The 115,343-nt window shown below is 41.6% G+C and carries 125 protein-coding genes, 1 other RNA gene, 1 pseudogene and 2 riboswitches (2 of these 129 only partly in view); of the genes and pseudogenes, 114 read left to right on the top strand and 13 right to left on the bottom strand.

The window, feature by feature from the left end; genetic code table 11:
• The 30 genes from rpsA to JOC78_RS04495 form a co-directional block, all read left to right on the top strand.
• Positions 1-230, top strand: the end of a protein-coding gene (gene rpsA, locus JOC78_RS04640; protein WP_204553314.1) for a 30S ribosomal protein S1. 910 nt of this gene lie to the left of the window's left edge; 230 of the gene's 1,140 nt are visible here — the last part of the coding sequence; its start codon lies off the left edge, out of view; the stop codon is at positions 228-230.
• 26 nt (positions 231-256) lie between these two features.
• On the top strand, positions 257-1,321 hold the full coding sequence (gene fni / locus JOC78_RS04635) for a type 2 isopentenyl-diphosphate Delta-isomerase (RefSeq protein ID WP_204553313.1): 1,065 nt from the start codon (positions 257-259) through the stop codon (positions 1,319-1,321).
• Positions 1,322-1,492: 171 nt separating this feature from the next.
• Positions 1,493-2,803 (top strand): ribosome biogenesis GTPase Der, encoded by a 1,311-nt coding sequence (gene der / locus JOC78_RS04630; RefSeq protein WP_204553312.1) that lies wholly within the window; start codon positions 1,493-1,495, stop codon positions 2,801-2,803.
• A gap of 18 nt (positions 2,804-2,821) precedes the next feature.
• The gene (locus JOC78_RS04625; RefSeq protein WP_204553311.1) at positions 2,822-3,874 is read left to right on the top strand and encodes an NAD(P)H-dependent glycerol-3-phosphate dehydrogenase; all 1,053 of its coding nucleotides are present in this window, start codon (positions 2,822-2,824) and stop codon (positions 3,872-3,874) included.
• Between the two features lie 252 nt (positions 3,875-4,126).
• Positions 4,127-4,330: a DUF2768 domain-containing protein gene (locus JOC78_RS04620; RefSeq protein ID WP_204553310.1), complete on the top strand. Its 204-nt coding sequence runs from the start codon at positions 4,127-4,129 to the stop codon at positions 4,328-4,330.
• Positions 4,331-4,353: 23 nt separating this feature from the next.
• Positions 4,354-5,061: a hypothetical protein gene (locus JOC78_RS04615; protein ID WP_204553309.1), complete on the top strand. Its 708-nt coding sequence runs from the start codon at positions 4,354-4,356 to the stop codon at positions 5,059-5,061.
• A 334-nt stretch (positions 5,062-5,395) separates the two neighbouring features.
• On the top strand, positions 5,396-6,874 hold the full coding sequence (gene spoIVA, locus JOC78_RS04610) for a stage IV sporulation protein A (protein WP_204553308.1): 1,479 nt from the start codon (positions 5,396-5,398) through the stop codon (positions 6,872-6,874).
• A 289-nt stretch (positions 6,875-7,163) separates the two neighbouring features.
• Complete coding sequence (locus JOC78_RS04605) at positions 7,164-7,436, top strand: HU family DNA-binding protein (protein ID WP_204553307.1); 273 nt, start codon at positions 7,164-7,166, stop codon at positions 7,434-7,436.
• A gap of 298 nt (positions 7,437-7,734) precedes the next feature.
• Complete coding sequence (gene folE / locus JOC78_RS04600; RefSeq protein ID WP_204553306.1) at positions 7,735-8,301, top strand: GTP cyclohydrolase I FolE; 567 nt, start codon at positions 7,735-7,737, stop codon at positions 8,299-8,301.
• A 13-nt stretch (positions 8,302-8,314) separates the two neighbouring features.
• Positions 8,315-8,542 (top strand): trp RNA-binding attenuation protein MtrB, encoded by a 228-nt coding sequence (gene mtrB / locus JOC78_RS04595; protein WP_204553305.1) that lies wholly within the window; start codon positions 8,315-8,317, stop codon positions 8,540-8,542.
• 215 nt (positions 8,543-8,757) lie between these two features.
• Positions 8,758-9,561, top strand: a complete 804-nt coding sequence (locus JOC78_RS04590) for a heptaprenyl diphosphate synthase component 1 (RefSeq protein WP_204553304.1) — start codon at positions 8,758-8,760, stop codon at positions 9,559-9,561.
• A 3-nt stretch (positions 9,562-9,564) separates the two neighbouring features.
• The gene (locus JOC78_RS04585) at positions 9,565-10,272 is read left to right on the top strand and encodes a demethylmenaquinone methyltransferase (protein ID WP_204553303.1); all 708 of its coding nucleotides are present in this window, start codon (positions 9,565-9,567) and stop codon (positions 10,270-10,272) included.
• An 18-nt stretch (positions 10,273-10,290) separates the two neighbouring features.
• The gene (gene hepT, locus JOC78_RS04580; protein WP_204553302.1) at positions 10,291-11,253 is read left to right on the top strand and encodes a heptaprenyl diphosphate synthase component II; all 963 of its coding nucleotides are present in this window, start codon (positions 10,291-10,293) and stop codon (positions 11,251-11,253) included.
• Between the two features lie 91 nt (positions 11,254-11,344).
• Complete coding sequence (ndk, locus tag JOC78_RS04575) at positions 11,345-11,791, top strand: nucleoside-diphosphate kinase (RefSeq protein ID WP_204553301.1); 447 nt, start codon at positions 11,345-11,347, stop codon at positions 11,789-11,791.
• 160 nt (positions 11,792-11,951) lie between these two features.
• Positions 11,952-12,722 (top strand): CheR family methyltransferase, encoded by a 771-nt coding sequence (locus JOC78_RS04570; protein WP_338023171.1) that lies wholly within the window; start codon positions 11,952-11,954, stop codon positions 12,720-12,722.
• 293 nt (positions 12,723-13,015) lie between these two features.
• On the top strand, positions 13,016-14,188 hold the full coding sequence (gene aroC / locus JOC78_RS04565; RefSeq protein ID WP_204553299.1) for a chorismate synthase: 1,173 nt from the start codon (positions 13,016-13,018) through the stop codon (positions 14,186-14,188).
• Positions 14,189-14,191: 3 nt separating this feature from the next.
• Positions 14,192-15,277: a 3-dehydroquinate synthase gene (gene aroB / locus JOC78_RS04560; RefSeq protein WP_204553298.1), complete on the top strand. Its 1,086-nt coding sequence runs from the start codon at positions 14,192-14,194 to the stop codon at positions 15,275-15,277.
• A gap of 2 nt (positions 15,278-15,279) precedes the next feature.
• Entirely contained in the window at positions 15,280-15,651 is a 372-nt protein-coding gene (aroH, locus tag JOC78_RS04555; protein WP_204553297.1) for a chorismate mutase, read from the top strand.
• Between the two features lie 44 nt (positions 15,652-15,695).
• Positions 15,696-16,793 carry a histidinol-phosphate transaminase gene (hisC, locus tag JOC78_RS04550; RefSeq protein ID WP_204553296.1) on the top strand — a complete coding sequence of 366 codons (1,098 nt, stop codon included), beginning with the start codon at positions 15,696-15,698 and terminating at the stop codon, positions 16,791-16,793.
• A 15-nt stretch (positions 16,794-16,808) separates the two neighbouring features.
• Complete coding sequence (locus JOC78_RS04545; RefSeq protein WP_204553295.1) at positions 16,809-17,912, top strand: prephenate dehydrogenase; 1,104 nt, start codon at positions 16,809-16,811, stop codon at positions 17,910-17,912.
• 15 nt (positions 17,913-17,927) lie between these two features.
• Entirely contained in the window at positions 17,928-19,214 is a 1,287-nt protein-coding gene (gene aroA, locus JOC78_RS04540; protein WP_204553294.1) for a 3-phosphoshikimate 1-carboxyvinyltransferase, read from the top strand.
• Positions 19,215-19,416: 202 nt separating this feature from the next.
• Positions 19,417-20,676 (top strand): tetratricopeptide repeat protein, encoded by a 1,260-nt coding sequence (locus JOC78_RS04535; protein ID WP_204553293.1) that lies wholly within the window; start codon positions 19,417-19,419, stop codon positions 20,674-20,676.
• A gap of 38 nt (positions 20,677-20,714) precedes the next feature.
• Positions 20,715-21,254, top strand: coding sequence for a ReoY family proteolytic degradation factor (locus tag JOC78_RS04530; protein WP_204553292.1), 540 nt, complete (start codon positions 20,715-20,717; stop codon positions 21,252-21,254).
• Between the two features lie 98 nt (positions 21,255-21,352).
• The gene (locus JOC78_RS04525; RefSeq protein WP_204553291.1) at positions 21,353-21,820 is read left to right on the top strand and encodes a YpiF family protein; all 468 of its coding nucleotides are present in this window, start codon (positions 21,353-21,355) and stop codon (positions 21,818-21,820) included.
• A gap of 153 nt (positions 21,821-21,973) precedes the next feature.
• Positions 21,974-22,477, top strand: coding sequence for a Rieske (2Fe-2S) protein (locus tag JOC78_RS04520; RefSeq protein ID WP_204553290.1), 504 nt, complete (start codon positions 21,974-21,976; stop codon positions 22,475-22,477).
• 14 nt (positions 22,478-22,491) lie between these two features.
• Positions 22,492-23,166, top strand: a complete 675-nt coding sequence (gene qcrB / locus JOC78_RS04515; protein WP_204553289.1) for a menaquinol-cytochrome c reductase cytochrome b subunit — start codon at positions 22,492-22,494, stop codon at positions 23,164-23,166.
• Positions 23,167-23,221: 55 nt separating this feature from the next.
• A complete protein-coding gene (locus JOC78_RS04510) occupies positions 23,222-23,989 on the top strand; it encodes a menaquinol-cytochrome c reductase cytochrome b/c subunit (RefSeq protein ID WP_204553288.1) in 768 nt (255 codons plus the stop codon).
• 82 nt (positions 23,990-24,071) lie between these two features.
• Positions 24,072-24,671 (top strand): lipoprotein heptaprenylglyceryl N-acetyltransferase LhaT, encoded by a 600-nt coding sequence (gene lhaT / locus JOC78_RS04505; RefSeq protein ID WP_239586990.1) that lies wholly within the window; start codon positions 24,072-24,074, stop codon positions 24,669-24,671.
• A gap of 147 nt (positions 24,672-24,818) precedes the next feature.
• Complete coding sequence (locus tag JOC78_RS04500) at positions 24,819-25,607, top strand: sporulation protein YpjB (RefSeq protein WP_204553287.1); 789 nt, start codon at positions 24,819-24,821, stop codon at positions 25,605-25,607.
• A gap of 69 nt (positions 25,608-25,676) precedes the next feature.
• Positions 25,677-26,354, top strand: coding sequence for a zinc metallopeptidase (locus JOC78_RS04495; RefSeq protein ID WP_204553286.1), 678 nt, complete (start codon positions 25,677-25,679; stop codon positions 26,352-26,354).
• A 58-nt stretch (positions 26,355-26,412) separates the two neighbouring features.
• On the opposite strand, the gene JOC78_RS04490 is transcribed toward JOC78_RS04495, so the two are convergent.
• Entirely contained in the window at positions 26,413-27,273 is an 861-nt protein-coding gene (locus JOC78_RS04490; RefSeq protein ID WP_204553285.1) for a YitT family protein, read from the bottom strand.
• A gap of 201 nt (positions 27,274-27,474) precedes the next feature.
• On the opposite strand from JOC78_RS04490, the gene JOC78_RS04485 reads away from it, so the two are divergent.
• The 19 genes from JOC78_RS04485 to JOC78_RS04395 all read left to right on the top strand — a co-directional run bounded on the left by JOC78_RS04485 (position 27,475) and on the right by JOC78_RS04395 (position 44,632).
• Positions 27,475-27,804: a nucleotide pyrophosphohydrolase gene (locus tag JOC78_RS04485; RefSeq protein WP_204553284.1), complete on the top strand. Its 330-nt coding sequence runs from the start codon at positions 27,475-27,477 to the stop codon at positions 27,802-27,804.
• Between the two features lie 2 nt (positions 27,805-27,806).
• The gene (gene dapB, locus JOC78_RS04480; protein ID WP_204553283.1) at positions 27,807-28,607 is read left to right on the top strand and encodes a 4-hydroxy-tetrahydrodipicolinate reductase; all 801 of its coding nucleotides are present in this window, start codon (positions 27,807-27,809) and stop codon (positions 28,605-28,607) included.
• A gap of 13 nt (positions 28,608-28,620) precedes the next feature.
• Positions 28,621-29,016: a methylglyoxal synthase gene (locus JOC78_RS04475; RefSeq protein ID WP_204553282.1), complete on the top strand. Its 396-nt coding sequence runs from the start codon at positions 28,621-28,623 to the stop codon at positions 29,014-29,016.
• Positions 29,017-29,724, top strand: coding sequence for a bacillithiol biosynthesis deacetylase BshB1 (gene bshB1 / locus JOC78_RS04470; RefSeq protein WP_204553281.1), 708 nt, complete (start codon positions 29,017-29,019; stop codon positions 29,722-29,724). It begins immediately after the preceding gene.
• Positions 29,720-30,871 (top strand): N-acetyl-alpha-D-glucosaminyl L-malate synthase BshA, encoded by a 1,152-nt coding sequence (gene bshA / locus JOC78_RS04465; protein WP_204553449.1) that lies wholly within the window; start codon positions 29,720-29,722, stop codon positions 30,869-30,871. Before bshB1 ends, bshA begins: the two co-directional genes overlap by 5 nt.
• On the top strand, positions 30,868-32,067 hold the full coding sequence (locus JOC78_RS04460; protein ID WP_204553280.1) for a CCA tRNA nucleotidyltransferase: 1,200 nt from the start codon (positions 30,868-30,870) through the stop codon (positions 32,065-32,067). Before bshA ends, JOC78_RS04460 begins: the two co-directional genes overlap by 4 nt.
• Positions 32,052-33,029, top strand: coding sequence for a biotin--[acetyl-CoA-carboxylase] ligase (locus JOC78_RS04455; RefSeq protein WP_204553279.1), 978 nt, complete (start codon positions 32,052-32,054; stop codon positions 33,027-33,029). The genes JOC78_RS04460 and JOC78_RS04455 overlap by 16 nt, the downstream gene beginning before the upstream one ends.
• A gap of 252 nt (positions 33,030-33,281) precedes the next feature.
• Positions 33,282-34,121, top strand: coding sequence for a 3-methyl-2-oxobutanoate hydroxymethyltransferase (panB, locus tag JOC78_RS04450; RefSeq protein WP_204553278.1), 840 nt, complete (start codon positions 33,282-33,284; stop codon positions 34,119-34,121).
• Positions 34,118-34,963 carry a pantoate--beta-alanine ligase gene (gene panC / locus JOC78_RS04445; RefSeq protein WP_204553277.1) on the top strand — a complete coding sequence of 282 codons (846 nt, stop codon included), beginning with the start codon at positions 34,118-34,120 and terminating at the stop codon, positions 34,961-34,963. The genes panB and panC overlap by 4 nt, the downstream gene beginning before the upstream one ends.
• Before the next feature lie 33 nt (positions 34,964-34,996).
• A complete protein-coding gene (gene panD, locus JOC78_RS04440; RefSeq protein ID WP_204553276.1) occupies positions 34,997-35,380 on the top strand; it encodes an aspartate 1-decarboxylase in 384 nt (127 codons plus the stop codon).
• 149 nt (positions 35,381-35,529) lie between these two features.
• Positions 35,530-38,331 (top strand): ATP-dependent DNA helicase DinG, encoded by a 2,802-nt coding sequence (gene dinG / locus JOC78_RS04435; RefSeq protein ID WP_204553275.1) that lies wholly within the window; start codon positions 35,530-35,532, stop codon positions 38,329-38,331.
• Positions 38,332-38,401: 70 nt separating this feature from the next.
• Positions 38,402-39,184 carry a ComEC/Rec2 family competence protein gene (locus JOC78_RS04430; RefSeq protein ID WP_204553274.1) on the top strand — a complete coding sequence of 261 codons (783 nt, stop codon included), beginning with the start codon at positions 38,402-38,404 and terminating at the stop codon, positions 39,182-39,184.
• A 114-nt stretch (positions 39,185-39,298) separates the two neighbouring features.
• Positions 39,299-39,469, top strand: a complete 171-nt coding sequence (locus tag JOC78_RS04425; RefSeq protein WP_204553273.1) for a YpmA family protein — start codon at positions 39,299-39,301, stop codon at positions 39,467-39,469.
• 12 nt (positions 39,470-39,481) lie between these two features.
• On the top strand, positions 39,482-39,958 hold the full coding sequence (locus JOC78_RS04420; RefSeq protein WP_204553272.1) for a cell wall elongation regulator TseB-like domain-containing protein: 477 nt from the start codon (positions 39,482-39,484) through the stop codon (positions 39,956-39,958).
• 18 nt (positions 39,959-39,976) lie between these two features.
• Positions 39,977-41,176 carry a pyridoxal phosphate-dependent aminotransferase gene (locus JOC78_RS04415; protein WP_239586989.1) on the top strand — a complete coding sequence of 400 codons (1,200 nt, stop codon included), beginning with the start codon at positions 39,977-39,979 and terminating at the stop codon, positions 41,174-41,176.
• 157 nt (positions 41,177-41,333) lie between these two features.
• Complete coding sequence (gene asnS / locus JOC78_RS04410; protein ID WP_204553271.1) at positions 41,334-42,626, top strand: asparagine--tRNA ligase; 1,293 nt, start codon at positions 41,334-41,336, stop codon at positions 42,624-42,626.
• A 144-nt stretch (positions 42,627-42,770) separates the two neighbouring features.
• The gene (locus JOC78_RS04405) at positions 42,771-43,460 is read left to right on the top strand and encodes a DnaD domain-containing protein (RefSeq protein ID WP_204553270.1); all 690 of its coding nucleotides are present in this window, start codon (positions 42,771-42,773) and stop codon (positions 43,458-43,460) included.
• Between the two features lie 15 nt (positions 43,461-43,475).
• Complete coding sequence (gene nth / locus JOC78_RS04400) at positions 43,476-44,129, top strand: endonuclease III (protein ID WP_204553269.1); 654 nt, start codon at positions 43,476-43,478, stop codon at positions 44,127-44,129.
• Complete coding sequence (locus JOC78_RS04395; RefSeq protein WP_204553268.1) at positions 44,129-44,632, top strand: YpoC family protein; 504 nt, start codon at positions 44,129-44,131, stop codon at positions 44,630-44,632. Before nth ends, JOC78_RS04395 begins: the two co-directional genes overlap by 1 nt.
• Positions 44,633-44,661: 29 nt before the next feature.
• Here the strand turns inward: JOC78_RS04395 and JOC78_RS04390 are convergent, their stop codons facing one another.
• Positions 44,662-47,370, bottom strand: coding sequence for a PBP1A family penicillin-binding protein (locus tag JOC78_RS04390; RefSeq protein WP_204553267.1), 2,709 nt, complete (start codon positions 47,368-47,370; stop codon positions 44,662-44,664).
• Positions 47,371-47,516: 146 nt separating this feature from the next.
• On the bottom strand, positions 47,517-48,122 hold the full coding sequence (recU, locus tag JOC78_RS04385; RefSeq protein WP_204553266.1) for a Holliday junction resolvase RecU: 606 nt from the start codon (positions 48,120-48,122) through the stop codon (positions 47,517-47,519).
• A gap of 429 nt (positions 48,123-48,551) precedes the next feature.
• Here recU and JOC78_RS04380 point away from each other — a divergent pair, with 429 nt between their 5' ends.
• The 12 genes from JOC78_RS04380 to JOC78_RS04325 all read left to right on the top strand — a co-directional run bounded on the left by JOC78_RS04380 (position 48,552) and on the right by JOC78_RS04325 (position 60,599).
• On the top strand, positions 48,552-48,794 hold the full coding sequence (locus JOC78_RS04380; RefSeq protein WP_204553265.1) for a hypothetical protein: 243 nt from the start codon (positions 48,552-48,554) through the stop codon (positions 48,792-48,794).
• A gap of 90 nt (positions 48,795-48,884) precedes the next feature.
• On the top strand, positions 48,885-49,241 hold the full coding sequence (locus JOC78_RS04375; RefSeq protein WP_204553264.1) for a YppE family protein: 357 nt from the start codon (positions 48,885-48,887) through the stop codon (positions 49,239-49,241).
• Between the two features lie 60 nt (positions 49,242-49,301).
• Positions 49,302-49,703 carry a YppG family protein gene (locus JOC78_RS04370; RefSeq protein ID WP_204553263.1) on the top strand — a complete coding sequence of 134 codons (402 nt, stop codon included), beginning with the start codon at positions 49,302-49,304 and terminating at the stop codon, positions 49,701-49,703.
• A 222-nt stretch (positions 49,704-49,925) separates the two neighbouring features.
• On the top strand, positions 49,926-52,196 hold the full coding sequence (locus JOC78_RS04365; protein WP_204553262.1) for a DEAD/DEAH box helicase: 2,271 nt from the start codon (positions 49,926-49,928) through the stop codon (positions 52,194-52,196).
• A gap of 12 nt (positions 52,197-52,208) precedes the next feature.
• Positions 52,209-53,495 carry a ribonuclease H-like domain-containing protein gene (locus tag JOC78_RS04360; protein WP_204553261.1) on the top strand — a complete coding sequence of 429 codons (1,287 nt, stop codon included), beginning with the start codon at positions 52,209-52,211 and terminating at the stop codon, positions 53,493-53,495.
• 331 nt (positions 53,496-53,826) lie between these two features.
• Complete coding sequence (locus JOC78_RS04355; protein WP_204553260.1) at positions 53,827-54,063, top strand: CotD family spore coat protein; 237 nt, start codon at positions 53,827-53,829, stop codon at positions 54,061-54,063.
• Positions 54,064-54,192: 129 nt separating this feature from the next.
• A complete protein-coding gene (locus JOC78_RS04350) occupies positions 54,193-54,753 on the top strand; it encodes an SLOG family protein (RefSeq protein WP_204553259.1) in 561 nt (186 codons plus the stop codon).
• An 84-nt stretch (positions 54,754-54,837) separates the two neighbouring features.
• A complete protein-coding gene (gene gpsB, locus JOC78_RS04345) occupies positions 54,838-55,155 on the top strand; it encodes a cell division regulator GpsB (protein ID WP_204553258.1) in 318 nt (105 codons plus the stop codon).
• Between the two features lie 70 nt (positions 55,156-55,225).
• Positions 55,226-55,616: RNase P RNA component class B (rnpB, locus tag JOC78_RS04340), an RNA gene on the top strand.
• Between the two features lie 141 nt (positions 55,617-55,757).
• Entirely contained in the window at positions 55,758-57,815 is a 2,058-nt protein-coding gene (locus JOC78_RS04335) for a sensor domain-containing protein (RefSeq protein ID WP_239586988.1), read from the top strand.
• Positions 57,816-57,848: 33 nt separating this feature from the next.
• The gene (locus JOC78_RS04330; RefSeq protein ID WP_204553257.1) at positions 57,849-58,994 is read left to right on the top strand and encodes a THUMP domain-containing class I SAM-dependent RNA methyltransferase; all 1,146 of its coding nucleotides are present in this window, start codon (positions 57,849-57,851) and stop codon (positions 58,992-58,994) included.
• Between the two features lie 87 nt (positions 58,995-59,081).
• Complete coding sequence (locus JOC78_RS04325; RefSeq protein ID WP_275581992.1) at positions 59,082-60,599, top strand: carboxypeptidase M32; 1,518 nt, start codon at positions 59,082-59,084, stop codon at positions 60,597-60,599.
• A 54-nt stretch (positions 60,600-60,653) separates the two neighbouring features.
• Here the strand turns inward: JOC78_RS04325 and JOC78_RS04320 are convergent, their stop codons facing one another.
• The 3 genes from JOC78_RS04320 to JOC78_RS04310 are packed head-to-tail and all read right to left on the bottom strand — an operon-like array spanning position 60,654 to position 62,963.
• Positions 60,654-62,303: a b(o/a)3-type cytochrome-c oxidase subunit 1 gene (locus tag JOC78_RS04320; RefSeq protein ID WP_204553256.1), complete on the bottom strand. Its 1,650-nt coding sequence runs from the start codon at positions 62,301-62,303 to the stop codon at positions 60,654-60,656.
• Positions 62,300-62,782 carry a cytochrome c oxidase subunit II gene (locus tag JOC78_RS04315; protein WP_204553255.1) on the bottom strand — a complete coding sequence of 161 codons (483 nt, stop codon included), beginning with the start codon at positions 62,780-62,782 and terminating at the stop codon, positions 62,300-62,302. Before JOC78_RS04315 ends, JOC78_RS04320 begins: the two co-directional genes overlap by 4 nt.
• 19 nt (positions 62,783-62,801) lie before the next feature.
• The gene (locus JOC78_RS04310; protein WP_204553254.1) at positions 62,802-62,963 is read right to left on the bottom strand and encodes a cytochrome c oxidase subunit 2A; all 162 of its coding nucleotides are present in this window, start codon (positions 62,961-62,963) and stop codon (positions 62,802-62,804) included.
• A 255-nt stretch (positions 62,964-63,218) separates the two neighbouring features.
• Positions 63,219-63,320, top strand: a riboswitch (purine riboswitch).
• A 123-nt stretch (positions 63,321-63,443) separates the two neighbouring features.
• On the opposite strand from JOC78_RS04310, the gene JOC78_RS04305 reads away from it, so the two are divergent.
• Together JOC78_RS04305 and JOC78_RS04300 are read left to right on the top strand one after the other, a co-directional pair.
• The gene (locus JOC78_RS04305) at positions 63,444-64,028 is read left to right on the top strand and encodes a xanthine phosphoribosyltransferase (RefSeq protein WP_204553253.1); all 585 of its coding nucleotides are present in this window, start codon (positions 63,444-63,446) and stop codon (positions 64,026-64,028) included.
• Positions 64,025-65,332, top strand: a complete 1,308-nt coding sequence (locus JOC78_RS04300; RefSeq protein ID WP_204553252.1) for a nucleobase:cation symporter-2 family protein — start codon at positions 64,025-64,027, stop codon at positions 65,330-65,332. Before JOC78_RS04305 ends, JOC78_RS04300 begins: the two co-directional genes overlap by 4 nt.
• A gap of 82 nt (positions 65,333-65,414) precedes the next feature.
• Here JOC78_RS04300 and JOC78_RS04295 read toward each other — a convergent pair whose 3' ends face one another.
• Positions 65,415-65,873, bottom strand: coding sequence for a chemotaxis protein CheX (locus tag JOC78_RS04295; RefSeq protein WP_204553251.1), 459 nt, complete (start codon positions 65,871-65,873; stop codon positions 65,415-65,417).
• A gap of 145 nt (positions 65,874-66,018) precedes the next feature.
• On the opposite strand from JOC78_RS04295, the gene JOC78_RS04290 reads away from it, so the two are divergent.
• The 7 genes from JOC78_RS04290 to JOC78_RS04260 all read left to right on the top strand — a co-directional run bounded on the left by JOC78_RS04290 (position 66,019) and on the right by JOC78_RS04260 (position 74,087).
• Positions 66,019-67,089, top strand: a complete 1,071-nt coding sequence (locus JOC78_RS04290) for a type III polyketide synthase (protein ID WP_204553250.1) — start codon at positions 66,019-66,021, stop codon at positions 67,087-67,089.
• Positions 67,089-67,613, top strand: a complete 525-nt coding sequence (locus JOC78_RS04285) for an isoprenylcysteine carboxyl methyltransferase family protein (RefSeq protein WP_204553249.1) — start codon at positions 67,089-67,091, stop codon at positions 67,611-67,613. Before JOC78_RS04290 ends, JOC78_RS04285 begins: the two co-directional genes overlap by 1 nt.
• 471 nt (positions 67,614-68,084) lie before the next feature.
• Positions 68,085-71,717 (top strand): dynamin family protein, encoded by a 3,633-nt coding sequence (locus JOC78_RS04280; protein WP_204553248.1) that lies wholly within the window; start codon positions 68,085-68,087, stop codon positions 71,715-71,717.
• The gene (locus tag JOC78_RS04275; protein ID WP_204553247.1) at positions 71,701-71,934 is read left to right on the top strand and encodes a hypothetical protein; all 234 of its coding nucleotides are present in this window, start codon (positions 71,701-71,703) and stop codon (positions 71,932-71,934) included. Before JOC78_RS04280 ends, JOC78_RS04275 begins: the two co-directional genes overlap by 17 nt.
• A 3-nt stretch (positions 71,935-71,937) precedes the next feature.
• On the top strand, positions 71,938-72,768 hold the full coding sequence (locus JOC78_RS04270; RefSeq protein WP_204553246.1) for a sulfurtransferase: 831 nt from the start codon (positions 71,938-71,940) through the stop codon (positions 72,766-72,768).
• Positions 72,769-72,875: 107 nt separating this feature from the next.
• Positions 72,876-73,793 carry a 5'-3' exonuclease gene (locus JOC78_RS04265; protein WP_204553245.1) on the top strand — a complete coding sequence of 306 codons (918 nt, stop codon included), beginning with the start codon at positions 72,876-72,878 and terminating at the stop codon, positions 73,791-73,793.
• Between the two features lie 21 nt (positions 73,794-73,814).
• Entirely contained in the window at positions 73,815-74,087 is a 273-nt protein-coding gene (locus JOC78_RS04260; RefSeq protein WP_338023165.1) for a DUF6123 family protein, read from the top strand.
• A gap of 64 nt (positions 74,088-74,151) precedes the next feature.
• Here JOC78_RS04260 and JOC78_RS04255 read toward each other — a convergent pair whose 3' ends face one another.
• The 3 genes from JOC78_RS04255 to JOC78_RS04245 all read right to left on the bottom strand — a co-directional run bounded on the left by JOC78_RS04255 (position 74,152) and on the right by JOC78_RS04245 (position 76,212).
• Entirely contained in the window at positions 74,152-75,054 is a 903-nt protein-coding gene (locus tag JOC78_RS04255) for a DMT family transporter (RefSeq protein ID WP_204553244.1), read from the bottom strand.
• A gap of 2 nt (positions 75,055-75,056) precedes the next feature.
• A complete protein-coding gene (locus tag JOC78_RS04250; protein WP_204553243.1) occupies positions 75,057-75,449 on the bottom strand; it encodes a ribonuclease HI family protein in 393 nt (130 codons plus the stop codon).
• 91 nt (positions 75,450-75,540) lie between these two features.
• Positions 75,541-76,212: a queuosine precursor transporter gene (locus JOC78_RS04245; protein ID WP_204553242.1), complete on the bottom strand. Its 672-nt coding sequence runs from the start codon at positions 76,210-76,212 to the stop codon at positions 75,541-75,543.
• A 104-nt stretch (positions 76,213-76,316) separates the two neighbouring features.
• On the opposite strand from JOC78_RS04245, the gene JOC78_RS04240 reads away from it, so the two are divergent.
• Entirely contained in the window at positions 76,317-76,970 is a 654-nt protein-coding gene (locus JOC78_RS04240; protein WP_204553241.1) for a reverse transcriptase-like protein, read from the top strand.
• 36 nt (positions 76,971-77,006) lie between these two features.
• Positions 77,007-77,186, top strand: a complete 180-nt coding sequence (locus JOC78_RS04235; RefSeq protein WP_204553240.1) for a zinc-finger domain-containing protein — start codon at positions 77,007-77,009, stop codon at positions 77,184-77,186.
• A gap of 43 nt (positions 77,187-77,229) precedes the next feature.
• Here JOC78_RS04235 and cspD read toward each other — a convergent pair whose 3' ends face one another.
• The gene (cspD, locus tag JOC78_RS04230) at positions 77,230-77,430 is read right to left on the bottom strand and encodes a cold-shock protein CspD (RefSeq protein WP_204553239.1); all 201 of its coding nucleotides are present in this window, start codon (positions 77,428-77,430) and stop codon (positions 77,230-77,232) included.
• 301 nt (positions 77,431-77,731) lie between these two features.
• On the opposite strand from cspD, the gene mntR reads away from it, so the two are divergent.
• From mntR to JOC78_RS04075, 32 genes and pseudogenes are all read left to right on the top strand, one after another.
• Positions 77,732-78,151, top strand: coding sequence for a transcriptional regulator MntR (mntR, locus tag JOC78_RS04225; RefSeq protein WP_204553238.1), 420 nt, complete (start codon positions 77,732-77,734; stop codon positions 78,149-78,151).
• 155 nt (positions 78,152-78,306) lie between these two features.
• Entirely contained in the window at positions 78,307-78,984 is a 678-nt protein-coding gene (locus JOC78_RS04220; RefSeq protein ID WP_204553237.1) for a class I SAM-dependent methyltransferase, read from the top strand.
• Between the two features lie 100 nt (positions 78,985-79,084).
• A complete protein-coding gene (locus tag JOC78_RS04215) occupies positions 79,085-79,579 on the top strand; it encodes a hypothetical protein (protein WP_204553236.1) in 495 nt (164 codons plus the stop codon).
• A complete protein-coding gene (locus JOC78_RS04210; protein WP_204553235.1) occupies positions 79,572-80,210 on the top strand; it encodes an HD domain-containing protein in 639 nt (212 codons plus the stop codon). Before JOC78_RS04215 ends, JOC78_RS04210 begins: the two co-directional genes overlap by 8 nt.
• A complete protein-coding gene (locus JOC78_RS04205; RefSeq protein ID WP_204553234.1) occupies positions 80,211-82,094 on the top strand; it encodes an ABC-F family ATP-binding cassette domain-containing protein in 1,884 nt (627 codons plus the stop codon). It abuts the gene before it with no gap.
• Positions 82,095-82,154: 60 nt separating this feature from the next.
• Positions 82,155-83,294 (top strand): conserved virulence factor C family protein, encoded by a 1,140-nt coding sequence (locus tag JOC78_RS04200; RefSeq protein WP_204553233.1) that lies wholly within the window; start codon positions 82,155-82,157, stop codon positions 83,292-83,294.
• 3 nt (positions 83,295-83,297) lie between these two features.
• The gene (locus JOC78_RS04195; RefSeq protein WP_204553232.1) at positions 83,298-83,732 is read left to right on the top strand and encodes a BrxA/BrxB family bacilliredoxin; all 435 of its coding nucleotides are present in this window, start codon (positions 83,298-83,300) and stop codon (positions 83,730-83,732) included.
• Between the two features lie 44 nt (positions 83,733-83,776).
• On the top strand, positions 83,777-84,550 hold the full coding sequence (locus JOC78_RS04190; protein WP_204553231.1) for a class I SAM-dependent methyltransferase: 774 nt from the start codon (positions 83,777-83,779) through the stop codon (positions 84,548-84,550).
• A 72-nt stretch (positions 84,551-84,622) separates the two neighbouring features.
• Positions 84,623-85,579, top strand: a complete 957-nt coding sequence (locus JOC78_RS04185) for a thymidylate synthase (protein WP_204553230.1) — start codon at positions 84,623-84,625, stop codon at positions 85,577-85,579.
• A gap of 17 nt (positions 85,580-85,596) precedes the next feature.
• Positions 85,597-86,079, top strand: a complete 483-nt coding sequence (locus JOC78_RS04180) for a dihydrofolate reductase (RefSeq protein ID WP_204553229.1) — start codon at positions 85,597-85,599, stop codon at positions 86,077-86,079.
• Positions 86,080-86,162: 83 nt separating this feature from the next.
• Positions 86,163-86,888, top strand: coding sequence for a lysophospholipid acyltransferase family protein (locus tag JOC78_RS04175; protein WP_204553228.1), 726 nt, complete (start codon positions 86,163-86,165; stop codon positions 86,886-86,888).
• A 206-nt stretch (positions 86,889-87,094) separates the two neighbouring features.
• On the top strand, positions 87,095-88,090 hold the full coding sequence (locus JOC78_RS04170) for an ABC transporter substrate-binding protein (RefSeq protein ID WP_204553227.1): 996 nt from the start codon (positions 87,095-87,097) through the stop codon (positions 88,088-88,090).
• A 58-nt stretch (positions 88,091-88,148) separates the two neighbouring features.
• Positions 88,149-89,162 (top strand): ABC transporter permease, encoded by a 1,014-nt coding sequence (locus JOC78_RS04165; RefSeq protein WP_204553226.1) that lies wholly within the window; start codon positions 88,149-88,151, stop codon positions 89,160-89,162.
• Complete coding sequence (locus JOC78_RS04160; protein WP_204553225.1) at positions 89,137-89,931, top strand: ABC transporter ATP-binding protein; 795 nt, start codon at positions 89,137-89,139, stop codon at positions 89,929-89,931. Before JOC78_RS04165 ends, JOC78_RS04160 begins: the two co-directional genes overlap by 26 nt.
• Before the next feature lie 170 nt (positions 89,932-90,101).
• On the top strand, positions 90,102-90,944 hold the full coding sequence (locus JOC78_RS04155) for a DegV family protein (protein ID WP_204553224.1): 843 nt from the start codon (positions 90,102-90,104) through the stop codon (positions 90,942-90,944).
• Positions 90,945-91,181: 237 nt separating this feature from the next.
• Positions 91,182-92,690, top strand: coding sequence for a SpoIIE family protein phosphatase (locus JOC78_RS04150; RefSeq protein WP_204553223.1), 1,509 nt, complete (start codon positions 91,182-91,184; stop codon positions 92,688-92,690).
• A gap of 14 nt (positions 92,691-92,704) precedes the next feature.
• Positions 92,705-93,304: pseudogene (locus JOC78_RS17925) on the top strand (protoglobin domain-containing protein); the annotation flags it as partial.
• Positions 93,284-94,090 (top strand): methyl-accepting chemotaxis protein, encoded by an 807-nt coding sequence (locus tag JOC78_RS17920; protein ID WP_476693180.1) that lies wholly within the window; start codon positions 93,284-93,286, stop codon positions 94,088-94,090. The pseudogene JOC78_RS17925 and the gene JOC78_RS17920, both read left to right, overlap by 21 nt.
• A gap of 13 nt (positions 94,091-94,103) precedes the next feature.
• Positions 94,104-94,430: a hypothetical protein gene (locus JOC78_RS04140; RefSeq protein WP_204553221.1), complete on the top strand. Its 327-nt coding sequence runs from the start codon at positions 94,104-94,106 to the stop codon at positions 94,428-94,430.
• Positions 94,427-94,819 (top strand): ATP-binding protein, encoded by a 393-nt coding sequence (locus JOC78_RS04135; protein ID WP_204553220.1) that lies wholly within the window; start codon positions 94,427-94,429, stop codon positions 94,817-94,819. Before JOC78_RS04140 ends, JOC78_RS04135 begins: the two co-directional genes overlap by 4 nt.
• Before the next feature lie 19 nt (positions 94,820-94,838).
• Entirely contained in the window at positions 94,839-95,138 is a 300-nt protein-coding gene (locus JOC78_RS04130; protein WP_204553219.1) for an STAS domain-containing protein, read from the top strand.
• A gap of 225 nt (positions 95,139-95,363) precedes the next feature.
• Positions 95,364-96,164: an SGNH/GDSL hydrolase family protein gene (locus JOC78_RS04125; RefSeq protein WP_239586987.1), complete on the top strand. Its 801-nt coding sequence runs from the start codon at positions 95,364-95,366 to the stop codon at positions 96,162-96,164.
• On the top strand, positions 96,161-96,739 hold the full coding sequence (locus JOC78_RS04120; protein ID WP_204553218.1) for a YpmS family protein: 579 nt from the start codon (positions 96,161-96,163) through the stop codon (positions 96,737-96,739). Before JOC78_RS04125 ends, JOC78_RS04120 begins: the two co-directional genes overlap by 4 nt.
• Before the next feature lie 114 nt (positions 96,740-96,853).
• Positions 96,854-97,390: a peptide-methionine (S)-S-oxide reductase MsrA gene (msrA, locus tag JOC78_RS04115; RefSeq protein WP_204553217.1), complete on the top strand. Its 537-nt coding sequence runs from the start codon at positions 96,854-96,856 to the stop codon at positions 97,388-97,390.
• Positions 97,380-97,814 carry a peptide-methionine (R)-S-oxide reductase MsrB gene (msrB, locus tag JOC78_RS04110; protein ID WP_204553216.1) on the top strand — a complete coding sequence of 145 codons (435 nt, stop codon included), beginning with the start codon at positions 97,380-97,382 and terminating at the stop codon, positions 97,812-97,814. The genes msrA and msrB overlap by 11 nt, the downstream gene beginning before the upstream one ends.
• 20 nt (positions 97,815-97,834) lie before the next feature.
• A complete protein-coding gene (locus JOC78_RS04105) occupies positions 97,835-98,335 on the top strand; it encodes a PTS sugar transporter subunit IIA (RefSeq protein WP_204553215.1) in 501 nt (166 codons plus the stop codon).
• A 212-nt stretch (positions 98,336-98,547) separates the two neighbouring features.
• Positions 98,548-100,017 (top strand): FAD-dependent protein, encoded by a 1,470-nt coding sequence (locus tag JOC78_RS04100; protein ID WP_204553214.1) that lies wholly within the window; start codon positions 98,548-98,550, stop codon positions 100,015-100,017.
• A 139-nt stretch (positions 100,018-100,156) separates the two neighbouring features.
• A complete protein-coding gene (locus JOC78_RS04095; RefSeq protein ID WP_204553213.1) occupies positions 100,157-100,378 on the top strand; it encodes a YozE family protein in 222 nt (73 codons plus the stop codon).
• 152 nt (positions 100,379-100,530) lie between these two features.
• Positions 100,531-101,301, top strand: coding sequence for a sporulation protein (locus JOC78_RS04090; RefSeq protein WP_204553212.1), 771 nt, complete (start codon positions 100,531-100,533; stop codon positions 101,299-101,301).
• Positions 101,302-101,412: 111 nt separating this feature from the next.
• Positions 101,413-102,117, top strand: a complete 705-nt coding sequence (gene deoD, locus JOC78_RS04085; RefSeq protein ID WP_204553211.1) for a purine-nucleoside phosphorylase — start codon at positions 101,413-101,415, stop codon at positions 102,115-102,117.
• A gap of 134 nt (positions 102,118-102,251) precedes the next feature.
• Positions 102,252-103,049, top strand: coding sequence for a M15 family metallopeptidase (locus tag JOC78_RS04080; protein ID WP_204553210.1), 798 nt, complete (start codon positions 102,252-102,254; stop codon positions 103,047-103,049).
• A gap of 163 nt (positions 103,050-103,212) precedes the next feature.
• The gene (locus JOC78_RS04075) at positions 103,213-104,697 is read left to right on the top strand and encodes a lmo1851 family serine protease (protein ID WP_204553209.1); all 1,485 of its coding nucleotides are present in this window, start codon (positions 103,213-103,215) and stop codon (positions 104,695-104,697) included.
• A gap of 167 nt (positions 104,698-104,864) precedes the next feature.
• Here the strand turns inward: JOC78_RS04075 and JOC78_RS04070 are convergent, their stop codons facing one another.
• Positions 104,865-105,584 carry an STAS domain-containing protein gene (locus JOC78_RS04070; RefSeq protein ID WP_204553208.1) on the bottom strand — a complete coding sequence of 240 codons (720 nt, stop codon included), beginning with the start codon at positions 105,582-105,584 and terminating at the stop codon, positions 104,865-104,867.
• A gap of 125 nt (positions 105,585-105,709) precedes the next feature.
• Here JOC78_RS04070 and JOC78_RS04065 point away from each other — a divergent pair, with 125 nt between their 5' ends.
• The 6 genes from JOC78_RS04065 to JOC78_RS04040 all read left to right on the top strand — a co-directional run bounded on the left by JOC78_RS04065 (position 105,710) and on the right by JOC78_RS04040 (position 110,944).
• Positions 105,710-106,627: a CobW family GTP-binding protein gene (locus tag JOC78_RS04065; RefSeq protein WP_204553207.1), complete on the top strand. Its 918-nt coding sequence runs from the start codon at positions 105,710-105,712 to the stop codon at positions 106,625-106,627.
• A 29-nt stretch (positions 106,628-106,656) separates the two neighbouring features.
• On the top strand, positions 106,657-106,929 hold the full coding sequence (locus JOC78_RS04060; protein ID WP_204553206.1) for a hypothetical protein: 273 nt from the start codon (positions 106,657-106,659) through the stop codon (positions 106,927-106,929).
• Between the two features lie 60 nt (positions 106,930-106,989).
• Positions 106,990-107,322 carry a hypothetical protein gene (locus JOC78_RS04055; protein ID WP_204553205.1) on the top strand — a complete coding sequence of 111 codons (333 nt, stop codon included), beginning with the start codon at positions 106,990-106,992 and terminating at the stop codon, positions 107,320-107,322.
• Positions 107,323-107,635: 313 nt separating this feature from the next.
• Positions 107,636-108,412, top strand: a complete 777-nt coding sequence (locus JOC78_RS04050; protein ID WP_204553204.1) for a CAP domain-containing protein — start codon at positions 107,636-107,638, stop codon at positions 108,410-108,412.
• A 162-nt stretch (positions 108,413-108,574) separates the two neighbouring features.
• Positions 108,575-109,360: an SDR family oxidoreductase gene (locus tag JOC78_RS04045; protein ID WP_204553203.1), complete on the top strand. Its 786-nt coding sequence runs from the start codon at positions 108,575-108,577 to the stop codon at positions 109,358-109,360.
• A 71-nt stretch (positions 109,361-109,431) separates the two neighbouring features.
• Positions 109,432-109,562, top strand: a riboswitch (cyclic di-AMP (ydaO/yuaA leader).
• Positions 109,563-109,630: 68 nt separating this feature from the next.
• Positions 109,631-110,944, top strand: a complete 1,314-nt coding sequence (locus tag JOC78_RS04040; protein WP_239586986.1) for a TrkH family potassium uptake protein — start codon at positions 109,631-109,633, stop codon at positions 110,942-110,944.
• Positions 110,945-110,996: 52 nt separating this feature from the next.
• On the opposite strand, the gene JOC78_RS04035 is transcribed toward JOC78_RS04040, so the two are convergent.
• The gene (locus JOC78_RS04035; protein ID WP_204553201.1) at positions 110,997-112,349 is read right to left on the bottom strand and encodes an MATE family efflux transporter; all 1,353 of its coding nucleotides are present in this window, start codon (positions 112,347-112,349) and stop codon (positions 110,997-110,999) included.
• A 148-nt stretch (positions 112,350-112,497) separates the two neighbouring features.
• On the opposite strand from JOC78_RS04035, the gene JOC78_RS04030 reads away from it, so the two are divergent.
• The 4 genes in view from JOC78_RS04030 to JOC78_RS04015 are tightly spaced (each overlapping or abutting the next) and all read left to right on the top strand, a layout consistent with a single transcriptional unit that may run on beyond the window.
• Complete coding sequence (locus tag JOC78_RS04030; protein ID WP_204553200.1) at positions 112,498-113,250, top strand: carotenoid biosynthesis protein; 753 nt, start codon at positions 112,498-112,500, stop codon at positions 113,248-113,250.
• Positions 113,247-113,966, top strand: a complete 720-nt coding sequence (locus tag JOC78_RS04025; protein ID WP_204553199.1) for a lysophospholipid acyltransferase family protein — start codon at positions 113,247-113,249, stop codon at positions 113,964-113,966. Before JOC78_RS04030 ends, JOC78_RS04025 begins: the two co-directional genes overlap by 4 nt.
• A complete protein-coding gene (locus tag JOC78_RS04020; RefSeq protein WP_204553198.1) occupies positions 113,963-115,060 on the top strand; it encodes a glycosyltransferase family 2 protein in 1,098 nt (365 codons plus the stop codon). The genes JOC78_RS04025 and JOC78_RS04020 overlap by 4 nt, the downstream gene beginning before the upstream one ends.
• Positions 115,057-115,343 carry the beginning of a phytoene desaturase family protein gene (locus tag JOC78_RS04015; RefSeq protein ID WP_204553197.1) on the top strand. Its footprint extends 1,162 nt past the window's final position, so 287 of the gene's 1,449 nt are visible here — the first part of the coding sequence; the start codon lies at positions 115,057-115,059; the stop codon falls past the right edge of the window. The genes JOC78_RS04020 and JOC78_RS04015 overlap by 4 nt, the downstream gene beginning before the upstream one ends.

Raw genomic sequence — 115,343 nt, 5'->3', positions numbered from 1 at the left:
AAATCTCCAATAAACATATTGGAACTCCTCATGAAGTATTAGAGGAAGGTCAAGAAGTAAAAGTGAAGGTTCTTGATGTAAATGAAGAGGAAAATCGCTTATCTTTAAGCATGAAACAGTTTGAAGAGCCTGCAGCGGATGATTATAATGATACGTATGAAATGCCTGAAGAAAACTCAGGTTTCCAATTAGGAGAGATGATTGGAGATAAATTGAAAGATTTAAAATAAGCAATTAGTAGAAAACGGTGATGAGATTGACGAGGGCGCAAAGAAAATTAGATCATATACAACATGCAATTACCACAGGCCAAAGTCGCAAAAGCGGTTTTGACGAAATGAAATTTGTGCATCAAAGCCTCCCGAATACAGCCGTAAATGATATAGAAATTGATACTCAAATTGGCGAACTTAATTTAAGTTCGCCAATTTTTATCAATGCCATGACGGGCGGCGGTGGAACAGAGACTGAAAAGATAAATGCTCAACTAGCAGCGGCAGCCCGTGATATGGGGCTCTTAATGGCGGTAGGCTCTCAAATGTCTGCCATAAAAAATCATGAGGAACGGGATACCTTTAGGGTAGTAAGAAAAGTGAATCCGGCGGGTTTAATTATGGGGAACCTTGGCTCAGAAGCAACGATTGAGCAAGCGGAAGCGGCGGCAGAAATGATTCAAGCCGATGCATTGCAGATCCATTTAAATGTAATTCAGGAGTTAGCGATGCCAGAAGGTGACAGAGATTTTAAAGGGGCATTAGAGAGAATTCAAGCTATTGCAGAAGCGCTGCCTATTCCTGTCATCGTCAAAGAGACAGGGTTTGGAATAGGGAAAGAAACAGCAGAGAAGTTAGCGGAATTACCTATAGCAGGATTAGATATCAGCGGGTATGGCGGAACGAATTTCGCTGCGATCGAAAATGCGCGCAGCACCAGATCTTTGGATTATTTTAATGACTGGGGAATTCCGACTGTGGCTGCCCTGATTGAAACGATCCATGCTGCGCCGGACAAAAGCGTGATTGCTTCTGGAGGAATCACGAATAGTCTGGATGTCATTAAATCGATCGCACTTGGAGCCGGTGCCTGTGGAATGGCGGGCCGGTTATTAAAGGTGCTTCTCGAACGCGGAGCAGAGGAATTAATGACAGAAATTGACGATCTTCATACAGATATGAAAATGATGATGTGCGCGCTCGGAGCGGCGAAGCTGGATGAACTACAGGACGTTCCGGTTATTTTTTATGGGGACATTTATCATTGGCTAGACGTTAGAGGATATCAGCCTCGAGAATACAGCCAAAGAGGGAAAAAGCGATTTTAAATACGCGGCAATTGCCACTTTTATTGTTTTTATTGCCTGTACACCAGAATATTGATAAAATATACAAGTTCAGCGAAGCCCTTCTCACGTTAGAAGGGTTTTATTTGTAAGGACGGGTAAAAATAATATTAATGTTCATGAAAGAATGTTGTAAGAGAAAGGATGAACAAAATGGTTAAACCAGTAGTGGCTATAGTCGGCCGCCCGAACGTCGGGAAATCAACCATTTTTAATCGAATAGTAGGAGAAAGAATCTCCATCGTGGAAGACATTCCGGGAGTAACAAGAGATCGAATCTACAGTTCAGGTGAATGGTTAAATAATGAATTTAACATAATTGATACAGGCGGAATCGATATTGGGGACGAGCCCTTTTTAGAGCAGATCCGCCAGCAGGCTGAAATTGCCATTGATGAAGCGGATGTTATTATCTTTTTAGCGAGCGGCCGTGAAGGAGTTACTTCAGCGGATGAAGAAGTAGCGAAAATTTTGTACCGCTCTAAAAAACCGGTTGTATTAGCTGTCAATAAAGTAGACAACCCGGAAATGCGCAGCCAAATTTATGATTTTTACTCATTAGGTTTTGGCGAGCCGTTTCCGATTTCGGGCTCTCATGGAATTGGGCTTGGAGACATGCTAGATGCAGTCGTTAATCACTTCCCTAAATTAGATGAAGAAGTATATGAAGATGATGTGATTAAATTCTCTTTAATTGGCCGTCCCAATGTCGGTAAATCCTCTCTTGTGAATGCCTTGCTTGGTGAAGACAGGGTCATTGTCAGCAATGTAGCAGGAACAACAAGAGACGCGGTCGATTCCCCGTATACGTATGATGGGCAGAAGTATGTCATTATCGATACTGCCGGCATGCGTAAAAAAGGAAAAGTGTACGAATCAACGGAGAAATACAGTGTCCTTCGTGCATTGAGAGCGATTGAGCGTTCAGATGTAGCATTAATCGTCATTAATGCTGAAGAAGGAATCCGTGAACAGGACAAACATATCGCAGGATATGCCCATGAAGCTGGGCGGGCTGTCGTGATTGTCGTCAACAAGTGGGATACAATCGACAAAGACGAAAAAACAATGAAGGAATGGGAACAGAAGATTCGCAGCCACTTCTTGTTTATGGACTATGCTCCGATTGTCTTTTTATCTGCTACAACGAAAAAGCGTGTTCATACATTGCTGCCGGTTATTAACCAGGCAAGTGAAAATCACTCGATGCGCGTTCAGTCTAGTGTGTTAAATGATGTGGTGATGGATGCGGTTGCCATGAATCCAACACCTACTGATAAAGGCAAGCGCTTAAGAATTTATTATGCGACGCAAGTAGCTGTCAAGCCGCCTGCATTTGTTGTTTTTGTTAATGAACCAGAATTAATGCATTTTTCTTATGAGCGTTTTCTCCAAAATCGAATTCGTGAAGCGTTTGGTTTTGAAGGAACGCCGATCCGTATTATTGCCCGCGCTAGAAAATAATAATAAGCAGGTGAGTATATGAAGGTGAAAGAAAAAGTAGCAGTGATTGGTGCAGGAAGCTGGGGAACGGCTCTTGCCATGGTGCTTGCCGATAATGGACATGAAGTTCGTCTATGGGCTCATAATGAAGCGAGAATTAAGGAAATTAATGAGCAGCATACAAACCAGCAGTATTTGCCTGATATTAAACTGCCAGCAAACATTAAAGGCTATTCTTCTCTTAAAGAGGCGCTGGCAGGAGTAGAACAAGTCATTCTCGCTGTTCCGACGAAAGCCATCCGGGAAGTGCTCGGCCTGATGAAAGAATGTCAGGAGCAGCCTCTTGTTATTGTGCATGTAAGCAAAGGGATCGAACCTAATACGCTGCTGCGCATTTCAGAAATGATTGAAGAAGAGATGCCTGATGGTCTTTATAAAGATATTGTCGTTCTGTCAGGCCCAAGCCATGCGGAGGAAGTGAGTCTAAGACACCCGACGACTGTGACGGTCTCTTCCAAAAACATGGCAGCGGCTGAATTAATTCAAGATTTATTTATGAATCAGCATTTTCGCGTGTATACCAATGCGGATTTGATTGGTGTGGAAATTGGCGGCGCTTTAAAGAATATTATTGCGCTTGCTGCTGGAATTTCCGATGGGTTAGGATATGGAGATAATGCAAAGGCTGCACTTATTACAAGAGGCCTTGCTGAAATTGCCAGGTTAGGAACGAAAATGGGGGCGAACCCGCTTACTTTTTCCGGACTGACGGGTATAGGAGACTTGATTGTGACTTGCACCAGTGTCCATTCTAGAAACTGGCGAGCGGGCAATATGCTTGGCAAGGGCCATAAGCTAGAAGAGGTACTGGATAAAATGGGCATGGTGGTTGAGGGTGTCCGAACAACAAAGGCTGCCCACCAGCTTTCTGACAAGTACGAGGTCAATATGCCGATAACGGATGCGCTCTACCAAATTCTTTTCCAAGACCAAGATCCAAAAGCGGCTGTTGATGAATTAATGGCGAGAATGAAAAAGCGTGAAATGGAAGATTTAGTGAATATTCACAGCGAAACCCTGACAGAAGAGTGATTTCACTCATTTGTTGAAAAAGGGCGCAGATGGGTTAGCAAAACATTGAATGTTTCATACTATATCTTGAGAAAGCCAGCAAAAGTAAAGATACGGTCGAGTAGGGCTGAAGCGGCGTAAACGCAGCTTCAGCTTTTTTTTTACATAATTATGAACAGAAGACCCTTATATGTCCATGTTGGCGATCTTTTAGCCCAGTGAGCAGGAGGGATATGGTATAATCATGTCGATATATGAAAGGGGAAAAGCGTGATGTCACCAGCAATGTTAAAAATGTGGGTTTCATTAATTGGCATGGGGTTAATGTTTGTCGCCATTGTCGCCATTTACATTAGCCGCTACAAAGTGAAACATGGCTTTATCCGGGCGATTACGGCCATCATAGCTTATTTATGCATGATTGTCGGCGGAATTATTATGGTCTATGTCGTGTTTAGCGGACCTACCGGAGTCTGAATATGTTAAAGGAAGTGAAATAGGTGAAAAAGTCGATTCTCTTGATTCTTGTCCTGGTTTCAACATTATTGAGCGGCTGTTTATACCCTCAGCAAGACCGGGCTCAGAATCAAGTGCCATATGAAGATCAGCTTCAGGCTGTTCAATCAGCGGTAGAGCAATATAAAGAACAAAATGACGGGCTGCTTCCGATTAAAACAAAAGAAGGAAATCCGCCGATTTATGAAAAATATCCGATTGATTTTAAGAAATTAGCTCCTCAATTTATGGCGGAGCCGCCGGGAAATTCTTTTGAAATGGGCGGAATCTTTCAATATGTGATCATAGATGCGGAAACCGAACCAAAAGTTAAATTGTTCGATTTAAGGATGGCTGAACAGATACGGGAACTGAAGATCCGTCTCCAAGCTCAGAAAGGCTATCCGCCATTTAAAGAAGATATTGCACCCAATGTATACACATTGAAGTATGAAGAATTAGGCTATAAAGATGAACCTTATGTCGTAAGTCCTTATACAAATCATAACTTGCCTTTAGTCATTTCCGGAGACGGCAATGTATACGTTGATTACAGCAGTGACTTGTATGCGGCTCTTCAAAAGGCCGAAAGTAAACCGAAAGAAGGACAAGATATTCGCTCTTTATTAGTAGAGGATTCTCCGTTCGTTCCTGCCTATTCTTTGCCTTACACGGTAGATGATCAGAACGAACCTGTATTTATGACACCATAATTCATCGTTTGAAGCTTGTCCAAAGGGCCGGCTCTTCTATTTGCAGAAATATAGTATATTCGAGAATCGTTGATACTATATTTGAATAGAAGAGTCTGGCTCTTTTTTTGTATGGGGGGAAGCTTTGTTGCTTCTGGCTGTAAAATTCATTTGATATGTCCATTTTTTATTCATCTGAAGCTATTTCAACGCAGGAATTTAGTAAAACGAACAGCATGGATCAAAAGTAAATAAAAGTTTCAGTCATATAAAAGAGGGACAACATCATACAATTTAATGTATGAACAAGGTGGATGTCAGAATCAGGCAAGGAATTATGTTGGGAGGGAATAAATTGGAAAAATCAGATATTTTTAAAGATATAGCAGAACGAACAGGGGGAGACATTTACCTCGGAGTGGTCGGAGCCGTCAGAACCGGTAAATCCACTTTTATTAAGAAATTTATGGAGCTGTTGGTGCTTCCTAATATTGAGAATGAATCAGAAAGAGCCAGAGCACATGATGAACTCCCTCAAAGCGCTGCAGGGAAAACGATTATGACGACGGAGCCTAAGTTTGTACCGAATCAAGCCATCTCCATCGATGTTGATGAAGGGCTTGCAGTAAATATTCGCCTAGTTGACTGTGTAGGTTATGTCATTCCGGGAGCGAAAGGCTATGAAGATGAAAACGGTCCTAGAATGATCAATACTCCTTGGTTTGAAGAGCCGATTCCTTTCCACGAAGCGGCTGAAATAGGTACGAGAAAGGTGATTCAAGAGCACTCCACGATTGGCGTGGTCGTAACGACTGACGGTACAGTCGGAGAGATCTCTAGAGAGAACTATATCGAAGCGGAAGAAAGAATTGTTGAGGAATTAAAAGAAGTCGGAAAACCATTTATTATGATTGTTAACTCAGCGAGACCTCATCATCCAGAAACGGAAGCGCTGCGGGACAGTCTGATTGAAAAGTATGATATTCCGGTATTGGCAATGTCTGTTGAAAGCATGAGAGAAACAGATGTGCTGAATGTATTAAGAGAAGCATTATTTGAATTCCCGGTTCATGAAGTGAATGTTAACTTGCCAGGGTGGGTTATGGTATTAAAAGAAAACCACTGGCTTAGAGAAAACTATCAAGAAGCGATCAAAGAAACGGTGCATGACATTAAACGATTGCGTGATGTCGATCAAGTGATTCAATTGTTTAATGAATATGACTACATTGAAAACGCCGGACTGGCTGGCATGGATATGGGTCAGGGAATTGCTGAAATTGACTTATTTGCGCCAGATGCTTTATATGATCAAGTGTTAAAAGAAGTCGTCGGAGTCACAATCCGAGGGAAAGAACATCTCCTTGAACTAATGCAGGAGTTTGCTATTGCGAAAGCCGAGTATGATCAAGTCGCAGATGCGCTGAAAATGGTGAAACAAACCGGCTATGGTGTTGCTGCTCCGTCCTTAGCAGATATGAGTCTGGATGAACCGGAGATCATTCGCCAAGGTGCTCGTTTCGGTGTTCGGCTAAAAGCAGTTGCTCCATCTATTCATATGATTAAAGTGGATGTTGAATCAGAATTTGCGCCTATTATCGGAACGGAAAAGCAAAGCGAAGAGCTGGTCCGCTACTTAATGCAAGATTTCGAAGACGATCCGCTGTCGATCTGGAACTCCGATATCTTTGGCCGCAATTTAAGTTCGATTGTCCGGGAAGGCATTCAAGGAAAGCTTGCATTAATGCCTGAGAATGCAAGGTATAAATTAAAAGAAACGTTAGAACGAATTATTAATGAAGGTTCTGGAGGGCTTATTGCCATCATCCTATAATACAATGACCCTTTAACTCTCTTTGAAAAAAGAGAGTTTCTTTGCGTGAAAGAATTCTTTAAGCGAGTTTTTTAGCTGATTTTAGCAAAGAATCGCATTTCTTAAGGGATTCTGCTTGATATGGTATTTCTTATATGATAATCTACTAACAGAATTGATGAGAAAACATTGGTTCTAAAGCATTTCTTCACTTTTCTGTATAGAAAGTGAAAAATTAGTACAGTAATGGAAGTAAAGGAAACACATACAAACTTTCGTTTAAAACCCCCTTTGGGAGGAGGTGAATGGCATGAATAAAACAGATTTAATTAATGAAGTAGCAGAAACGGCTGAACTTTCTAAAAAGGACGCAACTAAAGCGGTTGATGCCGTTTTTGATGCCATCCAAAAATCATTGGCAAACGGAGATAAAATCCAATTAATCGGTTTCGGTAACTTCGAAGTCCGTGAACGTTCTGCACGCAAAGGACGCAATCCTCAAACTGGGGAAGAGATCGAAATCGCAGCGAGCAAAGTGCCTGCTTTCAAACCAGGTAAAGCGCTTAAAGATGCGGTTAAATAATTACATAGCCTAACGGCTACAGGGGAGACTTTCATTAGTCTCCCTTTTTGAATGGACGAACACTGAACCCGCATACTTCCCTTTGCCGGGTTCGCTTGCATATGCTAATATTTAATTTAACCTGCTTTAAATGGCAATCTTTCAGGCGGGGCTTTCTTAGCAGCCTATATTCTAAAAAGGCATGCCTGCTGTCTTTAATGGCGGTTGTGGAACGGGAATTACGTAAGAAATACAGATAATCGATGTTTCACGTATATAGTATAGATATCATTTTAAGAGTGCAGAGAGGGTTGTGAACATGCCAGAAGTAAATCATGCTCAAATAGAAGAAGCGGTAAGAATGATTTTAGAAGCAGTTGGGGAGGATCCAACGCGCGAAGGCCTAAAAGATACACCTAAACGGGTAGCGCGAATGTATGAAGAAGCGTTTTCAGGACTGGATAAAAGTCCAAAAGAATATTTCGAAACCATTTTCGGTGAGGATTACGAGGAACTTGTGTTAGTCAAGGACATTCCTTTTTATTCAATGTGTGAACATCACTTGGTTCCATTTTTTGGACATGCCCATGTGGCCTATCTGCCTAAAGGCGGCAAAGTAACAGGATTAAGCAAACTGGCCCGTGCGGTGGAAACAGTGGCAAGACGCCCGCAGCTGCAGGAAAGAATTACGGCAGAAGTGGCGGATTCTATTATGGACACACTTGATCCTCATGGAGTCATGGTCGTGGTGGAAGCTGAACATATGTGTATGGCGATGCGTGGCGTGAAAAAACCTGGCGCGAAAACAGTGACAACAGCTGCCCGCGGCAAGTATGCGGACGATGTCCATGCGCGTTCAGAACTGCTGACATTAATTAAGGGCTAAAGGGGTGCGGAAGATGAAGAATAATCAAGCGGATTTTGTCATGATCCAAGCCATTGAAGATGGTGTAAATGTGATTGGTTTAACGAGAGGATCAGATACCCGTTTTCACCATTCAGAAAAGCTTGATAAAGGCGAAGTCATGATTGCTCAATTTACGGATCACACCTCTGCCATTAAAGTCAGAGGACAGGCCAAGATTGTCACTAACTTTGGCGAAATGACTAGCGGAAAACCTGAATAAGCAAAGCGAAGCTGTTTTTATAATAAAAACAGCTTGTTTATTACTTGCCTAAAAAGGCAAAACTGTTGAAAAAGAAGATGTTTTCTTTCCAACGGTTCATATTTATGAAGTAAGTATGATATAATATTGCTTGTTTTATAACGTTTATTAAAAGAAGAAATTTTTACATATAAGTTCAATTAGTACAAAAGTAAAGGGATTAAGGGGTATGGATAATGAATGATTGGCTAAAACAAAAAGAATTGATCGAAGAAGAAATTCAGCAAAAACTCTCCTATCCATATTTAAGGAGGTTTATTGAACATCCAGTCATCGAGGATTTTCGGCTTATTTCTTTAATGCTTCCTTTTGCTCTTAGTGATTTAAAAGAATCAAAAGCGAAGCAATATATAACAACTGCCACGTTAATTCAGATCGCCCTTGATACCCATGAAAAAGTAACGGTTTATTCAAGTGACATTGAAAAGAAACAGCAGCTGACTGTGCTTGCAGGAGATTACTTCAGCGGATTATATTATCAAATTCTTGCGGAATTAAATGACCTTCCTATGATTCGTTCGCTGGCTGAATCAGTTAAACGGATCAATGAAAACAAGATCGCTCTTTATCAGCAGGAACATCAGACAATAGAGGCTCTGATGATGAGCGTCTATAAGATAGAAACGGAAATCATTAATAAATTTTATTCTTTCTTCGATTATCAGCATGTATCCCCGGCAATTTCTAATGTTTTATATGTGAATAGGCTGCTGAAAGAGAAACAGCAATTTTTGTCTGGAGGAACATCGCTTTTGTTCAATGCATTGAAAAAACTGCAGTTTCCAAAGGTGAAAAACCAGCTGTCAAAAGAACAAATGCAAGTGCTGGCGCGTATTTGTGATCAATATGCGGATCATGCGAAACATTCAATCGAGGCTGTGATAAATAAAGATGCTGCTCAGTCTTTCATTACGACAAGGCTGCGGCAAATACTTGCGAATGAATTTTTCGGAAATAAAACATACGTGGAAGAAGGGTAACGAATGCAACAATCGAAAGAGGAAAGAGTGCATAACGTTTTTGAAAAAATATACTCTAACTATGACAAAATGAACTCTGTCATTAGTTTTCAGCAGCATAAGCGCTGGAGACAGGATACGATGAAGCGCATGAACGTGGAGAAAGGCGCAGCGGCACTTGACGTGTGCTGCGGCACCGGGGACTGGACCATCGCTCTTGCTGAAGCCGCAGGTACAGAAGGCATGGTGAAAGGGCTGGACTTCAGTAAAAATATGCTTCAAATCGGGATCGATAAAGTAAAAGCAGCTAACTTGCCTCAAGTCGAGATGATTCATGGGGATGCCATGAGCCTTCCTTTTGAAGACAACACATTTGATTATGTCACAATCGGGTTTGGCCTGCGCAATGTGCCGGATTACCTCCATGTGCTTAAAGAAATGAATCGTGTGTTAAAACCTGGAGGCATGGCGGTTTGTCTGGAAACTTCGCAGCCTACTATGCTCGGCTTTCGCCAGCTCTATTTTTTCTATTTCCGATTCATTATGCCTGCTTTTGGAAAGGTGTTTGCTAAAAGTTTTCAAGAATATTCCTGGCTGCAAGAATCGGCACGTGACTTCCCAGGAATGAAAGAACTTGCCCGGATGTTTGAACAAGCCGGAATGGTAAATGTCAGCTATAAAGCACATACCGGCGGTGTAGCAGCCACCCACATTGGGTATAAACAAAAGTAAATAAGCTGGGTGAAAAACATGAAATTAAAAATGCTTTATTCGTTTCTAAAAACGGATATCGACTTAATTGAAAAAGAAATGGAGAAGGCGATCTCCTCTGAATCACCTGCGTTAAGACAAGCATCTCTTCACTTGCTTCAAGCGGGCGGAAAGCGAATCCGCCCGGTTTTTGTTTTGCTGGGTGCAAAATTCGGCGATTATCAGATTGAACGGGTGAAGAATGTAGCAGTGGCCCTTGAATTAATCCATATGGCTTCTTTGGTCCACGATGATGTGATTGACAATGCGGAATTAAGAAGAGGACAGCCGACCGTGAAGATGGAATGGGATAATCGGGTGGCTATGTACACAGGGGATTATATTTTTGCCCGTTCGCTGGAGTATATGACAGATATCCCAAATATTGAAGCCCATCGGATCTTAGCTAATACGATTGTTGAAGTATGCGTCGGTGAAATCGTCCAAATTAAAGATAAGTATCGCTATGAACAAAATTTGCGTGACTATTTGCGGAGGATTAAACGCAAAACGGCTCTTTTAATTGCGGCAAGCTGCCAGCTTGGAGCGATATCTGCGAATGTACCTGCTGATATCCACCGAAAACTCTATACATTTGGCTACAACGTCGGAATGGCGTTTCAAATTACGGACGACATACTTGATTTTACTTCAACAGAAGCGGAGCTGGGGAAGCCTGCAGGCAGTGATTTATGGCAAGGGAATGTTACTTTGCCTGTTTTATTCGCGATGAAAGATCCCGCATTAAAAGAGAAGATCACCCGTGTCAACGAAGATACCTCTAAAGGTGATATGGCGGAAATCATTAGTTTGCTGAAGAAGAGTGATGCGATTGAACAGTCTCATGCCTTAAGCCAGCGTTATTTAAACAGAGCGCTCGCCGTACTTGAAGAATTGCCTGATAACCGGACAAGAAAATCGCTGCGGGATATAGCTAAGTATATCGGGAAACGAAAATTCTAATTTTTTGTGTGAAAACGTTGTCAAATAGAGGAATCAGTGGTAATATTCTGAGGGATTGTACTTTACTATACATAAAATAGGAGTGACAAACATGGAAAAAACATATTTAATGGTTAAACCTGATGGTGTACAAAGAGGATTAGTAGGCGAAATCGTTGCCCGCTTTGAAAAGAAAGGCTTCCAACTAGTAGGAGCTAAATTAATGAATGTTTCTCAAGAAACAGCTGAACAGCATTACGCTGAACATAAAGAGCGTCCTTTCTTTGGCGAATTAACAGACTTCATTACTTCTAGCCCGGTATTTGCTATGGTATGGGAAGGCGAAAACGTAATCGCTACTGCTCGTCAAATGATGGGTGCGACAAACCCTAAAGATGCAGCTCCTGGAACAATCCGCGGAGACTTCGGCATTACAGTAGGAAAGAACATCATCCACGGTTCTGACTCTCCTGAAAGTGCTGAAAGAGAAATCGCTATTTTCTTTAAAGAAGAAGAATTAACTTCTTACCAAAAACCTGTTAACGAGTGGATCTACTAATATCGAACATGCGCTGTGTGTAGCACAGCGTATTTTTTTGTCTCAATTTCAGAAAAAATTTCCACATGATCAATATTTCGCTATAATGAGAATTATAGAGACAAGTGATTACAGGCTTTCAATGGGGAACAAGCCTTGTAGTGGGGAGAGGGTAAAGATGATAGATGATTACCAAGAGTTTGTTCAATCAATTAAGAGAAAAACAGGAATTGATTTAGCCTTATATAAAGAAGCTCAAATGAAACGGCGTTTAACCTCTTTATATCAAAAGAAAAATTATCGTTCTTTTAAAGACTTCTTTACAGCGATGGAACGCAACAGTGATCTGCTGAATGAGTTTTTAGATCGCATGACGATTAATGTGTCCGAATTTTATCGGAATGCTCGTCGGTGGGAAGTGCTGGAGAAGAAAATATTTCCGAGATTGCTTTCCTCAAATAAGAAATTGAAAATTTGGAGTGCGGCTTGTTCGACGGGAGAAGAACCCTATACGATTGCGATGGTACTGTCAAACCACCTTCCGCTCTCACAGATTTCGATTACGGCAACAGACCTGGACACCAATGCCATCCAAAAAGCAAAGATCGGCGTCTATGCTGAACGTTCATTAGCAGAAGTGCCGGATGCGATAAAGAGTAAATACTTCAAAAAAGAAGGCCAGTTCTATAAAGTGGCAGATGAAGTGAAACGCACAGTCAGCTTTCGCCAGCAAAATTTATTAGCTGACCCATTTGAATCCAATTATGACTTAATCATCTGCCGGAACGTCATGATCTATTTTACAGAAGAAGCAAAGGATAAACTGTACCATAAATTTAATGCGGCATTAAGACCGGGCGGTGTACTATTTGTGGGTAGCACCGAACAAATATTTAACCCTCAGCAATATGGATTCGAATCTGAAGATACATTTTTTTACCAAAAGCGTTAAAAGGCAACAAGCGATGAAGCAAGATTTCTTGCAGCGTCGCTTTTTTGTTTTTTTAAAGAAAACATGCTGAGATTACAAGGAATATCATGATCAGGAGACGAAATAAAGCTTGCCCGGCGCAGAATTGCCGAGAATGGTGATATTATTTTGAAAAATATAATAAATTATGACAAATAACGCGGCAGTTATGTTAAAATTCTCAAAATAGTATTTCTACAAGTGGCAAGGATAAAAAAATATGTTATAGTGTTAAAATACATACACGCTTTAACGAGTTGAAGGGGGAAAGTGAAATGAGATATTTAACAGCAGGAGAGTCACATGGACCACAATTAACCACGATCATAGAGGGGCTTCCATCAGGGATGCCGTTAGTGGCGGAGGATATAAACAGAGAATTAAGCCGCCGCCAAAAAGGACATGGCCGCGGCCGCAGAATGCAAATCGAAAAGGATACAGCAGACATAAAAAGCGGCGTTCGCCATGGGGAAACGCTAGGTTCTCCGGTAACGCTGGTTGTGGAAAATGATGACTGGAAACACTGGACCAAGATCATGGGAGCAGAGCCGCTCGATGATAATGAAGCAGAAGAAGTCAAACGCCAAATCACCCGTCCGCGTCCGGGTCATGCAGACTTAAACGGAGGCATTAAATACGGACATCGTGATATGAGAAACGTGCTAGAACGTTCTTCAGCACGTGAAACAACAGTGCGTGTAGCAGCAGGTGCGGCAGCTAAGAAGCTGTTAAAGCTTGTCGGTGTGGAGATTGCTTCTCATGTGATAGAGATTGGCGGAGTGAAAGCTAAGGCTCCGGCTATGAACAGTTTACAAGAAATTCAGGAAGCCAGTGAAAATTCACCGGTCCGCTGTTTGGATCCTGAAGCGGAAACGCAAATGATGCAAGCCATTGATGATGCGAAAGCCAACGGTGATTCCATTGGAGGAATTGTTGAAGTCATCGCAGAAGGAATGCCTGTCGGCGTCGGCAGCTATGTGCATTATGACAAAAAGCTGGATGCAAAAATTGCGGCGGCAATCATCAGCATCAATGCATTTAAAGGAGTCGAATTCGGCATCGGTTTTGAAGCAGCTGAAAAATTCGGCAGCGAAGTCCATGATGAAATTGCGTGGGAAGAAGGTAAGGGATATTACCGCAAAACGAACCGTTTAGGCGGATTTGAAGGCGGAATGACTTCCGGCATGCCAATTGTCGTTCGCGGCGTGATGAAACCCATTCCTACTCTATATAAACCATTAGAAAGTGTGGACATCGACACGAAAGAACCATTTACGGCGAGCATTGAGCGTTCAGACAGCTGTGCTGTGCCAGCTGCAGCAGTCGTTGCAGAAGCAGTTGTCGCTTGGGAATTGGCTAAATCATTAACAGAACAATTCTATAGTGACCGCATGGATGGATTCATTGCTTCCATTGAGGAACATAAACGCTACGCTAAGGAGTTTTAAAAGATGCGTGAACTCTTGGTAGAAACAGCCAATAAAAGTTACCCTGTCGTAGTTGGGGAAGGTGCTCTTGCACAGCTGGAAGAACTTTTTTCAGGTGCGCTTAAAAAGACAACTAGGCTTTTGATCATTGCGGATGAACATGTTTCAAATCTGCATGGGGAAACGGTTCTTACATATATGCCGAAAGATCTGCCGTATGAATGGCTAACCGTTCCGCAAGGCGAAAAGGCAAAGTCCTTTCAAGTATTTGAAGATTGCTTGACGTTTGCCCTTGAAAAAGGGCTGGACCGCCATTCATGTATTGTGGCATTAGGCGGAGGAGCGACAGGTGATTTAGCAGGGTATGTCGCTGCTAGCTATATGCGGGGCATTTCATTTGTGCAGGTGCCGACAACGATCTTAGCTCATGACAGCGCAGTTGGCGGGAAGGTGGCGATCAATCATCGTTTAGGCAAAAACATGATTGGCCATTTCCACCAGCCCGAAGCGGTTATTTATGATACTCGATTTTTAAAAACGCTCCCTGAAAAGGAGATTCGGTCTGGCTTTGCTGAAGTCATTAAGCATGCGTTAATAGCGGATGAATCCTTTCTGATGGAACTGATGAGCAAGGTTACTGACCTAGAAGCGATCGAACCCGACTTTTTAGAATACTGTCTGCAAAAAGGCATAGAAATTAAAGGGGAAATCGTCGGCGAAGACGAAAAAGAACAAGGTATTCGGGCATTTTTGAATTTTGGCCATACATACGGACACGCGCTTGAAGCAAGACTTGGCTATGGAAACGTTACGCATGGCGAGGCGGTCGCAGCAGGAATGGTGTACGCCATTTATGCCAGCCAGCAAAAACAAGGCTTGTCATTCGATTTAAAAAAATTTATGGAATGGCTCGAACAGCTTGGCTATCCGCTGGAATTAAACAAAGACCTGCCGTTTGAAGAGCTATACAGCTTGATGGCAAGGGATAAAAAAACGGTTGGACAGAGTATTCGTTTTGTGCTGTTAAAGCGCATTGGAGAACCGCTGATTTGTGAAATGACGAAGGAAGAGCTGTTAGAAGCCGATCGGTTTATGCGAAAGGGGGAATAAGTATGATCAGGGGAGTACGAGGAGCAGCTACTGTTGATGAAAATAATCACGATATGCTTGTTGATGCAGCTGAACAGCTGCTAAAAGAAATGATCAGCCTAAACAAAATAGAAGCAGAGGATGTCTGCTCAATTTTTATTTCAGTCACAGAGGACTTAGATGCGGCATTTCCGGCAAAAGCAATCAGAAAAATAGAAGGCTGGTCGTATGTGCCGGTGATATGCATGAAGGAGATCCCAGTGCCCGGAAGCCTTGAGAAGTGTGTGAGAATCATGATGCATGTAAATACGGAAGTGCCTCAAAAGGACATTCAGCATGTCTATCAGGGCAAAGCGGTTTCACTTCGTCCGGATTTACAAAAACAGCAAAATTAATTAGACCTATACAATTAGATAAAGTGAGAGCGGGAGTGAGCAATATGAAATGGAAACAGCAAATCATTAATTTAAAAGCTTATCAGCCAGGACGGTCCATTGAAGAAGTGAAAAAGAAGTATAACCTTGAGAAAATCGTAAAGCTTGCCTCTAATGAAAATCCTTTCGGTTCTTCAAATAGAGTCAAAGAGTTTATTCAAAGCTTTGCGGATTCTTATGCTATTTATCCAGACGGTTATACAACAGTCCTTAGAACCGCTCTCAGCGAGACACTGAACGTTAAAGAAAACCAGTTAATTTTCGGGAACGGATCGGATGAAATTATCCAAATTATTTCTCGAGCTATGCTTGAAAATGGAAAAAATACAGTCATGGCTGCCCCTACTTTTCCCCAGTACCGTCACAACGCGGTGGTCGAAGGTGCAGAAGTTCGGGAAATCCCGCTTGTTGAAGGCGCGCATGATCTAGAGGCCATGGCAGAAGCAGTCGACAGTCAAACGGCAGTCGTTTGGCTGTGCAGCCCGAACAATCCAACAGGGGTGTATATTAAAGATCAGGAATTAAAAGCGTTTTTGGATAAAATGCCAGAGGACGTTTTGGTTGTTCTTGATGAAGCTTATTACGAATATGTCACCGCGGATGATTATTATAATGCGCTAGAAATTATTAAAGAATACCCGAACGTCATAGTGACCCGGACGTTTTCTAAGGCTTATGGGCTCGCGAGCTTCCGTGTAGGCTATGGATTTGGTTCAGAGGAAATTATCCGGTTATTAGAACCGGTTCGAGAGCCTTTCAACGTCAATACATTAGCGCAGGGAGCAGCGGCAGCCGCCTTGTCTGATCAAGCATTCGTGGATACATGCCGTGCGGAGAATCAAAAAGGGTTAGAGCAGTATTATGAATTCTGTGAACAGGAAAGCCTGTCTTACTACCCTTCTGAAGGAAATTTCATATTAATTGATTTCCAATGTGACAGCGATCAGTTATTTGAGTATTTAATGGCGAAGGGATATATTATCCGTTCCGGAAAAGCGCTGGGCTTTCCGACATCAGTCCGTGTAACAGTCGGTTCATTTGAAGAGAATCAAGGAATCATTGAAGCGATGAAGAGTTTCATAGCAGAAAAAGCAATTAAATAGTAGGTGGTTTGGAATATGAGAGGAAACGTTTTTATTGCGGGACTTGGACTGATTGGCGGTTCCTTAGCCATCTCCATCAAGAAAGCCCACCCTCAGGCTAAAATTATCGGCTATGATATTCAAGACTCGGTAGCCAAGCTTGCGGAAGCCTTAAATGTGATCGATAAGCAAGCAAGTTCATTTCAAGAAGGAGCTGCACAGGCGGATTTAATTGTGTTAGCTGTTCCTGTTCTGCAAACAGAAGAAATGATTGAGATGCTTGCAGATTGTGAGTTGAAGGATCAGGTCATCATTACAGACACCGGCAGCACGAAGAAGCGGATTATGGAATGTGCGAGGATCTTTAAAGATCAAGGTGTAACATTTATCGGGGGACACCCGATGGCCGGTTCTCATAAAAGCGGTGTGACAGCAGCTAAAGGGCATCTATTTGAAAATGCTTTTTATTTGCTGACGCCAGAACCGGATACAGATGAAAAGCAGCTGGCGATTTTAAAGAAGTGGCTTGAGGGGACGAATGCTAAGATTATAGAGGTGACGGCTGAAGACCATGATGAACTGACAGGGGTCGTCAGCCATTTTCCGCACATTATTGCGGCCTCTCTTGTCCATCAGGCGCAGCATTTTAATGAGAATAATTCGTTAATTTCAAGACTTGCTGCCGGCGGATTTAGAGATATTACGAGAATTGCCTCCTCTAATCCTGAAATGTGGAAAGACATCTCTTTACATAACAAAGAAGTGCTTTTAAACTTGCTGACAGGCTGGCAGAAGGAAATGCAGCATGTGATAGATATTTTAAAAGAAGAAAGTCATGCCGGCTTGTTTCATTATTTTAATGAAGCGAAAGTGTTTCGTGACCAGCTGCCGGCTAAATCTAAAGGGGCGATCCCTTCATTCTACGAATTATATGTGGATGTGCCTGATTATCCGGGCGTGATCTCAGAAATTACCGGATACCTGGCAGAAGAGCGAATCAGCATTACGAACATACGGATTATGGAAACCCGAGAAGATGTGTATGGGGTTCTGTTAATCAGTTTCCAAAGTGACAAAGATCGAAAACGAGCAAAAATCTGCATAGAAAAGCATACGAATTATGACCTTTTTCTTGCATAAAGAGGGATGATGAATATGGGACGAACAACACTGAACTTTTCAAACAAAACACTTAACGGAACGCTCGAAGTTCCAGGAGATAAATCGATTTCCCATCGATCGATCATGTTCGGGGCTTTAGCAGAAGGCAAAACAGTGATTCGCCATTTTTTAAAAGGAGAAGACTGTTTAAGCACTATTTCCTGCTTTAGAAAGCTTGGAGTCAAGATCGAGGAAACAGATGAGGAAATCATTGTCCATGGGGAAGGGTGGAACGGTTTAAAAGAGCCTGTGGCCATTTTAGATGCCGGAAATTCCGGAACGACCACAAGACTTTTACTTGGCATTTTAGCCGGCCGTCCGTTCCATTCCGTGTTAATTGGAGATGAATCAATCGCCAAGCGTCCAATGGACCGAGTAGTCGTGCCGCTTTCTCAAATGGGTGCTCGAATTGCGGGCCGTGAAAATGGAAAATATACACCGCTCTCCATTCAAGGAACGAACCTTTCAGCTATGCGCTATGAGCTGCCGGTAGCCAGTGCGCAAGTAAAATCAGCTATCATTTTCGCTGGATTGCAAGCAGAAGGAGACACGGTCATTATTGAGCCGCAGCCAACTCGTGACCATACAGAAAAAATGATTGCACAGTTCGGCGGAACCATTGTCCGCAATGGGGATGAAATCACCGTAACTGGCAATCAAGTGTTTAAAGGGACAGATGTGTACGTGCCTGGAGATATCTCCTCAGCCGCTTTCTTTCTCGTGGCAGGAGCGATTGCACCGAATAGTGCCATTACGCTAAAGAATACCGGCTTAAATCCGACGAGAACGGGAATTCTTGATGTGTTAAAGCAAATGGGAGCAAATATGGTGATCGAGGAAGAAGAGGCAGTCGGAGAGGAAAAAGGCACGGTGACCATCCGTACGTCCAATCTATCAGGCACTGAAGTTGGCGGAGATTTAATTCCGAGATTAATTGATGAAATCCCCATTATTGCTTTGCTTGCTACTCAGGCAGAAGGAACCACAATTATTAAAGATGCGGAAGAGTTAAAACACAAGGAAACGAATCGAATAGATACGGTAGTGAATGAATTGAAGAAGCTCGGGGCAAATATTGAGGCGACTCCAGACGGAATGATTATTCACGGAAAAACGCCGCTTTCTGGCGGTTCTGTTTCCTCTCACGGAGATCACCGAATCGGCATGATGCTGGCTGTAGCGTCACTTGTCTCATCCGGAGATGTGATTCTTGAAAACCCGGAAGCAATTGCGGTTTCCTATCCGGAATTCTTCCAAGATCTAGAACGATTATATGAATAAAACGAAGAGGAGCTGATTTTATTGGCTCCTTTTTCTGATGAAGAAGGAAATCTCTTCTTTACGGAGAATTAAATAAATAACGAATAAGAAATTGCAAAAAAGTTGAAGCCAGCCACATCTTTCTTTATGATAGCTATAGCAGAAATAATGATGGCCGGACAAATTTATTAAAGGCTGTGTTGAAAGAAAGGATTCGAATACCATGTCATACCCACAACAAATGCTTAAGAGTCTAGAAGAAGGAGACTACAGCCAAGCTTCACATTTGTTTAAAAAGGTTCAATCATCCTCGACGGATGAAGAAAAGTTTGCACTCGCAGAAGAGTTATACCACTTAGGGTTTTTAGAGGAAACTCAGAAGCTGTATGAAGGGCTATTAAAGGATTATCCAGAGGAAGGAGAACTTCGGGTGCTGTTAGCTGAAGTTCTAGTGGAAATGGATAAAGAGGAAGAAGCACTGCTTCAGCTCGAGCAAATGGAAGCAGAAGATGAATTTTACCCTCGCTCATTGTTGCTCTTGGCCGATCTATATCAAATGCAGGGTTTGTATGAAGTGAGTGAACAAAAGCTCCAAAAAGCGCTAGAATTGCTTCCTGACGAGCAAGTGATACAGTTTGCGCTCGCAGAACTGTATTTAGAACAAGGGAAATTTTTAGAAGCCGTCCGTTTTTATCGCATTCTTCTTGAGAAGGGTGTGGAGGACTTGGCAGGGGTTTCTGTTCACCAGCGTGTAGCAGAAGCACTGAGTGCAGGAGGAGCGTTTGAAGAGAGCCTTGCTCACTATGAATCGGCGCTTGAAAGCAAGCTGGAAATCAATACCCTTTTCGGTTATGCTTTTACGGCTTATCAAGCAGGATACTACAAAACAGCGATTGAGAAGTTTGTAGAATTAAAAGCTCTGGATCCTGATTACCACTCTATCTATCTATATTTAGCTAAGTGCTATGAAATAGAAGAAGAATTGGAACATGGCGTTCATACGGTGAAAGAAGGCATTCAGCATGATGAGTTTCAAAAAGAGCTTTATTTCATAGGCGGGAAGCTTTCCTTAAAGCTAGGGCGTGAAGATGAAGCGGAGACATTCTTCCGTGAAGCTTTGGCACTTGACCCTGAATATTCGGAAGCTGGTTTAACTCTAAATAAACTGCTGCTGCATCAAGAACGGTATGAAGATGTATTGGAGATCTCCGGCATGTTAAAACGAGAGGGAGATGAAGATCCGCAGTTTTTCTGGGACGAAGCAAAAGCTCTCAGCCAGCTTGAGAAATATTCACAGGCATTAAATGCTTATGGAGAAGCATATAATTTCTTTAATAACAACCGGGACTTCTTAGAGGAATATGGGTATTTTCTATTGGAAGAAGGAAAACGCAAGGAGGCGCTGCAAATCTTTACGAAGCTTCTGACGGAAGATCCGACCAATGAGGAATGGATTCTTTTATCTGAACGTCTTCAAGAGTAACAGCCCCTCACTAAATTTTGCAGAGGAGGGAAATATCGATGGCAACCCCTGTATCTGTTCACGAGAAGAAAGACTTTATTCGCTGGTTTCTTAATCATTATCAATTAAAAAGAAGAGAATCAGTATGGATTTTAAATTATTTAATGAGTCACGATCAGCTGATGGAGAAAGTCCATTTTGTCGATGATGCCCAGTATTGCCCACGCGGCATGGTTATGTCTACCCACTGTGTAGAAAGTGCGCCATTTCGTTTTTTTAAAGAGAATATTATGACAACCGATGCTGAAAAGTCTTTTCATGACATCCGTCTGAATAAAGACGAAGATATTTTCATTGAACTGAAATTCCGCAGTTCCAATGTCTCCCATCAATATGCGGCTGTACTGGAAGAAAATCCATTTATGCCGAAGAATTTAAAAATCACTGAAAAAGATAAAGAATTGGCCGAGAACTTTTTGAAAGAAAGCATTTATCAATTTCAAAAAGAGCGGCTCTTAAAAAATATCGATGAAGCACTCGACCGTCAAGATAAACAAACGTTTGAGGCGCTGGCGCAAAAATTGAAGCAGCTTAACTGAACCTTTGCTTAACAGGCAAAGGTTTTTTCCGTATTCGGTGGAGATTCATACAATCGGGTGGTATGATGAATCTATCAAATGATTAAGGGTGAAATACAATGAATTGGAATAGTAAAGATACGGAATTATTCCGGCAGCAAAAAGAATATGTGGATACGGTCATTATGCCGCTTGTGCCTCTTTCTTTTAACGAAGGGATGAAAGGTGCTGCTTCGCAGTATGAATTTCTGCAATTGCTGACGGTCTTGCTTGAAAAACAATTTAGAGGCAGAATTTTGCTCGTTCCCCCATTTACATATCTAGAGCAGCAAACAGCAGATGAAAAGATCACGAACTTGAATCAGTGGCTAAAGGAGATCGGACAAGCAGGTTTTAAACATACGTTTCTATTAACCTCCGACAGCTATTGGAAAACAGAAGAAAATCAAATCGACGGTTCTCTGATTTGGGTTCCTTCCGTTCCGCTCGAGCATATGGAAGAGTCCTATAAGTACTCATTAATAGAAGATCAAGCGAAACAATTTGTCAATATCATCGTTCAAAAATGGCAGGAGAATATGTCATAATTCAGAAAATCGTCACATAGTTTCCGGCTTTTTCAAGCACTACCGTATTGACCTGATTTCGACTTTGGATTATCATAATTATGTCCTAGTTTATGTTTGTGCGCTTATATACTGTCCGTGACGGACGCAGCTTACGATAGAGGGGGGAAAAGAATGAGCAAACAACGTGTATCAAGACGTCAGTTTCTTAACTACACGCTTACTGGTGTAGGCGGTTTCATGGCAGCAGGCATGCTTATGCCGATGGTCCGTTTCGCAGTGGATCCTGTATTAGCTACGGCTGGTGCCGGTGAATACCACGCGACGAAACAAAAAGTTGATGAGTTGACTAAAACACCAACACGTGTGGACTTCTCTTATGAACAAAAAGATGCATGGTACACTTCAGATGTAACTCAAACAGCATGGGTTTACAAAGATGATAAAGGCGAGATTGTAGCCCTTTCACCTGTATGTAAACATTTAGGCTGTACGGTTGCCTGGGAAGGCGGAGACCACAAAAACCAGTTCTTCTGTCCATGCCATAACGGCTTGTATGAAAAAAGCGGAAAAAATGTTCCGGGTACACCACCGACAAAACCACTTGACTATTATCCAACAAAAGTTAAAGACGGTTTTCTGCAGCTTGGTAAACCAGAACCATCAAAGATCGTGTAAAGGAGGCGTAATACATGCTTAACAAGATTTATGATTGGGTTGATGAGCGTTTAGATATTACGCCTTTGTGGCGCGATATCGCTGATCACGAAGTGCCTGAGCACGTAAACCCAGCTCACCATTTCTCAGCATTTGTTTATTGCTTTGGCGGATTGACATTCTTTATTACCGTCATTCAAATTCTTTCCGGAATGTTTTTAACGATGTACTATGTACCTGATATTAAGAACGCTTGGGAATCAGTTTACTATCTTCAAAATGAAGTAGCATTTGGTGTTATTGTCCGTGGTATGCATCACTGGGGTGCGAGTTTAGTAATCGTAATGATTTTCTTACATACTTTACGCGTGTTTTTCCAAGGTGCATATAAGAAACCTCGTGAATTGAACTGGGTAGTGGGAGTATTAATCTTCTTCGTTATGCTTGGTTTAGGCTTTACAGGCTACTTATTGCCTTGGGATATGAAAGCGTTATTCGCTACAAAAGTTGGTATTGAGATCGCAGCTGCTACACCGTTTATCGGTGAGCAAGTGAAAATTCTTCTTGCCGGCCACAGTGATATCGTTGGAGCTCAAACGCTGACTCGTTTCTTTGCGATTCACGTGTTCTTCCTTCCTGCAGCATTGCTTGGATTAATGGGAGCTCACTTTATGATGATCCGTAAACAAGGTATTTCTGGTCCATTGTAAGAATTTTTTGACGATTATTGATCGTAGACATTTTTTGTAAAAAGGAGGGGTCGCTATGCATCGTGGAAAAGGGATGAAGTTCGTTGGTGATTCACGTGTGCCAGCTGAACGCAAACCGAATATTCCTAAAGATTATTCGGAGTATCCTGGTAAAACAGAAGCCTTCTGGCCAAACTTTTTGTTAAAAGAGTGGATGGTAGGAGCTGTTTTCCTTATCGGATATTTATGTTTAACAGTCGCGCATCCGTCGCCGCTTGAGCGTGTTGCGGATCCTACAGATACAGGATATATTCCATTGCCGGATTGGTATTTCTTATTCCTTTATCAATTATTGAAATATACGTATGCTTCTGGACCATATAACGTTATCGGTGCGTTTGTTATTCCAGGACTTGCATTCGGAGGACTTCTTTTAGCTCCATTCATTGACCGCGGACCTGAACGCCGCCCAATGAAACGTCCGTTTGCGACAGGCTTTATGATGCTTGCATTAGCTGCTACTGTATTTTTAACTTGGGAATCTGTTGCTTATCATGACTGGGAAGCGGCAAAAGCACAAGGTAAGATCACAGAAGAAGCAGAAATTGATGAAAACTCTGATGGGTTCAAAATCTATCAGGAAAACGGCTGTATCAACTGTCACGGGGATAACCTGGCAGGCGGAGCAGCTGGCCCAACATTAGTTGGCACAGGATTAAAACCTGATGAAATTAAAGAAATTGCTAAAAACGGTAAAGGCGCAATGCCTGCCGGCCAATTTAAAGGGAATGATGAAGAGCTGGACAAACTGGCGGAATTCATTTCTACATTGGAAGCAAAATAAGAAATTGAATGCCCCAACTTGTTTGGGGCATTTTTCTTTTTGTATAATAAACAGAAAGCAGCTCTATGGGAGGCGTATTTCTTTGAAGCAAATCTATTGGATATTAACCAACCGTTCCTTTCTATGGGCCTTGTTTATTATTAATGTAGTAGGCACGGTTTACGGGTACATTTGGTATGGTTCACAATTAGAAAGAACGGAGCCTAAGTTTTGGCTATTCGTACCGGATAGTCCGACGGCGAGTTTATTTTTTGTATTCGTTCTGCTTGGCTTTCTGCTGAAGAAACAGTGGGGTCTTTTTCAAGCTTTAGCTGTCATCACTTTATTTAAATACGGAATTTGGGCAGTGGTGATGAATCTGCTGACGTTAAAAGTCACAGGATTTTTGCCATGGGAAGGATATATGCTGATGGCGTCTCACCTAGGTATGGCTGTTCAAGGGTTGCTGTATGCTCCATTTTACCGAATCAAAACGTGGCATCTGGTATTCGCTGCTGTTATTACACTTCACAATGAGATCATCGATTACGTGTTTATGCAATATCCGGTGTATTCGCAACTAAGTTTATACATACAAGAGATCGGCTATTTTACGTTTTGGCTAAGTGTATGTTCGATCTTTATCGGATGGTACGTGGGAGTCCGCGATAAAAGAATGACTTGGTCCATGCCTGAATACTAGAATGATTCAAACCTTGCTTACTTTTCCTGCTGATGAAAAGAATTGTTCACGTTTTAGAAGAATACAGATGAACAAGTAACTTTCCTTATTGTTCTACTCTCTTTTTTTGCTCATACATTAAAAGTAGGAGTTATAGGAGGGAGAACAATGAGAATTTTAGGATATTTACTTGTCATATGCTGTTTCTTAATGACCCCGATAACTAGCCAGGCTGAAAGTTTAGATTCTCCGCTTCTTAAATTAGACAATATTGCGGACCAGGCGTTAGAATTTACGAATGCTGGCCGATACAGCCAAGCTGAGGATCTTCTCTTGTACTTTAATAATGAGGTAAGTCTGATTCAAACGGAGGGAGTTTTATTATCCACCAGTGAGTGGGCGGTAATCAATGCTTCCTATCAGCAAGCTCTTCTTGCCGTACAGAACCCCGAGGGAAAAGAGAGGGAATGTGTGGAAGCTGTAACTTCGTTTCGATTAGCGGTAGATGCCGTGGCAACTAATCAGCAGCCTTTATGGACTGAAATGGAAGAGCCTGTTATGTCCGCATGGGCTGCGCTTAAATCCACCGCCAAAAAGCAGGATGCGCAGGCATTTAACGAAGCATTAAACACGTTCTTATCCACTTATAATATGATCCAGCCGAGTTTAAAAGTGGATATGCCTTCCAAGGATTTCTCTTCATTAGACAGCCAAATTCATTCCATTGATCAATTACGGGAAAAATGGGCAGCGGATGGTCGTACCGGACAAGAAATGGAACAGCTTGAGAAAGAACTGCAAATGTTATTTAAACAGACCCATGATGAACCAGCTCAGCCATCACTTGTGTGGGTCATAAGTATTACAGGAGGCATTATTATTTCCACATTATCTTATGTCAGCTGGAGAAAATTCAAAGGTGCACAAGAAGAGGTGCGAAAGAAGCAGAAGAATTGACATGAAAATAATATAAAGGGTAAACTATAATCAAGAAAACAAATAAAATTTGGGGGTATTTAAAAAGCTATGGGGTTTATAATTTACTTTTTGCTTCTTATCGCCGTTCCGCTTTGGGCGCAGATGAAGGTAAAGAGCACATATAAGAAATATTCCAAAGTTCCGGTATCGACTGGGATGAATGGTGCAGAAACGGCTCGCCGAATTCTTGATGATAATGGATTGCACAATGTGAAGGTCGTTGAAACAAGAGGATTTTTGAGTGATCATTACAATCCTCTAACTAAAACGGTTCACCTGTCTTCCAATAATTTTCACGGACATTCGATCGCCGGAGCAGCAGTTGCTGCACATGAAGTAGGCCATGCTATTCAAGATGCTGAAAGCTATGCATTCCTTCGATTCCGTCATGCGCTAGTACCAGTGGCTAATATTAGTTCTAATCTATCTTGGATCTTTATTATGATCGGTATTTTCTCGACTATCTCACAAATGTTATTGCTTGGTATTGTTTTAATGGCAGCAGGTGTACTTTTCCAAATTGTTACGCTGCCGGTTGAGTTCAATGCTTCATCAAGAGCAATGGATCAAATTGTTTCATCTGGGATCATTCGCAATGATGAAGAGCGTGAAGCCCGCAAAGTATTAAATGCAGCAGCTATGACATACGTAGCAGCAGCAGCGGTAGCGGTGCTAGAGCTTGCGCGTTTATTGCTAATGTACACAGGAATGACAAGTGAAGATTAATAAGTAAAAAACAAAGCAGGCGAGCTCGCCTGCTTTGTTTTTGTGTAAGACATATGTTTTATACTTCAATAGGCTGTTTATTTTCGTCTAAAGTAAATCCTTCGCCAAGGACATCGTGAACGACTGTCACAGAAACGAAAGCGTGCGGATCGATGGATGTGATGATATTTTTCAAGCGGACAATTTCATTTTTTCCTACCACACAGTAGAGGACTTCACGATTCTCTTTTGTGAAAGATCCATGCCCTTTTAAAACAGTCACACCTCTGTCCATTTTCTGGTTGATTTTCATAGCAATTTCATCATGGTGGTTAGAAATAATCATCGCACCCCGAGCGGCATAGGCACCTTCTTGCATAAAGTCGATGACTCTTGCGCCAACAAAGACAGCAACCAGTGTGTACATTGCTTCACGATAATCGATATACGTTAATAAAGAAGCAATAATGACGCAGGCATCGAAGATAAACATGGTTTTTCCCATGCTGATCTGCCAATACTTATGAACGAGCCGGGCGATAATATCTACTCCGCCAGTAGTGCCCCCATACCTAAATGTGATGCCTAGCCCAATGCCGATAAATACCCCGGCAAACAAAGCGGCTAAGAATAAATCATTATGAAGCGGGATGGCCAATTGGTATCTCTGAAATAGCCAAAGGAAAACGGAAAGGCTCACAGTACCAAGAATGGTGTAATAAAAAGAGGTTTTCCCAAGCAATTTCCATCCGATAAAGAACAGCGGTATATTTAAGATCAGGTTTGAATAGGAAGGATCAATGCCAAATAAACTGTATAATAGCAAAGTGATACCAGTAAAACCGCCTTCGGCTAAATTATTTTGCATATTAAAATGAACAAGTCCAAAACCGAAAATGGCAGATCCTAGAATAATAAAAAAGATATTTTTCATTTTCATGCAGCGTCCGCCTCCTTAACATAGGATGAATTGATGTTTGTCGATAGAAGTCATTATATAGAACAATAATGATTCCGACAACACTTGATTGAGAGGAGGAAGTCGACTTCAATGATCCTTAAAAATATAAATTCATTGTCATTATTTAAAGAATTAGCTAACATGAAAATAGTATGAAACGAAAGTGTGGTGAAATCTGGGATGGCCAAATCCATTCAAGACATTCAAAAAGAAGTAGACGACTACATCAGCCAGTTCAAAGAAGGATATTTCAGCCCATTAGCCATGCTTGCACGGGTAACGGAAGAAGTAGGCGAATTGGCAAGAGAAGTGAACCATGTATATGGGGAGAAGCCAAAGAAGTCGACTGAGAAAGAAAAAGCGATAGAAGAGGAACTTGGTGATCTGCTGTTTGTCATTACGTGCTTCGCCAATTCATTACATATTGATTTAGAAACTGCTCATAACCGAGTAATGGATAAGTTTAATACGAGAGATAAAGACCGATGGACGAGAATAGAGGAGGAATAACAATGGAAACAGTGAAAATTATTATTGCAGGAGCACGCGGAAGAATGGGTGCAGAAGCTGTTAAGATGGTTCAGGAGACAGAGAGCTTTCAGCTGGTTGCCGTACTTGACCATAAACACGAGGGGAAATTGTTAAGCGAGATTGAAGGGTTCTCTGGGGCAGATGTGCCAATTTTTACCGACATGAATAAATGCTTTACTGAAATAGAAGCGGACGTACTGATTGATTTAACTACACCGGAAACGGGGTACATACATACAAAGACAGCGCTTGAACATCATATTCGCCCAGTGGTCGGCACAACAGGATTTACAGACTCCCAGCTAGAAGAACTTAAACAGCTGGCAGAAGAAAAAGGGTTAGGATGCATTATTGCGCCAAACTTTGCTATTGGTGCGGTACTCATGATGAAGTTCTCCGAAATGGCCGCTAAATATTTTCAGGACATTGAAATCATTGAACTGCATCATGATAAGAAGCTTGATGCTCCTTCTGGCACAGCTGTGAAAACGGCTCAAATGATGGCAGAAGTGAGAGAAACGAAGACGCAAGGGCATCCGGATGAAAAAGAAACGATCCAAGGAGCAAGAGGAGCCGATTTTGATGGCATGCGTATTCACAGTGTCCGCTTGCCAGGGTTAATTGCTCACCAGCAAGTATTGTTCGGAGAAGATGGCCAGACACTCACGATCCGTCATGATTCCTATAACCGCGCATCTTTCATGTCCGGGGTTAAAATGTGTGTAGAAACTGTGATGAAAACAGATACGCTTATTTACGGTATGGAGCATATTATCGGTTAATAAGGAGGCAGTTATGAACATCGCATTAATTGCGCACGATGAGAAGAAATCAGAATTAATTTCATTTGCAGAAGAACACAAGGAAGCATTTGCAAAGCATACGCTGTTCGCTACAGGTACGACAGGCAAGCGGGTTCATGAGCAGACTGGTCTTCCGATTCATTGCTTTAAATCAGGACCGCTCGGGGGCGACCAGGAGATCGGAGCGGGAATTGCCAGAAAAGAAATAGATTTGGTCTTTTTCTTTCGTGACCCATTAACTGTGCAGCCTCATGAACCAGACGTTTCCGCTCTAGTTCGCCTTTGCGATGTATATACGGTTCCGCTCGCAACGAATATTGGTACAGCTCGTATATTAGTGGACAGTTTGAACGAAGAAGAAATAGGCGAGAAAGCAGGAGAAGCATAAATGAGTAAAACAATTGACGTGCTGGCGTTTGGTGCTCATTCCGATGATGTAGAAATCGGGATGGGCGGCACCATCGCTAAACTAACATCTGAAGGGAAAACAGTTGTCATTTGTGAATTGACAGAAGCGGAACTGTCATCAAATGGAACGGTTGAAAGCCGCAAGAAAGAAGCGGACCGAGCGGCTGACATTCTCGGTGTCAAAGAAAGGCTGAACCTTGGTTTGCCTGATCGCGGTCTTTTTATTACACAAGAAGCGATCCGATCGGTCGCAGAGGTCATTCGGCAATATTCCCCCTCCATCATTTTTGCTCCGTATGAAATAGATCGCCATCCCGACCACGGACAGTGCTCCAAACTTGTTCAAGAGGCATTTTTTTCAGCAGGCATCAGAAAGTATCAAACGGCTGAGTCAGCAGTCGCGCATAAGGCCAGAGCGCTATACTTTTATATGATTAACGGGTTTCATACACCAGACTTTTGTGTAGACATCAGTTCATATATTGAAATGAAAAAACAAAGCTTGCTATCTTACCAAAGCCAATTTATCAAAGATGCGGGCACGGTGGATACGCCATTGACAAGCGGATATATTGAATCTGTCATCGCTCGGGAGCGTTTGATGGGCAAAGAAGTCGGAACGGAATTTGCAGAAGGTTTTTTCGCTTCGAAACCATTATTACTAAAGGAAGATTTAATAGGTGATTAACGTGAAATTAAAAATTGGCATTACTTGTTATCCTACTGTAGGAGGCTCTGGTGTCGTTGCTACAGAACTGGGGAAATTACTAGCGGAAAAAGGGCATGAGATCCACTTCATCACTTCAGGCATTCCCTTTCGTTTGAACCGTATGTACCATAATATCTATTTTCATCAAGTGGATGTGAACCAGTATTCTGTGTTTCAATACCCGCCCTATGATATTGCCCTAGCCAGTAAAATGGCAGAGGTGATTAAAAGAGAGAAACTAGATATTTTGCATGTGCATTATGCCATTCCGCATGCAGTATGTGCCATTCTCGGCAAACAGATGGCTGACTCTGATATCCAAATAGTTACCACGCTTCACGGTACAGATATTACGGTGCTTGGCTATGATGCATCTTTGTCAGGTGCGATTCGATTTGGCATCGAGAAGTCAGATGCTGTGACGGCCGTATCTGACGCTCTGGCCAAGCAGACATTAGAAGTGATCGCGCCAAAGAAAGACATACATACTATTTATAACTTTATCGATGAGCGGGTCTATCGGCAGTCGGAGACGATTGAGCCATTAAGAAATGAGCTTGGGATCCTTTCTCATGAAAAAGTAGTGATGCATGTATCTAATTTCCGCGGAGTCAAGCGTGTACCGGACGTCGTTCATGTATTTGACCGCATTTCTAAAAAAATGCCTGCAAAATTACTGTTAGTGGGAGATGGACCGGAAATGTCGGTCGTTTGCAAACTGGTGACAGAATTAGGTCTCGAGAGCAAGGTATTATTTTTAGGGAAACAAGATAATTTAAACGAGCTTTATTCCATCAGCGATTTAACGCTGCTTTTATCTGAAAAAGAAAGCTTTGGATTAGTGGCATTGGAATCAATGGGCTGCGGGGTGCCGTGCATTGGAACCAATATAGGAGGAATCCCTGAAGTCATTGAGGATCAATATAACGGTTATATTTGCCCGGTAGGCGACATTGATCGAATTAGTGAGCAAGCGATCCATTTGCTGACGGATAAGGAAACCTATGACCGGTTCAGTCAAGCTGCTCTTAAAACGGTTGAGAGCAAATTTCATTCTGAAACGATTGTGAAACAATATGAAGAATTATACTGGTCTTTACTTCAAGAACAGGTGAAACAAAAATGAAAAATGAAGAGTTGTTTATTCAGGCGGCACCGATTTTAAAAGAACTTGAAGAAGCAGGATACGATGCCTATTACGTAGGAGGGGCAGTTAGGGACTATTTACTGGGCCGTCCTATTGGGGATGTAGATATAGCCACTTCTGCACTTCCTGAAGAAGTAAAGGCACTGTTTCCAAAGACGGTGGACGTCGGCATTGAACATGGCACGGTATTAATCATTTACCGGGGAGAAGGGTATGAAGTGACGACCTTTCGAACAGAATCTGATTATAAGGATTTTCGACGCCCTGAAACCGTAGCATTCGTCCGGTCATTACAGGAAGATTTGAAAAGACGGGATTTTACGATCAATGCGATGGCAATGGATCGCAGCCTTTCATTAGTTGATCCATTTCAAGGGCAGAAGGATCTTAGGGACAAGCGGATTCAAACGGTCGGCTCCGCTTGGGAAAGGTTTACTGAAGATGCGCTCCGAATGATGAGAGCAGCGCGGTTTGTCAGCCAGCTGAATTTCGAGCTAGATGAAGCAACAGCAGATGCTCTTATACAGCAGTCGCATTTATTAAAGCATATAGCCGTCGAACGGAAGTTAAATGAGATGGAAAAGCTCTTGGGCGGCCCCGGCAAGAAAAAAGGGCTGCGAACGTTATTGCAAGGCGGACTCTATCCTTTTCTGCCGGGCATAGGTGAAGAGAAACAAATACTTGAACGAATACTTGATCTTCCTATAGATTCTCTTACAGCGGATCAAATGTGGCTGCTTTTGACATGGATTGCAAGTCCTGAAAGACCTGATCTCTTTTTGAAGGAATGGCGGATGCCTGCAAAGAAAGTTAAGTCGTTATCACGAGCCGTACAACTATTGCGGGAAAGACAGTCGGAGAGCTGGACGCGGTACAAGTTGTATCAGGCTGGTCTAGCCACGGCAGTTGATGTGGAGGAAGTGCACGCCGCTCTTCATGAGAATCCTCGATTGTCGGAGAAAGCGTGGCTTGAAGAAGAATATCACAAACTGCCTATTTATGACCGCCAAGCTTTAGCGGTAAGCGGAGAAGATCTGAAGGCGTGGAAAGACACACCGGGAGGACCTTGGATTAAGGGTTATTTAGAGAAAATAGAGCAAGCAGTGATTAACGGCGAATCGGACAATGATCGAGAAAAAATAAAGGAGTGGCTGAAATCATGCAATCTTCTGTAAAGCATAAATTGCTGGAGGCGTTTTCTGAAGCGGATGGTGAATTCGTATCTGGACAGGCTCTCGCAGAAATCGTGGGCTGTTCTAGAACGGCCGTGTGGAAACATATTGAAAGTCTAAGAAGTGAAGGATTTGAACTAGAAGCCGTAAGAAAGAAAGGCTATAGAATTATTGCTGCGCCAGATAAAGTGACAGAAAACGAAATTATGATCGGCCTTCATACAGAGCGCCTTGGGAAACGAATTGTGTTTAAAGACAGTACAGATTCGACTCAAAAGGAAGCTCATCGCTTAGCGCAGGAAGATTTTAAAGAGGGAACCGTGGTCATCGCAGAAGAGCAGACAGCCGGCAGAGGCCGCATGACAAGAACTTGGCATTCTCCGAAATACACGGGTATTTGGATGAGTGTGATCTTAAAGCCGCAGCTCCCTCCTTATAAAGCTCCCCAGTTTACACTGATTACCGCTGTCGCGATAGTTGAAGCCATTATTGAAGTTACCGGCATGACGCCAGAAATTAAGTGGCCCAATGATATATTAATGAATGGGAAGAAAATTACCGGCATCTTAACTGAATTGCAGGCAGATGCGGATCAGATCCATTCTATTATTATTGGAATTGGCATGAATGTGAATCAGCCCGAATTTCCGGAAGAACTGAAGGATATTGCCACATCACTGGCTATTGAAACAGGAAACAAGGTTTCAAGAGCGAGATTGATACAGGAACTGCTGAAAAATATTGAGCGCTATTATGATATATATATTGAAGAAGGCTTTTCTGAGATTAAAAAGCGCTGGGAAACCTATGCCATTTCTATTGGCAAACAGATCACCGCCCGCACCGTTCAGGCGACGATAGAAGGAAAAGCGCTGGGTATTACGGAAGAAGGAGTATTAAAGCTTCTTGATAAAGAAGGCACGATTCACGATATTTATTCGGCGGATATTGAAGTAAACAATTAACGGCCAGATTAGAAATTTTAAATAGTCAAAAAATAGATTGGTTGTTATAATGTAACTGGGCAGTATCCTTTGGAGCTGCACCTGCAATGGTACATGAGTGTGACTAATTAAATCATTTAGTTCTGCCTTGATCCAAACGGACAGGGACAGAGGGTCGAAACAACTGCTAATTAGGGGTCCTTCTGTCTGAAGGACCCTTTTTGTATGTGAAATTGTTTCGTCTCCTCTGCAATAAAAAGGAGGAAGCGGAAAATGAGGCAAACAAAAGACTTTTTAAAGATGAAAGCATCAGGGGAAAAGATTGCTATGATTACTGCGTATGATTATCCATCTGCGAAATTCTCGGAACAAGGCCAAGCGGACATCATTTTAGTTGGAGACTCGTTAGGTATGGTGGTGTTAGGTTATGAATCTACCATTCCTGTAACGGTCGAAGATATGATTCATCATACGAAAGCTGTTAAACGAGGAGCCCCCGATACATTTATTGTCACGGATATGCCTTATATGAGCTATCACATAAATAAAGAAGAAACGATGAAAACAGCCAGAAAGTTAATGCAAGAGGCAGGAGCTCATGCGGTAAAGCTTGAAGGCGGGGGAGAGGTTCTTTCATCCATCGAGGCTTTAACTAAGGCAGGAGTGCCGGTCGTTGCCCATTTAGGCTTAACGCCGCAATCAGTCGGTGTGTTAGGCGGTTATTCTGTTCAAGGGAAAACAGCGGAAGCCGCTAGGACTTTACTTGAAGAGGCGGTTCAAGCAGAAGCGAGTGGCGCATTTATGCTCGTGCTTGAATGTGTCCCTTATCAAATAGCGGAAGCCGTTTCGAAAGCGCTGACAATTCCTGTGATTGGAATAGGTGCCGGAGAAGGAACGGACGGCCAAGTGCTCGTGTATCACGATATTCTGCAATACGGTGTCGACCGGGTAGCGAAATTTGTGAAAACATATGAAGATTTAAACCATATCATCGCGCCGGCAATTTCTTCTTACGTAAAAGAAGTCAAAACACAGGAATTTCCTGAGAGACAGCATTCATTTACGATGAAGGAAGAAGAACTAGACATGCTGTACGGAGGCGTGCGTACATGAGAGTCATTGAAACAATTAGCGAGTTAAAGGATCAGATCCGATTGGAGAAAGCGGATGGACGTTCCATTGGACTGGTGCCTACTATGGGTTTTTTGCACGAAGGCCATTTAACTTTAGCTAAGAAAGCACGGGAAGAAAATGACGTGGTGGTTATGACTATTTTTGTCAATCCCCTACAATTTGGACCGAACGAAGACTTTGATCTGTATCCGCGCGATTTAGAACGGGACAAGGAGCTGGCTCTTCAAGCGGGGGTAGACATTTTATTTACTCCGGCAACAGAAGACATGTACCCCGATCAGCCGGTTGTGTCAATGAAGGTGTTAGAGAGGACAGATGCGCTGTGCGGTCAAAAGCGGGAAGGGCATTTTGACGGTGTCGTCACGGTTGTCACGAAGTTGTTTCATTTATCAGAAGCAGATAAAGCTTATTTTGGTTTGAAAGATGCTCAGCAAGTGGCGGTTCTAGAAGGACTGGTGAAAACGTTTAATTTTCCTGTGGAGTTAATCGGAGTAGACACGGTTCGTGAAGAAGATGGATTGGCTAAAAGTTCACGCAATGTCTATCTCGACGAACAAGAGCGCAAGGCGGCACCAGCGATTTATCAAGCGCTGAAAGCGGGAAAAGAAATGGCTATGCAGGGCGAGATGCAGCCGGATCAAATTACAGCGTATGTCTCTGAGTACTTGTCGAAGCATACAGGAGCTGTGGTGGATTACGCAGAACTGCTTTCCTATCCGGACTTAAAGCCGCTTGAAGAAACAAAAGGGCAAGTCATCTTGGCCGCAGCTGTTAAATTTTCGAAAGCCCGGCTGATCGATAACCTTATTTTCACTCTATAATCATAACAATATTCTTACTAAGGAGAGACTCTCATGTTTCGTACAATGATGAACGGAAAAATCCACCGGGCTACGGTGACAGAAGCGAACCTCAACTATGTGGGGAGCATTACCATTGATGAAAACTTGCTTGATGCGGTCGGTATGCTGCCAAATGAAAAAGTGCAAATTGTCAATAACAATAATGGCGCGCGGCTTGAGACATACATTATACCTGGAGAGCGAGGCAGCGGTGTCGTTTGTTTAAACGGGGCAGCGGCGAGACTTGTCCAGCCTGGGGATACAGTTATTATTATCTCCTATGTCATGGTCGCGGATGAGAAAGTACACAGCCATCAGCCGAAAGTGGCGATTATGGGTGAAAACAATGTGATAAAAGAGCTGATTCATCAAGAGCCGGCCGCTACTATTATGTAAATAGCGAAGAGCTTAAAGTCTTTCTGATTCAGAAAAAGACTTTAAGCTTTTTTATTTTATGGCCAACACTGGGTTAGTTAAAATGCCGCGTTTTTTTTCATCATATGGTACACTTAAAAAGATTTTATTGAAAAAGGTGTGTTAGACCTATGACTTATCCGCGATTTGTCGTTACAGATCTTGAGACGACCGGGCATGCGGCCAAAAAGGGCGACCGTATGATACAAGCTTCGTTCGTTGTAATAGAAAACAAAAAAATTGTTAATCAATATACGACTTTTTTAAACCCTGAACGGTCCATCCCTGTGTTTATTGAAGAGCTGACAGGAATAAGTGAAGACATGGTTCGAGATGCACCATTATTTCACGAAGTGGCTCCTAATATATTGCCTTTATTGGACGGCGCGGTTTTTGTCGCTCACAACGTATCGTTTGATTTGAAATTTCTTCAGGCTGAACTTGAAGAAGCGGGATACCGGCCTTTTAGAGGACCGACAATAGATACGGTCGAATTAGCGAAAATATTAATGCCAACCTCCGACAGCTATAAACTTGGCGAGCTGACACAAATGCTTGGGTTTGCTCATGATCGGCCCCATCAAGCGGATAGTGATGCCTATGTGACGGCGGAACTGCTGATTTACTTAATGGATAAAATGTCAGAACTGCCGATGGCGACACTGGAAAAACTTGAAGAATTATCAAGGCATTTAAAGAGTGATATTCTTTACTTAATCGAATCGGTGATCTCAGAAAAAAAACATAATATCGAAGAGCTCCCTGAGCATATTGAAATTTATAGAGGGATAGGCCTTAGAAAAAAACAGGCCGTGAAACGAGTCATTGAAAAAGGAGTTCCAGAGTATCCAGTCAGCGCACTAGATAAGCAGGCTTTGATCTCGGGACTGCCATCATTTGACTACCGGGAAAGCCAATTTCAAATGATGGATGAAGTGAATCGGTCATTAGAAGATAATGAACATTTTGTCATTGAAGCAGGAACAGGTACAGGCAAGTCGCTTGGCTATTTACTGCCAGCTGTTTTTTACGCTAAGAAACAGCAAAAGCCGGTGATCGTAAGCACTTATACCATTGTTCTTCAGCAGCAGCTATTGCAAAAAGAAATAGGCCAGCTTAAGAAAATGGTTCCTTTTTCGGTATCAGCCGTTATGTTGAAAGGCCGTAACCACTACCTCGATTTGTTTAAGTTTATGCAATCGCTAATGGAAACAGATGATAATTATGATTTTGTATTAGCTAAAATGCAAATCTTGATTTGGCTTTTGGAAACAGAAACAGGAGATGTAGATGAAATCAACCTCTCATCAGGAGGATGGCTGTTTTGGAATCATGTCAAACAGGATGGCGATTACTTAAACAAAGGCAGAAAAGCGTGGATCGATAAGGATTTTTATTTGCATGCCAAGAAACAGGCGAAAGAAGCGGATATCGTGATTACTAATCACTCACTTCTAGTAGCTGGATTAACGTCTTCCTCTTCGATTTTACCTGATTATACGCATGTCATCATTGATGAAGCCCATCATTTTGAAACGGCTGCCAGGAATCGTCTCGGACAGGAAATTGATCAGTTAAGCTTTAAGTTTCTTCTTGGGAGAATCGGAACATTTACTCAAGAACAGCTGTTTTATCATTCAGAACAGCTTCTAAAAAAATACGATGAGCAGGAAAGCGGAAAGCACACGATCACTGACAGGATGATCAACGAGCTGTTAGTTGAAGCCGATGAGTGGTTTCAAGTGATGCAGACATTCTTTGAATTTCATACAAAAAGAAAAGCGGGCAACTGGCACAGGAGAGAATTGCGCATAGGACAAGACCAAAGAGAAATGAAGTACTGGAATGAAGTCGAATATGGAGCCGAACGGGTGTATATGAGACTTACAGAAGTGATAAAGGGACTAAAGACCAGGGTTCAGAATCTTGTGCCTTACAGAGAGCAGATGGCGGCTAAAGAGCAAATGAAAATGGATGAACTGGTGCATTCAGTACAAGAGCTGGAAGGCTGGCGTGATGGATTGGAATTGACTGTATTCCGCCCTGAAGAGGATTCAGTCGTATGGCTTGAAGCGGATATCCGTTCCTTTGCCAATACATTTACATTAAAAGCACAGCCAATTGAACCCGCTGAATTAATTAAAGAAAACTTATTGATGCATAAAACCGTTATTTTCACATCCGCGACTCTGACAGTTAATCGATCTTTTGCATTCTTTACAGAGCAAATCGGACTTGGCTCCATGAAGTATAAAGAGCTGCTTCTCGCATCTCCATTCGATTTTAAGAATAATTGCCGAATGGTGATTCCGTCTGACCTGCCGGAAATCAAAAAAGTAAAAGCCGACGAGTATATCGAATCAGTCGCTAATCAGCTGATTGCTGTAGCGGAAGCAACGAAAGGAAGAATGCTGGTTCTGTTTACCGCCTATGATATGCTGAAGAAAACGCATGATTTAATGAAAGACAGCGGATTGCTTGATGACTATATCTTAATGGCGCAGGGAATCACCAGCGGAAGCCAAGCCCGTTTAACAAGAAATTTCCAAATATTTGATAAAGCCATTTTGTTTGGCACGAACAGCTTTTGGGAAGGGATTGACATTCCGGGCGAGGACTTGTCCTGCCTTGTGATTGTCAGGCTGCCGTTTTCACCGCCGGATGATCCATTTGTGCAGGCGAAAAGCGAAAAGCTGATCAAAGAAGGAAAAAATCCATTTTCAGTCTATGCACTTCCTCAAGCCATTTTACGATTTAAACAAGGGTTCGGCCGTCTAATTAGAAGCAGCCGTGACCGGGGTGTGATATTGGTGTTCGACAGACGAATTCAAACTACAAGCTATGGCCGGGCATTTATCCAGTCCATACCGGGAATAGATGTACAGGAAACACCACTTGATGAAACGGTCGCATTTATTCAGGAGTGGCTGTGAAGATTTTTGGAATGAGCGATTAATTTTTAGCGAATAACATACTCTAACGAAAGTAGGATGGTGATTCGTTATGAGGATGTTATTCGCATTATTTTTTATCATATTTAGCATGAATACACCTGTTCAGGCTGAAAGTATTGACTTGAATTTAGATGAAGGTGAATTTGCTTTAGCCTTTTTTCCTTTAACCAGCGGAGAAGCAGCCTTGCTGCAAACCGCAGATGGGCTGAATTATTTAATTAATTCCGGAGAAGCGGGATCTGCTGATGAAATCGTTTATTATCTCAACTACTTTCAAGTGGACACCTTAGACGGGTTTATTAAAACGGACCGAAGTGAGATGCCGGAGAAGCTGACCCAAATACTTCAGAATCGTTATGAGGTAAAAAAAGTTTTCGGCAAAAGCATTGGTGGCAAAGAAGAGGATGAATGGAGAGCTGGTACAACAATCTCACTCAATCCATTTATAGAGTTAAGTGTGCTTACAAATGGAACAGGCAAGAATGAAGGAATGGACTTTTCCATTCAGCATTTTAATAATCGGTTCTTTTGGATGACATCAAACTCTTTTAAAGCTGAGATTAAATTGTTGAAGCAGCCTTTGAGAAATATTAATATCATTAAAATACCTGATTATGGTCAGAAAAATAGCGTTTCCTATAATTTGCTGACCCATATTGATCCGCAAACAGCAATTATTTTTCAGCATGAGCAAAAAGTGCCTGACAAAAAATTTATGGAAATGCTGCACCGCATGTGGATCGACAGCTATTATTCAGGGCAGCATGGCATCATCGCCATTAAATTTCACAAGCTAGGGTATGAGGTTATTACCATTCCTTCGGATAAATAACATGATTTTGCATTTTTCAATAAATATCAGTTACGAACATTTCAAATCCTGCTATAATAAATAAGGTCAACATGTAGGATACACATTTGAAGGGCAAACACAGGAGGCATTTACATGGAGAGCAAAATTGAAGTGCTATCAACAGTTAAAATTGATTACCAAGCAGATTTGTATAAGATTGTTGATGCGCTGAATCGGACGCTGAAGAGAGAAAACTTAATGTTTGGATTAGCTTTGGATCCTGAATCCCAAGACAAAGCTGTATTTACGATTTACCGTACATAAAAAGAGGTGAACATGAAAAAGTTTATTTTTATTATTTTCATCCCCATATTCATCTTTTTTATTGCCGCCCTTACTTTGTATAACAGTGCGCAAAAGCCATATGTAAAAGCGGAAGAAAAAGCAGCGGCGGCAGCTAGAAACGATGCCGGCATTGTCACTGTTACTGATTTTTATTTATATCATGGCCAAGAGACCTACTATGTCTTAAAAGGGCAAACTGAGAAAAATGTCGAAAAAGTTGTCTGGATTCCAAAAGATAAGAAAAAGAAACAGACGGTAAGAACGTACAAAGAAGGCGTGACAAAAGAACAGGCTTTAAAAAAGTTAATGTCTGAACAAAAACCAGAAGAACTTTTGTCGATCAAGCTGGGCATGGAAAAAAATAAGCCGGTTTGGGAAATTACGTTTGTGAACAGCAGGCAGCAATTAAGCTATTATTATCTGCTGTTTGACAGTGGAAAATGGCTGAAAAAAATAGATAATATTTAAATGAGTGGAGGATTCATCATGGACATTCGATTAGCAGAAAGAGTAAAAGCTCTAACACCTTCAACTACTTTAGCCATTACGGCTAAAGCGAAAGAAATGAAAGCTCAAGGCATAGATGTTATTGGCCTTGGTGCAGGGGAACCGGATTTTAATACACCAGAGCATATTATTCAAGCGGCTTATGAATCTATGCAAAAAGGCCAAACGAAATATACGCCTTCTGGCGGTTTAGTGGAGTTAAAAGATGCGGTGATCAATAAATTTAAAGAGGATCAGGGCATTGAATATAAACGCAGTGAAATCATTGTAACTGTAGGCGCGAAGCACGCTTTATATACACTTTTCCAAGTCATCTTAGACGAAGGGGATGAAGTGATCATTCCTACTCCCTTTTGGGTAAGCTATCCGGAACAAGTCAAGCTGGCAGATGGAAAGCCAGTTTATGTGGAAGGAAAAGAAGACAATCAATTCAAGATCACGCCAGAGCAGCTCGAAGAAGTGATCACTGATCGAACAAAAGCAGTCATTATTAACTCGCCAAGCAACCCGACAGGTATGCTGTATACGAAAGAAGAGCTGCAAGCACTTGGTGAAGTGGCGATCAAAAAAAATATTTGGATTATTTCTGATGAAATTTATGAAAAGCTAGTTTACGGAGATCACAAGCATGTATCCATTGCGGAACTCTCTCCAGAATTAAAAGAGCAAACAATTATCATTAACGGCGTCTCTAAGTCTCATTCCATGACTGGCTGGAGAATTGGCTATGCTGCCGGCAATGAGCAAGTCATTAAGGCCATGACGGACCTTGCCAGCCACTCTACATCTAATCCGACAGCGACTTCTCAATATGGTTCAATTGCAGCCTATGAAGGGACACAGGAGCCTGTAGAAGAGATGAAAAAGGCATTTGAAGAGCGTTTAAATGTGATACACGGCAAATTAAATGCAATTCCTGGATTCTCTTGCTTGAAGCCTCAGGGTGCGTTCTATTTGTTCCCTAACGTGAAAGAAGCAGCAAAAATGACTGGATTTGAAGATGTAGATGGATTTGTCAAAGCTCTGCTTGAAGAAGCGAAGGTAGCTGTTATTCCTGGCAGCGGATTTGGCTCTCCGGACAACATTCGCCTATCTTATGCGACGTCACTTGAATTATTAGAAAAAGCTGTCGAGCGCATGAGTGAATATGTGAAAGCCAATATGAAAACAGCCGAATAATCATTTCTAAGAAAGCCTTTAAAACAGCTGCTGTTTTAAAGGCTTTTGGTTGTTGCTCCAGCAGGAATCCCAATTCCTTGTACATTTAAAATAAAGACAGGTATAATATTAGACGAATAATAAAAGACTTGTGCCACACTTTGGAGGGAATTCTATAATGAAAATTACTATAGCAGAAGCGGGAAACCATGCAGGCAAAGAAGTAACGATCGGTGCTTGGCTTGCGAATAAACGATCCAGCGGGAAAATCGCATTCTTGCAGTTAAGAGATGGGTCTGGCTTTATTCAAGGTGTAGTAGTGAAAAGTGATGTCGGTGAAGAAATCTTTCAGCAAGCTAAATCACTGACACAGGAATCATCATTATATGTGACAGGTGTTGTACAGGAAGACAGCCGTTCTCCATTTGGATATGAATTGTCTGTCACTGGTGTGAAAGTGATAGCAGAAGCGGTTGACTATCCGATTACACCGAAAGAACATGGGACGGAATTTTTAATGGATCATCGCCATTTATGGCTTCGCTCACGCAAACAACATGCGGTGATGAAAATCAGAAATGAAATTATCCGGGCGACGTATGAATTCTTTAATGAAAAAGGATTCTCCAAAGTCGATCCTCCGATCCTGACAGGCAGTGCGCCAGAAGGTACATCAGAATTATTTCATACGAAATACTTTGATGAAGATGCCTATTTATCACAAAGCGGACAGCTCTATATGGAAGCAGCTGCGATGGCACTTGGCAAAGTATTCTCATTTGGCCCGACTTTCCGTGCGGAAAAATCGAAAACACGCCGACATCTCATTGAATTCTGGATGATCGAGCCTGAAATGGCCTTTTATGAGTTTGAGGACAATTTAGAAGTACAAGAACAATACGTTTCTCATGTTGTTCAGTCTGTCTTAAAAAATTGTCAGTTAGAACTTGAGCGCCTCGGTAGAGATACATCAAAGCTTGAGCATATTCAAGCTCCGTTTCCCCGTATTACCTATGATGAAGCGTTGAAATTCTTGCATGAAAAAGGATTCGATGATATTCAGTGGGGCGATGATTTCGGAGCTCCGCATGAAACGGCTATTGCCGAGAGCTATCAGAAGCCTGTCTTTATCACCCATTATCCAACTAGCTTAAAACCATTCTACATGCAGCCGGATCCAGAGCGCGGCGATGTGGTTCTATGTGCAGACTTAATCGCACCAGAAGGCTACGGGGAGATCATCGGCGGCTCTGAACGTATTCATGATTATGAACTGTTGAAACAGCGTCTAGAGGAGCATAACCTAGATCTGGATGCCTACAAATGGTATCTTGAATTACGCCAGTACGGCTCAGTTCCTCATTCAGGATTCGGTCTTGGATTAGAACGGACAGTTGCCTGGATCAGCGGAGTAGAACATGTAAGGGAATCGATTCCATTCCCGCGCTTATTAAACCGCTTATATCCATAATGTTAAGATACCGCGCGAAAGCCGCGGTATTTTTACTTCGTCAAAAAATGAATCTAGCAATCTAGGTTTTCCCAGCAAACTTTATCGTTGCAAATCATCATTTTTTGCAATGCACCATGATATACTATAGGTGAGGTGTAGACGATGGAACACAAAGATTTATTTATACAATGGATGGACGAAGGACTGGTTAGTTTTCCTCAAGTTCTCCTTACTCATTACAGCAGTTTGCAATTAACAGAAGCAGAATTAGTTCTCCTGATGCAAATACATGCATTTAAACAAAAAGGGCTGCACTTCCCGACATTTGATGAATTATCTTCTCAAATGACGGTAACAGCAAGTGAGTGTGCCGTTATGCTAAAGAAACTAATGCAGCAGCAATTCATTCATATTGAACAGGGACAAGCTCCTGGATTTGAAAGTTATTCGTTAAAGCCGTTATGGAAGAAACTGTCATATTATATGCTTCAACAGTCGAGACAATCAAGCTTACAGCAAGCGATGAGTGATGAAAAAGACCTCTACAGCTGCTTTGAACAAGAATTTGGGCGACCATTATCTCCCCTTGAATGCGAAACGCTTGCGATCTGGATTGATCAAGATCACCATGATCCAGTGATTATTAAAGCAGCCTTGAGAGAAGCAGTCATTTCAGGGAAAATGAACTTTCGCTATATTGACCGGATCCTTTTTGAATGGAAAAAACAAGGCATTGAGACGCTTGAACAAGCGAGAGAGTACGGGCAGCGCTTTAGAAAGCATCAGAATTCTCCTGAGCAAGTGCAGCGTTCTAAAAAGGCTGTGCCTTTTTATAATTGGCTTGAACAATAAAAAGGGGGAGAATGCATGCTGAATAAAACGCAAATACGCTATTGCCTGGATACGATCGCTCGAATGTTTCCGGATGCGCATTGTGAATTAAACCACCGCAATCCGTTTGATTTAGTGATTGCGGTAGCCTTATCTGCGCAATGTACAGATGCGCTAGTCAACAAAGTAACGAAAGATTTATTTAATAAGTACCATACACCGGAAGATTATCTTTCTGTTCCTCTTGAAGAACTTCAAGAGGATATTCGTTCGATCGGATTATTTCGCAATAAAGCCAAAAATATTCAAAAGCTTAGCCAGATGCTCGTCGATGAAATGGGCGGGGAAGTGCCAAGAACACAGGATGAATTAGTCAAGCTGCCTGGCGTCGGCAGGAAAACAGCCAATGTTGTGGCCTCTGTCGCGTTTGATGTGCCGGCGATCGCTGTGGACACACACGTGGAAAGAGTAAGCAAACGTTTAGGGATCTGCCGCTGGAAAGACTCCGTCACAGAAGTGGAAGCGACATTGATGAGGAAGATTCCACAGGAAGAATGGTCAATCACTCATCACAGGCTGATATTTTTTGGGCGTTATCACTGCAAGGCGCAGTCTCCTAAATGTGCCGAGTGTCCTCTCCTGGATCTGTGCCGAGAAGGAAAAAAGCGAATGAAAAAGAAGGTTCTTTAATGGAAAAACAAGTGCCTGTTCCTTTAAGTTTACAGCATTCTTTATTTTTTAATCAGGAAACAGCCAAGATTCCTGCTAATAGCAGTCTCATGGAAGAACCATATTTCCTTTATGAGTTACAAGTCATTAAAGGGCAGCCATGGAATGACAGAGAAGAAGGACTGAAGGCACTGGATAAATGGTGGGAGAAAATCAAACCTGAACTGGAAGAGAAATTTCAAGCGAGGGATCCTTTAGCCAAACATCAAATGAAAGCAGCGATTGCCTTATTTTTCATGAGCCTGTTTTGGTTAAATGGTGAACCTGTTCAGCTGAATGATTGGAAAAGCAAGATTTTCACACTTTCCATTAAACCTGTGAATGTCGCAGATCGGCTGGACTTTATCATGCAGCGTCCTTATTCTTATCAAGCTTTTGTTCAAATAGGGGAATTAATGACTGAACAAAAGAAGCAATGGGCTAAATATAATATAGTTAAAAAGAGAAAGCCGGATGGGATTTAACCCCATCCGGCTTTCTCTTTTTATTCTGCTCACTCAGTATTTTGCTGAGGAGCGTCTTGGTTAGGTTTATTAGTGTTTTGTCTAGCTGCGCCATCTTGGGAAGGTGCAGGAGCCGGCGCAGGTGCTGGTTCTTGCTCTGCAGGAGGCGGCTGTGGTGCAGGTTTTTCATTTCCTGGCGGCTTAGTTTCGCCGTTCTCAGGAGGGGTTGAACCATTCCCATTATCATTGCCATTTCCATTCCCTGGCTTTTGCCCATTGCCGTTTCCTGGTTTTTGACCATTTTCTTCTTGATCGCGGTCAGGTGCAGGGGTTTCAGGTTCCGCTGGCTCTTCTTCCTCTTCTTCAGGAGGCGCTGTTTCTCCTCCAGGCACATTGACCGTAGTAGAAGCAGAATCCGTCGTCTCTCCGTCTACTGTAGCAGCAACGGTAATCGTATACGATTGACCAGGCTGTACATTATTAATGACTGTCGCAAAACCGCTGATCGTTTGCGATTGCCCTCCGCCTGTTACAGTGAACGTTGGAGAACCTTCTCCTTTATAAGACCAGGAGACGGAAATGCTTTGTGACGCTTCATCATAGGAAGCGCTCAAGCCTTCAATTTTCCCTTTTTGTTCTTCTTCGTCTTTCTCTTCTTCTTTAAAGTCATCAAACACCTGTTTTGGTTCTTCTCCGCGAACAAATAATTCATAGACTACTTCGCTAGAAGGTGTTCCTTTACCAGCAATTTTCGCAGGATTCGATCCCTTTTTAACTGGCAGCTCAACTACGCTTTTCGGCTTTTTAAAGTTCGGTGTATCGACATCTGATGATACTTCTGTCATTAACTCTTTAAACAGCTTCTTAGAGATCAGCTGACTGTCTTTGGATAAATAATTTTTTCGTTCAGCATATCCCGTCCAGATCGCCGCAGTATAATTCGTCGTGTATCCGACAAACCAAGAGTCAGGAGCACCGCTTTTCGGAATGCCATAATCGTTTCTTTCTTTTTGCGTGTAGTTGGTTGTACCAGTCTTACCAGCTACATGAAGGCCTGGTATGTTTGCTCTCGTTCCTGTACCTTCTTTCACCACATCTTTTAGCATATCTGTCACCATATACGCAGTATAGTCACTCATGGCTGCTTTTGGTTTATTTGGGTTCTTTATTTCCGTTTCGCCATCACGCAAGACGATCTTTTTCACGGTATGCGGCTTATTATATACACCTTCGTTTCCGAATGCGGCAAATGCGCCAGCTAAATCAAGAGGGGAGATGCCTCTCATCCCGCCAATCGAGTTTGATTCGTTTTCGGATTCAGCTTTATCTATATTGATCCCAAGACCTGACAGAAAGTCATTGGCCTTACTGTGTCCAACTTCTTGGAAGGTCTGTAAAGCAGGGATGTTGCGCGAGTAGACAAGCGCTGTTCTCATAGATATTGGACCCATATACGAGCCGCCGGCATTGCGGATCGGCGCTCCGTTTGAGTAAGTGTAAGGGCGGTCATCCAATTGTTGATAGGTAGACCATTTAAGGTACTCAATGGCAGGACCATAATCAATTAATGGTTTAATGGTAGAACCCGGCTGACGCTGTTTCAAATCAACAGCAAAATTATATCCGCGCTCAACTTCCTGGTTGCGGCCGCCGCCTATGGCTCGGATTTCGCCAGTCTTAGTATCTGTTAAGGCGATGCCAGCTTGAAACTCTTCACTAGGGTAATTAATAATTTCATCGGAATTTAACAGTTTATCCATATAGGTTTGTGCTTTGCGGTCAAGTGTTGTATAGATCTTCAGTCCATCGGAATAAGGATTGTATTCACCCATGTCCTCGATTTCCTCAACGACCATATCGATAAATGAGTTAAACTTTTTATTGTCACCCGACTGCGGCTGGTTGGAGGCAAGGCCATCAGTAACAGGCACTTTTTTAGCTTCCTCCATTTCAGACTGGGATATCTTATTATGCTGGTTCATTAAAGATAAGACAACGTTTCGGCGTTTTTCAGCTCGATCCGGATGATTTAATGGATTATAGTTATTAGGGCTTTGCGGCATACCTGCAATTAGTGCTGCTTCCGGCAAAGTCAATTCTTCCAATTCTTTGTCAAAATAATAGTTTGAAGCTTCTTTTATGCCGTGAATTTGTGCAGACATATATACTTTATTGACATACATCTCAAAAATTTCTTCTTTGCTGTACTTTTTATCAAGCTGATAAGCAAGCCAGACTTCTTGGACTTTTCTAGTAAGTGTTTTATCATGGGTTAAAAATGAGTTCTTCACTACTTGCTGGGTGATTGTACTGGCTCCTTGAGAACCGAAACCATCCGTCACGTTTTTCACGACAGCTCCGCCGATACGGATTACATCCACTCCATGGTGCTCAAAGAAGCGGGAATCTTCTGTTGCAATGATGGCGTCTCTGACCAGCTGTGGTATATCTTCATATTTTACATAGTCGCGTTTTTCTGAGCCGATGGAAGTTAAGAACTCGCCATCTTTATCGTAAATTTTAGATGAAATGGGATCTCTAAGCATTGCTTCATCTAATTTAGGAGCATCCTTTACCAGATAGGCAAAGGCTCCAGCCCCGACAGCAACAGACAAGAACATGAGTAAAACCAGGCTAAGGAATACTTTTTTTGCCAGGGACCGGTTTCTTTTTTCTCCCTTAGCTGCCTTTGGTTTCCTTTCCGGTTTCTTTGCTTGCTGTTTTCTTCTTTCGGTACGTGAATTGTATTGATCAGACATGTGTCTAATTTCCTCGCTTTCAAAGGGAATAATTCTTCTTGCTGTTATTCCTCTATACTAATCTTAGCATGAACGTAAATAAATGTTTATTTTCACCTATTTTTCTCCTGTTGTGCCGTCTTTTATCCTTATCCATGTATAAAGGCTTAAAGAAAGTAGTGATCAATGATGGACAGATAAGGAATTCTTGGATGCAGACCTAAGGGAATGTGATAGGCGTGTTTTTCTATTTCTTGTTTTGTTATGGATTTCCGCCCTCCTGATTGCATTCGATCCCAATATGTAAATAGGAGACTAGCAGGCATATAGTACATTTCTTCAGTCATGGAAAATCGGATGATGACAAACGCAATCCCTTGCTGCCGGTCAACTTCTTTCATATGAAGGATTTGGTGTTCATGAAAATTTTTTAAAGGGAAAGCTGTCGTGCTACGTGTTTCTTTCGCTTCAAAATCAATATATCTTCCTTTATATACCCCGTTATAATCGGTTGTGGACGCCTGTTTGAAGTATGCTTCCTTTATAACAGCGGCGCTTCGTTTAGGATAATCTACTTGGACGATCTGCACCGGGGTCGGTTTCTTATGAATAACGGCCAGCCCTCTGTCTAAATAAAACTCATTCGTTGCATTTAAATCTTCCTCCAGCGTCATGCCCCTGTTGCTGTAGCTATGGGATTTAGGGGGAGTTTTTTTACTAGCAGCTTCAGGTGAAGGGAGGAATTTCTTTCCGTTTGGATATCTTATTGCCATAAAAACCACCTCACAAGATACTACATATCATAACAGAAAAAATGGCCGATGGGGTAAGAAAACATTCCATAATCTTCTCCGCTTTTTTCCATCAGCATGCGGCCAATCATCGGGATGAGTGATAGGAAGATTCAACAATGTAACGCTGCAATTTCAACTGTATTAGCTATAACTGATTTCCTTGCATTAAAGAAACTATGCTTACAGAAGGGTGGATATGATTCTATCAGTCTGATAATAGGAGAGATCAGCCATCAGGCGCCGATTGTCGAATCAGGATTTATTTTTGTCTGTCTGGTTCTATCTTTGACGAATCAAACCTAGTTTTGTCAGGCAGGAAGGAGAACATAAAAAACGCTAGAAATGTATAGCAAAAGACTGCTTAATATGTCTGTGAATTTCAATAAATTATATAAAGGGGCGGCGGCTATGACAAGAGATGAATTATTAAAAGAATTAACTGACATTGAAGAGAAGGTAGAACAAATGGAGCATGTGCTGAAAAGAAGAGTAAAATCTACCAAAGAAGCTCGCTATGCAAATTTATGGAGCAAGAAAGAAGCTGTCATTAACCGGCTTAATTTATTAGAGGAGGGAGCCGAATTTTTATTGGCCGCTTCGTCTTCATATAAAATGGTTCAATCTTTTAAAGTCTCTTGCAAACCTGTCTGATTGATGAATTTTACTTGAAGTGTTTGATGAAACCTTATAGAATGTGAAGACCTAACCGCATCCAGAACTGAAAACGAGAGGACTTGACATATGACTAGATTGCAGACACTGACTCTTGAACTGTTAGCTTTAGTGCATGAAGCCAATTCAATATATTATCAAGTAAGAGAGAAAAAAGAAAACGCTGATTTTTATTCGGAAGTCAAACCCTTTGCTGACCGTGTTCATGCCTTATCAAAAGAGTGGGAAACAGAGGCTTTGGACTGGCTGAAGCAAGCCAAGGCAAAGCCGAAATACTTGCATATGCCACAAATAAAAGCAACTGTTGAAAATTTAGAATTAGTTTCAGTACAAGCGTTTTATTATCAAACAAGCTTAACCCGCTTTAAAAACTATATAGAATCCACTTTGTTTGTTTTAAACCAATTGGCGAAAGAAACAGAGTAAAGGCACACATTCTCCTGCTCGTTCATAAAATGAAGAGACAATAAGCGAGGAGGAATGTTGATGCAGTATTGGGAGGATGTATACAGAAGACCAGACCTCTATTATTATCAGCAGCCGGTCCTTCCCCGTACGAGAAACTATGGGCCGCTGCCGATGAACGGCTATCCGCCCATTCCGAATTACCCTTCATATACTAGCGGAATGTACGATCATCCGCTTTACAAAATGGAGCCGGTAAAACAGGAGCCGTTCTATTCCTATTATCCAGCTGCTCCACAAGCCCCTTATCCTTATCCGACGCAGGTGATGGGGAACAAACCATCGATGGTCATGCAGTCATTCAAGAATGACGATGGCTCGTTTAATATTAGTAAAGCCATCGATACCGCTGGGATGATGGTGAATACTGTCAATCAATTTTCGGGCATGTTAAAAGGAATTACAGGATTTTTTAAAGCATAGGGTAGATGCCTTATGTTTTTTTGTGTGGATTTAATCAGCTGTGATATTTTTGCCGGACGAGCGTAAAACTTAGTCATTGATTTTCTCTGTTTGAAGGGACTCAGGTGCTTGATAAATTTGAATATTAACTATTGACTGTATCAAATAGACGGCTAAATTCAATCTATTTCGGTCTTTCATATGGAGCGTTTGTTCGGTAGAATAGACGAGAGGTGAACAGCGATGCTTTCAAATAAACGTACGATTCAACAAGTCATTGAATGGCTTCATCAAGAAGAATCGATTCAACAAAATATCGTTCACTGGCATACGATCGAAGAGAGAGCGGCTGTCACGCTGCCAATGCCTGCTGAACTGCATCCATTGCTTAAAGAAGCGTTAAACAATAGAGGAATCTCTCAATTATATACCCATCAGCTTTCTGCTTTTGAAGCAGCAAGAAGCGGAAAGAGTCTAGTGGCAGTTACACCAACTGCTTCGGGGAAAACACTATGCTATAACCTGCCTGTACTGCAATCTGTGCTAGAAGAGAAAGAGGCAAGGGCATTGTATCTGTTCCCTACGAAAGCTTTAGCACAGGATCAAAAAAGCGAGATCAATGAGCTGATCCAAGAAGCGGGGCTCCCAATTAACAGCTATACGTATGATGGAGATACACCGGCTAATATCAGGCAGAAAGTCCGGAAATCAGGTCAAGTCATTATGACGAATCCTGATATGCTGCACTCGGCCATTTTGCCCCATCATACGAAATGGGTTTCGCTATTTGAGAACTTGAAATATATCGTTTTAGACGAACTTCATATTTATAGAGGTGTATTTGGCAGTCATGTCGCGAATGTTCTTCGCCGGCTTCAGCGAATCTGCCGGTATTACGGCAGTGATCCCGTCTTTATTTGCACATCTGCCACTATCGCCAATCCGCTTGAGCTTGCAGAAGCGATGATTGAGAAGAAAGTGGAATTAATCGATAATAACGGGGCGCCGCAAGGGAAGAAGCACTTTGTCTTTTATAACCCGCCAATTGTGAACAAGCCTTTAAATATCCGGCGCAGTGCGACACTTGAAGTTCGAAAGCTCGCTGGCGCCATGCTGAAAAGTAAAATTCAGACGATCATTTTTGCCAGAAGCCGAGTCCGGGTAGAAATTATTTTAACTTACCTGCAGGAACTCGTAAAAAATGAATTAGGGGCGAAATCGATTCGCGGCTATCGCGGCGGGTATTTGCCTACTCAGCGGCGAGAAATTGAAAGCGGACTTAGGAGCGGCGATATTTATGGAGTAGTCTCCACGAATGCTCTTGAACTTGGAGTGGATATCGGACAGCTTCAGGCATGTGTGATGACTGGCTATCCAGGTACAATTGCCAGTGCGTGGCAGCAAGCCGGCAGAGCGGGCCGCCGTCATGGGGAGTCGCTTGTCATCATGGTTGCGAGTTCTGATCCGCTAGATCAATATATCATTGAACATCCGGACTATTTTTTTAACAAAAACCCAGAAACTGCCCGCATTAATCCCGATAACCTTGTTATATTGGTCGATCACATTAAGTGCGCGGCCTATGAGCTGCCATTTAAACAAGGCGACAAGTTTGGTCAGACGGACATAGAAGATGTGCTAGAGTTCTTAACTGAAGAGCGGGTTCTGCATCAAAATAATGACCAATGGTTTTGGATGAATGATTCGTTCCCCGCTCATAACATCAGCCTGCGTTCTGCCTCACAAGAAAATGTGATTATTATTGATATATCTGATGTGGCGAACCATACAGTCATTGGGGAAATGGACCGCTTCAGCGCGATGACGCTTCTTCATGACGAAGCGATTTATCTGCACCAAGGTGTGCAATTTCAAGTAGAAGAGCTTGATTGGGAAGAAAAGAAAGCTTACGTACGAGAAGTTGATGTGGATTATTTCACCGATGCGAATCTAGCGGTTCAGCTTCAGGTGCTTGAAGAAGATAAACATCGGGAAAATGAAAAGGTAAGCACCTCCTATGGAGACGTTGCTGTCCACGCTATGGCAACCATCTTCAAAAAGATCAAATTTGATACACACGAAAACATAGGATCGGGTCCGATACATTTGCCGGAAGTGGAATTGCACACGAACTCTGCCTGGGTCTCATTAACTGATGAATTGAAAGAATTAACCGAAGAGCGGCTAGAGCATGGGTTAATTGGAGCTGCATACAGTCTGAAAGGGATTATTCCGCTGTTTGTCATGTGTGATCCAAAGGACATTCACGTGGTTCCGCAAGTAAAGGCAAGCCATAACCAGCAGCCGACCATCTTTATTTATGATCATTACCCTGGCGGCATTGGTCTGAGTGAACAAGTATATAAACAAATGGAAGATATTTTAACGCAAGCGGAGGAGTCGATTGCTCAATGTCCGTGTACATCAGGCTGCCCGTCATGTATTGGAACCGATACTTCAAGTGAACATGCCAAAACAGATACGTTAAAGATCCTGCGAATGTTTTTAGTGTAAGGAGTCGATGGAATGAGCTTATCCAACAAGCTGAAAAGAATGAAGACACATATTGTGAGGGATGAGCCGGCTGAAAAGAAAACAAAGCCTCACTTGAAAGATAAAAATGAAAGAGACATTCCGTTCATGAACGATTGGAAAGAGGCAGGAGCTGCGGTCTATGAGTTAGATGATCAATATTGCCTCATTCGGGAAGTGACATATCCGTTAGATACGATCCATGGACTTTATTCGTTTAAACAAGCGAAAGCCGCCGTAAGTGATTGGGAGAAGTGGGGAGGAACACATCCCTTGTCAGCAGATGGAATGAAGGCAAGTGACCTGTTCTTTTTTGATACGGAAACAACCGGGCTTGGAGGCGGAGTCGGCAACACCATTTTTCTGCTTGGATATGCCCGTATAATGGAAGACCGAGTCATTCTCAGGCAGCATTTTCTTCCTTCGCCTGGGAACGAGGCGGCCCTTTACCATAGCTTCCTTAGAAACGTAGATTACACAACGCTTGTAACATATAATGGAAAGTCTTTTGACTGGCCGCAAGTGAAAACACGGCATACACTCGTACGGGATCACGTTCCTAAACTGCCGGCCTTTGGACATTTTGATTTGTTTCATGCATCAAGGAGACTGTGGAAACATACCATGGAATCAGTGAAACTTGCCAATGTCGAAAAAAATATTTTGCATATTAACAGAGTAGAAGATGTCCCAGGCTACTTAGCGCCGATGATCTACTTTGACTATGTGGAAAGAAAAGATCCAGAAGCCATTCTAAAGGTGTTAAAACACAATGAAATAGATATCCTTAGTTTAATTACTCTCTATACACATATTAGTTTGCATATTATGCAAAAAGATGTGACCCAAACAAGCAGAGAGCAAATCGAGATTGCCAAATGGTTTAAATATATAGGAGAAGATGAATCTGCTGTAAAAGCTTTTGAAAAAATTGCTGAAAGTGATGGAGCAGATCAACAAGCAGCAATGGAAGCGAAACTAGCCCTCTCTTATCACTATAAACGAAACAAAAAATGGGAAGAAGCGCTGGGTCTTTGGCAAGAAGTTGCTGAAAACGGCTCTTTGCAATGCCAAAAAGAGGCGAAGATCGAACTGAGTAAATATTACGAACATCATCTGAAAGATTATTCCGAGGCCTTAACGTATGCAGAAGAGGCCTTGTCTTCAGAACTTGAAGCTTTTGTAAAGACAAATCAACCGAACAATAAATTTGCAGTCGATGCAGAAAAGCGGATCCGTCGATTGAAGTCAAAATTAATTAAACAAAAAATAGACAAATAATCAGGAAACTTGCCCCTTAAAAAACAGGTGACAAATGATGCAACTTATTAAAAAAAATGTCATTTTTTTATTGTTAATCAGTTCAAAAGGCTGTAAAATGTTGAATTGTGCAGAATTAACAGAGAATAATAATAATAACGGGGTGGATTAGTTTGTATCGTGCTTTATTTGTTTTATTTTTTGTATTCGTTTGCTTAACTGCTTTTGTCATGACTAATTTAAAAGACAGCTTCTATAGCTTCATGTAAAATAGGTATTTGGATTAGTACATGTTCCCCCTTCCGGCCATACACTATGAATGTGGATAGCAAATATGGAAGGAGGAAACAGCATGTACCCATGCAGGCCACCACGAGTATTACCAGCAGTCGTTCATCCGACAAAATGCTGCCAGACTCACTCATATGAAAAATTTATCGTGCCGCATATACACCCAACACATACAACTAATGTTAATACTAAAATGTTTCAGCATCAGCATTATTTTCCTCAAACACAATCAAATGTTCAGCAAGTACAAAGCCAGCAGCTATTCTGCGGCGGCCGTCCGCCATTTGGGATGCGCTAATCATTTAAGCAAGGGACGCATCCCTTGCTTTTTTCAATTTTTTATTGATAAGGTAGCCATGCAGTCAAGAAGACTTCACTTTTTTACTAACGGTCTCAGAGGTTCTGTGGAATGAAAGGAGAGAAAGGAATGTCAGTTTGGACTGTTACAGGCTATAAACCGTTTGAATTAGGAATATTTAAACCGAACGACCCTGGTGTTTTATACATAAAGAAAGCATTAGAAGGCGAATTAAGGCAGTTGCTGGATGCGGGACTCGAATGGGTAATAATTAATGGGAAACTTGGGGTCGAGTGCTGGGCAGCAGAAGTGACCCTCGATCTTAAAAAAGAGTTTCCAGATCTAAAGCTTGCGGTGATCACGCCTTTTCTTCATCAGGAGGAAAAGTGGAAAGATGAAACGAAGGAGTATTATCACAGAATACTGGCTCGAGCGGATTTTGTAGAATCTGTATCGAAAGAACCGTATCAAGGCCCGTGGCAATTCAGAAACAGTGATCAGTTTTTATTGCAGAAAACAGAAGGTTTGCTGTTGTTTTATGATGAAGAAAAAGAAGGCTCTTCGGGATTTTTTTTGAAGCTTGCTAAAAGCTATCAAGAAAAACATCCTTATGAAATCAGGCAGATTACTTTTGACGATATGAAGATTCTCATAGAAGAAGAGCAAAGGAATAAAGACGAGTGGCACTAGGCCGTGTAATGATTGACAAATGAGCATATTTTTGAAAAAATGATTATAGGATTTGTATTGGACTATATAGAGGTGATGACGGGAATGTTATCGAAAAAAGTGAAGCTTACAGATAAAGACATTTTGGAAAAAGAGTTTAAAACATCTATGAGGGGTTATAATCCGGATGAAGTCGATCAATTTCTTGACGTGATCATTAAAGATTATGAAGCCTTTCATCAAGCAATTGAAGAACTTCAGCAGGAAAACCTCCGACTAAAAAAATTGAGTGAAACGTCTAGCAGCCGGGTACAGCCGGCATCCGCCCCGCAACAGGCGGTTGGATCCACCAATTTTGATATTTTAAAACGCTTATCAAATCTGGAGCGCCATGTATTTGGAGATAAATTGTATAACGAGTAGGCGGATATTTATGCTCAGAGTACTTGCATAAAATGCTTGGTTCAACTATAATAGCTAAGTGTTATTAATAATGTTCGGGTAATTGCTGCAGCTTTTGCTGTAGAGGAAAGTCCATGCTCGCACGGCGCTGAGATGCCCGTAGTGATCGTGCCTAGCGAAAAAATAAGCTAGGGCAGTTCGGCTTTTAGCTGGATTGACGGCAGGGAAAATGCCTAAGTCTTAGGATATGGCATGACTACCTTGAAAGTGCCACAGTGACGGAGCTTTATAAGAAATTATAAAGGTGGAACGAGGTAAACCCCACGAGTGAGAAACCCAAATTTAGGTAGGGGCACCTTCTTAGAGGAAATGAACAATAAGAAGGACGGATGTTTAACATCCGGAGACAGATGATTACCGCCGGAGTACAAGATTTTCCCAAATCGATTGCAGTACGAAGGAACAAAACATGGCTTACAGAACATTATTAAGGGAAATAATTAAACCATGCTCTCCTATTTCAGGGGAGCTTTTATTCTTATATCATCTTTTATATACTAAATCATACATAAAGTGACAAATATAGATTGAAGAATAATGGGGCGGAGAGGGGGAGATCCCTTTTGGAAAATCAAATGCTTACATCGCTTGAAGTGGCGGAAATTGTATATAAATATATGCAGGAAGGCATTATTGTACTCAATGCTTCAAAAAAAATTATCAGTGCAAACCCAAAAGCAGAAATCATTCTAGGCTATGGATCTGCTGATATTTGGGGGCTGTCTTATGATGAAACTTTCTATCAGCCCTCTGATTTGGATGACATTTGCACGCTTCTCGAAAATGGGGATGAGTTTTGGGAAGGCGAAGTAGCTAAAAGAAGACCTAATGGGGAAGTTTATACGGCTTGGCTGCATATTAGAAAAGTAGAGCATCTTGAAAAAGCGTGCCGTTATGTCATTGTGTTCCGTGATATGACAAAGCAGAAAAAAGCACAAAAGGAATTAGTATTGGCAGCTAAGGTCTTTGATAATATTAATGAAGGGGTCATGGTTACCGATATGCAGGGGAAAATTCTGTCGGTGAACCCCGCTTTTCAAGTAGTAACTGGTTATACAGAAGAGGAAGTTCTTGGCAAGACGCCGAATATCCTGCAATCAGGTATTCATAATAAGGAGTTTTATAATAAACTGTGGACTTCTTTAAATAATAAAGGATACTGGCGCGGAGAAATTTGGAATAAGCGAAAAAATGGCGAAGTATTCCCGGAGTGGCTGACCATCAGCTGTGTCAAAAATGATAAAGGCAAAGTCATTAATCATGTCGCTGTATTTACAGATATAACGGATCAAAAATTAGCTGAAAAAGAATTAAAAAAGCTTGCTCACAATGATTCGTTAACGGGCATGGCTAATCGGTATTCGTACATTAAACGAATGGAAACACTTTTAAAGACAGCGAAGAAATATGATCAGCAGCTTGCTGTCTTGTTTATTGATTTAGACCGTTTTAAACAAATAAATGATACTTTTGGCCATGAGGCAGGGGACAGGCTGCTAATTGAAGTATCTGGCAGACTTAAAGAGCTTTTAAAGAATAAAGATATGATCGCCCGTCTCGGCGGAGATGAGTTTGTCATGACTTTATCCAACATTAAACACCCGAGAGAAGCATTTGTTCTTGCGGAGAAAATCATTGATGTACTGTCTAAGCCTGTTTGGATCGAAGGCCATGAAACATATGTATCTTCAAGTATCGGCATCAGCTTTTTCCCGGAAGATGGCATGACAGTGGAACAGCTATTAAAGAATGCCGATAAAGCCATGTATGAAGCGAAAAACCACGGCCGTAACCGCTTTGCTGTGTATCATGATGAAATGATGAACAATGCGTCTGAGAAACTTTCGATGGAGGTAGAGCTTCGGAAAGCCATTGAGCGCAATGAATTATTCGTGGTCTATCAGCCGCAAATTAATTTAAAGAATAATCATATTGAAGGGGTAGAAGCCCTTTTACGCTGGAAAAACGAGGGGCTGGGAATGGTTTCCCCGGCAGATTTTATTCCTCTTGCCGAAGAAACAGGCTTGATTATTTCCATTGGCGAATGGGTGATTGAGCAAGTTTGCAAGGATTTAAAAACATTAGAGATGATGGGCTTTTCTAATTTTAAATTTGCGATTAATATCTCTCCTCTTCAGTTTTTGCAAGATGAATTCGTTGATCACATCATGCATATTCTTGAAAAGGAAAATGTCCCTGCTCGTTCAATCGAATTAGAGCTGACGGAAAGCACGATTATGCCTAACGCCAAAACATCGACTCAGCGATTGGTGGAACTGAAAAATCAAGGGTTCAAAATTTCGGTCGACGATTTTGGAACAGGCTACTCGTCACTTAGTTATTTAAACCGCTTTCCGCTGGATTATTTAAAAATAGACCAGAGCTTTATTAAAAGAATTGAGAAATTTGAAGAAGATTGTTCGATTGTCGAAGCGATCATCACGATGGCTCATCGCCTGCATTTAAAAGTGATAGCAGAAGGTGTGGAAACCGAACGCCAGCTAACTTTTTTACAAAAGGAAAAGTGTGATATCGTACAAGGATATTATTTCTCAAAGCCTGTCGTATTAGAAGAATTGATTGACTTGTTATATATTTGGGAAACACAATGGATAAAATAATGAACAAAAACTGGTGAAATTAAGGGTGAAATTATGTCAACTTATACATTGATCGCAACGGCTGCGATGGGTCTTGAAGCGCTTGTAGCTAACGAAGTGAAAGCCCTCGGATATGAGTGCCGCACAGAAAACGGAAAAGTAATCTTCAAAGGTGATGAAACAGCTATTGCCCGCTGCAATTTATGGCTGAGAACAGCTGATCGGCTAAAAATAGTAGTTGGTGAATTTCAAGCGAAAACCTTCGATGAATTATTTGAAAAAACAAAATCTTTGCCTTGGGAACAGTACTTGTCTGCCAATGCTGAATTTCCTGTACAGGGAAAATCAGTTAAATCCACCCTTTTCAGTGTGTCTGACTGTCAAGCGATTGTAAAAAAGGCAATCGTTGAGCGATTAAGAAAGCAATATAAAATTGAAACGTGGCTTAGTGAAACAGGTCCGCTCTATAAAATTGAAGTGGCGCTTTTAAAAGACAAGGCAACGCTCACGATCGACGCCAGCGGAGCCGGGCTGCACAAGCGCGGCTACCGTGTCGGACAGGGGGGCGCACCTTTAAAAGAAACTCTAGCAGCAGCACTTGTCCAGCTGACGAATTGGCATCCAGACCGGCCGTTTGTCGACCCGTTTTGCGGTTCGGGCACGATTCCTATTGAAGCAGCACTGATTGGCCAGAATATTGCTCCAGGTTTTAATCGAGAGTTTATCTCTGAAGAATGGGAATGGATGCCGAAAAAAGTGTGGGATGATGCACGTTTAGAGGCTGAAGATTTAGCTAAGTATGATCAAGTTCTAGATATTACTGGTTCAGACCTTGATCACCGAATGATTGATATTGCGAACCAAAATGCCTTCGAAGCAGGGCTCGGCGATTTGATCGACTTTAAACAAATGCAAGTCAGGGATTTTACGGCTAAGAAGGAATATGGAGTCATTGTGGCGAACCCTCCTTATGGAGAACGTCTAGGTGATCGTCCACAAGTCGAAGCGATGTATGAAGAAATGGGAAGAGCATTCGCGCCATTTGAGACGTGGTCTATATATATTTTAACCTCCCATGAAGAGTTTGAAGACTGTTACGGCAAGCAGGCAACGAAAAAAAGAAAGTTGTTTAACGGTTTTATTCGGACAGATTATTATCAATTCTGGGGCAAGCGTCCACCGCGCCCTGAAAAAAAATAATGGTTTAGAGAGGCACTCCTATGTTGGAATGTCTCTTTTTTTCAAAAAATATAATAAAGAATCCGTTCTAAGAAGGGGGCAATATAATTGAAGAATAGAGAGGATACGGAGAAGAACTTTTTAGAGTACATTAAAAAAATGCAGGCCTACAAGGAAGCGCTTCATTTAATATTTTGGGATTTACGGACAGGAGCACCGAAAAAAGGGAGCCAGCAGCGGCTAGAAGTGATCGGTGTGCTGTCGGAAGAGCTGTTTCAAATGTCGGTGTCGGAGGAAATGGCCGCCTATATTGCCACACTGTCTGCTAAACATCAACAGCTTGCCCCGCCTATTCAAAAGCTTCTCGAAGAAACGAAAAAAGAATATGAGAGAAGCAAGAAAATCCCGGCAAGAGAATATCGGGAGTATACGATGCTCCAGTCCCAATCTGAATTGATATGGGAAGAAGCGAGAGAAAAAGATGATTTTGAGCTTCTAAGACCCTATTTAGAAAAAATTGTGGATTTCAAGCGAAAGTTTATTAGTTATTGGGGTTATAACGAACATAAATATAATACGCTATTGGATATATACGAGCCTGGAATGACTGTCAGTGTAGCAGATGCTGTGTTTGAAGAATTAAAAGACGCCATCTTACCGCTAGTTGACCAAATTAAGAACAAATCGTTGCCGTTTGATACGGGCTTTTTGCATAAACCATTTCCTAAAGAAAAACAAAGAGAATTAAGCGTAGAGCTCTTAAGGAAATTGGAATATGATTTTGAAGCAGGGAGACTCGATGAGACCGTGCATCCTTTTGCGATAGGGCTGAATCCTGGCGATGTTCGTATAACGACTAGATACGATGAAATGGATTTCCGAACGGCGCTCTTTGGCACGATCCATGAATGCGGGCACGCCATTTATGAGCAGAATATTGCGGAAGAATTAATAGGGACTCCTTTATGTCAAGGAGCTTCAATGGGTATACATGAATCCCAATCGCTCTTTTATGAAAATATAATTGCAAGAAGCCGCGCTTTTTGGAAAGATAATTACGAACGTTTACAAGCTTATAGCAGTGGACAATTCGATGGAATATTGCCAGAGCAATTCTATCAAGCCATTAATGAATCTAAACCTTCTTTCATCCGAATCGAAGCAGATGAATTAACTTATTGTCTTCATATTATTATTCGATATGAAATAGAGAAATCATTAATTGAAGGAGAAATTGAAGTAAAAGATTTACCGGAACTCTGGAATAAGAAATATGAATCGTATCTCGGAATCACTCCTGACTCCTATACAAATGGGGTGCTGCAGGACGTTCATTGGGCGGGGGGAGACTTTGGTTATTTCCCATCTTACGCATTTGGGTATATGTACGCCGCGCAATTTCATCAAGCGATGAGGAAAGAACTTCCTAATTTTGACTTATTAGTAGAAAAGGGCGATTATTCGCCTATTAAACAGTGGCTGACAGAACATATTCATCAATTTGGGAAAATGAAAACACCGCTAGAACTCATTCGTGATGCAACGGGTGAAGAGCTGAAGGCCCAATATTTAATTGACTATTTAACTGAGAAATACAACAATATCTATCAATTGAATAACAATTAGGTAATTAATCAAAAAGAAGCCTTCAAACAACGAAGGCTTCTTTTTACTGAGCTTCTACCAAAGTTTATATCCTTTTGAACCAAGCGGTCCAGACTGGAACATATCCATGAATGGAATGGTGTAAGCGACTAAGATTAAGGCTACAGTGACTGTCAGCCAAATTTTCCAGTTTTCTAAAATCATTGGTGTTTTTTCAGCGTTTGGTTCTACTTCTCCAATAGGGAATTCTTCTTCGCCTTTAGGAGCAAACCATGCCAAGTTAACAAAGATGATTAAAACTAAGATAATACCTGCAAAAAGAATTGTTCCTCCAACCGCCTGTGCGATTTGATAAGGAATCCACTCCATTGCCTGCGGTGCATCGCCATAAGTCGAGAAGGAAGAGCGTCTAGGAGCTCCAAGCAATCCTACCCAGTGCATGGCACCTGACATAATTGCCATACCAAGTGTCCAAGTCATCGCTTGAACGATCGCTAATGTGTTCATCGCAGGAGTTAATACACGTCCTGTTAAATGAGGGATAAGCCAGTAAGCGATCCCGAAGAATGTCAAAACAACAGATGTAGCTAATGTTAAATGGAAGTGTCCTGTTACCCAGATTGTATTATGAACGACTTGGTTCATCTGGTTGGAAGCGTTGATCAAACCGCCAGCTCCGGCAGGGATGAACGCGGCCATGCCAATGAATGGAACAACAAAGCGCGCATCGCCCCAAGGCAGCATTCTAAACCAGCCGAACACGCTTTTAGCTCCTTTAGAACGGCCGTATAATTCAAAGCTTGCAAAAAGACTGAACGCTGTCATTAGTGAAGGGATGACAACCATAAATGTTAAAACAACTTGAAGGAATTTCCAGAACGCGTCAATTCCCGGCTCGACTAGCTGATGGTGGAAGCCAACAGGGATCGAGAATAGCAAGAACAAAATGAATGATAAACGAGCAAGAGAGTCAGAGAAGATTTTTCCTCCAACTACTTTTGGAATAACGACATACCAGCACATATAAGCAGGCAGCAGCCAGAAATAAACTAATGGATGCCCGAAGTACCAGAACAATGTACGGCTGATTAATACGTCTACACGCTCCACTAAACCAAGTGACCAAGGCAGCAGCTGGAATAATACTTCAGCTGCAACTCCGAGAGTCGCCACAAACCATAGCGCAACATTGATCACGGCCATAAAGGTCATCAACGGGCTCGGCTGACCAGGGTTTTGCTTGCGCCATTCCATATATTTTGCCACTTGTGCAAAGCCGACAATCCAGCTGCCGACAACAACGAATGTTAAGCCAAGGTAAAAAATCCAGTGTGCTTGCAATGGTGCATAAAATGTATAAAGGACAGTAGCTTCATTTAATAAAATCATTGCAGCAGCCATTGCTGTTCCAATGAGCATCACCCAAAAACCGATCCACGCAGCTTTGCGCTGACCATTCGAAAGGGTGCCGGACGTGCGGCTAACCGCTGCCAGCTGGAAGCCGAGGATAAAGAATGTAGTTAAAACAAGGCCAAGAAGAACGCCATGTACAGTTAATACTTGATAGTAACCAATGTTTGCTGGTAATTCAAACCGTCCTGAACGGACAAATACTTGAAGCAATCCCGCCAGCCCGCCAAGAGCAAGGGCGGCAAAAGCGACATACATATGGGCCATCGCCAGTCGGCCATCGCGGCGATCTACTTTCACTATAGGTGTATTCATTCTTTTTCCACCACCTTAAACATTGATTTCATTGTGTGATGCCCTGTGCCGCAATACTCATTACAGATAACCAAGTATTCACCAGGTTTAGAAAATGTCGTGACATATTCACTGATGTAACCAGGCTCTAGCATCATGTTGATATTTGTTCCAGCTACTTGAAAGCCATGAACGACGTCTTTAGTTGTAGCAATAATTTTCACTTTAGCTCCTTCAGGAATCTCAACTTCCCCAGGGCCATAATAAAAGGCGGAAGCAACAACGACCAATTCGTAGTCCCACTCTTTTCCTTCTACTTTCTTTAAGCCAGGTTCATTAAATGGCTTAATTTGATCAACTTGCTCATAATTAATAATGGCTTTCGCGCTCGGAGGCTGATGCCCTTGGTGAAAGGCGCTGATGCCCAAGATCACCAGGAAAATTATTAATGAGGCTAAACCGAATGTCAGCCACCATTTTTCATAACGATGAATGTGCATGAATGATTACTCCTTTCAATTAAAAACGACCTAAAAATAAAGCGAATACACCAAACCAAGTAATGACAAGAAATAATCCTAATCCAAAAACTGAATACAAAGTTCCTTTTAGTGATTCCGGATCTTCCTGGTTCACTTTGATTTCTGTTTCCTGGGACTCTTTTGTTTGTAAGTTTGCCAAGGAACTCACTCCTTCCTGTTAGTTACATCTTTAAACCTATCTTAAAGATAGAAACGGAATGTATCTGTGACAAATATCACATATACAAAAGATTTTTGTGAAATAAGTGTGAAGATCTTAATATTTCAATAGTTTGATAAATTCTTCAATTAAATAGAAAAAGTGAACCTAAAAACAAATCACGAATATTTTAAAAAATAAATTTAAAAATGTTCGTATTTATATTGAATTTCTATTTAATATTGTTATAATATGACTATATTAATAATTTTCGCTCATATAAAGGCAGGGATATGGCCTGCAAGTTTCTACCGGGTTACCGTAAATGATCCGACTATGAGTGAGCAGTGGACGAAATGTACTCTTTTTTGTTATTTCGTCAACCCAAAGGGCATTGCTTCACTCAATTTTTGAAGTGTGGAATGATCTTTGGGTTTTTTTGTGCCCAAATGATCGCTTACAGTATAGGAGGGCATAACAATGGAAAGTTTAAAGTCTATGATTCAGACAGAGGGAAAGGTTCTATCTAACGAAGTGTTGAAAGTGGATTCTTTTTTAAATCACCAGATAGATCCGGTTCTTATGAAGGAAATGGGAGAAGAATTTGCCCGCAGGTTCGAGAAAGAGAAGATCACTAAGATTCTAACGATTGAATCGAGCGGAATTGCGCCAAGCTTAATGGCAGCATTAAAACTGGATGTTCCATTAATTTTCGCTAGAAAACGTCAATCACTTACATTAACAGAAAATTTATATACAGCCGATGTCCATTCATTTACTAAAGGTGTGACTAGTAAAATTGCTGTGGCTATGCCATTTATTGATCGAAATGACCGCGTGTTGATTATTGATGACTTCTTGGCAAATGGACAGGCAGCGTTAGGTCTGCTAGATATTTCCAGGCAAGCAGGAGCGGAAGTCGCAGGAATTGGCATTGTGATTGAAAAGGCTTTTCAGCCAGGAGGAAACGATTTGCGGCAGCAAGGGGTGAGAGTGGAATCATTAGCGAGAATTCAATCACTTGAAGATGGCCGTGTTGTCTTTAAAGAGGAGGTGTCCGTATGAAGACATCAAGAATAAAAACTGCCTCTCTGGGTTTGCAGCACGTGCTAGCGATGTATGCCGGAGCTGTAATTGTTCCTTTAATTGTCGGCGGTGCGCTAGGATTGACCCCGGAGCAGCTTACATATTTAGTTTCAATTGATATCTTAATGTGCGGAATTGCCACATTTCTGCAGGTGTACAAAGGCAAAGCATTTGGCATCGGCTTGCCGGTCGTTTTAGGCTGTACGTTTACAGCAGTCGGCCCGATGATCGCAATTGGTGGTTCCTATGGCATTTCAGCCATTTATGGAGCCATAATATCATCAGGACTTTTTGTCTTGCTGGTGTCTTCTTTTTTCAGCAAGCTCGTCCGGTACTTCCCTCCTGTCGTTACGGGATCAGTTGTAACGATTATTGGGATCACGCTTATTCCTGTCGCGATGAATAATATGGCGGGGGGAGTGGGCAGTCCTGACTTTGCTTCTTTGCCTAATATTGGTCTTGCGTTCGCTACATTATTTTTAATCATTGGCTTGTATCGTTTTTTTAAAGGGTTTATTCGCTCCATTGCCGTTTTAATCGGCTTATTGGCTGGAACGGTCTTGGCTTTCTTTATGGGGAAAGTGGATTTTACACCAGTAAAAGATGCGTCTTGGTTTCATATGGCGCAGCCATTTTATTTTGGAACCCCTACGTTTGAGTGGACAGCCATATTAACGATGATCTTAGTTGCGATGGTCAGTTTAGTCGAATCAACTGGCGTATATTTTGCGGTAGCTGATATTTGCAATGAAAAAATTAAGGAAAAAGATTTGGCAAAAGGGTATCGTTCAGAAGGTTTAGCTATTCTATTTGGAGGCCTGTTCAATGCATTTCCATACACCGCATTTTCTCAAAACGTCGGATTAATGCAAATGTCAGGTGTGAAATCTAAAAACGTGATCTACTATACAGCGGCATTCTTAATCATCTTAGGGTTTGTTCCTAAAATTGGTGCTTTTACGACGATCATTCCGCCTGCTGTCCTTGGAGGCGCCATGGTAGCCATGTTTGGCATGGTTGTGGCACAAGGAATCAAAATGCTCAGTCAAGTTGATCTGACTTCTCAGGAGAATTTATTAATTATTGCTTGTGCAGTTGGAATGGGACTTGGGGTAACGGTAGTGCCAGACTTATTTTCAAGCTTGCCAAAAAGCCTGCAAATTCTAACGGGAAATGGAATAGTTGCCGGAAGCATGACAGCTATTGTTTTAAATATTGTATTTAATGAAATCGGACAAAAACAAAAAAGAGTCATTAAGCTTAATGAACAGAGAGTTTCCTAAACGGAACAAGCGCCTGAATTTAATTCAGGCGCTTGTTTTTATAGGGGTGAAAAAAGCTTCGCCATTGAACGAAGCTTTTTTGTTATTCTTGATTTTCAATATTTAAGACAATGAGAAATTCTCCAGCGTTCTCAAACTTGATTGGGAGCTGAATGGCTTTTTTAAATCCGTATAATTTAGAATTCCCTACAATAATTGTAGGCGGGGTAATATCAATGGTTATTCCTTTTTGGAAAAGATTTGAGCCGAGGTTCCCAGCCACCATATTTCCGAGCTCGCCTGAAAAAGATTCGATCATTTCTCCTTCGATAGGCATACCGAACATAACGGAGCCGAGCTTTCCAAAGCCTTCTGCCGATCCTTCAATCATCAGCCTGCCTGGCAAATCACCAGTAATGCCGACGAATACGCCAATAGATTCATGTTGAAAAGGTTCTTGAGTTAAAGAGGGGCTTCCTACCGTTACTGGAACCGGAATGACACTTTTGATAACTTCAATCACAGAATTTAAAGTGCTAGTAATCGTTGCATTTGTGCTCATAATTTTCCTCCATCTGGTGAATAACTATATAATAGCATAAATTTCACAGGTATAAAGTATTAAATGAAGGGGTTTACTGGATTTTTTATGAAAAATTTATGTCCGGAACAGCGGATGATGTTTCGGGTGGATCGGAGAGGTGTCTATGTCTAAAATCTTATCAGTCGGCACAGCTTGTCCTGATTATCAAGTAAAGCAAGAAGACGTGGAGAAGTTTGTCCTTCAACTATTTGAGAAGTCGTATCCTAATATCAAAAGGCTGCTGCCTGTATTTAAAAATGGCGGAATCCAAAAGCGGCATTTGGCCAAGCCGATTGAATGGTACGGTAAGCAGCATACTTTCAGTGAAAAGAATCAGCTGTTTATTGAATCAGCTGTTGAATTATGCATAAAGGCTATTAACGATTGTTTTAAGCCAGCAGAAGCGGCCTATCAAGACATTGATGCCATCTTTATGATCAGTACAACCGGGATTTCTACTCCCAGTTTAGAAGCAAGAATCATGAATCAGCTGCCTTTTCAGCCAACAGTCAGGCGCGTGCCAATTTGGGGGCTTGGGTGTGCTGGCGGAGCAGCAGGGCTTTCAAGAGCACATGATTATTGCAAAGCGTATCCTTCTTCTAATGTATTAGTGATTGCAGCCGAACTGTGCAGCCTGACATTTCAGCCCCAGGACTTATCAAAAAGCAATATGATTGGCACTTCCTTATTTTCGGATGGAGTGGCGTGTGTGCTTGTTTCAGGAGAAGAGAGCGAATTGTCTAAACGGTCAATTGGGTTGAAGCCGTCCATGCTTAAAACTCAATCTGTTTTAATGAAGGATTCATTAGATGTTATGGGCTGGGATGTGAGGGATGAAGGGCTGTATGTCATCTTTTCTAAAGATATTCCAACGATAGTAAAAGAGTGGGTTCACCCGCAAATAGAGCAATTCTTGCAAAGTGAAGGACTGACGATCGAAGATATTCAGCATGCCGTCGCTCATCCAGGAGGAGAAAAAGTGCTTCAAGCCTATGAAAACAGTCTAGGGTTTTTGCCGGAGAAAATCGCTTTGTCTAGAAAAGTGTTATCTCAATATGGAAATATGTCTTCTGCGACAGTTCTATTCGTTTTAAAAGAATATCTTGAAAACGGTATCCAAACGAATGATTTGGGACTTCTGTTTGCACTTGGACCCGGTTTCAGTTCAGAAATGATCTTAATGAGGTGGGAGTAATGTTTCAGCTGTTCTTTATCATATTAGCCTGTCAAAGATTAGGTGAACTTCTCTACGCCCGCAGAAATGAAAGATGGATGAAAGCTAGAGGGGCGGAGGAATTTGGCCAAAGCCATTATCCTTTTATGGTCATGATGCATCTATTGTTCTTTGTCTCTCTCTATGCGGAAGTAACGGTGTGGGGAAAAGAACTGTCACCTTTGTGGCCAGTTTTACTCCTGCTATTTGCAGTGCTGCAAGCCCTGAGAGTATGGATTATATTATCCATGGGGTATTTCTGGAACACGAAGATCATTGTGTTAAAAGGCAGCAACGTCGTGTCAAAGGGACCGTTTCGTTTCTTGAAACACCCTAACTACTTCGTTGTCACACTCGAATTTATCGTCATCCCTCTCTTGTTTCAAGCCTATTTCACACTTATTTTGTTTTCTATTTTCAATCAAGTCATTCTCTATATTCGCAAACGTTCAGAAGAAGAAGCGTTGAAACAGGGAACAAATTATCAACAGATTTTTCAGAAATAATCAAGTTGCTATTGAAAATCATTCTCGGCCGTGTTATTATTTGATTGAAGATGATAGTTATTCTCAATTAATAACATAAGGATGGTGCAATCAATGGTTTGGATGTTCGTTGCAGCAACGGTAGTGGGATATGGCGGCTTGATGAAATACGTTATGGATCATGTTTCAAATCCATCAGCACCCCATAACTAAAACAAAAAATAGACATTTACATATGAATGAACAATATTTAAAGGCCCAATTCAGATGAATTGGGTCTTTTTGTCTCTCGCAGGTGACGGTGTCAATCTTTTACATCAATGTTAGCATGTTCTGTTAAACCGCAAGCTTACACTGCGTTATCTGAAAATATGAACATTTTAATGATAGGAATGTGTGTAGAAATCATATACAATAGAATGATAACAAAAGACACAAAATGTTAACAAAAGACACAAAATGTTAACTTTTTGAATAAGGGGATATGACAGAATGGTACTTGCAGCTGCACAAAAACCAATGACTCAAATCATCGCAAAAACAGTCAGCCTGTATGAATTGTTTTCGAAATACGGAGATGAAGAACGGGCTGAAAAAGCAAAGCTATTTTTAAGAAAGCTCCATGAAGAAGAGTTTATCGTTGCGTTCTGCGGACATTTCTCGGCCGGAAAGTCTACGATGATCAACGAATTAACGGGTGAAAAACTATTGCCTTCAAGCCCGATTCCGACGAGTGCTAATCTTGTAAAGATCCATCAAGCCGAAGAAGATTTCGCAAAGGTTTATTATAAAAATAAGGAACCATTATTATTTACCGCACCTTACCGTTTTGAGAAAGTAAAAGAGTTCTGTAAAAACGGAGAAGAAGTGGAAACGATTGAAATTGGGCATAGCGAGTCAAGCCTGCCGCCGGAAGTAACGGTAATGGATACACCAGGTGTGGATTCTACAGATGATGCCCACCGCATTTCAACTGAATCGGCTCTTCATTTAGCGGATATGGTCTTGTATGTCATGGATTATAACCATGTACAGTCAGAGCTGAATTTCATTTACACGAAAGATCTTTTATCACATGGAGTCAAGCTGTACTTAATTATTAACCAAGTGGATAAGCATCGTGAAGAAGAACTGGCATTCACAGATTTTCAGCAATCAGTCTATGATTCATTTGCTTCATGGAATGTTCATCCTGAACGCTTTTTCTTTACAAGCTTAAAAAACCGAGATTTGCCATATAACGATTTTGATGAAGTGAAAGAATTAATACATACGAGTATGAGAGACAGAGAAGAGCTGTCGATTCATTCCGCCAATACAATGGTCAGCCGCTTAGTGAGCGAGCATCTCCATTGGCTGAAGGAAACGCAGCAAGAGCAAAAAGAAATCAATTTAGAGCTGCTGGGGGAGGCGTGGGATGAGGAAGAGATCATCCAAAATGAAGAGAAGCTGAAAGAGCAGCTCAATAATAAGGACGCATTAGCTGCGTCAAAAGAGTATGAGGCAAACCGCGCGAAGGTTTTAGAAAACGCCTACTTAATGCCTGCTACGACGCGGGATTTGGCTAAATCCTATTTAGAGTCTGTTCAGCCTGATTTTAAAGTAGGCCTCTTTTTCAGCAAAAAGAAAACGGAAGAAGAACAAGCCAGACGTCTAAAGATGCTAATGGATGATTTAAAGGAAAAGACGGAGGCGCAGCTTGAATGGCATCTTCGCCAAGTCTCAGCCAAGTGGCTGAAAACAAGCGGTCTGATTCATGATGGATTGCAGCTAGAAGCAGAAGAGCTGACAGTGCCGTTTGATGAAACGGTCATTACTGAAACGGTAAAGCCAGGCGCGCGGGTGACGGGAGATTATGTCCTTAATTATTGTGATGAGGTAGCGGCTAAACTGAAGAGAATTGCCAGAGAGGAAACAGATGATTGGAAAGATGAAGTAGTTGTTCAAATGCAGCAGCAGTTTGCGGAGGATACGAAGAAGCTTAAAGAAACATGGTCTGTCTGGAATGAAAAACGCGTGGCGATCGAAGAGTTAAGCCAATTGGAAGATACAGAGAAGAAACGTCAATCTGATCTTGACCATTTACTCAATCAGCCAGAACTTGCGATTCCTGACCGCATGGAGGCACTTATCAAAGAATGGAAAGAACAAAATGAAAAAGTGGCGATCTTTGACGGCCAGGAAGACATAGTTGAAAAACCAGTTGTGGAGGAAGAGGTAAAAGCTGCAGCTAAAACAGAGCGTCAAGAATCACCGGCGACTGCTGTGAGTGACACCGTTTCCAAGCTGAAAAAGATGGGGAAAGAACTTGACGGCATCCCAGGCTTCCAGCGGTTTATTGATGGCTTAAAACAAAAAGCGGATCGTTTGGAACAACAAAAATATACAATTGCCTTGTTCGGTGCGTTCAGTGCGGGGAAATCTTCTTTTGCGAACGCCATGCTTGGTGAAAAGGTCTTGCCTGTTTCACCTAATCCGACAACGGCTGCCGTGAACCGGATTCATCCGCCGACAGACGAGTTTCTTCATCGTACGGCTGCGGTTCACTTGAAAACAGAAAACCAGATGCTGAAAGATTTGCAGCATTCACTCGAACTCTTTTCTGTCGAGGCACGTACGCTTTCAGAAGCGAATCAGCTGATTCCGAAACTCCTTCAAACAAATGATGGGGAAGGCCGGGAAAAGATTCATTTATCCTTCTTAAAAGCATTCCATGACGGCTTTATGGAATATAAAGATCAGCTAGGAGAAACGCTGACGGTAGATCTGCCGTCTTTTCAAAGCTTTGTCGCCAACGAAAAGCAAAGCTGTTTCGTTGAATCAATCGACCTTTATTTCGACTGCGAGTTTACAAGACAAGGCGTGACGCTTGTTGATACTCCAGGCGCGGATTCAATCAATGCCCGGCATACTGGTGTCGCATTTGAATACATTAAAAATTCTGATGCCATTTTGTTTGTCACTTACTATAATCATGCGTTTTCCAAAGCAGACCGTGAATTCCTGATTCAGCTCGGCCGTGTAAAAGACGCGTTTGAACTGGATAAAATGTTCTTTATCGTCAATGCCATTGACTTAGCTGAAGACGAGGAAGAATTACAAGACGTACTTACTTATGTGCAAGATCAGCTTGTTCAATACGGCATTCGATTCCCGAGATTATTCGGTGTTTCCAGTCTTCAAGCCATTCAAGAAGCGGAAAGAGGGGAACTCGATCATCCTCATTCTAATATGCTGCCATTCAAACAGTCTTTCCATCAATTTTTAAATGGTGATTTAGCTCAGATGGCCGTGCAGTCAGCAGAGGCAGAGTGGAATCGCGGCTTAGAACAGCTGCGCCAGCTTGTTGCAACAGCTAAAGAAAATCGTGATAACCGAGAGCAAAAGACACAGGAGCTTAACAGTCAAAATAACAGTGTCCAAACGCACTTATCATCCGAAACACCTGCTTTAATGGAAAAACGTCTGTCTCAAGAAGTGAATGAATTAATTTATTATGTAAAACAGCGCGTGTTTTATCGATTCTCTGATTTCTTTAAGGAATCATTTAACCCGGCCGTTTTTTCTGGCAATGGGAATGTGAAGGCTCTCTTAAATCAATCGCTGAAAGAGCTTCTAGATTCGGTTGGCTACGATTTAGCCCAAGAAATGCGAGCAACGAGCTTACGGGCAGAAAATCATACGCACCAGCTGTTAAATGAAAAGTATACAAATTTACAGCTGCATTATCAGTCCATCCAGCCTCAGCTTCTGTTCACGCCGATTGAATGGACATCTAAAGAAACACCTGAGTTTGTGACTGCTTTTCAAGAGGAGTCGCTCACGAGATTCAGCCAGGCATTATCCGTATTTAAAAATGCCAAATCCTTCTTTGAGAAAAATGAAAAGCAAGTGATGCAAGCGCAGCTTGAAGACATTTTATCTGAACTGGCCGATCAATACTTGGAGACTCAAAAAGAGATTTTGTGGAATTGGGTCAATCAAGAGCTGCAGGAAGGCTTGCAGCTGATTAAAGAAACAATTGCCTCAGACAGCTCTGAACAATTTGCAGCATGGCTTGAAGTTTTGGATCGTGCGGAGAATATCGAAGAATGGGAGCAAAAGGTTATTGAGCTCGCCAGATAAACGAAAGCAAGTAGTTGATCAATTTCATTGCTGTGCCACATGCCGCCATTTTGAACCGTCAAAAACAGCCAATGGAATGAGTTACTTCTGCAGCCGGCTGGGGTACGAGACCCAGCCGAGCTACAAATTTAACTGCTGGAGCCCAAAGGATCAAGTCGTTCAACTGATGAAGAAGAAACTTGAAGATCAAGAGTTGAATGACGAAAGGGAGGAATAGATAATGAAGCCCATCGTATCATTAGAGTGGCTGTCTCAGCATTTAGGTGATGAACAGCTGGTCATTGTTGACTGTAGATTTAATTTAGCTAATCCTGAAGTGGGGGAAAAGGAGTATCAGGAAAGTCATATTCCTGGTACATACTACGCTCATTTGGACCGTCATCTTTCGGGTGTAAAGCAAGCTCATGGCGGCCGGCACCCGCTTCCGGCAATGGAGGATTTCAAACAGCTGGTTGAATCGTTTGGGATTGATGAAACGAAAAAAGTCGTCGCTTATGACTCAGGAGAGATGATGTTTGCAGGCCGCTTTTGGTGGCTGCTCTCTTACCTTGGCCACCCGGATGTTCATATTTTAGACGGTGGCTTTAAAGAGTGGGCGAAGAAAGGGTACGAAGTGACGAGCGAGATCCCTAACATGGGTTCAGCTTCATTTACAGTCAATCTAAATAAGGAATGGCTGGCATCTATTGATGAGGTGAAGAGCATCGTTTCAGGTGAAAAAGACGGACAATTAATAGATTCCAGGGCGCCTGAACGGTACAACGGGGAAGTGGAGCCATTAGACCGTGTGCCTGGCCATATTCCAGGCGCCGTCAATCACTTTTTTCTAGAAGGTTTAACAGGGGCATTCTGGAAAGAACCCAATGAGCAGCAAAAAAGATTCGATTCACTCGATAAAAACAAGCCTGTCGTTGTTTATTGCGGATCAGGCGTGTCTGCTACGCCGAATATTATGGCATTAAAGCAAGCCGGCTTCCAGGATGTAAAATTGTATGCTGGCAGTTATAGTGATTGGTCTTCTTATGAAGAGTTGCCGATTGCGAAGAAATAGCCAAAAAGACGGTCCGTTGTGAAAACGGAGCGTCTTTTTTTGAGCAATTGGAAAGAAGGTTCTTAAGAACTAGCAAATTATGATATGATATGCCTTGAGGTGACAAGATGGAAAATAGAGAACATGTATTATTAGTAGACGGAATGGCCCTATTATTTCGGGCGTTTTTTGCGACGTCGATCAGCGGCCAATTTATGATGAACTCCAAAGGCTTGCCGACAAATGGCGTGCAAGGATTTATGAAGCATTTATTATTAGCGGTTGAGAATAAACGGCCGACTCATGTTGCCGTGTGCTGGGATATGGGAAGCCAGACATTCAGAAATGAACTGTATGATTTATATAAATCGAATAGAAACGCACCTCCAATCGAATTAATCCCCCAGTTTGATTTGGCGAAAGAAGTAGCTTCCGCATTTGCACTGCCAAACATTGGTGTAGCAGGCTATGAGGCGGATGATTGCATCGGCACGATTGCCAAAAAGGAACAAAGGCAAAGAAAGGTGACGATTCTAAGCGGTGATAAGGATCTATTACAACTTCTTGATGATCAAATTGAAGTCATGCTGCTTCAAAAAGGGTTCGGCAATTATTTAACCCATTCCACACAAAGCTTCTATGAACAATACCAAATTACGCCGGAACAGTTTATTGATGTGAAAGCATTAATGGGAGATCCAAGTGACGGCTATCCTGGAGTAAAAGGAATTGGTGAAAAAACGGCGTTTAAGCTTGTTCAGCAATTTGAAACAATCGATGGCATATTGGAAAATCTTGCTTCTTTATCTCCCGCGCAGCGCCGGAAAATCGAAGAGAATTTAGATATGCTTCATTTATCGAGAAGACTTGCAGAAGTGAATTGTTCTGTTCCGCTTGATTGGAAGGTTGAAGAGTCGATATGGGAAGGCATCAGCCCACAAGCAGAAGAAGCGGTAGAAGAATTAGAATTGAAAGTGTTAAGAAAATATTTAATAGGGGCTAAAATGGCATTAAACCAGAGTGAAATCGGAAGCCCTTTTTTATAAACAGCTTAGGTGGGGATCGAAGTGGAGAAAGATAAAAGTATTGGGGATTTCTTAATGACACTTGAAGGCAAAGGGTTTAAGTTCACGGATGATATGATTGCCTTTATTTATTTCGGAAAAAAATTTACTGATGCCACTGATGAAATGGTTTCGGCTGCGGTGGAAATCACATTAAAAGTTCAAAAGCACTTCGACAGCAGTTTTTTTCTGTCTATCTTAGAACGTTTGAAAGAGCAAAAGATTTCCGAACGGCACGAGGCGATTTATTATGCAAAAACGCAAGGATTACTGTAAGTAGTAGAGTAAAAGAACGAAAGAGTAAAAGCACCATGCGGATTTGCATGGTGCTTTTACTCTTTTATTTATGCAGGGCAGACTTGGAAAAGAACATCCTTTGGATAGGCAATTCTGCCAGCAGCATACCGAAGAAGATGAATAAACATCCTGCAAATCCGGCCGCATACAATCGTTCATCAATCCACAAGTAAGCTGTGATCGCACCAAACACGGGCTCCATCGCTAGAATAAGCACTACTCGAGTCGGAGAAGTGAATTTTTGGGCATACGTTTGGATAAAGAATGCCAGTGCGGTTGCTAATATGGCCGTAATAAATAATGCAGACCACACTGAAAACTGGCCAAGATTAGCCGCCGTTAGCGCTGTCTGCCAATCTTCCATTACGAATCCTCCAAGCAAACAAAAGATAGCTACAGACAAAATTTGGACGAAAGTCAGCGCCAGAGCAGACGATGATTTAGCGTAAGTATCTGTAAAAATAATATGTAGAGCAAACCCGAATGCGCAGATTAATACAAAAAAGTCACCGATATTAAAGCTTCCCGCACTGCCATTTGTCAGCAAATAAAGACCGGTAGCGGCCATCAATGATCCGAGCATTGCACTTGCTGAGGGCTGTTTTTTGAGCAGAATAAATGCTAGGATCGGGACAAGCACGACGCTCAGTCCGGTGATGAATCCCGTTTTTGAAACGGTGGTGTATAATAATCCAATCGTTTGAAAGGCATAGCCTATAGTCAGGCAGACACCAAGAATCGCGCCATTCCTCCATGTCTCTTTCGTTAACAAGCGAACCTCTTTTCGAAAGGCCAGAATGACTAGTAAAATAACAGCAGCAAGCGAAAACCGCAGCCCGTTAAATAAAAGCGGGGGCAATACGGCAATGGCATTTTGAACAATGACAAACGTCACTCCCCAAATAAAAGCCACAAATAATAAAGATACATCTGCCAACCATTTCATGATTATGTCTCCTCATTCAACTGAATAGCCTGACGAGCCAAAGCATCAGCTTTATTTTCTTTACTAGGCACCCATTTGACGAAGAACAATGGGAATTGTTTAGATAAGGTCAATATTTGCTCGAGCAATGGCTTATAAGACTGTTTATGAATATATTCTTTCTCTATGGCTTGAACGACGGTTTGAGAATCACTTCGGAGTGAAATAGTGTCCGCCTCTAGCTCGCTCAAAATTTCTAAAGCTTTGATGACTGCTATAAATTCAGCTTCATGTGTATCTTTCATTCCAAGAGGAAAGGAATATCGCTTGACTTCTCCATTATTTTTGATGAAAATGCCGGCTCCAGCCCAACCGGGATCCCCTTTGCTTGCTCCATCTGTATACACCTCATACATCATAATTCCTCCTGTCCCATAGCTGTAAATTTTACGGAATAATTCCAATGCTTGCAACAAAAAATATACTACCCCGAGAGGAGCAGTATATCTATTTAGGAAATCGTTTCGCGATATAGCCAAATGGAGTATCCACTAATGCAATCAGCCATTTAAGCAGATAAGTTGTCAGGAAGATCTCAAGCCATACATCAGCTGGAAAAGCGCCGATAAACGCAATGCTTGTAAATACAAGTGTATCAAGAAGCTGGCTGATCATCGTACTGCCGTTGTTGCGAATCCAAAATTGAGATTCTTTTGGAAATTTATTTTTTAAATAAGAAAAGATATATACATCCGCAAACTGGCTGACCAAGTAGGCTGCTAGACTTCCAATAGCAATGCGCGGCATAAGGCCGAATAGCTGTTCCATCGATCCTTGAGCAAAGTCAGACGGATGGGGTTCAAAGACTAGCACCATTTGCATAATGACCGTCATCATCAGCAAAGTAAAAAAGCCCAGCCACACGGCTTTTCTGGCTGCCTCTTTTCCATAACGCTCATTTAATAGGTCTGTGGCCAAAAAGACTGTCGCATACATCGTATTCCCGAGTGTCGCTGTCAATCCAAAGACTTCAATTGTTTTAACGACTTGCAGGTTGGCTAAAATAGTGGCTGTGCCAATCCAAACATATAAGCCAGTCCGGCCAAACATTCGATACATCGCTAAAAATATAGTAAAGTTAATAATAACGAAAAGGACTCCAAACCATTCGTTGAACATGTGTGACCTCCCTGCATGAATAATGCTTGATCTATCATAAGATAAAGTACAACGTTCATTATACAAAATCAAAACAAATGGTCAATAAGAAAGAAGGGCTGAACATGAAAATGAAAATCAAATGGACGTATTCTTTTAAAGGACGGAAGACAGATTTTGAATCGGATTGGATGGAAAAAAGTGAAGTTCTTCCGATCGTGAATGATCTGCAAAAGACAGGAAGAGTAAAAACATTATCGATTATGGATGAATTGCATAATGAATGGACACTTAAAGAGTTTGCGAAACTGGATAAACAGCTTGATGAAGAGCCGTCAGATGTGCAGCTTTTCTTTGATGGGGGATATAATCTTTCCTTAAATGAAGCGGGTATTGGGGTAGTGATTTATTATAAAAAGAATGATAAAAACTACCGAGTTCGGATGAATGAACGATTAATGCAGCTGGAGTCAAATAATGAAGCAGAGTATGCGGCGCTGCACAGAGGAGTCATGATGCTAGAAGAAATAGGTGTGAAACAAGTGCCTGTCACAATCTTTGGCGATTCAAATGTCGTGTTAAAGCAGCTCTCAGGAGAATGGCCTTGTTATGAAGAAGTGCTTAACACGTGGCTTGACCGGATCGAATTGAAGGTTAAGGCGATGGGAATTGCACCTCTTTACAATCCCATTGACAGAAAGGAAAATAAAGAGGCGGATAAGTTAGCCACCCAAGCGCTAGAAGGAACATATGTAAACAGCCACTCGGTCATAGAGTAGAAAAAAAGAGAGGTCCTATTGAAAGGTGTGACATGTTTGGATAGGAAACAATTGTATTTAGAAGTGGAAGACCTGCTTCAAACATACTGTGATCAATGCTTATTAAAAGCAACATTTCGAAAAGAGCATGGAAAAGCATATGCACATAAATTTTGTATTTCCAAGTGTACAGTAGGGGAAAAGCTTAAACGCTGTGGCGATCAGCTTTCCAAATAAAAAAGCCGGCCAATTGGCCGGCTTGCTATGCTTTTAGTTAATATTAAAGTTTGTTAACGTTAGCAGCTTGAGGTCCGCGGTTTCCTTCTACGATTTCGAAAGAAACTTCTTGGCCTTCTTCTAGAGATTTGTAACCGTCACCTTCGATAGCTGTGAAGTGTACGAATACATCTTCTCCGCCTTCAACTTCGATGAAACCGAAACCTTTTTCGTTGTTAAACCATTTTACTTTACCGTTTTGCATATTAATGAATCCTCCTAAATCTTCGAAGCACATTTGTCAAATGTACTCAAATCAAAATATTTACCACCAAATACTTCTTTTTCAGAAACTTTAGTGATATTGCCATTATACAACATTGCAAAAACTGGGTCAAGAATTCGAAAAGGGAAGTGTCTTCGCAAGTAAAAGAAAATAATCCTGTCCGCTCTTAGCCAATGTGTTACAACATTTAGATTATTTAAGAGCGATAGATACTAAACCTTGTACAATGCGCTCATTTTTAGTAAACTTTTAATGATGAGTGAATTTCGGGAGGAAGTTTATGCCTACACCTAGCATGGAAGATTACATAGAACAAATTTTTTTATTAATAGAACGCAAAGGCTATGCACGTGTATCTGATATTGCTGAAGCATTGTCGGTTCATCCGTCATCAGTAACAAAAATGGTGCAAAAGCTTGATCGTGACGATTATTTAGTATATGAACGCTATCGCGGGCTGGTTTTAACTCCTGAAGGAAAAAAAGTAGGCAAACGATTAGTGGAACGGCATGATTTATTAGAGCAATTTCTGCGGATGATCGGTGTGAAAGAAGAGCATATCTATGACGATGTTGAAGGAATTGAACATCACCTTAGCTGGGATTCTATCGATCGGATAGCGGATTTGATTGAATATTTTAATGAGAATCCGGCGCGAGTTGAGCAATTGCGTGCCATTGATAAGAATAATAAAGAATAAATTCGTCAGGAAACTGGCGTCTTTTATTTTTATACATCTTGAACATTAGCGGTAGGAGCTTAATCGCCAGTTGTCCGGAACAAACGGAAGCTGGCGTTTTTATTGCTCCCCTTACATCTTCTCACGTAAAATAGAAGAGAAAAGGGGGAGAAAAGATGAAACAGACGGAATGGAATGAAACAACAAAGGTAAAATGGGATGAGAAAGCTGCTGATTGGCATGCGAAGAGCATTAATATGTGGGAAGAGGGAAGCAGGAAAGACATCTGTTCTTTTGTTGAAAAACATGTAGAGGCCTCTTCATATGTAGCTGACTTAGGCTGCGGAGACGGATATGGCGCCTATAAATTAGCTGAACGCGGATTTCGAGTGACTGGAGTCGATCTATCAGAAAAGATGGTTGAATTGGCTTCAAAGAATCAGCATGAATGCCTTGCTTTTCGCCAAGGCGATCTGCAGGATTTGCCGTTTCAAGCCGGTGAATTAGATGCCATTATGGCGATCAATTCTTTAGAATGGACAGAGAAGCCCAGTGACGTTTTAGAAGAGATAAAGCGAGTATTAAAGCCTTCAGGAAAAGCATGCGTAGCTATACTAGGACCGACTGCAGGGCCTCGGGCGAACAGCTATGGCCGTTTATCAGGCGAACCGGTGATTATGAACACGATGATGCCTTGGGAGTTTAAACAATTGGCGAATCAGAGCGGATTTGAAACAATTGACGAACTGTATGTATATAAATCAGGGGTGAGTGATGATTTGACCGCATCACTACCGAAAGAACTGAAGCAAGCTTTAACTTTTATTACCGTATTCATGCTCTGTAAAAAATAATTAAAGATAATAGCATTAGAGACATATATGGCATAAGGGTGGAGCCCCTTTTCATAGAGGTTTCATCCGATGCCTAGATTCTAAAAAATGAGGTGGTATGGTGTTTGATCCAACCGCGTACGAAAATCTGAAATTTATTTTGCAGGCGGAGGTATATGATAAGGATTTAGCGGGGGAAGTCGTGATACTGAATCGAACGGATAAGATGGACCTTGCCAGTTTATCACGCGAGACCACTATCACGTTCGCCCTCACAAAAGAGTCTGAATGCCAAGTAACAGTGAGACTGTATGCCACACTCAAACAGATGGCCGGTGAATTACTAAATACCTCTTCTTCTATGCCAGGAGCCTATTTAGAAGTGGTATACAGGGGGTTGGAGCCTGATTTTTCAGACGCGCAAATGTCTTGTTTAGATGTCTTATGGGGTGCAGACCGGCTGGTTGAAAGAAGACGGATCGAGTCCGATCTATCAGGTGTGGCCAACGAATGGCGGATGGATTTTAACCGTGAGATTACGGAGGAAATGATCGAAGAGATGGAAGAGTTTATTGATTTTATTTATCACACGTTAGAGAGTCTGGCCCATGCATGATGCAATTAAAATAGCAGAGAAGTATATAAAAGATCTCTTCGAATCTACAGAAGGCAGCCATGATTGGCAGCACATAGACCGGGTAAGGAAATTAGCCATTTACATAGCAGAAGAAGAAAAGGCGGAAGACCGCATCGTTATTGAATTAGCAGCTTTACTGCATGAACTGCCGGATGACAAGCTTTGTGATATTCTAGAGCATGGAGACAGACAAGCGAATCAGCTGCTTCAAACCTTGCCTATTACAGCAAAGCAGCTAGATAAAATAGACGAGATTATTCATACGATCTCGTTCCGCGGCGGAAACGGGCAGCCGGTGAATTCTATTGAAGCAAGGATCGTACAAGATGCCGACCGGCTGGATGCAATGGGCGCGATCGGCATTGCTCGAGCATTCGCGTATGGAGGAAAGAAGAGGCGTCCGCTCTATGATTCTTCCTTGCAGGCAAGAGAAGAAATGACGGAAGAGGAATACCGAAACGGACAGTCGTCGACTATTCATCATTTTTATGAAAAACTTCTTAAACTCGAGGGGCTGATGAATACGCAGACAGGCAAGAAATTGGCTAGAGAAAAGCATCAGTTTATGGAGCAGTTTTTACAGCAATTTATGCGGGAGTGGAATCAATAGATGAGAATGTTAACTGTAAATGAAATGACGAAATCCTATGGAGAAAAAACATTATTTAATGGGATTACTTTTACTCTTGCAGAAAAAGAACGAGCAGGTTTAATAGGCGTTAATGGTACGGGAAAATCCAGTTTATTGAAGATTGTGGCCGGAAAAGATTTGCCGGACAGCGGGGAACTGGTGGCTCCAAGTGATTATTCCATTGCCTATTTAGAGCAAGAACCACAACTGGATCATGACTTGACGGTGATGGACCAAATCTTTCAAAGTGAAGCACCCGTGATTCAGTTATTAAAATCATATGAACATACGTTAAAGCGTTTGGAAAAAGATCCAGAGAATGAAGCCATTGCTGAAACGTTATTTGCGCTGCAGAAACAAATGGATGCGCTGGATGCATGGGAAGCCAATACGAATGCCGAAGCGATCCTGACAAAGCTTGGCATTCAAGATTTCAATAAAAAAATCGGTGAACTCTCAGGCGGACAAAAAAAACGAGTCGCACTTGCGCAAGTGTTAATTGAGACACCTGATTTACTGATTTTAGACGAGCCAACCAACCATTTAGACTTTGACACGATTCAGTGGCTAGAAGAATATTTGGCTAAATACCCAGGTGCCTTGCTGCTGGTGACTCATGATCGTTATTTCCTTGATAAAGTGACGAACCGGATGTTTGAACTTGACGGGGGACAATTATATGCCTATAAAGGCAATTATCAGGATTATATCGCGTTGAAAGCGGAGCGTGAAGAACAGCAATCAGCAGCTGAAGATAAGCGCCGAAATCTGTACCGGAAAGAATTGGCCTGGATGAGAAGAGGGGCGAAAGCAAGAACGACGAAACAAAAAGCAAGAATTGACCGGTTTGACCAGCTTGAAGGCCAGCTGGGACAAGGCCCGAAAAAAGAGCAGGTGGACCTGTCCATTAAAGGCGCCCGTCTTGGAAAGCAAGTTTTTGAATTAAAGAATACAAGTAAATCCTTTCAAGATAAAGTCATCCTAAAAGATTTTGATTTATTGTTAAAGCCCGGTGACCGTTTAGGGATCATCGGCAAAAACGGAAGCGGCAAATCCACCTTCATGAATTTATTGTCTGGCAGAATGCCGTTTGACTCAGGCGAAATGATTACCGGGCAAACGGTTAAAATTGCTTATTACACGCAAGAGCGAAGCGATATGGACGAAAATATGCGCATGATTGCGTATATTAGAGAAACAGCCGAAGTCGTGACGACCAAAGAAGGGGAGACGATTTCCGCCCCGCAAATGCTCGAACGATTTTTATTTCCCATGCATTCGCACGGCACACCGATCCGCAAGCTCTCAGGCGGAGAGAAACGCCGATTATATTTACTGAAGCTATTAATGACTCAGCCCAATGTGCTGCTGCTTGATGAACCGACCAATGACTTAGATACAGAAACATTAACGGTGCTAGAAGAATACCTGGAAGAGTTTCCGGGTGTGGTCATTACGGTATCGCATGACCGTTATTTCCTGGATAAAACAGCGAGTGAACTGCTAATATTTAGGGGAGACGGTGTGATCGAAACGTATTACGGGTCGTATTCGGAGTATATGGAGCAAGAGCAGGCAAAAGAGAAAGCTGCAACCCAAGCGGTTAAAGAAGTGAAGCCTGTTGAAAAGAAAGAAAAAACAAAAAAGAAAAAGCTCAGTTACAACGAACAGCGTGAGTGGGAAAGCATAGATGAGAAAATAGAGAAAACAGAACAGCGGATTGAAGAAGCGGAAGCTGAACTTGAGAAAGCCGGAAGTGATTTCGAACAAGCGCAGCAGTTGACGGAAGAATTAGAGCGGCTGAATGAAGAGCTTGAAGCCTTAATAGAACGCTGGAGTTATCTATCAGAAATTGCCGATTGAGAAAAAAGTAAGCGGGTATGTTAAAATGGCGACAGATAGTTAGAGGAAAGGGGCGATTGCATGCAAATATTGAAAATTGAACCGACACCAAGCCCAAATACGATGAAGGTCATTTTAAATGAAGAGCTGCCGGCGGGGAAAAGCACGAACTATAAACCGGGGCAGACAGAAGGCGCACCAGAACAAATTCAATCGATTCTGCAGATTGATGGAGTGAAGGGCGTGTACCATGTAGCCGACTTTTTAGCTGTGGAACGCACGGGTAAAATTGACTGGCAGCTCATCCTTCCGAAAGTCCGCGAAGTGTTTGGAGAAGGGGAAGCGGAAGGTTCAGGAGCCGATGCTGCTCAAGAAGCCTTCGGAGAAGTGCAGGCTTCGATTCAAATGTTTAAAGGGATTCCTTTGCAGTTGAAGCTGACCGCTTTTGATGAAGAAAAACGGTACGCCTTGCCAGATTACTTTATGAAAGCCTTCGAACGCGCGCAGCAAAAAGAGGACAATTATGTTCTGCAAAGGAAATGGCATGATTTTGGCATACGTTACGGTGAAATGGAGGAGATCGGCAAAGAGACAATTGAAGAATTGATCGCTGCCTATCCGAAAGAACGTGTCGATGCATTAGCAGAAGGCGCTGAAACGGGTACTCCAGTGAAAGATGCTAAATGGAGAGGCATTAAGCTGACGAAGAAAATGTGGGAGTCAGAGCCGGATTGGCGCAGACGCTATCAGCTGCTCGAACAAATGGAAAATCCGGCGCTTGATGATCTGGAGGTCTTGAAGCTTGCACTTGAAGACAGCAAACCAGCGATCCGCAGATTGGCCGTCGTCTATATTGGGATGATTGAGGATCGAACCGTCTTGCCTCTATTATATCAGGCAATGAAAGATCCGACGGTTACGGTTCGCAGAACAGCAGGAGACTGCTTATCAGATCTTGGATTTGAAGAAGCAGCGGCCGTCATGTGTGAAGCGCTAAAGGATAAAAGCAAGATTGTCCGCTGGCGCGCTGCCATGTTCTTATATGAAACCGCTGATGAATCTGCTTTGCCTGCGCTTACTGCCGCAGAAGATGATCCGGAATTTGAAGTGAAATTGCAAGTGAAAATGGCAATTGAACGAATAAAAGGCGGAGAAGAAGCGAAAGGCTCTGTGTGGAAGCAAATGACACAAGCAAGAGAAACCAACCAATTGGAGGAATAAAAAATGACAAACGCTTATGAAGAGTACATGCGCCAAATGGTGGTTCCGATGCGAGCGGAATTAACCAATGCCGGCTTTAAAGAATTGCTGACAAAAGAAGAAGTAACTGAATTTATGGAACAGACTGAGGGAACTACGCTAGTAGTCATCAATTCCGTCTGCGGCTGTGCGGCGGGACTTGCTAGACCGGCAGCTGTTCAAGCAAGCATGCATGAATCAGCTCCCGATCATTTAGTGACGGTATTTGCTGGACAGGATAAAGAAGCGACAGCCGAAATGCGCAGTTACTTTGAAGGATATGAGCCTTCTTCTCCATCAATGGCCGTGTTAAAAGGCCAAGAAGTGGTTCATTTTATTCCGAGAGAACAAATTGAAGGACAAGATATGGGCGCCATTATTGCGAATTTAACGAATGCATTTGATCAGCTTGGCAAATAAAAAAAGTGATGTCTTTCGGGACATCCTTTTTTATGGGAGAAATTATGATTATTACAACTTCTGCAAGAACGAATGAAACCGTTATAACTAAAGCGATTACAGCGTCATCAGAGCTGGGGCTGCCTTATGTCAAAAGAAATAAACGTTCGATTGTCGCTTTGCAAGAGCAATACAATAGTGATTGTATAGTTGTAGCAAAAGAGAGAATGGAAGTTCATCTGAGCGGAATAGAGGAGCCCTTCTTTTTTCATCCCAATTCTGCTTCGTTCCGGCTCAAGCGGATGATCAGAGGAGAACGAGATCCTTTAATTGAAGCGGCAGGGCTGACTGCTGGGATGTCCTTTCTGGATTGCACACTTGGACTAGCTTCAGATAGTATTGCAGCGAGCTGCATTGTGGGTGAAAACGGTAAAGTAACCGGTGTAGAAGGCAATCCTGTTCTGGCTTATATCGTGTCGGATGGCTTAAAGCAATGGCCGGCTCCTTTTAAGGAACTGAAAGAATCCATGCATCGAATCCAGGTGGTTAATCGCCGGTTTGAAGATATGCTTGCATCCCTTCCTGACGACTCTTATGACGTGGTTTATTTTGACCCAATGTTTGAAGAGGCGATTTCTTCAAAAGGAATAGATAAGCTGCGGGGGCTGGCCTTGTATGAACCGCTTAGAGCACAAACGGTGACAGAAGCACAGAGAGTAGCGAAGAAACGGGTGATTTTAAAGGATCATTTTCGGTCTTCCCGATTTGAAACGCTGGGTTTTCATCAGCTTCAGCGCCCGTCTTCCGCTTTTCACTTTGGTGTTATTGATTGTCAGTAAGTCTATTTTTTTACATCAGTCAGCGTGTGAGATTGAGATCATAGCGATCAAATTCTGTTTGGAGGGAAAGAGTTGAGTAGAAACGAGCAGCAGTACTTGGATTTATGCCGCCATATTTTAGACCAGGGGGCAAAAAAAGAAGACCGGACCGGCACAGGAACAGTTTCAATATTTGGCCATCAAATGAGATTTGATTTAAATGAAGGGTTCCCCCTTTTGACGACGAAAAGAATTCCCTTTAAATTAATTGTCAGTGAACTTTTATGGTTTATTAAAGGCGATACCAACATTCGCTATTTACTAGAAAATAATAATAATATTTGGAATGAATGGGCGTTTAAAAGCTGGGTAGAAAGCGCTGATTACACAGGTCCAGATATGACAGATTTCGGTCTGCGTTCTTTGAAGGATGAAGAATTTAAACGGCAGTACGATGAGCAAATGGAGATCTTTAAGAAAAATGTGCTTGAAGATCAAGCGTTTGCCGCTCAATACGGGGAACTTGGCAATGTCTACGGAAGCCAGTGGAGAGCATGGACAACTTCAGCCGGCGATACGATTGACCAGTTAAAAGATGTGATTGAGACGATCAAAACGAATCCAGATTCAAGGAGGCTGCTCGTATCGGCCTGGAATCCTGAAGATGTTCCGTCAATGGCTCTGCCGCCATGTCACACGATGTTCCAGTTTTATGTATCAGAAGGCAAGTTATCATGTCAGCTGTATCAGCGTTCTGGCGACGTGTTTTTAGGCGTGCCGTTTAATATTGCCAGCTATGCGCTCCTGACTCATTTAATTGCTCATGAATGCGGGCTGAAGGTTGGAGAATTTATTCATACCCTTGGAGATGCACATATTTATACGAATCACTTCGAGCAAGTGAATAAGCAGCTGGCTCGGGAACCCAAGGCATTGCCTGAATTAAAGATTAATGAAGAAAAAACATCTGTATTTGAGTTTGAACTGGAAGATATCTCACTCGTTGGCTATGACCCGCACACTGGCATTAAAGCACCAGTGGCGGTATAGAAAGGGGCATGCAGAGAATGATCTCATTTATATGGGCGATGGATAAGAACGGACTTATAGGAAAAGACAATCAGCTGCCGTGGAAGCTGCCGGAGGATTTAAAGTTTTTTAAAGAAACAACGATGGGATCTCCCATTGTTATGGGAAGAAAAACGTTTGAATCAATCGGAAGACCGCTTCCGGGACGGGAAAATATTATTTTAACACGCGATTACAGCTATGAAGCACAAGGCTGCACAGTGGTTCACTCTTTAGATGAGCTTTGGAAAAAAGCGGCGGATTCAGATGAATTTTTTATTACGGGCGGTTCAGAAATCTTTAAAAAGACGCTTCCTTTTGCTGAGCGGCTATATGTGACAGTCATAGACGAAGCATTTGTAGGCGACACCTATTTTCCGCCATTGGACTGGAATCAATGGACCCTGATTTCAGAAAAGAAGGGCCTGAAAAACGAAAAGAATCCGTATGATTACTATTTTCGGATCTATGAGAAGAAATAGCCGATGAAAGCTGTTTCTTCATCACTCTTGGAATCTTTCTGAGACACTCATCCAGTAGACGCGCAATTTTCAGGAGGCTATGAATGATTAGATTAATTTATTTCTTTGGATTTATAATAGTGACGTTAATCGGCACGATTCCAGCTTTAAGGAAAAATAAAAAAGTAAAACAAGCGAAGGATTCCGATGGGGAGAAGTTCGACCATGCTCTTCCGAAACGGTGGGCAAGGTCAGTCGTTGGGCAAACAGGATCTTCTGTGCATATAGAAGGGCAGCATCATATCCCGGACGGCCCTGTTCTTCTTGTTGCAAACCACGAAGGCGATTTTGATGTTCCTGCACTGCTTGGACATATCGATAAGCCATTTGGATTTATTTCAAAAGTGGAAATGAAGAAGTTTCCGTTAGTCAGAGACTGGATGAACTATTTAGATTGTTTGTATATCAACAGGCAAGATCGTCGTGATGCGGTGAAGCTATTAAGAGACGGTGCAAGTTTATTAAAAAGCGGTCGTTCCCTGTTAATATTTCCGGAAGGCACGAGGAGTCAAGGGGGAGAGATGAAGCCGTTTAAATCGGGCGGCTTTAGAATGGCGAAAGAGGCGCGCGTGCCAATTGTTCCGATTGCTATTAAGGGAAGCTCAGACATTTTTGAAAAGCATAACCGGCGAAAGCTTTCTCCGAGTCAAATATATATATATGTATTGCCTCCAGTAGAGCCGGAAATGTTTGACTCACTGGATTTAAAAGAAGCTGCAGAATTAGTGCGCAATCAAATAGATACGGTTTTAAAAGAAAAAAATAAGTGAAAAAAAGGACTCTGCCGCCCGTAGCAGAGTTCTTTTTACTTGGAAGAGACATTGTCATATGAGGATATGCCTGTTAAAGAACAAAAATTATCAATATTTTTCAGAAAATACTTGCTTTTCTGATATTATTTACGCATAATAAGGACATATTTTATCAGATGAAAGTACTAAAGCAAGTAGAGAAAACAAGCAGGGGGAGATTATGGATGAAGGTAAAAATGAAAAGCATGTTCGCCTACGGTATGGCAACAGCACTATTACTGAGTGCCTGCGGAACAGAAGAGAAAGAGAAATCTGAGGCTGCAGGATCAAAAGAAGACACGTTTCAAATTGGCGTGACTCAAATTGTTGAGCATCCTTCATTGGACAATGCCTATAAAGGTTTTCAAAAGGCTTTAGAAGATGAAGGCATTAAAGCGGAATATGATGTACAGGTAGCTCAAGGGGATCAAAATAATAATCAAACGATCGCTAATAACTTTGCGGGCGATAAAGTGGATCTCATCTTCGCTAATTCTACGCCAAGTGCAACTGGGGCTTTAAATGCGACGAAGGAGATTCCAATTATCTTCACTTCAGTAACAGATCCGGCTGCAGCTGGCTTAGTGAAGGATCCAAAGAAACCAGGAGGCAATATTACCGGAACCACGGACCTTCATCCAGAAGCGATTTCAAATACGATTGAGTTTATGGCGAAAGAATTTGAAGGCAAAAACGTGGGTGTCATTTATAATGCCGGGGAACAAAACTCTGTGGCTCAAGTGGAATCCGTAGAAAAAGTAATGAAAGAAAACGGTTTGAAACTGGTTCCAGTGACTGTGTCTACTTCTTCTGAAGTGAAGCAAGCGGCTGAATCGTTAGCTGGAAAAGCGGACATGATTTACATTGTTACTGATAACACAGTCGTATCTGCGCTTGAATCTGTAATCCAAGTCGCCAATGATAAAGACCTTCCGCTGTTTGTCGGAGAATTGGATTCCGTTAAACGCGGCGGCTTCGCAGCATACGGGTTTGAATACTATGATATCGGCTATGAAGCAGGGCAAATGGCAGCACAAGTGTTAAAAGGGGAGAAAAAACCAGCAGATCTGCCGGTTCAGCCTCCTGCTAACTTAAAGTTAATGATTAACGAAAAAGCGGCAAAAGAAATGGATATCGAAATAAAAGACAGCTGGAAAGATCAAGCTGAATTTGCAAAATAACATAGATAGGAGCGCTTGAACTTTAGCGCTCCTTCTAGCAATTAGGAGGAACATCATCATGTTTACAGCCATATTTGGATCCGTTGAAGTTGGAGTCATTTATGCCATTATGGCACTAGGCGTATATTTATCCTTTCGAATTCTCGACTTTCCTGATTTAACTGTCGACGGAAGCTTTGTTACTGGCGGGGCCGTAGCGGCTATTATGATTACTTCAGGAGTGAATCCTTTCACTTCAACTGTTGCAGCGCTTCTAGCCGGCTTTTTAGCAGGATGTGTGACCGGTATTCTTCATACCAAGGGAAAGATCAACCCTTTGCTTTCTGGCATTTTAATGATGATTGCCTTGTACTCAATCAATTTAAGAATTATGGATAAACCCAATGTACCGCTTTTGGCCGAAGAAACAGTCATGACAAAAATATCTGCTTTCTGGCAAAGCTTAGGGATCGACTCCGGTATTTCTTCTCTTTTCACTTCAATGGGGTTAGAAGCCTATATTCCTTCTACTTGGGGAATTATGGTGACGATGCTAGTGCTTGCTCTATTGATCAAAGTGACAGTCGATTTGTTTTTAAAAACGGAGATTGGGCTCAGCTTGCGTGCAGTAGGAGATAATGACGGAATGATCCGCAGTTTTTCTGCTAACACAGACTGGCTAAAAGTGCTTGGTCTTGGAATATCAAATGGCTTAGTGGCGTTCTCTGGCGCTTTAATTGCTCAGTATAACGGCTTTAGTGATGTCGGCATGGGGATCGGCATGATTATCATTGGCCTCGCTTCGGTCATCATCGGAGAAGCAGTCGTAGGCAGTTCTTCTATTGTCAGAGCGACATTAGCGGTGTTAATTGGTGCGGTGCTATATCGAATTATTGTATCGCTCGCGCTGCGCGTCGAATTTTTAGAAACGGGGGATATGAAGTTAATTACAGCCGTCATTGTCATATTTGCCTTAGTCGTTCCTAAAATGGTCGAGAAACAAAAAGCAGCTATGAGAAAAAAGAAAAGATTACAAGAAAAAGTGTTAGTGAATCGGGGTGAAAGCGTTGCTGCAGTTAAATCAGATCTATAAAGTTTTTTATGAAGGAACACCGGATGAAAAAGTAGCGATCAATCAATTAAACTTACAGCTTAATCCTGGTGACTTTGTAACCGTCATAGGCAGTAACGGAGCAGGGAAATCAACCCTGATGAATATTATTTCTGGAAAAATAGAGCCGGATATTGGAACAGTGATGATCGACGGATCGAATATGACTGGAATGCCTGAACATAAGCGGGCCAGAAAAATTGGCCGTGTCTTTCAGGATCCAATGGCAGGAACAGCTCCGACAATGACAATTGAAGAAAACCTTGTATTAGCCTATAACCGCACGAAGCCTAGAACGTTGAATTTCGGTGTCACGAAAAAAAGAAGAGAGCTTTTTCAAACGAAACTGGAAATGCTTCATTTAGGGTTAGAGAACCGTCTGCAGGCAAAAGTTGGCTTGCTTTCTGGAGGGGAACGCCAAGCGCTTTCTCTATTAATGGCAACTTTCACTGAACCGAAAATTTTGCTTTTGGATGAACATACGGCAGCGCTAGATCCTGCCCGTGCGGAACTGATTACGAATCTAACAAAAGAAATTGTTTCTGCCTTTGGACTGACGACTTTGATGGTCACTCACAATATGCAGCAAGCCATTGATCTTGGCAACCGTCTGATTATGATGGATAAAGGGAAAATCATTTTTGAAGCCTCTGAAGCAGAGAAACCTCAGCTGACGGTGGAAAAATTATTATCAGAATTCCAGCGTATTCGCGGTGAATCGCTCGTCAGCGACCGCTCATTGTTGGCTTAAACGAACGGAGATTACTCTTCGTTCTTTTTTTGGATAAAAATAGTTCAACTTACGTTAAAATAGTGTGAGAAGCCATTGAATGGGGGATAATATAGTAAAATATTATTTAAATCTGTGGTAATTAACGATATAATATCAACAGATTGATTGTACAGTTAGGATGTGGAATAATGTCAAAAATTAAAATTGTGACAGATTCAGCCGTTGACTTAAAAGCAGAAGTGCTAGAAAAGTATGAAATTGTCCGAGTTCCTTTAACCATTTACATAGATGGAGAATCATACCTTGATGCAGTGGAGATTTCTCCTGATGAATTTCTTGAACGGATGAAAAATGCGAAAGAACTGCCGAAAAGTTCACAGCCCCCGGTTGGCCGTTTTTTAGAGACATACAATGAGTTAGGCAAGGATGGCAGCCAAGTCATTTCAATCCACATGACAGGCAAAATGAGCGGGACGGTTCGGTCAGCGGAACAAGCGGCTCAAATGAGTGATGCGGATGTAACTGTCATAGATTCTTGCTACATTTCAAAAGCGCTATCTTTTCAAGTAGTGGAAGCAGCAAAAATGGCGCAAGAGGGCAAATCGGTGGAAGAGATCGTCAGCCGCTTAGAAGAAATCAGAGAACAAAGCAAGCTATATATAGTTGTGGATACTCTTGAAAATCTAGTCAAAGGCGGCCGTATTGGCAAAGCGAAAGGGTTTATCGGGGCGCTGTTAAACATTAAACCTATTCTTAATCTAGATACAGCTGAGCTAGTGCCTGTGACTAAGGTTCGCAGCCATTCTCAGGTTGTGAAATTTCTTTCTAACCAAATTGCTGAAGAGCTCAAAGATAAAGAAATTATAAAAATGGCCATGGTGCATGCGGGCGGACCTGAATTAGCTGCTAAATTAAGAGACAAAGTAATAGAAATGACTGGTTTTGATCAAATTGAAATCGAAACAACGACACCTATTATTTCAACCCACACAGGGATCGGCGCTGTCAGTATCATGTATTGGGCGAAATAAAAATTATGAACAAACAGAAGACCTAGATTACTCTGTAGAGATATCTAGGTCTTTTTGTTCATAAAAATATTGGAATTATTTTCTCTTGTTGGATGTAAATATGGTACACTTTGTAGCAACAGAACAAAACTTTCGCAATTGATTAAAACGCCTATTTGACGATCTATACCTACAATTAAAACTTTTAATGGACTAACGGTAAAGTGTTAATTGATTATAAACAGGAAAGGAATTATCATGGCCGTTATTTTATTTAGCAAGAATGAAAGTCTATTAGATAAAATAGAGGAAATGGCATGTAATGTGAATGTAAGAGCAATATATAAGGCTAGAGAGTTCAGCGAATTAGAGTTCATTCTATCACGTTCATTAACTGGCTTAAATAAGGATGAATCAAATAAGAAAAGTGAATATGAAATTGACTTTATTGTGATAGACCTTGAAGACCATGTGGATAAAGTTATGGAATTTCGCAACGACATAAAAAGGCATCCTTATTTTCACGAAGTTCCCATGATTTTCTTGAATACTCGTAATGATTCTCTTAATAACTTTGTTCTTGGAGCGGATCATTTAGTAAACGGTTCGTTACATAGAGATGAAATAATAAATAAAATGAAAATGGCAAGAAGACAGAGTCGGTTAACGAGAAAATTAAGAGAAGATACCAATGTCTTAAATTATTTAAAATATTCCACTCATGCAACTATGCTAGTCATCATTTTAGACAGTCGGGGAAGAATTATCTACGCGAACGACCGTTTTTGCCAAATCTCGGGTTATTCTTTTGAGGAGTTATCTGATAAAGATTTTCAAGTTACCAATAAAGGGGTTTATTCCGAAAGTTACTATATGCGCGTATACCAAACCTTGAAGAATGGAGAAATATGGAACAGCCAATGGAAGCATATTGGAAAAAAAGGTCATGTGTTTTGGACTGATACGAATATCCTTCCTCTTGCGGATGAGTATGGAAGAGAAGTATATGTCTCTTTTAGCCTTGATATTACGACACAAAAAGAACGTGAGATGCAACTGGACAGCCAGTTGGAACTAGCGCAAAAAATTCAGGAAACACTGATGCCAGTGTCTTTCGTGAACGAACAAATATCATTCCGGCACTTCTATAAAGCATCAAAGAAACTATCAGGAGATTTATGCGCATGGTATCAGGCGGGGAGTAATCGCTACAACGTGATCTTAATCGATGTGATGGGCCACGGAGTGCCATCAAGTTTAATTACAATGGGGATTAGAAGTTTACTGCCAGGCTTAATGACGAGGGTAAGCAATCCGATAAAAATCATGGATCGTCTAGAGAGATTTGTGAATGAAATGAGAAACTCGGACACATTGACTCCGTTTTATTTCACCGGAATTTGTATGACGATTGATTTTGAAACAAAACAAATACATTATGTAAATGCTGGGCATCCACAAGCGTTGTTATCCGTTGATGAGGAGATTTATGAATTGTCATCTGATTATTTTCCAGCAGGTTTAGTCCAACAAGATTATAAACTAAAATCGTTCTCGTTTAACGCTCCGGGAAAAGTAGTTATGTATACAGACGGATTATTTGAAAATGCAGGTATCACCATAGCCGAAGGAATTTTAAAGCTAAAAGAAAGCATGTCTAATAGAGCCATTTCAATTATCAGTGAACTGAAAGAAGAGTGGGCGCAAAGTGAAGATCATCTATTAGATGACATTTGCATAGTTGAGATCGATTTGTTTGATCAATAAGGAGGAGTAAGTCCATGAAAAAATGTCCATTCCATTCATTAGTAAAAAACGAATCAGGAGCTTTTACTTTTTTTAAAAAAGATCAAAAAAATGAAATCGAAAAAGAGGAGGCTGTATCATCCTTTCAATCGTCAGCGCAAATAAAAAAATCTTTCCAAGAGCTGATGTCAAGCGACGAGCGGCTAAAGGTTGTTTTTATCGGGTTGGACGAGCAAACCCTTCACATTCTTAAAGAAGCTAAGCCTTTATTTGAGAAAAATGCCTCTAGAGTAGTAGATCGGTTTTATCAGCAGCTGGAAACTGTTCCTCATCTTATGCAAATTATAAAAAGCAATTCTACATTGGACCGCTTAAAAAATACATTAGAAGCTTATTTATTGGATATGGTTTCTGGAGAAGTAGGCCAGGAGTATGTTATAAGAAGAAAAATTATTGGAAACGTTCACAACCGAATCAATCTTTTTCCGGAATGGTACATCGGGGCTTACACCCTTATTCAAGAGGAAGTGTTAAAAATGCTTTCTGAAGAACTGTCCTCTACTGATGAAGTATTGCGAATATATGGAGCCTTTCATAAGCTATGCTCTTTTGACATGCAAATTGCCATCAATACCTATATTGAATCTTTTACGTCTTCCATGATGAAGTTAAATGAAATTGAAGAACTGCAGCAAAAACTGAATGAATCTTCTCATGTACTAGCCTCAAGCACAGAACAAACAACGGCTATTATTACTCAGAAAGAACATGATGTAGAGAGAATGCTCGAACATTTTGTTGATATCCAAAATGATACTTCCAATCTGGTAGATAAAGTGGGTTCAGGAAAAACGGAATTAATATCAGCTTTAAACAAAGTAGACCATGTGGCTGAATTAGTGACCTCTACTATTAAACTGACAGAAGAACTGACGGCTTCTTCTAAAGTGATTGGAGAAGTGGTCAGTACAATTAGGGGGCTCTCTAATCAGACGAACATCTTGTCTCTTAATGCGACCATTGAAGCAGCCAGAGCAGGTGAGCACGGAAAAGGGTTCGCTGTTGTAGCTTCTGAAGTTCGCAAATTGGCCAATGGAACGGAAAAAGCCTTAGATTCCATCCAAACCCAGATCAGTTCGGTTCAGCAAACCATTATTCAGTTTGATCACGCATTCGAAACCATTGTTTCTGAGACAGGCATGCTGACGGAAACAAACCAGAGAGTATTAACGATCTTTGATGATTCAGTGGAAAATGTGAAATCAAATGGAGAAAAAATCAGCGAATTTAGAGCAGTTGTCAATAACTTTGAAGAAACATTTAAAGAAATAACGAATTCATCGCGGCAAATGTCAGAACTTGCTGAACAGCTAACGTACATTAACGGAGAATTATCCGATAAGTTTAATAAGAACGAATAAGAGGAGCCTAATTATGGATGACCGTTCAGGACTACGCTTAAAATATGGAGATAAAACTTACACGTCGCTCGAACAGATGACAAAATCACTTTTACATGAAGCGAATGAGATCATCATTAAAATTGATATGGGTCAATTAAAGAATGAAGCAGCAGAAAGAAATCATGCCAAATTTCGACTTATGCATTTACAAAGAAATTTCGTCACTTGCGTACCGGAAAATGACAAAGCGATGTATAACTCCTTATGGAGCCAGCTGTATCGTTTAGAACATGAAGATCATTATGTTAACCCGTTTTTAAAGTCGATTTTCTTTAAAATGCAAGAGATAAAAAAATGAAACGATTAGCTGAATTTTCTTTGGTTTGTGAAGGCGCCATCTCAAATAATGTTGATGGTTTGCTTCAATCTTTAGAAACAGAAGTTCCTCCACAATCGTTTTGTTTCTTTGCGACAAAATTGGTGCTGTGGGAAATGCTGTCCAATATATATAAGTACTCAGGAGATCCTGAGAAAATGGTATCGGTGGAATTAGCAACAGCAGAAGCCGATGTGCAAATAACAATTGAGGATTTCGGAGCTGGGTTTAATTGGGGAGCATATATGGATTGTGAACCATCATGTGAAGATGCAGGATATAGAGGGCTCTTTTTGGTCAAACAATATTCAAAAGAGTTGAAATTTGATTCAGCAGGAAAAAAAACATACATTGTAATAGAAAGAAGATAATGGAAGGCGGGAGAAACCTATGATTTCTCAAATCCAGACAGATCAAGCAATAGTGATTACATTTCATACAGATTTAAACTTTGAAACATGCCGGTCTCTTGAAAAAACGATCAAAGATTTATCCAAGGCTATTGAATCCGCTCAAAGAGTCGTTTTGAATTTAAGCGAAGTGGAGTTTATAGACAGTACAGGAATCAGTCTTTTAATTAAATGGTTATATCCATATAAAGATAAGAACTTATCCGCAGAAGGTGTATCTGAGAATATTGTCACTCTGTTTGAAATATGTAAAATGGATCAATTTTTAAAAATAGCTTAAAGAGTACTCTCCAGTCTAAGAACTGGAGTTTTTTTATTAAGGGAAAATCATCAATAAATAAGGTACTAATACTGAAGATAAATATCTGTTCATTTCTTAGAGCTGTGTCCGGCTGTAAGGAAAAATAATTCTTCCTATTGTCATCATAAAAATGAAGACGTATTTCTTTTTCCGTCCTATGAATATGCTATAATGTGATGAGAAAAAAACAGCGGGGTGAAAGACTTGAAGAAGATTTTGGTCATTCTCTGCGCTTTTCTGTTCATACTTAGCGGATGTACGATGAGCTTGGAGGATTTTACAAACGAAGATCAAGCGCCGAAAAAAATGGTTCCAAAAGATTTGCGAGTCGTTTCCATTGGCGATTCATTAACGCAAGGTGTGGGAGACAGTACCGACAAAGGCGGATATGTTCCTTATTTAGAGAAACATTTGGAGACTTTGCCAGAAGTGAAAGATGCTTCGTTCACTAATTACGGAGTAAAAGGCAACCGCACAGATCAGCTCCTTGAGCGTCTTCAGCAAAAAGAAGTCATTCACACTATTAAACGAGCGGATATGGTTGTTATTACAATCGGCGGCAATGATGTGATGAAGGTATTTAAAGAGAATATTACGAAACTCAATGTAAAAGAATTTACGAAGCAGCGGAAATCATATGAAGAACGTTTGCACCATACCATTCAAACGGTCAGACAGCATAATAAAAATGCGGGTATCGTGTTAATTGGTCTATATAATCCTTTTCTTAAGGTGTTTGAGGACGTTCAGGAAGTGGAAAGTATTATGAAAGATTGGAATGCAGCCAGTGAATTAACCTTACAAGAATATGAAAGAACTAGGTTTGTAATGATAGAGGATATCTTCTTAAATACTCGCGAGGATCTTTTTTATATTGATCAGTTCCATCCCAATGACCGTGGATATGAATTAATGGCTGACCGTATTTTTGAATCCATCAACGGTAAACCATTAGAAGACTTAACGAATCAAAAAATTATTTTTGCAAGGGAGGGTACAGAATGAAAAGGTTTTGGAAACTAAGTTTTTTCATTTTATTAGCAGTAAATGCAGCGATTATATTATTTCTTGTTATCGGACTTCTTTCTCCTATTGAGGATGATCCTGTTCCTAAAGCGACTCCTGTAGAGGATGCGGTTGAATTCCATGTACAGTCCAATAAAGAAGATTTAAACCGCGTCATTAAAACATACATTGAAAAAGAAAAGGCCGGGAGCCCCGTAGACTACAATGTGTATTTGCGTGATAAAGTGGAACTTTACGGTGAAGTGCCCGTCTTTTCTGAACGATTGGAGTATAAGCTGACATTCATTCCTAAAGCACTGAAAAACGGCAATGTTGTTTTAGAGCAGGATGACATGACCATCGGCAAGATTAAACTTCCGGTATCCTACGTATTAAAAGCAGCAAGAGATTCTTATAACTTCCCTGAGTGGGTGAAAATCATGCCGAATGACAAAATGATTTATGTTTCATTAGATAAAATGGAACTGAAAAGCGATTTAAAAGTCAAAGCGGACCGTATGGATCTAGAAAAAGATGACATCCAATTTACTTTAATGGTGCCGATGAATGAATAAAAAGGAGAGGGGATTCCCTCTCTTTTTTCGTGCCAAAATGCATTATCTTTTCCCTTTTTAAAAAAACAAGTTAAAATAAGTGCAAAGGGGTATATTGTCTAAAGAGGTGATTTTATGAATGAGAAAGCAACTTTTGCCGGGGGCTGCTTTTGGTGCATGGTCAAACCGTTTGATCAGCAGCCTGGAATTAAGGAAGTGATTTCAGGATATACCGGAGGAACCACTGAAAATCCAACTTACCAAGAGGTATGCAGCGAGACTACCGGTCATTATGAGGCTGTGGAAATCACTTTTGATCCGGAAATATTCCCATATGAAAAGTTGCTGAAACTATACTGGATGCAAGTGGATCCGACAGATGCAGGAGGCCAGTTCTTTGACAGAGGACAGTCCTACCAGCCTGCGATATTCTACCATAATGAAGATCAAAAGAAGCAAGCAGAGAAATCAAAACAAGAACTCGAGACAAGCGGAAGATTTTCGAAGCCGATTGTCGTGAAAATTTTGCCGGCGGCTGTTTTTTATCCCGCTGAAGAGTATCATCAGGATTATTACAAGAAAAACCCAGCCCATTACCAAGGATATCACCAAGGTTCAGGCAGGGCTGCGCATATTCAAAATCACTGGGGGGATCTCTTGAATGGCAAATAATCAGGAACTTCAAAAAAAACTTAATCCGATGCAATATGAAGTAACACAAAATAATGGAACAGAGCCTCCTTTTCAAAATGAGTATTGGAATCAATTCGGAGACGGCATCTATGTAGATGTGGTGTCAGGAAAGCCGCTTTTCAGTTCACTTGATAAGTATGATGCCGGATGCGGCTGGCCAAGCTTTACTAAACCAATTGAAGATCGAGAAGTCGTAGAGAAAGAAGATAAAAGCCATGGCATGGTGCGCACAGAAGTCCGAAGCCAAACGGCTGATTCCCATCTAGGACATGTGTTTGATGATGGACCAGGACCTTCAGGGTTAAGGTATTGCATAAATTCAGCTGCATTAACGTTTATTCCGAAAGAAAAACTCGAAGAAAAAGGGTACGGAGACTATTTGTCACTATTTAAAGATCAATAATTGATGGAAGGTGATTGTTTATGTTTAAAAAATTATTCGGAAAAAAAGAAGAAGTATCTAAAGTGGTTGAGCTGTCTAGCCCGTTAACTGGAAAGGTCATCGCGCTAGAAGAGGTTCCAGATCCAGTGTTTTCTCAAAAAATGATGGGAGATGGACTGGCTATTGAACCAACGGAAGGAAAAGTGGTTTCGCCGGTAGATGGGGAAATTATGCAGCTTTTCCCTACGAAACACGCGGTTGGCATTAAAGCTGAAAATGGAGCAGAAATTTTGATTCATATTGGTCTTGAAACGGTGAATATGAAGGGTGAAGGCTTTGAAGCTCATATTGCTCAAGGTGATCAAGTGAAAAAAGGAGATACATTAGTCACGTTCGACCTGGCACTGGTTGGAGAAAAAGCCAGCTCTACTGTAACGCCAATCATTATTACGAACGGTGATGATATGGAAAGCGTGAATAAAAGCGGTTCTGGTGCAGTAACAGCTGCACAAGACGTGGTATTAACTGTGACAGCGAAATAATATACATTCAGACTGCCGGTCAAATGATCGGCAGTCTTTTTTCTGTCTTTTTATTGAGTGTGTACGATCTTTGTGGCTTAAAATTCGTTGCAAACGCTGTAAAAACGAACAATAAAAATATTTAATATAAAAATGTTCGTATATTTTGTTGACCCTTTTGGAAAGATCTGATATATTTTTACTATAAGAGGAATGGAAAGAGGGGAAGCCTTGTGAACAATCAGTATGATGTCATCGTAGTAGGTGCAGGTCCGGCAGGGATATTTGCCAGCTATGAATTAACTTTGAAATTACCTAATGCTAAAATTTTATTAATAGATAAAGGGCATGATATTTATAAACGCCATTGTCCCATTCTGCAAAAGAAAATAGAGAAATGTCCTCCCGCAGCAGGCCGCAAAGAGTTTGCTGGCTGTTTGCCTGCTTGTTCTATTACCAATGGATTTGGCGGTGCAGGAGCTTATTCGGACGGCAAATTTAATATTACGAGTGAATTCGGCGGATGGATGACAGACTACTTATCAAATTCAGAGGTTATTGACCTGATAAAATATGTGGATGAGATCAACTTAAAGCACGGAGCGACAGAAAGCATTACAGATCCGCTCACACCTGAAGTGAGAGATATCGAGCGCCGAGGCTATGCAGCAGGCCTTAAATTGCTGAGAGCGCAAGTCCGCCATTTAGGCACAGAGCAAAACCTGCAAATATTAAAAAGTATTTATGAATACCTAAAAGAAAAAATCGACATGGTTTATAAAAAAGAAGTAGAAGATTTACTCACTGTCAAAGCTGAGGGTGTACATACTGTTCAAGGAATCGTATTAAAGGACGGCACGGAAATTAAAGCCGATAAAGTAGTGATTGCGCCAGGGCGGGACGGTTCCATCTGGCTAAGTAAAATCCTTAAAAAACGCCGCCTGAAAATGATGAATAATCAAGTAGATATCGGTGTGCGAGTCGAAACATCGAATATCGTCATGGAAGAGATCAACAAGCATTTATACGAAGGAAAGTTTGTTTTTAACACATCTGTCGGAACGAAAGTCCGCACGTTTTGCAGCAATCCGGCAGGCCATGTCGTAGTAGAGAATCACTCAGGGGTTATGCTTGCGAACGGACACGCCTATAAGGATCCTAAATTAGGCAGCGAAAATACGAACTTTGCTTTGTTGGTGTCACACACATTTTCCGATCCATTCGATCAGCCGAATGAATATGCGATTGAAGTGTCAACTCTCGCTAATCGTTTATCGACTGGCGGCATCATCGTGCAAAAATACGGAGATATTCTAAAAGGCCGCCGTTCAACTGACAAACGAATCAAAGAAGGGTTTTTAGAGCCGACGATGAAGGAAGCTGTACCCGGGGATTTAGGACTCGTTCTTCCATATAATACAATGAAAAGCCTGATTGAAATGACGGAAGCACTGGATCACGTCACTCCGGGAATTGCATCAGAGCATACGTTGTTTTACGGAGTGGAAGCGAAATTTTATTCTGCTCGTCCAAAGATCAATGACCGTTTTGAGACAGAAATTTCCGGCTTATATGTCGGCGGTGACGGGGCAGGTATTACTCGAGGATTAGCGCAAGCAGGTGCATGTGGAGTTTGGATTGCCCGTGACATCGTAGAAAAAGCAAAAAAGGCTCCAATTAAAACAGAGCCGGTATTAGTATAACAGGAGAAGGTATGCGTATGTGTGCCTTCTTCTTTTGATTTTTTTGCATAAAAATGAATAGGTCGATCATAAACGAAAGTTTTTTCTTTACTAGTGATCTTCCTTCCATTATATTGAGTAGAAAAATGGGAGGGACAGTATGCGTAAATCTTTTTATCATTATTTAATGAAATATCGCGAGGAGCCGCCGAGAGACGATTTGGCTGCGTTTGCTAATCATGCCTTTTCTGATCACAGTTTTCCTAAGTCATCAGAAGATTATAATGAGCTTTGCCAGTACCTTGAGTTAAATGGATTATACTTGCCAAGCATGACGGTATTTGATGACGCTTGGGATAAGTATATAGAAGAAATTTCTTAAATGATCATACCCTGAATAAAGCTGATTCCATTATAATATAAAGGGAGAGGGCAAGAATTATTTTCTTTTCCGTACAAAAAAATGAAACCTGCTTCGTAACTAATGCGTAATTAAGTCATCAGCTAAAATAAGATAAACAGGGGGAATGGGAAATGTCTTTTTTTAATAAGGTGCTAGCAAGCTTTGGGGTTGGCGGTGCGAAAGTAGATACGAAGCTTGAGAAATCAAGCTATGTGGCGGGAGAGCGCATGGCCGGGGAAGTTCGAATTGATGGCGGAAATATTGAACAGCACATTGATTCCATTTATTTAACCATTTATACCACTTATGTGAGAGAGTCCGACGATAAGAAGTATACAGACTTTGCGGCTGTTAAAAAGACGAAATTAAATGACCCGTTTACGATCGGTGCGAACGAATCGAAAGTCATTCCGTTTACGATTGACTTGCCTTATGAGACGCCGATCACTTTTGGCAATACACGAGTGTGGGTTCAGACAGGGCTTGATATTAAAAACGCGGTGGATCCTGAGGATAAAGACTATATTGAAGTGCGTCCAACCCACCTGATGACGAAGGTGCTAGATGGCGTTGAAGGTCTTGGTTTCAGACTGCGCCAAGTAGAGTGCGAGCAAGCTTCCCTAAAAATTAAAAGCCGCTATCCGTTTATTCAGGAGTTTGAGTTCGTGCCGACAAGCGGTTTATTTCGCGGCCGCCTTGACGAATTAGAACTGGTCTTTCTTTCACAAACAGACGACCAGGCAGAATTGCTATTCGAAGTGGATCGAAAGGCTCGTGGATTCGGCGGGTTTTTAGCGGAAGCTTTGGAAATGGATGAAAGCCTTGTCCGGACAACGATTACAGTCCGTGATTTGCCGATGATAGATGAGAAGCTGAAACAGATTATTGCGAAATACGCTTAATCATTCCCAGAGAAAGAAGCGAGGCTGCCGCCAGATAAGCCAATCGATTGCACCGCTTGTCTAAAAAGCATACAATGGTTGGTATAAAACGATTTATCTGGAGGTAAAAACATGAGTGTTCACATTGGTGCGAAAGAAAATGAAATTGCGGAAACGGTCCTTTTGCCTGGAGACCCGCTGCGAGCGAAGTATATTGCGGAAACCTTTTTAGACAACCCGGTTTGTTACAATGAAGTACGCAATATGTTCGGCTATACAGGGACGTATAAAGGAAAAAGAATTTCCGTTCAAGGCACTGGCATGGGTGTGCCGTCCATTTCTATTTATGTCAATGAGCTAATGCAAAGCTATAACGTGCAAAACTTAATTCGCGTCGGCACATGCGGTGCGATTCAAAAAGATGTCAAAGTAAGAGACGTCATTTTAGCGATGAGTGCATCTACAGATTCTCAAATGAATCGCTTTACTTTTAAAGGTGTCGATTATGCCCCGACAGCGAACTGGGACCTGCTAAAGAAAGCCTATGATGCTGGGATGGCTAAGGGATTAGACCTTAAAGTGGGCAACGTCTTTACTGCAGATATGTTCTATAACGACAATGCCGATCATGAGCTATGGGCGAAGTATGGCATGCTTGCGATTGAAATGGAAGCAGCTGCTCTTTATACATTAGCTGCTAAATACGATCGCAAAGCGTTAGCGGTATTGACTGTCAGCGATCATATTCTGACAGGGGAAGAAACGACGTCTGAAGAACGCCAAACGACATTTAACGAAATGATTGAAGTGGCACTAGAGGCAGCCATTCAAGAATAAATGAATAATCAGGCAGAAGAGTCAGGCTTTCGCTACTGAGCGGAGAGTCTGGCTTTTTCTTTGCTTTTTCGCTGACAAGAATTAGGTACAAGTGATAAGATAAATGGGATTATAGAAAGAGAAAAGGTGAAGGTATGAAAAGAAGTGCGTTAATGCTTTCGGCAGTTTTGCTTTTAAGCGGCTGTCAGTTCCCGGAGGATATCAAGAAACAATTTTCCGGTGCGAAACAAACAGAACCTAAACAAGAAGAATCGGCACCGACTAAAGAAAACGCGCAGGCTGAAGGACCGCAGCTTGAAGCCGCATACTTTAATCAAACGAAAGAAGTGAATGGCCAGCCAGTCATCACGAATCCGGAAAATGTGATGGCTTTAGTGAATAAGCAATACGCCTTGGCTAGTCAATATGCGCCGGCAGATCTAGTCCGGCCGAACGTGACGTTTTCATTCGGCGATGAGGATATTGAAAAGAGCTATATGAGAAAAGAAGCGGCACAAGCGTTGGAAAAACTTTTCGCTGCAGCTAAGCAAGAGGATGTTCATTTATTTGCCGTCTCTGGCTACCGTTCCTATTCACGGCAGCAAGAGGTGATGAATAATCAGGCGGCAAAAGTTGGAGCGGAAAAAGCGCTTGAATCAGTAGCTCCTCCAGGCCAAAGTGAACACCAGACGGGTCTTGCCATGGACATTTCAGCAGAAAGCGTCGGGTATGACCTCACTCAGTCATTTGAAACAACAAAAGAAGGACAATGGCTGGCTGACAATGCGCATAAATTCGGATTCATCTTGAGATATCCGAAAGGAAAAGAAGAAATTACCCTATATATGTATGAGCCATGGCATTTTCGTTATGTTGGACCGGATGCAGCAGAAGAGATCAAGAAAAATGAGTGGACGCTAGAGGAATATTTTAAGAACGTGAAGAAGATTTAAGCAGCCCTTACGTTCAACTGACATTAAAAATATGTAGCAGAATAAATGAAATGAACTCCCTTGCCTTGTGCAACGGGAGTTTTCTCTTTTTAATTGTCGGAAAAACTGTTAGAATGTAAGAGTTGAATTTATGTATATTTAAGCATGGAAAGCGGTGAGCAACATGGAAAAAGAAAACGAAGGGCAATCGGAGGAAAAACAAACGTCTCCTTATATTCGAATAAAGAAATTTCAGTTTGTGATGCTGATGTTTGTACTCGTATTTGCAACAGCTGCGATTACAACATTTGCTCTTGCTTTCGGTGACGAAAAAGCAGTAGAAGTCGGAGTGAATTCGCGCCCGGAATTCAATAAACTGCACGAAGCCTATGACAAATTACAAAAAAATTACTACAAAGATATTGACCAAGACCAATTAGTAAATGGCGCCATTAACGGCATGCTCGATTCATTAGATGATCCTTACAGTGATTATATGGATGAAAAAGAAGCGAAGAAATTCCATGAAAATGTGTCGTCTTCCTTTCAAGGAATTGGAGCTGAGATCCAGGAAAAAGGGGGAAACATTACAATCGTTTCTCCAATAAAAGGATCACCGGCAGAGAAGGCGGGAATTCGTCCTCATGATCAGATTCTTGCGGTAGACGGCAAGAGCTTGCAAGGGATGAGCTCTTCAGAAGCAGTCATGCTGATTCGAGGGGAAAAAGGAACAAAGGTTACATTAAAAATTGAGCGCGAAGGCTCAGCTGAACCGATTGAAGTCACGATTACACGTGACGAAATTCCAATCGAAACGGTCTATGCGGAAATGGGAGAGAATAAAGTCGCTCATATCCAAATCACCAGCTTCTCTGACCGTACTTCGGAAGAACTGAAAAAATCGATTGAAGAGATGAAAGCACAAGGAATGAAATCAATGGTACTGGATCTGCGCCAAAATCCAGGCGGCCTTTTAGACCAAGCCATTGAAATCACGAATCAGTTTGTGCCTGAAGGGAAGGTTCTATTTCAAGTAGAAGACCATTCCGGTAAACGTGAAGAATATGTTTCTGACAACAAACCTAAATTTGATTTGCCGGTTGCGGTATTAATTGATAAAGGCAGCGCGAGCGCATCAGAAATTTTCGCAGCAGCGATGAAAGAATCGGCTGGAGTGCCGCTCATTGGTGAAAAGACATTTGGCAAAGGGACTGTGCAATCGGCAGAGGACTTTAAAGACGGGTCAAACATGAAGTTCACAACGGCTAAATGGCTGACACCGAACGGCAACTGGATTCATAAAAAAGGTGTAGAACCGGATACTGAAGTGAAACTTCCTGACTACTCAAACCTGTCTTATATGAACCCTGACAAAGAGTTAAAAACAGATGATTTATCTGAAGATGTGAAAAATGCGGAGAAAATGCTTGAAGCCATAGGCATAAATCCAGGCAAAGTGGATGGATTCTATGATGAGAAAACCGAACAAGCAGTGAAACAGCTTCAAGAGCAGGCGCAGCTTGATCAGACGGGTGTATTATCAGGAGAAACAACGGTTGAATTGATGACAAAGCTTCGAGAAAAAATTGAGCAAAATGATACGCAGCTGCAAAAAGCAGAAGAGATCTTGCTTCAAGAGCAGCAGCCAGCCAAAGAAACTGCATCATAAAAAGAAAAAGCATGGAGGATAAAAACTCCATGCTTTTTCTTTTGCTTATATAGGGGAGTTAAGTATGTATAACTTCAAAGATGTAAATAGAGAAGTAACAATGATTAATCAGAATTTATGATTTGCAGGATTTTTCCTTGCTGCTTCATAATATAAATGAGTGCTTGTTACGCATCTTGAAAAGTCGTGCATCTTTCATGCTGATTAACAAGAGTGGCTGCTAATGCAGGAGTCATCCCCACAAAAAATGTGGACACTCCCATTAATTTAAGCGCGCCGTGGAGCTGAAAAAGATGGAAGTTGGTCGTTTCATCAATAGCGGTCAGAGCAGACACATTTAAAAGAATATAATCCGCTTTTTCTTTCACTACTAAGGAGAGAATGGTTTCCATCACTTGCTTGGCCCGATCATCGGTTAAAGGTCCAGCGATGGGTATGGCAATAATCCCATCCCAAATTTTCAGGTGAGGTGTAGATAATACTTCAATCATTTCTTGCTTCAGTTCTTCTTCGATGGCTTGTTCTGTTACATCCACTAACATGACTAAATGTCCTAGAACATGTCCGTCTGAATCTTTGATCGGATTGATAATGGTTTCTCCAGTATATTGACCCTTAATGGTAATCCTTGTGCGGTGTCCTTCGGAATAATTATTCATAATCTCTCTAGATTTATCTGGGGAGTGGTGAAAAAAGTCCATGGATTGACCAATCGCTTTTTCAGGATGATCTACTCCATATAATTTTAATAGCGGAGATAGAACGTGGACCGCCGTAGCGTTCATCCAGACAATTCGGTAGTCGTTATCAGAAATTATAATGGTTTCCTGAATGCTTTCTAGAATACTTTCGCCTTCTAGCGATGCAGGAAGAGTGCCTAATCCCATATCTTCCCCCTCCTTCAATAATAATCATTATTATATCAAAGGAATTTCTATTTGTATTCACGAAGAATTTCCTTTAAAATCGCAATAGCTATACATAATATTTCCTAGAGAGAGGAAGAAATGAAATGACGAAAAAGAATATCTACGTGCTTTCCGGCTTTTTAGGAAGTGGAAAAACAACGCTTTTGAAACAATTGATCCAATCACTGAAAGACCAAATCAGGCGTCCGGCCATCATCATGAATGAGCTCGGAAGCGTGTCGATTGATTCAGAAGCTGTCGATAAAGACACACCGCTGCAAGAATTATTAGATGGCTGTATTTGTTGCACTGTTCAAGACCAGCTTGATGCAAAGCTGCAGGAACTGTTAATGACAGAAACCTTTGATGATTTAATTATAGAAACCACAGGTGCGGCTCATCCGGTCGAAGCCATAGATGCCATCATGTCTCCATTATTTTCAGACCGCTTCGAATGGAAAGGCATTATTACGACTATCGATAGTTTTGTCTGGAAAAATCGCGAGAGTCTGACTCCACAGGTCATGCAATTATTGTATGAACAGATAAAACATGCGGATTTGCTGCTGATCAATAAAGTCGATTTAATAACTGAAATGGACCAAGGGATGATCTCATTTGAAATTCAGCAGATTAACTCTCATGCTCCGCTGTTTTTAACGCAACAGTCTCACGTCCCATTATCAGCATTACAAAACATGTCTATGAGTGAAAAAGGCGAAAGACAAGCTGTTCATGCCAAGGATCATCTGCACTTAACGGTAGTAAATCATGTATTCGATCAGAAAGTTGCGCTCGAAGACTTTGAAAATTGGATCAGAAGCCACACAGATCGAATCTACCGGATGAAGGGGTATGTTCCGTTTTCTCATGCAGCCAATCCGATGATGTTCCAGTATTCTTACGGAATGCCTATTTATATGCCGGAAGATATGAAAATGCCTAAAAACCTTGTTATTATTGGCCATGGGCTAGACAAGTCACAAATTAGATCAGAACTAAAAAGCCTTGAAATGAAGTAGCGAAGTCTTGCAAAAAAGGAGGAGTACAAGTGAGTGACTCTCAGCTAGTAGACGCATACCAGCGTTTATGGAAAAATCGAACACAGGGTGAAATAAAGGAAGAAGAAGCAGCAATCACTCTAAAAACACTGATTCAAAGAGAGCTTTTAGATGAATATACTCATCCGCGAGCGCGCCGGTCAAAAGAGGAGAAGTTCTATTTTGCCAGCAAAAGAATACTGGAGTCTAACCTAGATAGCAGTATACAGATTCAGCTATTAAATGGTTTCTTAGCAGAAATGGAACGTATAAAAAATGAATAGATTTCACTTGCGTAACATACCCCCTAACGTATATAATGGTAAGCGAAAGGGGATTCGTTCATGTTATTAGCATTCTTTATGAGTTTATTACTAATGGTAAGCATAGTGATTTATTATAGATATTGGCCTGTATCCGTTCAAAAAATAAAGGTAGATGAAGCATCAGGCTTTCCGGTTATCGATGTTAGAGATTATCAAGATATATCCCATCTGCCTGTTGAAGAAGCCATTCAAATTCCATGCAGCTATATTCCTCGTTATGCTCCTGCAATTGAAACGAAAGAAGTATTTATTGCGGCTGGAAATAACATCGAATGCAACTTTGCGGTGAGAAGATTAAAGCGTCTTGGCATTCAGGTAAAAGGGTGCATTTGTTTAAATTCAAGCTGCTAAACTTGTAATATGATTGTCATATTTGTCAAAAACGCATAAGATCAGACAAAAAATTGAACGAAATATAATAATAAATGGCTGCCAATTTTTAGAGGCAGCCATTTTTTTTGGTGCCGAAGGAAATAAATGTGATGATTCACGCGAAGATCAAGTGGATGAAATCAAGATTTCTCAAGAATTTTTCATTGATGAACGTTTGAATAGTCTTGCTATCTTCCAAACTGGAATTCTAGGCGGTAATTTCCTCCCATATTACAAAAAAATCATGATACGATTTGTATGTAAACAAAACAGCACAGGGAGGAAAACATACATGAACAAAAAAGTAATTGTTACTTTAGCAGCATCATTATCATTATTTTCCGCACCACTTGCAAGCAAAACAGAAGCGGCTGCACATGCACAGCCAACTAAACAAGTAAACTGCGAAACTCAAACATTAGGAGTTTCTCAAGATATGCTACAACAATTAAATCTAGGTCAAATCAATGTTCAAGAACTGCTTAAACAGTTCAACATTCAGCAGCCTCCGGCAGAAGCTCCTAAACAAGAGCAGCCTGCTCCAGCACCAGCACAACCTGAAGTAAAAGAAACACCTGAAAAAGCAGAAGCAGCACCAGCACCTGCTGAACAACCAGCTCCACAGCCGCAAGCACCAGCTCAGCCAGAAGCTGAAGCAAAACCAGCAGCAGAAGCACAAGCTCCATCTTCACTGCATGCGTTTGAACAGCAAGTAGCAGAGTTAACGAACAAAGAACGTGAGAAAAATGGATTAAAACCATTAGAAATTGATACAGAGCTTAGTAAAGTAGCAAGAACGAAGTCAGAAGATATGCTTGCGAAAAATTACTTTTCACACACAAGCCCGACTTATGGATCTCCATTCGACATGATGAAGCAATTCGGAGTAGATTACAGTGCGGCTGGTGAAAATATCGCTAAAGGCCAAACGACTCCTGAAGAAGTTGTAAATGCCTGGATGAACAGTGAAGGACACCGTGCCAATATTCTAAATGGTGAGTTCACTCACATTGGTGTAGGCTATGTAGAAGATGGCCACCACTGGACACAAATGTTTATTAAAAAATAAGAGATAGAGAATCACCGCGGGGAACTGCGGTGATTTTTTTTGATTTCATTTACTTCCTGTAAAATCCTTTCATGCATGTCTATCCCAGCTGAAAGTTGCATAAAGTCTTAAGGATGATTAGTATAAGTTTATATAGGACTTTTCTTTGTTGGAGAGGATGCAATGACTAAAAAAACAGCACTTATTACTGGGGCTTCACGAGGAATCGGCAGACGTACAGCAATGGCGATGGCAGAAAGCGGATACAACGTAGTCATCAACTATCGTTCGAGCGAGAAAGAAGCGATACAGCTGGCTGCAGAACTTTCTTCTACTTACTCCATTCATGCCGCTGCCGTCCAAGGAGATATTTCTAATAGACAGGATTGTGAACAGCTGATTAAGAAAACAGCAGAAGACTTCGGCGGGGTTGATATTTTAATACATAATGCCGGTCCTTACGTAAAAGAGCGAAAAAGACTGGATGAATACGGATGGGATGAATGGGAGTACATGATGAATGGGAATCTGAACAGCGTCTTCTATTTAACGAAGCTAACTCTGCCGTATATGCGTTCTAGAAAATGGGGAAGAATTATCACACTTGGTTTTGACCGTGTGGAAACGGCGCCAGGGTGGGTCTACCGTTCTGCATTTGCTGCCGCTAAAAGCGGGATTGCCTCATTAACTAAAACGATCTCTCAAGAGGAAGCAGTACATGGGATTACGGCAAATATGGTCTGCCCGGGGGATATTATCGGGGAGTGGAAAGAAAAGTCGATTGCCGAAGCCTGTTTGGAGAAGGATGAGCATGTGCCAGTGGGAAGACCGGGAGCAGGAGAGGATCTCTCACGGGTAATCGCGTTTTTAACGTCTGAATCGTCGAGCTTTATTACAGGTAGCGTGATCCCTGTAACTGGCGGACAGGATGTACTAGGTAAAGTATTTAGAGTTAAGCCAGACAATTAATTGTCTGGCTATTTTAACTGATGCTTTACAAGCGCAGGCTGCAGGAGTAGAATAGGATCATTCTAGAATACTCATTCATAATGCTTAATCCGCTCGGAGCGGGGGAACCAACGCAGGAAACTGCAGGGGTGAAGTCAAACGACCAGGCTACCTTCCTAGCCTGAACCCGACAGCTAACCTCGTAAGCATGAAGGAAGGCTTCTGTAACCATGGGCAGAGGCCGATGGTTATTTAGCATACCCATTTTTTATAGAAAAGAAGGAATGAATGATGCTTAAAATCAGAATGTCTCCCTCTTTGCTGCTCTCAGTAGTCTATGGGACATTTATTATATTGGGAGCTATTTTATTAAAGCTGCCGATCTCTAACAATGAACCGATTCGCTGGATTGATTCATTGTTTACTTCTGCATCTGCCATGACGGTCACAGGGCTTGGGGTGGTGGATACAGGCACTCATTTTACTAGATTCGGGCAAATCGTTATTATGGTTTTGATTCAAGTCGGGGGACTGGGTATTATGTCTTTCGCTATGCTCCTTTTTGTGATGCTTCGCAAAAAAATTGGGTTGAAGCAAAGGCTAATCATGAAGCAGGCATTGAATCAGGTGCATGTTGGCGGAGTGATCCGTTTAGTTAAATATTTATTTTTATTTTCCATACTGATTGAAGTCGTTGCGATGGTGCTGCTTGCAATAGAATGGATTCCTAAATATGGTGTGTCAGATGGCTTGTTCTACAGCTTTTTTCACTCTGTTTCTGCTTTTAATAATGCGGGGTTTGCTTTATGGTCCGATGGCTTAAGCCAATTTGTAGGAAGTCCAGTCATCAATCTCACCATCATGTCGTTAATTATCTTAGGCGGAATTGGTTTTACGGTCATAGTGGAAGTGTGGCAAAAGCGGAAATGGCGTGCATTTTCGCTTCATACAAAGGTAATGATTCAAGCAACGATCTTCATTAATGTGATCGCGGCCATATTGTTCTTCGGTTTTGAACAAATGAACCCTAAAACCATTGGAATGCTCTCAGGTATAGATCAGACTTGGGCTTCCTTATTTCAAGCAGTAACAACGAGAACCGCAGGATTTAATTCTATTGATATCAGCGGGTTAGAAAACTCAACCGCCTTTTTATTTATGATTCTAATGTTTATCGGAGGCGGAAGCGGGTCAACAGCCGGAGGGATCAAACTTACCACGTTTGTCGTTATGCTTGTAGCTATGCTGACTTATATAAGAGGAAGAAAGAATATTCATCTGCATCAGCGGACGATACATCAGGAAAATGTGCTTAGGGTATTGGCAATTACAATGATTAGTACATTTACAGTTGCAGCAGGCATTTTAGTTTTAAATGTGACTGAACCACTTCCTTTTTTACCCGTCATGTTTGAAGTGGTGTCAGCATTTGGCACAGTCGGATTATCGATGGGAATTACCGCTAAGCTATCAATCATTGGTAAGCTGATCATTATCGTGATGATGATCATTGGCAAACTCGGGCCGCTCTCTCTCGTTTATATGCTGGCAAGACAGGAAGATTGTAAATATCGCTATCCGAATGAAGATATACTGACTGGATAACAGAAAAAAGGTGAGTCCGTTAGCTGAAGCTGATGGAACTCACCTTTTTTATTTAATAAGAAACTTCTTTTTGTTTTTGAATTCTTAACAGGCGCCAAGATAGTGTGATTGCCCCAGCTGTTAAGCCCGAAATCAGTCCGATCCAGTAACCAAAGGCTTCAAACTCTGTATAATTAGCTAAATAATAGCCAAGCGGCAATCCAATAACCCAATAACTGATCATGGTCATAACGAATGTAATATTGACATCTTTATACCCTCGTAAAGCACCTTGTACAGGAGCTTGAATGGCATCCGACAGCTGAAATATGGCAGCGAACAGAAGAAAATGAGTAGTCAGTTCAATAACCTCAGCGTTTTTCGTATATAAACCTGCGACATGTTCCCGAAATAGAAACAAAAGAATGGTACAGACCACTGAAATACTTGCAGCCGTTGCCACTCCAAGCCAGCTGTATGCTTTGGCATCCTTCAATCGTTTAGCACCCACTTCAAATCCAACCAATATCGTCAGGCTCATAGAAATACTCAACGGAATCATGTAAATAAGTGAAGCGAAACTAATGGCAATTTGATGGGCCGCAATCACATGTGTGCTGTAATTGCTCATAAACAATGTAACAGCTGAGAAGATACTTGTTTCAAAGAAGATAGACAATCCAATCGGCACCCCAATTTGAAAAATATTTTTCCATTCAATGAGTGAAACCGCCGGGAACTTCTTAAAAATACGGTATTCATTAAAGGGCTGATGCCGGTGAATGATCCATGCGCCTAAGAAAGCAATGAGCCAATAAGTGATGGCTGAAGCATAGCCTGATCCCACACCCCCAAGGGCAGGAAATCCCCATTTGCCAAATATGAGCACATAATTGAATAATACATTCAGCGGAAGAGCGATTAACGTAATGATCATCGATGTCCGTGTCATACCAAGTGCATCAATGAAGCAGCGAAACACCATTGAAACGAAGAGTGGGATAATCCCGAAAGAAAGAGCGATTACATATTCTCTTGCAATGCGTCTTACATTTTCTTCAAGCGTCATGCGGTCTAAGATTAGATCAAGCGTGAAATACCCAATGATAAATACGGTGAGAGATAAAGCGATAGCCGCGTATACCCCTTGCAAGACGGAATGGGGAACTTCTTTTTTTCTTTCGGCACCGATCAGCTGAGCCACAATCGGCGTGATAGATAATAAGATTCCTCCGAGACCCGTAAAGACGGGAACCCACAATGAGGCGCCGATGGCCACTCCGGCTAAATCGTCAGCAGAAAAATGCCCGGACATCATCGTATCGAATAAATTCATGGAAAACATGCCAATTTGAGTGACAAGAATAGGAAGCAATATATAGATAAATTGTTTCATCTTTTCACTTAGCAGAAAAGTTTGTCTCATGCTGAGCCTCCTTTTTCGCATTTTTGCAGAATGAAAGAATTATAACATATTTTTGAAGCTGAAAGAGGGTCAGAAGAGTTAAGAAAACACTTAAATTGTTCATCCTGTAAAGAAGACTTTATAATTTGTACCATCAGGAGGTGAAAAGATGGCTGAAAAACACATATGGAGATTTTTTCTTGTTTGGTATGTGTGCGGCGTCATTCTCGTGGCGTTCGATCTTCTGCCGCCATGGCTGGAGTGGGCAAATGCTGTCTTTTTATACGCTGCGGGCAGCTTGGCTATCATGTACTTTGTTCGTTTATTCGGCAAGAGGCTGGGAAGTATCCTTTCAATCTTTATTATCATTGGCACAATGTTTGCTGAATCTCTCGGTGTAAAGTATGGTTTAATATTTGGCCATTATTATTATGAAAAAGACTTTGGTCTACAGCTTTTTGGGGTGCCTTTTACGATTGGATTCGCGTGGATCATGGTGATCGCGACTGGTCTTGCCATCACACTTTCTGCCCCCGCATCTCTCGGCAGGAGAATCATCTATTATCCTTTCATTGCATCCCTCCTGGCGGTTTCAATGGATTTAATTATCGATCCAGTCGCCTTTGTACTGAAGCAGTATTGGATATGGGAGGGTGGAGGCTTGTATTACGATATTCCATTTAAAAATTTTGCTGGCTGGTTTATGACCGCATTTGTCATTCATACGCTCATATTACTGCTTATTCGAATCAGGCCGATTAAGAAAGAAATGGCACTTGATAAGAAAATGAAACAGCTATACTTTCTTGTCATCTTTATGTTTATCGTCACAGCCTGGGCCGGACAGTTGTATCTGGCAGTGATGATTACGCTGAGCTTTTTGATTGGCACCCTGTTATTAAAATGGAGGCTTATGTCATGAAGTCGAGAAAAAATGCTTTCTTCATCCGCTTCTTCCGTCCGTACGTAAAATTCTTGCTGAAAAAACATTTTTACCGGGTGCATATCAATGATCAGGCATGGAGCAGCACAAAAGGTAGCAAACTTTTTCTACCCAATCATTCAAACTGGTGGGATGGACTGGTCATCTTTTATTTAAATGAAGCCGTCACGAAGCAAGACAGCTATAGCATGATGAGCGAGGATGGACTTAAGCAATTTCCCTTTTTCGGCAAGATCGGTGCTTTTCCCGTATCAGATTCACCTAAAAAGCTGCTTGCCTCATTGAAATATGCGATCGAGTTAATAAAAGAAGAAAAGAGTATTTGGATTTTTCCTCAAGGGAAGGAAGAACATTTAGAGAAACGCCCGTTTCATTTTATGAATGGTCCAGCCTATTTAATAGATAAGCAGCCGGGTATAGAGGTTTATCCCATCGCTTTTTATTATACCTTTATGCATGATCAAAAACCGGAGCTGTTTATTAAAATCGGAACAGCGGTTAACGGAGAGAAATTGGCGCACAAAGAGAAGAACCAAATAACGGAAGAATTAGCCGATCGTCTGGAAAGATTAGTGGATGAAGTGAGAGAACATGCCATGGAGGGAGAGCGATCTCATTATCGAATCCTCGTCAATGGCAGAAAGACGATCAGTGAGTGGCTACAGTGGTGGAAACAGTTGGGAGGGATCAAATGACAGTTTACATAATAATATTATGTACTTTTCTGTTGGGGACCATTTTAAATATACTATCTATGCCTCGATTAAAAGATCAAAATCAAGAAGCAGACGGAAGAGTGTCCATACTGATTCCAATGAGGAACGAAGAACGCAATGTTAAAGATTGCATAGAGTCAATTCAGGCACTGACTTACCCTCACTGGGAATGCATCATTATAGACGATCAGTCAAATGATCAAACACCCGCGCTTTTAAAAAAATATACAGAATCGGATTCAAGATTTACAGTGATCCAAGGTCGGCCGCTTCCGAAAGACTGGGTGGGAAAAGTTCATGCTTGTGATCAGCTAAGCGAGGCAGCGAATGGAGACTATCTTCTATTTCTTGATGCCGATGTAAGAATCAAGCCCAACACCATTCAACAGGCATTATTCGTCATGAAAAGGCATCAGTCCGGTTTAGTGACAGGGTTTGCCCATTTTCCAGTTCACACGTGGCTAGCGAAACTACTTGTCCCCCTGCAAACCTTTATTGTCTTCTTTCACTTGCCCGTGTTAGTCGCTAACTATACTCTATTTCCAGCGTCTACAGCCGCTCACGGAGGATTTATGTTTTTTGAATGCAAGGCTTATAGACACATGGGTGGGCATCAGAAGGTGAAGGACTCCTTAGTGGAGGATATCCATATTGCCCGTGAAATGAAAAAGAGCGGGAAAAGGGTCACTCTTACTAATATTTCGCCGTCTGTTGCGTGCTATATGTATGAAACGAATGAGGAAGTATGGAAAGGGTTTTTAAAAAATATATATGCGGGGCTAGGCAGATCTCCGCTTATGGCAGCAGCTGCAGCTGTTTTTTATTTCAGCTTTTACGTCCTGCCATTTATTCTGGCGATAGCAGGTTTGGCGCTGCATGACTGGCTGTATCTAGCCCCGTTGGTCATCACTTATCTACAAGTGTTTGCTGTGGATGCTGCGAGCAACCAATCGAAATGGCACTTTATTTATATGCCATTTTCAGCTGCAGCTTTAATAATCCTCATGTTTGCATCTATGAAACAAAGCCATACAGGTAAGGGCTATGAGTGGAAGGGCAGGAAATATGTATGAAGGAAGCGATTGTAATTGGTGCCGGGCTTGGAGGGCTCGCTGCCGGGATTAAGCTTGCGGCGAATGGAGTAAAAGTGAAAATATTTGATGAAAACAGCCATGCAGGCGGGAAAATGATGAAGGTAGAAGAAGCGGGATATACGTTTGATTTCGGACCTAATACGATGACTATGCCGCATGTGTTTAACCGTGTATTGTCGTCTGCCGGTTTCGCTCCAGAGAAGTACTTCGAATTTGAAAAGCTGACTGATCACACGAAGAATTATTTTCATGATGGATCAGT

It is taken from the genome of Bacillus ectoiniformans, assembly GCF_016908875.1.
GTDB lineage: Bacteria > Bacillota > Bacilli > Bacillales > Domibacillaceae > Bacillus_BX > Bacillus_BX ectoiniformans.
This window is presented reverse-complemented; position numbering and strand designations above follow the sequence as displayed.

Coding starts and splice junctions, on each gene's coding strand:
- aroH (WP_204553297.1), top strand. CDS start 15,280: ATGATCAGGGGAGTACGAGGAGCAGCTACTGTTGATGAAAATAATCAC.
- JOC78_RS04140 (WP_204553221.1), top strand. CDS start 94,104: ATGGATGACCGTTCAGGACTACGCTTAAAATATGGAGATAAAACTTAC.
- dinG (WP_204553275.1), top strand. CDS start 35,530: ATGACTTATCCGCGATTTGTCGTTACAGATCTTGAGACGACCGGGCAT.
- JOC78_RS04605 (WP_204553307.1), top strand. CDS start 7,164: ATGAATAAAACAGATTTAATTAATGAAGTAGCAGAAACGGCTGAACTT.
- gpsB (WP_204553258.1), top strand. CDS start 54,838: ATGTTATCGAAAAAAGTGAAGCTTACAGATAAAGACATTTTGGAAAAA.
- aroB (WP_204553298.1), top strand. CDS start 14,192: ATGCGTGAACTCTTGGTAGAAACAGCCAATAAAAGTTACCCTGTCGTA.
- JOC78_RS04025 (WP_204553199.1), top strand. CDS start 113,247: ATGAAGTCGAGAAAAAATGCTTTCTTCATCCGCTTCTTCCGTCCGTAC.
- JOC78_RS04050 (WP_204553204.1), top strand. CDS start 107,636: ATGAACAAAAAAGTAATTGTTACTTTAGCAGCATCATTATCATTATTT.
- JOC78_RS04295 (WP_204553251.1), bottom strand. CDS start 65,873: ATGAGCACAAATGCAACGATTACTAGCACTTTAAATTCTGTGATTGAA.
- deoD (WP_204553211.1), top strand. CDS start 101,413: ATGAGTGTTCACATTGGTGCGAAAGAAAATGAAATTGCGGAAACGGTC.
- JOC78_RS04625 (WP_204553311.1), top strand. CDS start 2,822: ATGAAGGTGAAAGAAAAAGTAGCAGTGATTGGTGCAGGAAGCTGGGGA.
- JOC78_RS04195 (WP_204553232.1), top strand. CDS start 83,298: ATGACAAACGCTTATGAAGAGTACATGCGCCAAATGGTGGTTCCGATG.
- JOC78_RS04120 (WP_204553218.1), top strand. CDS start 96,161: ATGAAAAGGTTTTGGAAACTAAGTTTTTTCATTTTATTAGCAGTAAAT.
- JOC78_RS17920 (WP_476693180.1), top strand. CDS start 93,284: ATGCAAATTGCCATCAATACCTATATTGAATCTTTTACGTCTTCCATG.
- bshB1 (WP_204553281.1), top strand. CDS start 29,017: ATGAGTAAAACAATTGACGTGCTGGCGTTTGGTGCTCATTCCGATGAT.
- JOC78_RS04620 (WP_204553310.1), top strand. CDS start 4,127: ATGTCACCAGCAATGTTAAAAATGTGGGTTTCATTAATTGGCATGGGG.
- JOC78_RS04390 (WP_204553267.1), bottom strand. CDS start 47,370: ATGTCTGATCAATACAATTCACGTACCGAAAGAAGAAAACAGCAAGCA.
- JOC78_RS04585 (WP_204553303.1), top strand. CDS start 9,565: ATGCAACAATCGAAAGAGGAAAGAGTGCATAACGTTTTTGAAAAAATA.
- JOC78_RS04370 (WP_204553263.1), top strand. CDS start 49,302: ATGCAGTATTGGGAGGATGTATACAGAAGACCAGACCTCTATTATTAT.
- JOC78_RS04500 (WP_204553287.1), top strand. CDS start 24,819: ATGAGAATTTTAGGATATTTACTTGTCATATGCTGTTTCTTAATGACC.
- panC (WP_204553277.1), top strand. CDS start 34,118: ATGAGAGTCATTGAAACAATTAGCGAGTTAAAGGATCAGATCCGATTG.
- JOC78_RS04430 (WP_204553274.1), top strand. CDS start 38,402: ATGAGGATGTTATTCGCATTATTTTTTATCATATTTAGCATGAATACA.
- JOC78_RS04290 (WP_204553250.1), top strand. CDS start 66,019: ATGTCTAAAATCTTATCAGTCGGCACAGCTTGTCCTGATTATCAAGTA.
- JOC78_RS04510 (WP_204553288.1), top strand. CDS start 23,222: ATGCATCGTGGAAAAGGGATGAAGTTCGTTGGTGATTCACGTGTGCCA.
- JOC78_RS04240 (WP_204553241.1), top strand. CDS start 76,317: ATGAAAATGAAAATCAAATGGACGTATTCTTTTAAAGGACGGAAGACA.
- JOC78_RS04020 (WP_204553198.1), top strand. CDS start 113,963: ATGACAGTTTACATAATAATATTATGTACTTTTCTGTTGGGGACCATT.
- JOC78_RS04425 (WP_204553273.1), top strand. CDS start 39,299: ATGGAGAGCAAAATTGAAGTGCTATCAACAGTTAAAATTGATTACCAA.
- JOC78_RS04305 (WP_204553253.1), top strand. CDS start 63,444: ATGGAAAGTTTAAAGTCTATGATTCAGACAGAGGGAAAGGTTCTATCT.
- panB (WP_204553278.1), top strand. CDS start 33,282: ATGAGGCAAACAAAAGACTTTTTAAAGATGAAAGCATCAGGGGAAAAG.
- msrA (WP_204553217.1), top strand. CDS start 96,854: ATGAATGAGAAAGCAACTTTTGCCGGGGGCTGCTTTTGGTGCATGGTC.
- JOC78_RS04520 (WP_204553290.1), top strand. CDS start 21,974: ATGAGCAAACAACGTGTATCAAGACGTCAGTTTCTTAACTACACGCTT.
- JOC78_RS04220 (WP_204553237.1), top strand. CDS start 78,307: ATGAAACAGACGGAATGGAATGAAACAACAAAGGTAAAATGGGATGAG.
- JOC78_RS04205 (WP_204553234.1), top strand. CDS start 80,211: ATGAGAATGTTAACTGTAAATGAAATGACGAAATCCTATGGAGAAAAA.
- JOC78_RS04165 (WP_204553226.1), top strand. CDS start 88,149: ATGTTTACAGCCATATTTGGATCCGTTGAAGTTGGAGTCATTTATGCC.
- JOC78_RS04170 (WP_204553227.1), top strand. CDS start 87,095: ATGAAGGTAAAAATGAAAAGCATGTTCGCCTACGGTATGGCAACAGCA.
- JOC78_RS04315 (WP_204553255.1), bottom strand. CDS start 62,782: ATGCACATTCATCGTTATGAAAAATGGTGGCTGACATTCGGTTTAGCC.
- JOC78_RS04375 (WP_204553264.1), top strand. CDS start 48,885: ATGACTAGATTGCAGACACTGACTCTTGAACTGTTAGCTTTAGTGCAT.
- JOC78_RS04485 (WP_204553284.1), top strand. CDS start 27,475: ATGGCCAAATCCATTCAAGACATTCAAAAAGAAGTAGACGACTACATC.
- ndk (WP_204553301.1), top strand. CDS start 11,345: ATGGAAAAAACATATTTAATGGTTAAACCTGATGGTGTACAAAGAGGA.
- JOC78_RS04460 (WP_204553280.1), top strand. CDS start 30,868: ATGAAAAATGAAGAGTTGTTTATTCAGGCGGCACCGATTTTAAAAGAA.
- JOC78_RS04535 (WP_204553293.1), top strand. CDS start 19,417: ATGTCATACCCACAACAAATGCTTAAGAGTCTAGAAGAAGGAGACTAC.
- JOC78_RS04035 (WP_204553201.1), bottom strand. CDS start 112,349: ATGAGACAAACTTTTCTGCTAAGTGAAAAGATGAAACAATTTATCTAT.
- JOC78_RS04530 (WP_204553292.1), top strand. CDS start 20,715: ATGGCAACCCCTGTATCTGTTCACGAGAAGAAAGACTTTATTCGCTGG.
- hisC (WP_204553296.1), top strand. CDS start 15,696: ATGAAATGGAAACAGCAAATCATTAATTTAAAAGCTTATCAGCCAGGA.
- JOC78_RS04070 (WP_204553208.1), bottom strand. CDS start 105,584: ATGGGATTAGGCACTCTTCCTGCATCGCTAGAAGGCGAAAGTATTCTA.
- JOC78_RS04320 (WP_204553256.1), bottom strand. CDS start 62,303: ATGAATACACCTATAGTGAAAGTAGATCGCCGCGATGGCCGACTGGCG.
- asnS (WP_204553271.1), top strand. CDS start 41,334: ATGAAAATTACTATAGCAGAAGCGGGAAACCATGCAGGCAAAGAAGTA.
- JOC78_RS04075 (WP_204553209.1), top strand. CDS start 103,213: ATGGAAAAAGAAAACGAAGGGCAATCGGAGGAAAAACAAACGTCTCCT.
- JOC78_RS04350 (WP_204553259.1), top strand. CDS start 54,193: ATGTCAGTTTGGACTGTTACAGGCTATAAACCGTTTGAATTAGGAATA.
- JOC78_RS04190 (WP_204553231.1), top strand. CDS start 83,777: ATGATTATTACAACTTCTGCAAGAACGAATGAAACCGTTATAACTAAA.
- JOC78_RS04245 (WP_204553242.1), bottom strand. CDS start 76,212: ATGTTCAACGAATGGTTTGGAGTCCTTTTCGTTATTATTAACTTTACT.
- JOC78_RS04525 (WP_204553291.1), top strand. CDS start 21,353: ATGAATTGGAATAGTAAAGATACGGAATTATTCCGGCAGCAAAAAGAA.
- JOC78_RS04270 (WP_204553246.1), top strand. CDS start 71,938: ATGAAGCCCATCGTATCATTAGAGTGGCTGTCTCAGCATTTAGGTGAT.
- JOC78_RS04360 (WP_204553261.1), top strand. CDS start 52,209: ATGAGCTTATCCAACAAGCTGAAAAGAATGAAGACACATATTGTGAGG.
- JOC78_RS04285 (WP_204553249.1), top strand. CDS start 67,089: ATGTTTCAGCTGTTCTTTATCATATTAGCCTGTCAAAGATTAGGTGAA.
- JOC78_RS04280 (WP_204553248.1), top strand. CDS start 68,085: ATGGTACTTGCAGCTGCACAAAAACCAATGACTCAAATCATCGCAAAA.
- JOC78_RS04095 (WP_204553213.1), top strand. CDS start 100,157: ATGCGTAAATCTTTTTATCATTATTTAATGAAATATCGCGAGGAGCCG.
- JOC78_RS04395 (WP_204553268.1), top strand. CDS start 44,129: ATGGAAAAACAAGTGCCTGTTCCTTTAAGTTTACAGCATTCTTTATTT.
- JOC78_RS04175 (WP_204553228.1), top strand. CDS start 86,163: ATGATTAGATTAATTTATTTCTTTGGATTTATAATAGTGACGTTAATC.
- JOC78_RS04030 (WP_204553200.1), top strand. CDS start 112,498: ATGGCTGAAAAACACATATGGAGATTTTTTCTTGTTTGGTATGTGTGC.
- JOC78_RS04405 (WP_204553270.1), top strand. CDS start 42,771: ATGGAACACAAAGATTTATTTATACAATGGATGGACGAAGGACTGGTT.
- JOC78_RS04355 (WP_204553260.1), top strand. CDS start 53,827: ATGTACCCATGCAGGCCACCACGAGTATTACCAGCAGTCGTTCATCCG.
- JOC78_RS04590 (WP_204553304.1), top strand. CDS start 8,758: ATGAATGATTGGCTAAAACAAAAAGAATTGATCGAAGAAGAAATTCAG.
- msrB (WP_204553216.1), top strand. CDS start 97,380: ATGGCAAATAATCAGGAACTTCAAAAAAAACTTAATCCGATGCAATAT.
- JOC78_RS04150 (WP_204553223.1), top strand. CDS start 91,182: ATGGCCGTTATTTTATTTAGCAAGAATGAAAGTCTATTAGATAAAATA.
- JOC78_RS04420 (WP_204553272.1), top strand. CDS start 39,482: ATGAAAAAGTTTATTTTTATTATTTTCATCCCCATATTCATCTTTTTT.
- JOC78_RS04155 (WP_204553224.1), top strand. CDS start 90,102: ATGTCAAAAATTAAAATTGTGACAGATTCAGCCGTTGACTTAAAAGCA.
- JOC78_RS04105 (WP_204553215.1), top strand. CDS start 97,835: ATGTTTAAAAAATTATTCGGAAAAAAAGAAGAAGTATCTAAAGTGGTT.
- JOC78_RS04065 (WP_204553207.1), top strand. CDS start 105,710: ATGACGAAAAAGAATATCTACGTGCTTTCCGGCTTTTTAGGAAGTGGA.
- JOC78_RS04180 (WP_204553229.1), top strand. CDS start 85,597: ATGATCTCATTTATATGGGCGATGGATAAGAACGGACTTATAGGAAAA.
- JOC78_RS04490 (WP_204553285.1), bottom strand. CDS start 27,273: ATGAAAATGAAAAATATCTTTTTTATTATTCTAGGATCTGCCATTTTC.
- panD (WP_204553276.1), top strand. CDS start 34,997: ATGTTTCGTACAATGATGAACGGAAAAATCCACCGGGCTACGGTGACA.
- JOC78_RS04265 (WP_204553245.1), top strand. CDS start 72,876: ATGGAAAATAGAGAACATGTATTATTAGTAGACGGAATGGCCCTATTA.
- JOC78_RS04495 (WP_204553286.1), top strand. CDS start 25,677: ATGGGGTTTATAATTTACTTTTTGCTTCTTATCGCCGTTCCGCTTTGG.
- JOC78_RS04135 (WP_204553220.1), top strand. CDS start 94,427: ATGAAACGATTAGCTGAATTTTCTTTGGTTTGTGAAGGCGCCATCTCA.
- JOC78_RS04545 (WP_204553295.1), top strand. CDS start 16,809: ATGAGAGGAAACGTTTTTATTGCGGGACTTGGACTGATTGGCGGTTCC.
- JOC78_RS04200 (WP_204553233.1), top strand. CDS start 82,155: ATGCAAATATTGAAAATTGAACCGACACCAAGCCCAAATACGATGAAG.
- JOC78_RS04415 (WP_239586989.1), top strand. CDS start 39,977: ATGGACATTCGATTAGCAGAAAGAGTAAAAGCTCTAACACCTTCAACT.
- dapB (WP_204553283.1), top strand. CDS start 27,807: ATGGAAACAGTGAAAATTATTATTGCAGGAGCACGCGGAAGAATGGGT.
- JOC78_RS04475 (WP_204553282.1), top strand. CDS start 28,621: ATGAACATCGCATTAATTGCGCACGATGAGAAGAAATCAGAATTAATT.
- JOC78_RS04250 (WP_204553243.1), bottom strand. CDS start 75,449: ATGTATGAGGTGTATACAGATGGAGCAAGCAAAGGGGATCCCGGTTGG.
- der (WP_204553312.1), top strand. CDS start 1,493: ATGGTTAAACCAGTAGTGGCTATAGTCGGCCGCCCGAACGTCGGGAAA.
- JOC78_RS04130 (WP_204553219.1), top strand. CDS start 94,839: ATGATTTCTCAAATCCAGACAGATCAAGCAATAGTGATTACATTTCAT.
- recU (WP_204553266.1), bottom strand. CDS start 48,122: ATGGCAATAAGATATCCAAACGGAAAGAAATTCCTCCCTTCACCTGAA.
- hepT (WP_204553302.1), top strand. CDS start 10,291: ATGAAATTAAAAATGCTTTATTCGTTTCTAAAAACGGATATCGACTTA.
- cspD (WP_204553239.1), bottom strand. CDS start 77,430: ATGCAAAACGGTAAAGTAAAATGGTTTAACAACGAAAAAGGTTTCGGT.
- JOC78_RS04255 (WP_204553244.1), bottom strand. CDS start 75,054: ATGAAATGGTTGGCAGATGTATCTTTATTATTTGTGGCTTTTATTTGG.
- JOC78_RS04090 (WP_204553212.1), top strand. CDS start 100,531: ATGTCTTTTTTTAATAAGGTGCTAGCAAGCTTTGGGGTTGGCGGTGCG.
- JOC78_RS04365 (WP_204553262.1), top strand. CDS start 49,926: ATGCTTTCAAATAAACGTACGATTCAACAAGTCATTGAATGGCTTCAT.
- qcrB (WP_204553289.1), top strand. CDS start 22,492: ATGCTTAACAAGATTTATGATTGGGTTGATGAGCGTTTAGATATTACG.
- JOC78_RS04080 (WP_204553210.1), top strand. CDS start 102,252: ATGAAAAGAAGTGCGTTAATGCTTTCGGCAGTTTTGCTTTTAAGCGGC.
- JOC78_RS04040 (WP_239586986.1), top strand. CDS start 109,631: ATGCTTAAAATCAGAATGTCTCCCTCTTTGCTGCTCTCAGTAGTCTAT.
- JOC78_RS04455 (WP_204553279.1), top strand. CDS start 32,052: ATGCAATCTTCTGTAAAGCATAAATTGCTGGAGGCGTTTTCTGAAGCG.
- nth (WP_204553269.1), top strand. CDS start 43,476: ATGCTGAATAAAACGCAAATACGCTATTGCCTGGATACGATCGCTCGA.
- folE (WP_204553306.1), top strand. CDS start 7,735: ATGCCAGAAGTAAATCATGCTCAAATAGAAGAAGCGGTAAGAATGATT.
- mntR (WP_204553238.1), top strand. CDS start 77,732: ATGCCTACACCTAGCATGGAAGATTACATAGAACAAATTTTTTTATTA.
- aroC (WP_204553299.1), top strand. CDS start 13,016: ATGAGATATTTAACAGCAGGAGAGTCACATGGACCACAATTAACCACG.
- JOC78_RS04380 (WP_204553265.1), top strand. CDS start 48,552: ATGACAAGAGATGAATTATTAAAAGAATTAACTGACATTGAAGAGAAG.
- JOC78_RS04045 (WP_204553203.1), top strand. CDS start 108,575: ATGACTAAAAAAACAGCACTTATTACTGGGGCTTCACGAGGAATCGGC.
- JOC78_RS04330 (WP_204553257.1), top strand. CDS start 57,849: ATGTCAACTTATACATTGATCGCAACGGCTGCGATGGGTCTTGAAGCG.
- aroA (WP_204553294.1), top strand. CDS start 17,928: ATGGGACGAACAACACTGAACTTTTCAAACAAAACACTTAACGGAACG.
- JOC78_RS04300 (WP_204553252.1), top strand. CDS start 64,025: ATGAAGACATCAAGAATAAAAACTGCCTCTCTGGGTTTGCAGCACGTG.
- JOC78_RS04210 (WP_204553235.1), top strand. CDS start 79,572: ATGCATGATGCAATTAAAATAGCAGAGAAGTATATAAAAGATCTCTTC.
- JOC78_RS04055 (WP_204553205.1), top strand. CDS start 106,990: ATGTTATTAGCATTCTTTATGAGTTTATTACTAATGGTAAGCATAGTG.
- mtrB (WP_204553305.1), top strand. CDS start 8,315: ATGAAGAATAATCAAGCGGATTTTGTCATGATCCAAGCCATTGAAGAT.